Below are 82,906 nucleotides of genomic sequence, written 5' to 3'. Positions count from 1 at the left end.
GGGGCTCCGCCCCGACTCCCTCCTCCGCCTCGCGAGGCTCCCCCACCGCCCGAAAGGCGCGGGAGGTGCCCCCGGCACCGGACCCCGCTCCCTGATCCGGCCCGGTCCAGACGGAAGACCCTAGCCCCGGTACGCCCGTCGGCCGTGGCCGCCGCTCGTGCGGCGCCACCACATCAGCCCGCCGCCGATGAGCAGGATCCCGGCCGCGCCGGCGCCCGCCGAGGCGGCGATCACGGTGGTGTCCGTCCCGGACGTGGTGCCCGCGGGCCGGAGCGCGTCGCCGAGCTGGTTGCGGACGTCGTTGCCCGTGCTGACGCCCTTGGCGAGCGGGCCGCGTGAACCCTCGGTCGGCAGCGCGACGTAGGGGAAGGCCTTCTCGAAGTGCTTGTCGTTCTTGTCGACCGCGTCACCCAGGTCGTTCTTGGCGCCCAGCAGTTCGCCCTCGACGACCTGCAGCGAGGCGTCGATCACGTCGTCGGTGAGCCGGCGCCCGTTCGGGAAGCCCGCGTTGTCGCCGTCCAGCACACCGAGCCGCTTGGGGGAGGCGGTCGGCTTGATGGAGGTGTTGAGGCGCAGCTGCTCCGAAGGCGTCACGTTCGGCGGCTGGTTGAGCCCCTTCACGCCCTTGAGGAACACGTCCACCAGGTCGTTGCGCGGCTCGGCGGGCGCCTTGATCTTGTAGATCGCCTCGATGAGTTTCGGCAGCTCGGGGTTGGTGACGTTCTTCAGGAACTGACCGTCGTCCTTCGGCTCGGACGCGTTGAACCTGTCCTTGTCCTTGATGGGGTTGACGACCTCGTTGACCAGCGGGCTGCCCAGCCGGGAGACCTGGGCGTAGTAGCCCTGCGCGTTACGGCGCTGGGTTGTCGACCAGACGCCCACGATCGGCTGGTGCTCGGACTCGGTGATCAGGTCCGTCGGCACCTGGAGGGCGATCGAGTTGACGTTGTAGCCCTTGAGCGTGTCGTTGCCGACCTCGGAGAGGTTCCCGCCGTACAGCAGGTCGAAGACGCGCAGGTCGAGGAAGAACGGGTCGTCGGCCTGGCCGGCGAAGGTCTGTGAACCGTTGGAGAGCTTGTAGACCGCCTGCTTGCGCAGCTTGGCGTAGTCCGGCATCGAGGCCTTGCCGACGTTCGACGGCGCCACCGGCACGTCGTCCGCGAGCTTGGTCGTGCGGACGGCCTTCCCCTTCCTCAGCTTGACCAGTTCGAGGTCGTACGTCTGTGTCACGTTCAGGTCGGGGTCGTCCAGGCTCTCGACCGCCCCGGTGTTGTACAGGAACGTCTTCTTGTTCTTCACATGCGTCTTGAAGGTGTAGCGGAAGAGCAACTCGCCCTGTGCGTCACCGTTGTTGTCGATGTGGATGTCGTACTGGGCGTCCTCCGCGAACGGGAAGAAGTTCGGGCCGCCGGCCGGCTCCTCGAACGGGGTCCAGTTCGCGACGATCGTCGTGGTATCCGGTTTGTCCGGACTCACGAAGGCGTACACGTCGGTGTTGTCGTACTGCGGGGTGCCCGAGATGAGCGGGGCCTCCCGGTGGCTGGAGGCGGCCGCCTCCCCGGGTGCCAGCGTGGCGACGCCGGCGGCCGCGAGACCCCCGGCGGCCAGTGCCCCGCATATGAGGGTCGCGACGCCCCTGCGTCCGGATCCGCTCCTGGAGATAGCTGTCATGCCGTCCGTCCTCAGTGCCAACTTGCCTGACGGACAGTGATACGGAATGGGGACGCCGACTGGATTGGTCGAAACCCAAAAACTTTTTCTTTCCTGCTCACCCGCTTTTTCGCCCCGGGAATCCGTACTCCTGCCGGAGGTGTGTGCGTTGCGAGTGCCTGGTACGACGGGACGGCCGGGATGCGGCCGCGGGGAGGGGGACCGGATGGAGGCGGACGAACTGCTGGTGCTCGTCGCGGGAGGCGACCAGAACGCGTTCGAACGGCTCTACGCCATCGTGTCCGGGCCGGTGTTCGGACTCGTGCGGCGCGTCGTGCGGGACCCGGCGCAGTCGGAGGAGGTCTCCCAGGAGGTGCTGCTCGAACTCTGGCGCTCCGCCGCCAGGTTCGACCCCCGGCGCGGCAGTGCGCTGTCGTGGATCCTCACCCTCGCCCACCGCCGCGCCGTCGACCGGGTGCGCAGCGCCCGTGCGGCCGGCGAGCGCGAGCAGCGCGAGGCGCAGCGCGCCCACCACCCCGCCTTCGACCAGGTGACCGAGGAGGTGGAGGCCGGTCTGGAACGCGAGTGGGTACGTCGCTGCCTCGACCGGCTCACGGCCCTGCAACGCCAGTCCGTCACCCTCGCCTACTACGACGGCTACACCTACCGCGAAGTCGCCGAGCGGCTCTCGCTGCCGCTGGGCACGGTCAAGACCCGGATGCGCGACGGACTCACACGGCTGCGCCACTGCCTGGGAGGTGCCGCGTGAGCGTCCTCGGTTTCCTCCGCCGCGAGGACCTGCACTCGCTGGCGGCGCCCTACGCCCTCGACGCCCTCGAATCCGGCGAGCGGCGCCGCTTCGAGAAACACCTGAGCGGCTGCGACCGCTGCGCCGCCGAGGTGCGCGCCCTGTCCGAGGACGCCGTCCGTCTGGCCTGGTCGACGGCCGCGCCGCCCCCGGCCGCGATGCGGGACCGGGTCCTGGCCGCCGTGCGCACGACACCGCAGGAGCCCGCGCGTGAGTCGTCACGGGAGCGCGCGCCCCAACTGCCGCCGCACGTCTGGGGCGTGCGGCCGCCGCCCGGACGCTCCCGTGCGCCCCGGGCGCGCCGCCCGCTGTTCGCGCCGTTCGCCACCGCGACGGCCGCCGCCGCGCTCGTCGTCGCCTCGCTCTTCGCGGTCCAGGCCGGTCGCACCCAGGACCAGCTCGACGCCGAGCGGGCCCGGGCACGTGAGATCGCCCACGTTCTCGCCGCTCCGGACGCCCGCGCGAGCACCGGCAAGGACGCGCGGGGCGGCACGATCGGAGTGATCGCCTCCGCTTCTGCGGGCGAGGCGGTCGTCACGTTGAGCGGACGTGACGGGCTGTCCGGCGGGCGGGTGCACCAGCTCTGGGTCATGCGCCCCGACGCGCAACCGCGCTCTCTCGGCCTCTTCGAGGGTGACGGGCCCCTGGTCGCCACCGGGCTCGAGCCCTCATCGACGTCACTCGCCGTGACCGTCGAGCCCGACGGGGGATCACCGCAGCCCACCACTCAGCCGGTTGTCCAACTCACCCTGGAATCGGTCGGATTCGGAGAGTAATGGTGGAGGGATCGTCAACCCCCTTACGGGGAAGGTGATTCCTGTGACCGCGATACACGTGTGCCTCGCCGGGGCGATAGGGTTACCCTGCCCGGGCCGGGTGGACTCGTACGGGTGGGGAGTGACATGGAACAGATAACGATGCGCAGCAGGGCGAGGGTCCCTGCGATCACGTGCGGGAGCAACGCGACCAGTTCGCGTCTCGACCGCCATCTCTCGGTGCTGGCGGGCCCCGCCATACCGCAGCGGGAGACGGTCGAGGCGACCTCCCTCATGCGGGAACTGACGTCGCGCGCACCCGCCCACCGCAGTCCGAGGGGTGCCCGGATCAGCGGGGTCTCGCTGTTCGCACCGCTGCGCCGACTGCGCCGTTCGCTGTTCGGCAGCAACAACAAGCACTGAGGCCCGCGCTCAGGAGGCCACACCGTCCCGGCGCAGCGCTGCGATCTCCTCGTCCGTCATCCCCACGGCACGCAGCAAGGCTTCGGTGTGCTCCCCGAGCGCGGGCACGGCCCCCATCCGCGCCTCCGTCCCGCCCGGCAGTGTGATCGGGGGCAGCAGCGCCCGCAACGGCCCGACCGGCGAGTCCACCTCCCGCCACCGTCCCCGGGCCGCCAGCTGCGGATGCCCGGCCACCTCGTGCAGATCCCGCAGCCGCGCGCACGCGATGCCCGCGGCCTCCAGGCGCGCCAGCGCCTCGTCGGCGTCCAGCGCGCCCAGCGCCCTCGCCACCAGCGCGTCGGTGCGCTCCCGGTGCGCGACCCGCGCCGCGTTCGTCGCGTACGCCGGGTCACTCCCCAACTCCGGCCGTCCCAGCACCAGTTCCGCCAGTCGACGCCACTCCCGGTCGTTCTGCACCGACAGCAGCACCCGCCCGCCGTCGGCCGTCGGATAGGCGTCGTAGGGCGCGATCACGGCGTGCGCGAGGCCGGTGCGCGCGGGGGCCGTGCCGCCGTGCATCGCGTGGTGCAGCGGATGCCCCATCCACTCGGCCAGCGCCTCCAGCATCGACACCTCCACCGGCCCGCCCCGCCCGGTCGTCCCGCGCCGCACCAGCGCCGCCAGCACGCCCGAGAAGGCGTACATGGCCGCCGCGATGTCCGCCGCGGGGATGCCCGCCTTCACCGGCTGCCCGGGCGTCCCCGTCACCGACACCAGCCCCGCCTCGCACTGTACGAGCATGTCGTACGCCCGCTTGTCCGCGTACGGCCCCGACGCGCCGTACCCGGAGATGTCGACCGCGACCAGGCGCGGGTGCGCGGCGCACAGGGTGGCGGCGTCCAGGCCGAGCCGGGCCGCCGCCCCCTGCGCGAGGTTCTGCACGAACACGTCCGCGTCCGCGACCAGCCGGCGTACGACGTCCAGGCCGCGCGGGTCCTTCAGGTCCAGCGCGATGGACTCCTTGCCGCGGTTGCACCACACGAAGTGCGAGGCGAGGCCGCGGGCGGCGGTGTCGTAGCCGCGCGCGAAGTCGCCGCCGTCGATCCGCTCGACCTTGATCACCCGGGCACCGAGGTCGGCGAGCTGCCGGGTGGCGAACGGGGCCGCGACGGCCTGCTCGACGGCGACGACGGTCAGGCCCTCCAGGGGCAGGGGCAGGGGCAGGGGTGGGGGCGGGGGCTGCTGGTCCATCCCTTGATCTTCGCAGGGAATCCCGGCCTTCAGGCCGGGCGGGAATGCGATCCTTGGTCCGGAGGCGCGAAGCGCCGGAGTTCTCCGCGTTTTCGTTCTGACGGTCAGGCCGGCCGCTTCTGGTGGTCGATGTAGTCCTTGTAGTCCTTGACGATGCTCAGTGGTGCGCCTCCGCAGGATCCCGCGAAGTACGACGGGGACCAGAAGACGGATCCGGTGCTGATCCGGTTGATCCGGCCGGTCCGCGCAGCTCAAAGAGATCCGGGCGTTCGACCCGGAGGCCGTGTTCGGGTTCGCGGTGGAGCGGGTGCTGGACGTCTTCGCGCCCAGGCCGTGAACACGTCCTAGAGGAGCGCCAACTGGCCCTCCGGGCCCTCCTCGTCCAGGGTCAGGACCGAAGCGGGGCGACGGGCCCGGTGCGGTACCGGCAGCACGCCCGCCGCGCGCAGGTCCGACGCCGTGACGCCGTCCGTCACCTGCAACTCCGCACGCTGGGGGAGGAGTTCCGCCAGCAGGGTCAACACCGTGATGAGTTCCAGGAGTTCCGAGGTCCAGGCCTGGGGCCAGGTGCGCGGGCGGAGGGCGGAGAGGGTGCCGGCCTCGCCGGGTGCCGTGCGGACCGCGCACCACCGCTCCAGGACCCGGACGCCGCCCGCCTCGAAGTCCCAGGCCCGCGGGGGGACCGGGGAGACGCGTCCCTCGTCGAGGTGGAGGACCTCCTCGCCGGGGTCGTAGCGGACGGTCAGGGGCAGGGCGGGGAGCGGGGCGCGGACGTAGGGGCGGCGGCCGCCGGGCAGCTTGGGGCGCTCGCCGTCGCGGCGCAGGAGCCGCAGCAGGCGGTGGCCCAGGGCGACGCCGCGGGACCACGGCCCGGGGTCCCGGGGGAGCGGGACCGTGAGGTCGGGACGGACGGCGGCGAGGGTCCAGGCGAGGAAGTCCAGCGGGTCGCGGGAGTGGCCGAGGTGGTCCAGCAGGCCCGGCGCGAGGTTGGGTTCCCCGCCGCCGGGGCGGCGGTACAGCGGACGGATCCGGCCGGCGCGGAGCATCGGGAAGCGGGAGGTCGCCAGGAGGTGCGGGGCCTCGGCCGACTCCACCACGAAGACCTGGTGCGCGTCCGCCACCCGCCACAGCTCGGGGCGGGCCGCGTCGATCAGCCGGTGGTCGGGGATGAGCCACTGCTCGTCGAAGGGGGCGGCCAGGACCCGGACCGGCTCGGGGCAGGGACCGGTGGCGCGGATCAGCCTCCCGGTGCCGGCGGGCCCGCCGGGCAGTTGTGCGACCGCGGTGTGCGCGGTGCGCGAGCGGGTCGGCTGGAAGAGGGCCTCGCGGTCCGCTCCCTCCGCCGCCAGCAGGCGGTCCCAACGGGCCCGCAGGGCCGCCGGATCGGGGGCCGTCGGCCACTCCCGGCCGAGCCGCGGCGGTGCGACCGACCACGGCATGAGGTCCGCCAGCGGCGGAGCTTCGTCGCGCGTCACGCGTGGCATCGTACGACGTGCTCAGTGCGCGTCGAGGGTGACCGTGAAGGAGAAGCGGTCGCCGCGGTAGTGGATGACGGCCACGTCCAGCGGGCGGCCGCCGCCGTCGTAGGTGACGCCCGTGTAGTGCAGGATCGGGCTGAGCAGCGGTATCCGGAGCAGCCGGGCGGTCTCCGGGTCCGCGAGGCGGGCCTCGACCGTGTCGGTGATCCGGCTGATGTCCGCCCCCACCACGTCCCGCAGCACCTTCGTCATCGGCCAGCGCACCAGGTCCTGCGGGTCGATCACCGCGGCGAGTTCCGGACGGACGTAGTTGCGGGCGTGGTTGGTCGGCTCGTCCGTCTTCTCGTCGCCGCGCAGCCGGTGGTACGTCGCCACCTCCGCCAGGTCCGGGAAGTGCTCGGCGACGTCCGCCGGGACCGGCGCCGAGCCGTGCGAGAGCAGCTCCGTCACCATGCCCGACTGCTGGGCCACGATCGCGTCGACCGAGCCCAGCAGCCTGACCGGGGCGCCCCGCCGGGCCGTCGGCTCGATGAACGTGCCGCGGCGGCGGTGCCGGGTGATCAGCCCCTCGTCCTCCAGCTCCTTGAGAGCCTGCCGCATGGTCAGCACGCTCACCCCGTAGTGCCCGGCCAACTGCTCCTCGGTGGGCAGCCGCAGGGGGTCCGCGGCCGAGCGGCCGAGTATCGAGGCGCGCAGCGACTGCGACACCTGGTACCAGAGCGGCAGCTTGCGGTTCAGGACGATCGAGTCCGGCGCGAAGGAGGTCACGGGGCCATCCGTACCTGGCGGGAATCCTCAGTGCAAGGGGCGGAAGTGGCGTTCGAGGCCCGACCACACGTCGTCGTAGCCCTGTTGCAGGTGGTCCGCGCCGGCCGCCTGCGGGGTGAGGGCGAGCGGCCACCGCGTCTCGAACATGAACGCCAGCCCGTCGTCGACCTTGTGCGGCACCAGGTCGGCCGCGCTGGCCCGGTCGAACGTCTCCCGGTCCGGGCCGTGCGCCGACATCATGTTGTGCAGCGAGCCGCCGCCCGGTACGAAGCCCTCCGCTTTGGCGTCGTAGGCCCCCTCGACCAGCCCCATGTACTCGCTCATCACGTTCCGGTGGAAGTACGGCGGCCGGAAGGTGTCCTCGCCCACCAGCCAGCGCGGCGCGAAGACCACGAAGTCCACGCCGGCCAGGCCGGGGGTGTCGGACGGGGACGTCAGCACCGTGAAGATCGACGGGTCCGGGTGGTCGTACGAGATCGTGCCGATGACGTTGAAGCGGCGCAGGTCGTAGACGTACGGGACGTGGTTGCCGTGCCAGGCGACGACGTCGAGGGGCGAGTGGTCGTAGGTGGCCCTCCAGAGGTTGCCGCAGTACTTGTTGACCACCTCCACCGGACCCTCGACGTCCTCGTACGCGGCGACGGGCGCGCGGAAGTCGCGCGGGTTGGCCAGGCCGTTGGCACCGATGGGGCCGAGGTCGGGGAGGCGGAACGGGGCGCCGTAGTTCTCGCACACGTAACCGCGGGCCGTCCCGTCGAGCGGTTCCACCCGGAAGCGGACCCCGCGCGGGATCAGCGCGACGTGTCCCGGCTCGGCGTGCAGCAGACCGAACTCGGTGCGCAGCAGCAGGCCGCCGCGCTCCGGCACGATCAGCAGCTCGCCGTCGGCGTCGCTGAACACCCGGTCCATGGGGGCGTCGGCGTGGTAGAGGTGCACGGCCATGCCGGCGCGCTGGGCGGCGTCGCCGTTGCCGCCCAGGGTCCACAGGCCCCCGAGGAAGTCCGTTCCCGGCGCGGGATCGGGGAGGGGGTTCCAGCGCAGCCGGTTCGGGTCCGGGACCGTGTCCGTGAAGGGGGCGGTGCGCAGAGCGCCGTTGTCCGTGCGGGTGAACGCCGGGTGCGCCGCCGAGGGACGGATCCGGTACAGCCACGAGCGGCGGTTGTCGGCGCGCGGCTCGGTGAAGGCGGAGCCGCTGAGCTGCTCCGCGTACAGGCCCAGGGGCGCGCGCTGCGGGGAGTTGCGGCCCTCGGGCAGGGCGCCGGGCACGGCCTCGGAGGCGTGCTCGTTGCCGAATCCCGTGAGGTACGTCAGTCCCTCTGCCGTCTTGCGTGCGTCCCCGCTGTCCATGCGTGCTCCCTCGACCGACGATTCCTCTGCATCACCGTAGGATTGCGGTTTCCCGGACGCAAGAGGTGCGCGGGTCCTCCTCTCGGAGGACGATCACGGGTGGCGAGAACCAGACCCTGGGGGGATCCCCGTGTCGTACCCGTGTTCTACGCTCCCGGGCATGTCGTGGACGCGTGGAATCCTGCCCGCGCTCGCGGTCTGTGTCCTGTCGGTGACCGGATCCGCGGGCTGCGGCACCAGTGGCGCGCCCGCGCCGGCCGGGCGGGAGAGCACGCTCTCGCCCTCGCCCGTCGGCACGGTGCTCGACGACACCGACGACGACGGGCGGCACTACCGGGAGATCGGCGGGAAGGGCGCGCCGCAGGTCGGTCTCGAGGTGGAGCCCGACGCGGAGGGCGGCTGGGACGTGCGCCTGAAGCTGCGTGGCTTCCGCCTGTCGCCGTCCGGTGCGGAGGCGGCGGTCAGCGGCCGCGGCATCGCCCGGCTCTTCGTGGACGGCTCGCCCCTCGCCGACCTGCGCGACCCCTCCTACCGCATCCCCGAGGGCTACCTCGCGCACGGCACCCACCAGGTCACCGCACGGCTGTACGCCGACGACGGCACGGTGTGGGCGGTCGACGGGAAGCCGGTGGAGAGCACGGCGGACATCACGGCCTCGGAGCCGGAGCCGGAGCCGGAGCCGGAGCCCGAGACGGAGCCCGAGACGGAGCCCGAGACGGAGCCCGAGACGGCGCCGGAAAGGGGAACGACGGAGCCGGAGCCGGGCGCCGGCTCCGGACCGGGGGTCGCGGACGGCGCGGGCGCGTCGTCCCCCGCCGCGTCGAGTGCACCGGGCACCTTTCTCCGTACCCAGGGGCGAGGTTCACCTGACCACGGCGGAAAGGCATCATGAAGCCCGTGCCCCACGCGACATCGCTCCGTCGCGCGCCCGTGCAGCGGCGCAGCGCCGAACGGCTGACCAGAATCCTCGACGCCTGCGCCGACCTCCTGGACGAGGTCGGCTACGACGCGCTGAGCACCCGTGCCGTCGCCCAGCGGGCCGGCGTCCCCATCGGGTCGGTCTACCGCTTCTTCGGCAACAAGAAGCAGATGGCCGACGCGCTGGCCCAGCGCAACCTGGAGCGGTACGCCGAGCGCGTCACCGAGCGGCTGCGGGGCGCCCGGCAGGGGGACTGGCGGGCCGCGATGGACGCCGTCCTCGACGAGTACCTGGCCATGAAGCGCACCGCGCCCGGCTTCTCGCTCGTGGACTTCGGCAACCAGATCCCGGTCGGCTCGCGCGCCGAACCCAACCACCGCGTCGCCGACCGCCTCACCGACCTGCTCTCCGCCTACCTCGGCCGCACCCCCGACGAGGACCTGCGACGCGCCTTCCTCATCGCCGTGGAGACCGCCGACACCCTCGTCCACCTGGCCTTCCGGGTGGCGCCCGAGGGCGACCCGAAGGTCATCGAGGAGACGCGGGAACTGCTGCGGGCGTATCTGGGGCGCGTGCTGGACTGACGCGTCCGCCGGATCGCGCGGGCCGGGGCCTCCCCAGCATGCATACCGGTCGGTATGCTCGGCGGACGAGAGCGCCACAGCCGCCGCCTTCCCAGGAGGACCCGTGTCCCGCACCGCCCTGCGAATCTGCCCCCTGTGCGAGGCCACCTGCGGGCTGACCCTGACCGTCGAGGGAACTCGGGTCACCGGTGCCCGCGGCGACCGCGAGGACGTCTTCAGCAACGGGTTCGTCTGCCCCAAGGGCGCCTCCTTCGGCGCCGTCGACGGCGACCCCGACCGGCTGCGCACGCCCCTCGTCCGCCGGGACGGCGAACTGCGCGAGGCCACCTGGGCGGAGGCCTTCGACGCCGTCGCCGCCGGGATCCGCCCGGTCGTCGAGCGCCACGGCCCGCACGCGGTCGGCGTCGTCCTCGGCAACCCCAACGTGCACACCATGGCCGGCGCGCTCTACCCGCCGGTGCTGCTCGCCGGACTCGGTACCCGCAGCCTCTTCACCGCCTCCACGGTCGACCAGATGCCCAAGCACGTCTCCAGCGGACTCCTCTTCGGCGACGCCAATGCCATCCCGGTGCCCGACCTGGACCACACCGACCACCTGCTCCTGATCGGCGCCAACCCCCTGGAGTCCAACGGGAGTCTGTGCACCGCACCCGACTTCCCCGGCAAGCTCAAGGCGCTCAGGGCCCGCGGCGGCACCCTCACCGTCATCGACCCCCGCCGCACCCGCACCGCGCGGCTCGCCGACCGGCACATCGCGATCAGGCCCGGCGCCGACGCCCTGCTGCTCGCGGCGATGGCACACGTACTGTTCGAGGAAGGGCTCGTGCGGCTCGGCGAGTCGAGCGCCCATGTGCAGGGAGTCGACGAACTCCGCGACGCCGTGAGCGACTTCACCCCGGAGGCGGTGGCGGCCGCCTGCGACGTGGACGCCGCGCTCGTGCGCACCCTCGCCCGTGAACTCGCCGCCGCCCCCACCGCCGCCGTCTACGGCCGCATCGGCAGCTGCACCGTCCCGTACGGCACCCTCGCGAGCTGGCTCGTCGACGTCCTCAACATCCTCACGGGCAACCTCGACCGGCCCGGCGGCGCCCTCTTCCCGCAGGCCGCCACGGACCGCACCCCCCGGCCCGCCGGTCCCGGCCGGGGCTTCGCGCTCGGGCGCTGGCACTCCCGCGTGAGCCGGCACCCCGAGGCCAAGGGCGAACTGCCGCTCTCCGCGCTCGCCGAGGAGATCGACACCGCGACGGACGAGGGCACCCCGGTCCGGGCGCTGATCGCCGTGGCCGCCAACCCGGTGCTCTCCGCGCCCGACGGCGACCGGCTGGACAAGGCGCTCGACTCGCTCGACTTCATGGTCAGCGTGGACCCGTACCTCAACGAGACCTCGCGCCACGCCGACGTCGTCCTGCCGCCGCCCCCGCCGTCCCAGAGCCCTCACCACGACTTCGCCTTCAACACCCTCGCCGTCCGCAACCAGGTCCGCTACACCCGCCCCGCCGTCCCGCTGGAGCCGGGCCGGATGGCCGAGACCGAGATCCTCGCCCGGCTGACCCTGGCCGTCACCGGGATGCACGGCGCCGACCCCCGCGCCGTCGACGACCTGGTCGTCGGCCAGACCCTCGGCAAGGCGGTCGCGGACCCGCACTCACCCGTGCACGGCCGCGACCCCGAGGACCTCGCGGCACGGCTCGCCGGCGACAGCGGCCCCGAACGCCGCCTCGACATGATGCTGCGCCTCGGCCCCTACGGCGACGGCTTCGGCGCCCGCCCCGACGGGCTGTGCCTGGAACGGCTGCTCGCGCATCCGCACGGCATCGACCTCGGGCCGCTGCGGCCGCGCCTGCCGCAGCCGCTGAAGACCCGCAGCGGGAAGATCGAGCTGCTGCCCGGGCCGATCGCCGACGACCTCCCGCGGCTGCGGCGGGCGGCGGGCGAGCGGCCCACCGGGCTCGTCCTCGTCGGACGCCGGCACCTGAGGTCCAACAACAGCTGGATGCACAACGTCCCCGCCCTCACCGGCGGCAGCAACCGCTGCACCGTCCAGGTCCACCCCGAGGACGCCGAGCGGCTCGGGCTGCGCGACGGGGAGCCGGTGCGGGTCAAGGGCGCCGGGGGAGAGGTGACCGTGCCCGCCGAGGTGACCGACGGGGTGCGCCGGGGCGTCGTCAGCATCCCGCACGGCTGGGGCCACGACCGCCCGGGCACCCGCCTCGGCCACGCCTCCGCCGACCCCGGAGTCAACGTCAACCAGCTCCTCGACGGCAGCCTGCTCGACCCGCTGTCCGGCAACGCCGTCCTCAACGGCGTGCCCGTCGAACTCACCCCCATCGGCTGACCTGGAGTTTTGCGCTTATTGCTCGCACGTCAACGTCTTGTTAACACCGTTTGAACGGTCCTAACGTCAACGCACCGCCGACCCCCAGGTGGGATGTTCAAGGGCGAACGTTAGGTATCCATTCATGCTGACCATCCTCGGCTTCGCCATGATCGCGACCTTCCTGGTCCTGATCATGCTGAAGAAGATGTCGCCGATCGCGGCGCTCGTCTTGATCCCGGCACTGTTCTGCGTCTTCGTCGGGAAGGGCGCCGAACTCGGGGACTACGTCCTCGACGGCGTCTCCAGCCTCGCCCCCACCGCGGCGATGCTCATGTTCGCGATCGTCTACTTCGGTGTGATGATCGACGTCGGCCTGTTCGACCCGATCGTGCGGGCCATCCTGAAGTTCTGCAAGGCCGACCCGCTGCGCATCGTCATCGGCACGGCGCTCCTCGCCGCGATCGTCTCGCTCGACGGTGACGGCTCCACCACCTTCATGATCACCGTCTCGGCGATGTACCCGCTGTACAAGCGCCTGAAGATGAGCCTGGTCGTGATGACCGGTGTCGCCGCGATGGCCAACGGCGTGATGAACACGGTGCCCTGGGGCGGTCCGACAGCCCGCGCCGCCACCGCCCTGAAGCTCGACGCCGGCGACATCTTCGTCCCGATGATCCCGGCCCTGGCCGTCGGCCTCCTGGGCGTCTTCGCCCTCTCCTACGTCCTCGGCCGCCGCGAGCGCAAGCGGCTCGGCGTGCTGACGCTGGACGAGGTCCTGGTGGAGGAGACGGAGACCGAGACCGAGACGGTGCTCGTGGGAGCCGGCACCGGTGCCGGTACCGGCAGGAAGGCCGCCCCCGTGGGCGGTTCCGGCACCGGCACCGGAGCCGGTGCGGGTGCGAATGCGGGTGCCGCGGCCGACGCCGACGAGCCCGAGGAGGACGAGCGCCTCGCCGGACTCGACCCGGACCGCGCCACCCTGCGTCCCAAGCTGTACTGGTTCAACGCGCTCCTCACGGTCACGCTGCTCACCGCCATGATCATGGAGTGGCTGCCGATCCCGGTGCTGTTCCTGCTCGGCGCCGCGCTCGCGCTCACCGTCAACTTCCCCCACATGCCCGACCAGAAGGCCCGCCTCGGCGCGCACGCCGAGAACGTCCTCAACGTCGCCGGCATGGTCTTCGCCGCCGCCGTCTTCACCGGCGTCCTCACCGGCACCGGCATGGTCGACCACATGGCCACCTGGCTGGTGGACAACATCCCTGACGGCATGGGCCCGCACATGGCCTTCGTCACCGGTGTGCTGAGCATCCCGCTCACCTACTTCATGTCGAACGACGGCTTCTACTTCGGCGTCCTGCCCGTCCTCGCCGAGGCCGGCCAGGCCCACGGGGTCTCCTCGCTGGAGATCGCCCGCGCCTCCCTGGTGGGCCAGCCCCTGCACATGTCGAGCCCGCTCGTCCCGGCCGTCTACGTCCTCGTCGGCATGGCCAAGGTCGAGTTCGGCGACCACACGCGGTTCGTCGTGAAGTGGGCGGCCCTGACCAGCCTGGTGATCCTCGCGGCGGGAATGCTGTTCGGGATCATCTGACCCGCGATCCTGGCCCGTCCGGCCCGACCCGATCCCCTCAGGTCCCACCGGTTCGACTCGATCCCCTCAGGTCCCACCGGTTCGACTCGATCCCCTCAGGTCCCACCGGTTCGACTCGATCCCCTCAGGTCCCACCGGTTCGACCCGATCCCCTCAGGTCCCACCGGTTCGACCCGATTCCCCCAGGTCCCACCGGCCCGATCCGTTTCACGCTCGTTCCGACTCCGACTGCCAGGGAGGGAAAACCCATGAGGCCCGGTGGGAACCGCGGCTGGCTGCTCCGCCTCGTCATCGCCTTCGGCTTCGCGCAGGGGGCGGTGTCGATGGCCCGGCCCGCCGTCTCCTACCGGGCCCTCGCGCTGGGCGCGGACGAACGGGCGGTCGGCGTCATCGCCGGTGTGTACGCCCTCCTTCCGCTCTTCGCCGCCGTCCCGCTGGGGCGCCGTACCGACCACGGCCGGTGTGCGCCCCTGCTGCCCTTCGGCGTGGTCCTGATAGCCGGCGGCTGCGCGCTGAGCGGCGTCGCCGGTTCCCTGTGGGCGATGGCCCTGTGGAGCGGCGTCATGGGACTCGGCCACCTCTGCTTCGTCATCGGCGCCCAGTCGCTCGTCGCCCGCCAGTCGGCACCGCACGAACAGGACCGCAACTTCGGCCACTTCACGATCGGCGCCTCGCTCGGCCAGCTGGTCGGCCCGATCGCCGCGGGCGCCCTGATCGGCGGCTCCGACATGGCCGGCACCAGCGCGCTGGCCCTCCTCGCCGCCGGAGCCGGTGCCGCGGTCGCGTTCACCTCGCTGTGGCGCATCGAGCACCCGGGCACCTCCGCCACGTCGCACACGCCGAAGGGCGGCTGCGTCCCCGTCGTACCCGTGGTCCGCATCCTGCGCACCCGGGGCGTGCCCGCGGGCATCCTCGTCAGCCTCTCGGTGCTCTCCGCGACCGACATCCTCACCGCCTATCTGCCGGTGGTCGGTGAGCACCGGGGCATCGCACCGTCGGTGATCGGCCTGCTGCTCGGCCTGCGGGCCGCCGCCACCATCGCCTGCCGCCTGGTCCTCACGCCCCTGTTGCGGCTGCTCGGGCGGACCGTACTGCTCACCGTGACCTGCCTGCTGGCGGCCCTGCTGTGCGCCGGGGTCGCGCTGCCGGTGCCGGTGTGGGCGCTGGCCGTGATGCTCGCGGCGCTCGGTTTCTGCCTCGGGGTCGGCCAGCCCCTGTCCATGACGACCGTCGTCCAGGCCGCGCCCGACGGCGCCCGCTCCACCGCCCTCGCGCTCCGGTTGACCGGCAACCGCCTCGGTCAGGTCGCCGCGCCGGCCGCCGCGGGGCTGATCGCCGGGGTGGCGGGCGTGGCGGCGCCGTTCGTGATGCTGGGCGGGCTGTTGCTGCTCTCGTCGGGGGTGGCGCTGCGCTCGCCGACGGAGGTCGGGGAGCGGGCGGCGGGCGGTAAAGAGGCTCCCGGGGCCGGGAGCGGAGCCGGGGGTCGGGGGGGAGTCCGGCGTACCGGCTCCGCGTTGGGCCGTAAGAGCGATATCTGAGGCGCGGCACGCGGTGCTTTCGTGATCGACGGGCCGAAATGTGACATCCAGTCAGATGCAAGCCAATTCGTATGAAAATCATCTGACTCGGAGGTTCTCTGATGCCGACCTCGTCCCGTCCACGCAGGGTCGCCACGCTGACGGCCCTCGCCGCCGGTGGAGCCGTCCTCCTCGGAGCACCGGCCGCCGTCGCGGCCCCCGGGGACAACGGAGACGTCAAGGTGCACGCGGTGGGCACCGCCGTCAGCGCCCAGGCCAACCAGCCCAAGGTCTGCAGGTTCTACCTCGACGCCTTCAACTTCGACGTCGCCCAGGGCATCAACTGGACCATCGCCCCGCAGTCCGCGCAGGCCGGCACCAGCGCCACCCTCTCCGGCGTCGTCACCCTCGCCAACGGCGCAGGGGTCACCGAGAACCTGTTGCTGCCCACCGGGCAGTACAAGCTGACCTGGACCATCGTCGGCGGCAACGGTGCCGCCAAGCAGAAGGTCTTCAAGGTCGACTGCCCGGACCGGCCGAACCACCCCGGCGGCCCCAACGGCGGCCCGCCCGCGGGCGGCGGCGGGCTGGCCCGCGACGCCGCGTTCACACCGGTCGCCGGCGCCGCGACGGTCGGTCTGGCCGCGGTCGGCGGAGCGGCATGGTTCCGGCTGCGCCGCCGTTCGCATGGCGCCGCGTAGGCGGATCCGCAGGCCCTGGTACCGGACGCGCGCCTACCGCCTGACGAGGACGGCCGCCCTGGCTGTCACGCTGGTGACGGGCGCCGTCTGGTGGGCCCACGCCGAGGAGCCCGCCGGTACGGCGGTCTCGGCGGTCGGCCCCGCCGGATCCGCCGTCGGGGCGGGGGACGCGCGGGGCCCCGACCAGCAGGCGCGTCCGCGGTCCGGGCCCTCGCGGGAGGCCGGCGAGGGCACGCCGCGCACACCTCCGGAGCCGGCCCGGCACGGGACGGGGCTGTCGGGACCGGCGCGGCCCCCGGAGGGCGCGCCGGCCCCGACGCCCCACGGGGCGGGGGCGCCGTCGGCACGGGCCCCGCAGTCCCCGCGGCGGGCGGCGCCGTCGCGGCCGCGGCCGACCCGGCCGGTCTCGTCGCCGTCGGGTCCCCGGCGGCCGCCGTCGGCGACGGGGACGGCGTCAGGGCCGGGCGGGGCGGACGCCTCCCGGCCCGCGCCGGGGACCACCCGCGCGGGGGCCGCGCACCCCGGCACCACGCACCCCGGCACCGCCCACCCCCGTTCCGCCGCGCCGCGCCCCGGTGCCGCGGGCACCTCCCGGGCGGCGACGCCCCGCCCCCGGCCCGCCCCCAAGGGTCCTCACGTCTTTCCGCGCTCCCGCGCGACCCGGCTGGCGATCCCGTACCTCGGCCTCGACGCGCCGGTCATGGACCTCCGCCTGGACAGCAGACGCAGGCTGCCCGCGCCCCCGGAGGACGACCCCGAGCTGGTGGGCTGGTACGCGGACGGTCCCTCCCCGGGCGGACCGGGCACCGCCGTCGCCGTCGGACACCTCGACACCGACAGCGGGCCGGCCGTCTTCGCGGGCCTGTCCGAACTCTCGCGCGGCCGCCGCGTCGAGGTCCGCCGGGCCGACGGGCGCACCGCCGTCTACCGGGTCGACCGGATCGAGAACTACGAGAAGGCCCACTTCCCCGACCGGGAGGTGTACGGCGACCGGGGCCGCCCCGAACTGCGGCTCATCACCTGCGGCGGCACCTTCGACCGCAGGTCCGGCTACTCCGGCAACCTCGTGGTCTTCGCCCACCTGACCGGGATCCGGGACCGGGCGGGCCCGGCGGGCTGAGCCGGGCGGCCGAGCCCGCCGGCCCGGGCAGCCCGTTCCGGCGAGCGGGCCGCCCGGCACTTCGCGGCCACGGGTACCGGCCGGTTCTCTTCCCCGGGCGCGCACAGTCCGTCGACTTCCGTGTCCCACAGCCTCGTCCGGTCCTTCGGAGGCCGTCGGGCGCACGCGCCCGGGATCCGCCCGCCGCCCGCCCCGTCCCCGATCCGGACGGGGCGGGCGGCGGCGGGTCCGTGGGCCCCGGGAACTCCTCCTCCGACACGCGCCGTCTCCCTGCACGACGTCGGCAAGGTCCACAGCGCCGGCGGTTCCCGCGGGGTGGACCGGCTGACGCCGGACATCGCGCCCGGCGAGTTCCTCGGGCTGCTCGGGCCCTTCGACCGCCGGGCCTCGACGAGTGACGCCCGCGGCGGCCGTCCTCCCCGTGTGGGACGCCGCACGGCGGACACCCCTGGTGCCGGAAAACTATCGGCGCTAGTTTAGGGCGCGGACGACGACGACCGCCCGGAGGGAACGCGATGAAGGCACACGACGGCATCTACCTCGACGGCGCCTGGCGCCCCGCCGCCGGGCAGGACGTGATCGAGGTCGTCAACCCGGCGGACGAGCAGGTCATAGGCCGGGTCCCGGCCGCCGGGCCCGAGGACGTCGACGCGGCAGTCCGGGCGGCCCGTACCGCGCTCCCCGCCTGGGCGGCGACGGCGCCCGCCGAGCGGGCCGCGCGCCTGAGCGCCCTCCGGGACGTGCTGGCGGCCCGCAAGGACGAGATCGCCGAGACGGTCACCGCCGAACTCGGCTCCCCGCTGCCCTTCTCCCAGGCGGTCCACGCGGCCGTCCCGATCGCGGTCGCCGGCTCCTACGCCGAACTGGCCGCCACCCACTCCTTCGAGGAGAAGGTCGGCAACTCGACCGTGTACCAGGAGCCGGTCGGCGTGGTCGGCGCCATCACGCCCTGGAACTACCCGCTCCACCAGATCGTCGCCAAGGCCGCCCCGGCCCTCGCCGCCGGCTGCACGGTCGTCCTGAAGCCCGCCGAGGACACCCCGCTCGTCGCGCAGCTCTTCGCCGAGGCGGTCCACGAGGCCGGTGTCCCGGCCGGTGTCCTCAACCTCGTCACCGGCCTCGGCCCGGTCGCCGGGCAGGCCCTCGCCGAACACCCCGGCGTCGACCTCGTCTCCTTCACCGGTTCCACCGCAGTGGGCAGGCGGATCGCCGCGACGGCCGGCGCCGCGATCAAGAAGGTGGCCCTCGAGCTCGGCGGCAAGTCCGCCAACGTCATCCTCCCCAGCGCCGACCTGGCCCGCGCGGTCAACGTCGGCGTCGCCAACGTGATGTCCAACTCCGGCCAGACGTGCAGCGCCTGGACCCGGATGCTGGTCCACCGCGACCGGTACGACGAGGCCGTCGAGCTGGCCGCCACCGCCGCCGCGAAGTACGCCGACCGCATCGGCCCCCTCGTCAACGCCGAGCAGCAGGCACGGGTGCGCGGGTACATCGACAAGGGCGTCGCCGAGGGCGCGCGCCTGGTCGCGGGCGGCACCGGAACCCCGCACGAGCGGGGCTGGTTCGTCAGCCCCACCGTGTTCGCCGACGTCACCCCCGAGATGACGATCGCCCAGGAGGAGATCTTCGGCCCCGTCCTGTCGATCCTGCGCTACGAGGACGAGGAGGACGCCCTGCGCATCGCCAACGGCACGGTCTACGGCCTGGCCGGCGCCGTCTGGGCCGGCGAGGAGGCGGAGGCGGTCGCCTTCGCCCGCCGGATGGACACCGGGCAGGTCGACATCAACGGCGGCCGCTTCAACCCGCTCGCCCCCTTCGGCGGCTACAAGCAGTCGGGCGTCGGCCGGGAACTCGGCGCGCACGGCCTCACCGAGTACCTCCAGACCAAGTCCCTCCAGTTCTGAGGAGTTCCCCGTGGTTCGTGCCGCCGTCCTTCCCGCCGTGGGCGCCCCGCTGGAGATCACCGAGATCGAGCTGCCCGAGCCCGGACCGGGGCGGGTCCGCGTCCGGCTCGCCGCCGCCGGCGTCTGCCACTCCGACCTGTCCCTGTCCGACGGCACCATGCGGGTGCCGGTCCCGGCCGTCCTCGGCCACGAGGGCGCGGGCACGGTCGTCTCCGTCGGCGAGGGCGTCACCGGCCTCGCCCCCGGCGACGGCGTGGTCCTCAACTGGGCCCCGTCCTGCGGAAGCTGCCACGCCTGCTCGCTCGGCGAGGTCTGGCTGTGCGCCCACGCGCTCGGCGGCTCCGCCGACGTGTACGCCAGGACCGCCGGCGGCACCGACCTCCACCCCGGTCTGAACGTCGCCGCGTTCGCAGAGGAGACCGTCGTCCCCGTCTCCTGCGTCCTGCCCCTGCCCGACGGCATCCCGCTCACCGACGCGGCCCTCCTCGGCTGCGCGGTCCTCACCGGCTACGGCGCCGTCCACCACTGCGCCCAGGTCCGCCCCGGCGAGACGGTGGCCGTGTTCGGCGTCGGCGGGGTCGGCCTCGCGGCCCTCCAGGCGGCCCGGATCGCGGGCGCCTCGACGATCGTCGCCGTCGACGTCTCCCCGCAGAAGGAGGAACTGGCCCGCGCGGCGGGCGCCACCGAGTACCTCGTGGCCCGTGACACCACCGCCCGGGAGATCCGCGCCCTCACCGGGAAGCAGGGCGTCGACGTCGCCGTGGAGTGCGTCGGCCGCGCGGTCACCATCCGCACGGCCTGGGAGTCCACCCGCCGCGGCGGCCGCACCGCGGTCGTCGGCATCGGCGGCAAGGACCAGCAGGTCACCTTCAACGCCCTGGAACTCTTCCACTGGGGACGCACCCTCACCGGCTGCGTCTACGGCAACTCCGACCCGGCCCGCGACCTCCCGGTCCTGGCCGGACACGTCCGCGCCGGCCGCCTGGACCTGGGCTCCCTCATCACCGAGCGCATCGGCCTGGAGGGCATCCCGGCGGCCTTCGAGAACATGCTCGCGGGCAAGGGCGGCAGGGCCCTGGTCGTCTTCTGACACCGCCGCGACCGTGCGACGTGCCGTGGGGTTCTTGTGGCCCCTGCCGGGGTCCTGAGCCCCTGGCCCGGGGCTTCCCCCTCGTTCGCACGGTCGAGGGGGAGGAAGAGGCGCATGCCGTCGACGCCGGCGGTGTGGGGAACCCGGCGGAGCTCTGGAGAACTCACGGGACGTCGCGCTGAGGCGCTTGAGTCTCCAGCCACCGGAGGGTCCAGGATCTCCCCCATGGATGACGAACACCCCGACGTGCTCACCATCGGCCGGCTCGCGCACCGCACCGGACTTCCGGTGCGTACCCTGCGCTTCTGGTCGGACGAGGGGGCGGTGCCGCCCGTGGCCCGCTCCGCGGGCGGCTACCGGTTGTACGACGCCGAGTCCGTGGCCCGCGTCGAGCTGGTCCGCGCCCTGCGGGAGCTGGGCCTCGGACTCGACGACGTGTGCCGCGTCCTGAGCGGCCGCACCACGGTCGCCGAGGTCGCCGACGCGCACGTGGCCGCGCTCGACGCGCAGATCCGCTCGCTCAAGGTGAGCCGGGCCGTCCTGTCCGCCGTGGCGAAACGGGGTTCGACCGTTGAGGAGACCACACTGATGAACCGGTTGGCGCGGCTTTCCGCCGCAGAGCGCAAGCAGATCGTCGACGAGTTCAAGGAGGAGGTGTTCGGCGGTCTCGACGACCCGCGCCTGCGTGACCGCGTAGACGCCTACGGCATCGAGTTGCCCGACGATCCCACACCCGAGCAGGCCGACGCCTGGATCGAACTGGCCGAACTGGTGCGGGACCGCGGGTTTTGCGCCCGCTTGCGCACGTGGATGGAGCTCAACACGCCCGTACCGGGGCAGGGCCGTCCCCCCGGGGCGTCCATCTGGTGGGCCAGGCAGGTCGTGCAGACCGTCGCGGAGGCAAGGAAACGCGGGGTCGCTCCCGAGGGGCCGGCAGCGGCCGAGATGCTGTCCGAGCTGTTCGGCGACGCCGACCGGGACGCCGTGCTGCACAGCCTGGAGGCCGGGATCGAGGCGGAAGCGGAGCGCTACCGCAGGCTCGTCGCCCGTGTGCGCGGGCAGGATTCGTCGCCCGACGCGACCGAGGAACTGGAATGGCTGGCGCGGGCCCTGCGCGCCGGGTACCGGGCCTGACCCGGTACCCGGCCTCGGCACCGGGCGGTCCGCCGGCCTCAGCCCACCGCCTTCTCGACCAGCGCGCTGATGCGCTGTTCGTCGGCCGCGGTCAGCTCCTTCAGGGCGTAGGCGGTCGGCCACATGGCGCCGTCGTCGAGTGCCGCCTGGTCGCTGAATCCGAGCGTGGCATACCTCGACTTGAACTTCTGCGCGCTCTGGAAGTGGCAGAGGACCTTGCCGTCCCTGGCGTAGGCGGGCATCCCGTACCAGAGCTTGGGCGCGAGGTCCGGAGCGGCGGCCCTGACGATGTGGTGGATCCGCTCGGCGAGGACCCGGTCCGCTTCCGGCATCTCGGCGATCTTCGCGAGCACGTCCTGCTCCGCCGCCGCCTCCTTCTCCGCGCGGGACGAACCGCGTCGCGCCGCCGCCCTCTTCTGCTCCTGCGCGTGCTCCTTCATCGCGGCCCGCTCCTCGGGGGTGAATCCCTCGTACTGCTCGGCGGCCGTGCCCGGGTTCTCGGCGGACGACTTCGTGGACTGCATGGCGGGTTTCCTCTCGTACGGGATGGAGCGGGTCGGAGCGGGAGTGCGGGCCCGGGAGTCAGGACAGCGCGGACGGCCCGGGGGACGTGGCGGCCCTCCGGATCGTCCCGTCCGGGGCCCGGACGGAGCCGCCGTAGTCCCACAGCGACTTCGCGGCGGGCTTCAGCACGGTGGCGCCGGCGTCCACGGCGGCGTCGACGAAGCTGTCGACGGCGGCCGGCCGGGACACCGTGAGCGCCGGGGTGGAGCCGCGCGATCCGGTGGAGTGTGCCCAGGACGCCCGCAGGCGTGGGCGCGTGTCCACCGCGAAGGCGGTGGGGCAGCGGCGGCCGGCCTCGGGGCCGGTCACCGCGAGGGTGACGGACGCGATGGACGTGCGGGATGCGGCGGGAGTGGTGATCGCCATGGCCATCACGCTAGGGGCCACCCGGCGACCGCGGCTTCTCGATTCCTGACCGGTCTTGTCACCTGCTTCGCCACACACGCCGGCATCCCCTCCACCGTGACGGCGGAGCCCGCCTCAAGGGCTGCACCCACGGCGTCGGCACGGTCGGCCGCCACATCCGCCGCCTGGCGCCGGAAGGCCCCGGGCGGCATGCCGACCAGCTCGGTGAAGCGGGTGGTGAACGTGCCCAGCGACGCGCAGCCGACCGCGAAGCAGACCTCGGTGACGCTGAGGTCGCCCCGCCGCAGCAGTGCCGCCGCACGCTCGATGCGACGCGTCATCAGGTAGGCGTACGGCGACTCACCGTAGGCGGCCCGGAACTGCCGGCTGAGGTGCCCGGCGGACATGTTCACGGTGAGGGCGAGCGCCTCCACATTCAGCGGCTGCGCGTACTCCCTGTCGATCTGGTCGCGGACGCGGCGCAGCCGCGCGAGATCAGCCAGACGCTGCGCCTGCACGCGTGCACGCCGCCACTCGGGTCGGCACACGAGCACATCCCCTCCTCTCGTCTTCCGTCGACGTCTGCGAGCGTGCGGGGTGGTGACGACCGGTTCCGCCGGAGTCGACCGGCCGGTCGGGCGACTGCCGGACAGCGGCGGGACGGAGCCCGGCCCCGTGGCCGGCTCAGCGAAGTTCCTGGATGCGGACCAGGTTGCCCGCAGGGTCGCGGAAGGCGCAGTCGCGGATGCCGTACGGCTGCTCGATCGGCTCCTGTACGACCTCGGTGTCACCGGCCTGCACCTTCTCGAACGTGGCGTCGAGGTCCGGGGTGGCCAGAAGGATCCAGCCGTAGGTGCCCTTGGCCATCATCTCGGTGATGGTGCGGCGCTCGTCCTCGGTGACTCCCGGGTCGGCCGCCGGTGGCACCAGAAGGATCGACGTGTCTGGCCGGCCGGCCGGCCCGACCGTGATCCAGCGCATCCTGCCCTGCCCGACGTCGTTGCGGACCTCGAAGCCGAGGACGTCTCGGTAGAAGGCGAGCGACGCGTCCGGGTCGTCGTGCGGCAGGGAGCTCATGTGAATGGTGATGTCGTCCACGGCGAGAAGGCTAGAACCGGTCCGTGTCCCGCGCTTCTCGATTCCTGATCGATCCGGGCACGCGCGGACGTTCACGGGCATGTCCCGCGGAGCGCACCTGGTTCCCGTGACGGTGCGACCGACGCCCCGTCAGCCGTCCGCCACGGGCGACGACGGCTCAGCGCGGGTCTTTCGTTCCGGTGCGCCGACCCCCGACCGGGACACCGCCACCCCCGCCAGGCACAGCGCCCCGCCCGCCAGGGTGAGGACCCCGGGCACCTCGCCCAGGAACAGCCACGACATCAGCACCACCAGCGAGGGCACGGCGTACGTCGTCGCGCCCATCCGTCCGGCTGTGGTCCGGGCCAGCGCGTAGGCCCAGGTGGTGAAGGCGAGCGCGGTCGGGAACACGCCCAGGTAGACCATGTTGAGCGTGGCCGACAGTGGCGCGTCGGCGGCGTCGCCGACCAGCTGCCCGGCGAAGGGCAGGCAGGTCACCGCACCCACCAGGCACCCGAACGTCGTCACCTGCAAGGCGCCGGCCCGCCCCAGCGCCGGCTTCTGCGCCACGACCCCGCCCGCGTACGCGACGGCGGCCAGCAGGCACAGCGCCACCCCGAACAGCGAGGAACCGCCCCCGCCCGACATCGACAGCCCGACCGTCACCGCGCCCGCGAACGACACCGCCATCCCGGCCAGCAGCCGCGGCGGCAGCCGGTCGCCGAGGAACCGCGCGCCGAGCAGGGCGATGAGCAGCGGACCGATGTTCACGACCAGCGCCGCCGTCCCCGCGTCGACCTCCTGCTCGCCCCAGTTCAGCGCCACCATGTAGAAGCCGAACCAGAGCACCCCCGACACCGCGATCCCGCGCCAGGCGGACCGCGGCGGCAGCCCCTCCCGCCGTACGAGACAGATCGCGCCCAGGGTCAGGGCACCGGCCAGCAGGCGGCCGAGGGCCAGCGCGCCGGGGGAGTACGCGGCGCCCGCGCTGCGGATCGACACGAAGGCGGAGGCCCACAGCACGACGGTGACCGAGGCCGCACCGGCGGCGAGCAGTCGGGTACGGCGTTCCGGGTGGCCGGCGGTGTTCATCATGCTCCTGAAAACAGTGGGTCGGGTGGTGGAGGGGCTCGCGGAAATCGGACGCCGGCCGCATCTCGCCGGGGCCCCGGTCACCGCAGTGCCGCCCCGTCGATGCCGAGCAGCTCGCCCAGCGCCCGCCGACCGGCGGCGGTCACGCGCACCGCCCGCCCGGAGCCGACGCGCTCGCACCAGCCCGTGTCGAGGGCGTGCCTGCACAGGGCCGCGCCCGCGACCCCGGCGAGGTGCGGCCGGCGTTCGGTCCAGTCGAGGCAGGCGCGGGCCAGCGGACGGCGGCCCCCGCCCTCCAGGGTGATGCCGGTGCCCGCGAACCACCCGAGCCCGGCGTCCGTCAGCGCGAAGCCGGTGTCCTGGACGAGGAGCCCGCGCGCGGTCAGGGCGTCGGTGACGGCGATGCCGAGCCGCCCGGCGAGATGGTCGTAGCAGGTCCGGCCGCGTGCCATGGCCGCCCCGGCGCTCGACTCGCGCAGGGTCCGGGGCCCTGCGGCGCCGGCGGGGGCGACCTGGGCGGTCAGGTCCTCCACGAGCTGGGCGACGCGCGCGCCGGCGAGCCGCACGTACCGGTGGCGGCCCTGCCGTTCCTCGGTGAGCATCCCGCCGGCGACGAGCTTGCCGAGGTGCTCGCTCAGGGTGGAGGCGGCGACGCCCGCGTGCCGGGCCAGCTCGCCCGCGGTCCACGCCCGGCCGTCGAGCAGCGCCAGCAGGCACGTGGCGCGCGTCTCGTCGGCGATCAGGCCGGCCAGCCCGGCCAGCAGCGGCGCGCGGGGATCCCTGGTGGTCATGGCTCCCAGCATGGGACACGGACGGTTCGGCGGGCGCCGAAGTGTCGGCGTCCGGGATCACGCCGTGCGGCGCAGCCGCTCGTACTGCTGCTCCAGCCCGTCCAGCAGGGCCGCGAGGCCCGTCTCGAAGGCCCGCTCGTCGACCTTCTCCTGCTGCTCGGCCAGCAGATGGGCCTGTCCGAGGTGCGGGTAGTCGGCAGGGTCGTAGGCGCTGGCGTCGTCCACGAAGCCGCCGGCGAAGGAGCCGAGCGCGGAACCCATGATGAAGTACCGCATCAGCGCGCCGATCGAGGTGGCCTGCGCGGGCGGCCAGCCCGCCTCGACCATCGCGCCGTAGACCGCGTCCGCGAGCCGCAGTCCGGCCGGCCGGCGGCCGGGGCCGCGGGCGAGGACCGGGACGATGTTCGGATGGTCGCGCAGGGCGGTCCGGTAGGAGACCGCCCAGTCGTGCAGCGCGGTCCGCCACTGCCGGCCGTCCTCGAACATCGACAGGTCGACCTGGGCGCTCACCGAGTCGGCGACCGCTTCGAGGATCTCGTCCTTCGTCCGGAAGTGGTTGTAGAGCGAGGGTCCGCTCACCCCGAGTTCGGCGGCGAGCCGGCGGGTCGAGAGTGCCGCGAGGCCCTCCGCGTCCACGAGCGCGCGGGCCGTCTCGACGATGCGGTCGGTGCTCAGCAAGGGCTTGCGCGGTCGGGCCATGGCGCACATAGTAGGGCTGCGACCAAGAAACTAGCAGTGCTAATTTAATGGTCGGGCGGGTCGGGGTCCGGGGACGGGTCCCCGGACCGCCCGTTCCACCGTCCGTCGGTTCTCTGTGGGGTGACGCGTCATGCATCTGGGGCTCAGCGAGGAGCAGGAGGCCGTACGGCGGCTCGCCCGGGACTTCGTGGACCGCGAGGTCACCCCGCACGCCGTGACCTGGGACCGTGCCGAGGAGGTCGACCGGTCCCTGGTGAAGAAGCTCGGCGAGGTCGGCTTCCTGGGTCTGACGATCGACGAGGAGTACGGCGGCTCCGGCGGCGACCACCTCGCGTACTGCCTGGTCACGGAGGAGCTGGGGCGCGGCGACTCCTCCGTGCGCGGCATCGTCTCCGTCTCCCTCGGCCTGGTCGCCAAGACGATCGCGGCCTGGGGGGACGAGGAGCAGAAACGGCGCTGGCTGCCGGGACTGACCTCCGGCGCGTACGTCGGCTGCTTCGGCCTCACCGAGCCCGGCACCGGCTCCGACGCCGGGAACCTCACCACCCGCGCGGTCCGCGACGGCGGGGACTACGTCATCAGCGGCACCAAGATGTTCATCACCAACGGCACCTGGGCCGACGTCGTGCTGCTCTTCGCCCGCTCCACGGACGCCCCCGGCCACAAGGGCGTCTCCGCCTTCCTGGTCCCCACGGGCACCCCGGGGCTGACCCGCCGCCCCCTCCACGGCAAGCTCGGCCTGCGCGGCCAGGCCACCGCCGAACTGGTGCTGGAGGACGTGCGGGTGCCCGCGTCCGCGCTGCTCGGCGCGGAGGGCAAGGGCTTCTCCGTCGCGATGTCGGCCCTGGCCAAGGGCCGGATGTCGGTCGCGGCGGGCTGTGTCGGCATAGCCCAGGCCGCGCTGGACGCCGCCGTGCGCTACGCGGGGGAGCGCGAGCAGTTCGGGAAGACCATCGCCCACCACCAGCTCGTCCAGGAACTGATCAGCGACATCGCGGTCGACGTGGACGCCGCCCGCCTGCTGACCTGGCGGGTCGCGGACCTCGTCGACCGCGGGCTGCCCTTCGCCGTGGAGTCCTCCAAGGCCAAGCTCTTCGCCTCGGAGGCGGCCGTCCGCGCCGCCAACAACGCCCTCCAGGTCTACGGCGGCTACGGCTACATCGACGAGTACCCGGCGGGCAAACTGCTGCGCGACGCCCGCGTGATGACCCTCTACGAGGGCACGAGCCAGATCCAGAGACTGGTCATCGGGCGGGCGCTGACGGGGGTTTCGGCGTTCTGAGTACCTCGTCTGAGTATTCCGACCGATGTGGTGCGGGCGACGTCCGCCGATGCTCGTCCCATGAGTGACACACCCGTCAAGCAGCAGAGCACGGCCGCCTTCTACGGCCAGGCCGTGGCGTCGTTCGCGGTCGCCATGGCGGCCACCGCCGTCGGCATCCTCCGGCTGGACGCCGACGCCTGGGTCCGCGGCTTCCTCGGCATCGCCGTCCTCTACCTGGTCACGTCCGCCTTCACGCTCGCCAAGGTGATCCGGGACCGCCAGGAGGCCGGGCAGATCGTCAGCCGGGTCGACCAGGCCCGTCTGGAGAAGCTGCTCGCCGAGCACGACCCCTTCGAGAAGATCTGAGCCCGCCCTCTCGCACCGGCGGCCGCCGGCGGCCACGCTAAGCGGCCGCTCACCTTCGGCGGTATGGTGGAGCTCCGGTACCGAGAGGGGCGAACGAGCGATGAGTACGGCGGAGGAGACGGCCGGCGGCGAGGTCGAGCCGTGGGAAGAGGTCACCCCTGACGCGGCCCGGCGACTGCTCGTCGCCGCCGTGGAGGCCTTCGCCGAGCGCGGCTACCACGCGACGACGACCCGCGACATCGCGGGCCGCGCGGGGATGAGCCCGGCGGCGCTCTACATCCACTACAAGACCAAGGAGGAGCTGCTCCACCGCATCAGCCGGATCGGCCACGACCGTGCGCTGGACATCCTGCGCACGGCCGCGCGCGGCGGGGGCAGCGCGACGGACCGGCTCGCGGAGGCCGTCAGCTCCTTCGTCCGCTGGCACGCGGGCCGACGCACCACCGCACGGGTCGTCCAGTACGAACTGGACGCCCTCGGCCCCGAAGCCCGCGCCGAGATCCTCGCGCTGCGCCGGCAGGTCGACGGCGAGGTGCGCGGGATCATCGAGGAGGGCGCGGCGAGCGGCGAGTTCGACGTCATCGACGTGCACGGGACCACCCTCGCGGTGCTGTCCCTGTGCATCGACGTGGCCCGCTGGTTCAACGTGGACGGCCCGCGCACCCCCGACGAGGTCGGCGCGCTCTACGCCGACCTCGTGCTGCGGATGGTGGGGGCGGCGAAGTAGCCGCGGGGGCGGGAGTGCCGCGCGGCGGCCCGCCGCTCGGGGACACGCGGCCCGCCGCTCACGCGACGGCGGGTCAGAGGTAGTAGCGGGAGACCGACTCGGCCACGCACACCGGCTTGTCGCCGCCCTCGCGCTCCACCGTGAAGGCGACGGTGACCTGGACGCCGCCGGTGACGTCGTCGACGGCGGAGATGGTCGCGGTGGCGCGCAGTCGCGAGCCGACCGGGACGGGCGCGGGGAACCGGACCTTGTTCGTCCCGTAGTTGACACCCATCTTCACGCCCTCGACCGCGATCAGCTGGGGACCGAACAGCGGCAGCAGGGACAGGGTCAGGTAGCCGTGCGCGATGGTGGTCCCGAACGGGCCCGAGGCCGCGCGCTCGGGGTCGACATGGATCCACTGGTGGTCGCCGGTGGCCTCCGCGAACAGGTCGATCCGCTTCTGGTCGACCTCCAGCCAGTCGGTGTACCCCAGCTGCTCGCCCACCGCAGCCCTCAGCTCGTCGGGGGACGTGAAGATCCTCGGCTCTGCCATGTCTGCGGCCTCTCTCGCGCTCACGGAATGTCTAAGCAACTGCTTAGCATGGTGGCCGCGGGGGGTCATGTCAACGGACCGGGCGTCCGGCGGGATGGGTAGGCTCCGAGGGGTGCCGAAGATTCCAGAGACGATCCACGAACTCACGGTCGGCCAGGTCGCCGCCCGCAGCGGCGCCGCCGTCTCCGCCCTGCACTTCTACGAGTCCAAGGGCCTGATCAGCAGCCGGCGCACCCCGGGCAACCAGCGCCGCTACACCCGTGACACGCTCCGCCGGGTCGCCTTCGTCCGCGCCGCGCAACGCGTCGGCATCCCGCTCGCCACGATCCGGGACGCGCTCGCCCAACTCCCCGAGGAGCGGACCCCCACCCGCGAGGACTGGGCCCGTCTCTCGCAGACCTGGCGGGCCGAACTCGACGAACGCATCAGGCAGCTCAACCGCCTGCGCGACCACCTCACCGACTGCATCGGCTGCGGCTGCCTCTCGCTCGACTCCTGCGTCCTGTCCAACCCCGACGACGCCTTCGGCGACCGCAGCGCGGGCTCCCGTCTCCTCCCCGAACGCAAGGCCCCCGCCCCCGGCGGCCCCCGGACCGCCCCGCCCCCGGGCGAGGACCGCCGCGCCTGACGGCCCGCCGACCGCCGGTGTGCTGTCGTGTGCGTCGCCCGCACCGAGTCGTCCGGCCCGCGGCCTGCCGGCTGTCGGTGTGCTGTCGTGTGCGTCGCCCGCACCGAGTCGTCCGGCCCGCGGCCCGCCGGCTGTCGGTGTGCTGTCGTGTGCGTCGCCCGCACCGAGTCGTCCGGCCCGCGGCCCGCCGACCGCCGGCCGGCCGTCGCGTGCGGGCCCGTGGTCACCGGCCGCTCACTCGTACTCCGTTCCTCCCTTCCGCGTCAGATACGCCGCGCTCACCGCCTTGGCGACGGCCCGCCCTCCGGTCACCGGGCTGTACCGCTCCACGGCCGGACGTATCACCACTCCCTCCCGCAAGTGCAGTTCCCGCCCCGACACCGTCTCCCGCCCGCCGGCCAGCTCCAGCACCCGCGCACTGTCGTAGGGCCCCTCGAACAGCCGCGGGACCAAGGGAAGTTCGCCCTTCAGGAGGGCCGCCGCGTCCAGCCACCGCACCGTGCCGTCGATCTCCGCGGACACGTCGAACACCGCGTACCCGAGCGTGTCCCGCCGCCCGTCGGCGCCGTACGTCAGGTCCTGCACACCCGCGCCGTACACCTCGCCGAAGACGCCGACCCGGCGCGCGCCCAGCCGCACGGCGAGCCGGGCCGCCGCCTCGGCGACACCATGGCCGCGGACGGCCCGCCAGTACAGGTTCCGCGGATCCTCCCGCAGCGCCAGAGACTTCGCGCCGAAGCCCTTCGAGGAGACGTACACCCGCTCCTCGTCGGCGACGTACGTCAGCAGACACGCCGACCCGTGCAGCTTCTCGGTGAGGACCACCCGCTCGCCGGCAGCGAAGAGGTCCGGGTACCGCTGGATGTTCTCGATGTCGACCCAGGGCAGCAGGTCCGGTGCCGGCTCCACCTCCCCGTCCATGGTGGGAGGGATCGGCGGCACCCACTTGACGATGCCGAGCCGTTCCGCGAAGTCGGTGCCCTCCCCGGCCGCCCGCGCGAGGTCGACGTCCGCCAGCGCGCTCGGCCGGCACACGATCCCCTGGGACAGCTCGCCCCGCAGCCGTACCGCCTTGACCCGGTCCGCCCTGCTCCCCGCCAGCCGTCCGGTCAGGCCCAGCTCCTCGATCAGGTCGGCCGGCAGCACCGACTGCTCGGGGATGTACACGGCCGCGTCCCCCGTCCGGTAGGCGCCCTTGGCGACGACGGCCCGGTACAGGCCCACCTGGGCCAGTTCGAGGGCGTCGGCGTTCGGGTGTTCGTGGACGGTCAGGACTTCGGCGGTGACGCGCAGCGTCGACATGCGGGGCTCCTTCAGAACCTCAGGGCTGTCTCATCGCCCCCGACTCTCCCCCACGGCAAAGAGGTGGAGCGACCCGATTAGGCGCTGGTACCGTCACCCTCCTCGGCCGGCGTCGACGCCGCGCCCCCTGCCGCGCCCCTCGCGCTTTCCGAGGACGAACGCCGGGCGCACCCGTACCGGTCCAGCCCCTCGGCCACCAACTGGGCGTTGGACAGGGCCCGTCGTCCGTCCGGCAGGGTCAAGGTGTCCTCGAGGCCGATCCGGGTGGCGAGTCCCAGCCGTCCCGCCAGCCGCAGTACGGGCCACGCCCCGCCGTCCTGGCCGTGCAGCAGCACGGGGCGGCCGTGCGCGCAGCCGAGGCCGGACAGCAGCCGGCGCGCCTCGGCCTCGGCGGTGTCCGGCTCGGGGTCCGTCACCTCCGCGAGCACCCGCAGCACCCTGGGCCCGAGCGGCGAGCCGGCGAACCGCACCGCCCCGTCGGTCCCGGACCAGATCCCGGCCTCCACCCCGATGCCCAGCGCGATCAGCGCTGCCGCCAGCTCCTCCGCCCCCGGCTCGTGCCAGTTGACCGAGGCGTGGTCGGGCCGCACCGTCCACTCGCGCACACGGGCGAGTCTCGCCGCCGGGTCGGGTTCCGCCCAGGCGCCCGTCGTCACCCCGACCGGCACGGGCACCCGCCGCCGTATCGCGTCGAGCGTCGCCGCCACCACCCGAGGGGACAGGCTGTCCCGCCCGCACGGCGTCTTCGGGTGCACGTGGATCTCCGTGGCCCCGGCCGCGACCGCTTCCGCGGCGGACCCGGCCAGCGCCTCGGGGGACAGCGGCACCACCGCGCCGTCGGCGGCACCCCGCGCTCCGTTCAGACAGACCTGCACCATGCCTCGAGGATGTCACCCGCCCCTGACATCCGCCCTGTTCCACCGCAGCGGAAAAGCAGGCGAAAGAAGCAGGCGGGAAAACAGGGGGTGCGGCATCCCGGCGCACCCCCGCCGTTCACTCGGGATCTCCCGTCCCGGAGCAAGATCAGGCCGACATGAGCAGCCGCCGTCCGCGCCTGGCGTACGCCAGGGCCTCGGGCGTGAGCACGGGGCGCGGGACGAGTATCCCGCAGTCCGCGCAGACCGGACCGGACGACGGTTCGTGGTCCAGGTCGTACCTCCACACGAGCCGCTCGCCGCCGCACACCGGGCAGTCGGAGCCCGGCTCGCGCTCCAGCGCGGCGATCAGCCGGCGCAGCACCTCCGCCAGTGGTTCACGGGGGTGGACCCGCGGGTCGTCGCACCAGGCCACACCGAAGCCGCCCCAGGTCATCCGGTGCCAGTCGTCCACACTGCCCGGCCGGCGCAGTCCGTCGTGCTTCTCCTTCCTGCGGCGGTCGGCGAACTCGACCTCGTAGGCCAACCACACCGCACGTGCCTCCTCCAGCTCGTCCAGTGCGGCCACGAGCCGCGCCGGATCGGGGGAGCGGTCCTCGGGACCGAACCCGGCACGCGAGCACAGATGGTCCCAGGTCGCCCTGTGCCCGTAGGGGGCGAACCGCTCAAGGCACTTGCGGAGCGAATAGCGCCGCAGTGCCAGATCGCACCGCGGGTCGCGCACCTGTCTCGCCAGACTCCGGAAACCGGCCATCGCCTTGCACCTCCGTCACATTCGCACCTGTACTTCGGTCACTTCGGCGTCGTCGCACGGACGTCGTCGAATAGACGTATCGACACGCGATTCGGCTCCCTTCCCGTCCATCCTCTTTCCGATTCCCTCCACGAGCCGGATGAGGCGACTCCAAAAAGTGACGCATGTTCAGCTTCAACTCCGGGGATACCGGCGGTAACTTCTCCGCCACCCCCGTCGCTAGGAGTTGCCGATGCCACGGCGAACCTCCCGCACCGCACTCGACAGACTGAGAACTCCCGGCAGAATCCCCGGGTTCCTGAAGACCGCATCCGTATGCGCCCTGATCGCCGGACTTTTGTCGCCTCTTTCCCGGACGGCGGCGGCGGCCGAGGTCACGGCGGCGAACGACCACTGCGGCAACCAGTGTTCCGACATCCTGCCGCCCGGCCAGAACGGCAACGCCACGCTGGCCCAGATCCTGCTCAACCAGGCCTTCGGCGTCCAGCCCGCGCACGCCGGGGACCAGCTCGGCCCCTACGCCGACCTCGCCAAGGGTTACTCGACGCTCACCAACTCCACGATCAACACGTTCTTCAACGACGCGTCCTTCGGGGTCCCCGCCGATCAAGTCGCCTCCACCGTCAAGCCCGCGGGCCGCGGCGACGTGACGATCGTCCGCGACAAGAAGACGGGCGTACCGCACATCACCGGTACCACCAGATACGGCACCGAGTTCGGCGCCGGTTACGCGGCCGCCGAGGACCGGCTGTGGCTCATGGACGTCTTCCGGCACGTCGGCCGGGGCCAGCTCACCTCCTTCGCGGGCGGCGATCCCTCCAACCAGGGTCTGGAACAGCAGTTCTGGCGGCACGCCCCCTACTCCGAGGCCGACCTCCAGGCCCAGATCGACAACGCGGTCGCCACCAACGGCGCCCGCGGCCGGCAGGCCCTGGACGACGCCAACGCCTACCTCGCCGGCATCAACGCCTACATCGACGCCTCCGACAGCGGCCGTTACTTCCCCGGTGAATACGTCCTGACGGGCCACAAGGACTCAATCACCAACGCGGGCACCATCGACCACTTCAAGATCACCGATCTGGTGGCGCTCGCCTCGGTCATCGGCGCCCTCTTCGGGGCCGGGGGCGGCGGCGAGGTCGACAACGCGATATCACTGCTCGCCGCCCAGGAGAGGTACGGCGTCGAACAGGGCACCGCGGTCTGGGAGTCCTTCCGCGAGCGCAACGACCCCGAGGCCGTCATGACCCTGCACGACGGCAAGAGCTTCCCCTACGCCGTCCGGCCCGAGGACCCGCAGGGCGAGGCCCTGCCCGACCCCGGCTCGGTGGTCGAGGAACCGCTGGTCCACGACCGGACGGGCAGCGCGGCCGGCGCCGCGGCCACCGGGGCCTCCGGCACGGCGGCCGCGGCCGCCACCGGTTCCGCCAGGCGCGGCATGTCCAACGCCCTCGTGGTCAGCGGCGATCACACGGCGAGCGGCCACCCGGTCGCCGTCTTCGGCCCGCAGACCGGCTACTTCGCCCCGCAGCTCCTGCTGCTCCAGGAGATCCAGGGCCCCGGCATCAGCGCCCGCGGCGCCTCCTTCGCGGGCCTGAGCATGTACGTCGAGCTGGGCCGCGGCCAGGACTACGCCTGGAGCGCCACCACCTCCGGCCAGGACATCATCGACACCTACGCCGTCGAGCTGTGCCAGGACGACCACCACTACCTGTACCGCGGCACCTGCACGGCGATGGAGAAGATCGAGCAGAAGAACGCCTGGAAGCCGACCACCGCCGACGGCACCGCGGCCGGTTCGTACACGATGCGCGTCTGGCGCACCGCGTACGGGCCCGTCGAGTACCGCGCGACCGTCGGCGGCAAGAAGGTCGCCTACACCACGCTGCGCTCGTCGTTCCTGCACGAGGTCGACTCCATCATCGGCTTCCAGATGCTGAACGACCCGTCCCACGTCACCGGACCGCAGTCCTTCCAGAGCGCGGTGCAGCACATCAACTTCACCTTCAACTGGTTCTACGCCGACTCCGAGCACACCGCCTACTACAACAGCGGCGACAACCCGGTCCGGGCGAGCGGCGTCGACGCCGAGTTCCCGGTCTGGGCGCAGCCGGCGTACGAGTGGCGCGACTGGGAGCCGACGACCAACACCGCGGCGTACACGCCCGCGTCGGCGCACCCCAACTCCGTCGACCAGGACTACTACATCTCCTGGAACAACAAGCAGGCCGAGGACTACGCGACCGCGTCCTGGGGCAACGGTTCGGTGCACCGCGGCAACCTGCTGGAGGACCGGGTGAAGAAGCTGGTCCAGGCCGGTGGCGTCACGCGGGCGTCGCTGACGAAGGCGATGGCGGACGCGGCACTGGCCGATCTGCGCGCCCAGGACGTGCTGCCCGACCTGCTGAAGGTGATCGACACCTCCCCGGTCACCGACACCACGGCCTCGGCCGCGGTCGCCAGGCTCCGTACCTGGCTGGCGGCGGGCGGCCGGCGCACGGAGACCACGGCCGGCTCGAAGACGTACGCCGACGCGGACGCCGTCCGCATCCTCGACGCCTGGTGGCCGCTGCTGGTGAAGGCGGAGTTCGAACCCGGTCTCGGCACCGCGCTCTACACCGCCATGACGCACAACCTGCCCATCGACGAGACCCCCTCGGCCGCACACGGCCCGACCGGCGCGCACGCCGGCAGCGCCTTCCAGTACGGCTGGTGGAGCTATGTCGACAAGGACATCCGGGCGGTGCTCGGTGAGCCGGTGCGGGGCGCGCTGGGCCGCACGTACTGCGGCGGCGGCGACCTCGGCGCCTGCCGCGACATCCTCCTGTCCACCCTGAAGCAGGCGGCCGGCCGCACCGCGGCCCAGGTGTACCCCGGCGACACGCTGTGCGCGGCGGGCAACCAGTGGTGCGCCGACTCGATCGTCCAGCGCACCCTCGGCGGCATCAAGCACGGCGGCATCAGCTGGCAGAACCGGCCCACCTACCAGCAGGTCGTGGAGTTCACCTCCCACCGGTGACCCCCCGGACCGGTCCGGGGCGCACGGCGTCGCCGTGCGCCCCGCTCACCGGTACGGCGGGCACCTCCGGCGCACCCGGCGGAAGGCGGGGACGCCGTCGCAGCCGTGGGCGGGGTCCGTCCGGACGGATGCGGGCCGGCTCCCGGGGCGGGGCCGGACGCGGGGGAAGGGCCGCCCGGCGTCCCGCGGCGGAGCCGGGCGCCGACACGGCCCCACGTCCTACGCCCGTGCCGCGCCGACCCTTTCCCGGAACATACCGACCGGTTAGTCTGACGGCCGGAAGTCAGACCGGAGCCGGGTCGAAGGAGATCGATGGTGGAAGCCGTTCGAGGTGCTGGAGTCGTCGTCACCGGGGCTGGAGGCGGCATCGGGGCCGCGCTCGCCCGCCGTTTCGCCGCCGAGGGGGCGCGGGTCGTCGTCAACGACCTCGACGCGGACCGGGCGAAGGCCGTCGCCGAGGAGATCGGCGGCACCGCCGTGCCGGGCGACGCCTCCGCGATCATCACGGACGCCCGCGAGGCACTCGGCGGCACCGTCGACATCTACTGCGCCAACGCCGGTGTCGGCTCGGGCGGCTCCGAGGCGGCCGACGAGTCGGTGTGGGCGCTGGCCTGGGACGTCAACGTGATGGCCCACGTCCGCGCGGCGCACACCCTGATCCCCGACTGGCTGGAGCGCGGCTCGGGCCGGTTCGTCTCCACCGTCTCCGCCGCCGGCCTGCTCACCATGATCGGTGCCGCGCCCTACAGCGTGACCAAGCACGGCGCGTACGCCTTCGCCGAGTGGCTGTCGCTGACCTACCGCCACCGCGGCATCAAGGTCCACGCCATCTGTCCCCAGGGCGTGCGCACCGACATGCTCGACGCCACCGGCAGCGCGGGCGACCTCGTGCTCAAGCCCACCGCGATCGAGCCGCGGGACGTGGCGGACGCCCTCTTCGCGGGGATGGCCGAGGACCGCTTCCTGATCCTGCCGCACCCCGAGGTCGCCGGGTACTACCAGGCGCGGGCCGGTGACCCCGACCGCTGGCTGGCCACCATGAACCACATCCAGCAGAAGTGGGAGGCCGCCGGGTGACCGCCTCCCGCTACGCGGCCAAACCCTGGCTGGACCTCCTCGACGAGGTCCAGCGCGGCCCCGTCGACCCGGCCGACTCCCTGGTGCACGCCCTGCGCCGGTCCGCCGCGAAGGCCCCGGACCGCGCCTTCCTCGCCTACTTCGACGGCCGCCTCACCTACCGCGAGGCGGACGAGCTGAGCGACTCCGTCGCCGGGCACCTGGCGGCCCGCGGCCTGGAGCGGGGCGACCGGGTCGCCGTCCTGCTCCAGAACTCCCCGCACTTCGTGCTCGCCGTGCTGGGCGCGTGGAAGGCGGGCGCGACCGTCGTCCCCGTCAACCCCATGTACAAGTCGGGCGAGGTCGCCCACGTCCTGCGGGACGGCGAGGTGGCCGCGCTGATCTGCGCCGACCGCGCCTGGGAGTCGTATCTGCGCGGGACCGCCGCCGACTCGCCGGTGCGGATCGTGCTGACGGCGTGCGAGCTGGACTTCCAGACCCGCGGCGACCCGCGCGTCCTCGGCTTCGAACGGCTGCCGCAGGCCCGGGACGCCGACGACCTCACCGCCGTCGCCCGCGCCGGGCACCCGGCGCCCGCCGACCGCGACCCGGCCGCCGCCGACACCGCCCTGATCAGCTACACCTCGGGCACCAGCGGCGCACCGAAGGGCGCCACCAACACGCACGCCAACATCATGTACAACGCCGAACGGCAGCGCACCGGCCTGCACCTGCCCGAGGCGCCCGTCTACCACGCGCTCGCGCCGCTGTTCCACATCACCGGCATGGTCTGCCAGTTCGGCGCCTGCCTCGACAGCGCCGGCACGCTCGTCCTGACGTACCGGTTCGAGGCGGGCGTCGTCCTGGAGGCGTTCGTCGAGCACCGCCCGCACTACACGGTCGGCCCGTCCACCGCCTTCATGGCGCTGGCCGCCCACCCTGCCGCCACGCGCGAGCACTTCTCCTCCTTCGTGAACATCTCCTCCGGCGGTGCCCCGCTGCCGCCGGCCCTGGTGGAGAAGTTCCGGGCGGGCTTCGGGCCGTACATCCGCAACGGCTACGGACTCACCGAGTGCACCGCCCCCTGCGCCTCCGTCCCGCCCCACCGGGAGGCGCCCGTCGACCCGGCCTCCGGGACCCTCGCGGTCGGCGTGCCGGGCCCCGACACGGTCGTCCGGATCGTCGACGACCGGGGCGAGGAGGTGCCCTTCGGCGAGCAGGGCGAGATCGTCGTACGCGGCCCCCAGGTGGTCCCCGGCTACTGGCGCCGCCCCGACGCCACCGCCGAGACCTTCCCCGACGGCGAGCTGCGCACCGGCGACATCGGCTTCATGGACGAACAGGGCTGGCTGTACGTCGTGGACCGCAAGAAGGACATGATCAACGCGTCCGGCTTCAAGGTCTGGCCGCGCGAGGTCGAGGACGTGCTGTACACCCACCCGGCGGTGCGCGAGGCGGCCGTCGTCGGGGTGCCCGACGGGTACCGCGGGGAGACCGTGAAGGCGTACATCAGCCTGCGTCCCGGCGCCGGCGCGGACCCGGACGAACTCGCCGCGCACTGCAGGGAGAGACTGGCCGCCTACAAGTACCCGCGGCAGGTGGAGATCCTGCCCGACCTGCCGAAGACGGCTAGTGGGAAGATCCTCCGGCGGGAACTGCGTTCCCGCACGCAGGGCAGTCGGTAAGGCGAACGGAAGGCAGGTGGCGGCAGTGCCCAGGACGACGGACGGTGCAGAGGCTCCTGTTCCGCAGCGGCTCCTCGCCGCCGCCACCCGGCTCTTCGCGGAGCAGGGCTACGACCGCACCTCGGTCCAGGAGATCGTCGAGGCGGCGGGCGTCACCAAGGGAGCGCTGTACCACTACTTCGGCTCCAAGGACGACCTGCTGCACGAGGTGTACGCGCGCGTGCTGCGCGTCCAGCAGGAACGCCTGGACGCCTTCGCGAACGCCGACGAGCCGATCGAGAAGCGGCTGCGGGGCGCCGCGGCCGACGTGGTCGTCACGACGATCGAGAACCTCGACGACGCGTCGATCTTCTTCCGCTCGATGCACCACCTCAGCCCCGAGAAGAACAAGCAGGTCCGTGCCGAGCGCCGCCGCTACCACGAGCGGTTCCGCGCCCTCATCGAGGAGGGCCAGCGCAGCGGTGTCTTCTCGAGGGCAACCCCGGCCGACCTGATCGTCGACTACCACTTCGGGTCCGTGCACCACCTGTCGACCTGGTACCGGCCGGACGGTCCCATGAGCCCCCAGGAGGTCGCCGACCACCTGGCCGACCTGCTGCTGCGGGCGCTGCGCCCCTGACGGCCACCCGGGAGAACGCGCGCGGGAAGGCACTCGGGACGACCGGGACGACGACGGGGGACCAGCCCCCGGCGCCCGACCGCACGGCATGGGAACCAGCACACCGGGAAGGCCCTGGCGACGGGGCCTTCCCGGTGCCACCCGCCGCTACAGGTACTTCTTCAGCTCCCGCCGCGCCAGCGACCGCTGGTGCACCTCGTCCGGGCCGTCGGCGATCATCAGGGTCCGCGCCCCGGCGTACAGCTCGGCCAGCGGGAAGTCCTGGCTGACGCCGCCCGCGCCGTGCAACTGGATCGCCCGGTCGATGATGTCCACGACCGCCCGCGGCGTCGCGATCTTGATCGACTGGATCTCCGTGTGCGCCCCCCGGTTGCCCACCGTGTCCATCAGCCAGGCCGTCTTGAGGACCAGCAGCCGCAACTGCTCGACCGTCACGCGCGCGTCGGCGATCCAGTTGTGCACCACACCCTGCTGCCCCAGCGCCTTGCCGAACGCCTCACGCGAGACGGCCCGGCGGCACATCAGCTCGATCGCCCGCTCGGCCATGCCGATCAGCCGCATGCAGTGGTGGATCCGGCCCGGACCGAGCCGGGCCTGGGCGATGGCGAAACCGCCGCCCTCCTCGCCGATCAGGTGGGTGACCGGCACGCGCGCGTGGTCGAAGACCACCTCGGCGTGGCCGCCGTGGTAGTGGTCCTCGTAACCGAAGACCTTCATCGCCCGTTCGACGGTCACCCCCGGTGTGTCACGGGGCACCAGCACCATGGACTGCTGACGGCGGATGTCGGGCCCGTCGGGGTCCGTCTTGCCCATCACGATGAAGACCGAGCAGTCCGGGTTCATCGCCCCGGAGATGTACCACTTGCGGCCGGTGATGACGTACTCGTCGCCGTCCCGCTCGATGAGCGTGGTGATGTTCGTGGCGTCGGAGGAGGCCACCTCCGGCTCGGTCATCGCGAACGCCGAGCGGATCTCACCCGCCAGCAGCGGCTCCAGCCACTGCTTGCGCTGCCGCTCGTCGCCGAACTGCGAGAGCACCTCCATGTTGCCGGTGTCCGGCGCGGCGCAGTTCAGCGCGGTCGGCGCCAGCTGCGGGGAGCGGCCGGTGATCTCGGCCAGCGGCGCGTACTGGAGGTTCGTGAGGCCGGCGCCGTACTCGGCGTCGGGCAGGAAGAGGTTCCACAGCCCCTGGCGGCGGGCCTCGGCCTTCAGCTCCTCCACCACGGCCGGGGTGTCCCACGGAGAGGCGAGCCGGGCCCGCTGCTCCTCGGCGACCGCCTCGGCCGGGTACACGTACTCGTCCATGAAGGCGAGCAGTTTGGCGCGCAGTTCCTCGGTGCGCGAGTCGAACGCGAAGTCCATGGCGTCAGCCTTCCTGGAGGGTGTTCAGACCGTGGTGGATGAAGACGGGGACCAGCTCGCCGATGCGGTCGAAGCCGCGGCCCACCGTCTGGCCCAGCGTGTAGCGGTAGTGGATGCCCTCCAGGATCACGGCGAGTTTGAACCAGGCGAACGCCGTGTACCAGGAGACGGCCGACACGTCGCGCCCCGAGCGCGCGGCGTACCGTTCGACCAGCTCGGCCGGGGCCGGGTGCCCGGGGGCCGAGGCGGTGGTGGAGACGGGGGACTGCGGGACCTCCAGCGGCACGCTGTACATCACCAGCAGGCCCAGGTCGGTCAGCGGGTCGCCGAGCGTCGACATCTCCCAGTCGAGGATCGCCCGGATGGTGTCGTCCTCGCCGATCAGGACGTTGTCGAGGCGGTAGTCGCCGTGCACGACCGCGGGGGCGGGGGAGGAGGGCAGCGACCGGCCGAGCACGGCGTGCAGCTCGTCGATGCCGGCCAGGTCGCGGCTGCGGGAGGCGTCCAGCTGCTTGCCCCAGCGCCGCAGCTGCCGGTCGAGGAAGCCCTCGGGGCGGCCGAAGTCGGCGAGGCCCACCTCGGCCGGGTCCACCGCGTGCAGTTCCACCAGGGTGTCCACGAGCGACAGCACCGCGCCGCGGGTGCGCTCCGGGCCGAGCGGGAGGAGCTGGTCGGCCGTGCGGTACGGGGTGCCCTCGACGAACTCCATGACGTAGAAGGGCGCTCCCAGCACCTCCTCGTCCTCGCACAGCAGCACCGGACGCGGCACCGGCACGCTGGTCGGGTGCAGGGCCGCGATCACCCGGTGCTCGCGCCGCATGTCGTGCGCGGTGGCCAGGACGTGGCCGAGCGGGGGCCGTCGGACGACCCACCGGGAACCGCCGTCGGTGACCGCGTAGGTCAGGTTCGACCGTCCGCCCTCGATCAGCCGGCCGGTGAGGGGGCCGTCGACCAGGCCGGGGTGCTCACGGTCGAGCAGGGCGCGCAGCCGGCCGAGGTCGAGTCCGGGCGGGTGGTCGGGGGTCATACGTCGCTCCTACGGACGGGCGGACGGGAACTCGCCCCATGATGCCGACCGGTCGGTATGTACGTCCAGAGGGGACACCCGAAGTGATCGGGGCCACGAGGGCACGACGGCTCCCCGGCCAGAAGCCGGGGAGCCGTCGCGAAACGCTCGGAGCAGGTCTTCCGGACGGGCGCGGGGCCGCCTCAGTGGTCGTCCCAGTGGCCCTCGTGCGCGGCGTGCCGGTGCCCGTCGTGCGCGTAGTCGACGTGGTCGCCGTGCGGCACCGGGGTGTGCCCGCAGCCGGGGCCGTGCCGGTGCTCGTGCACCGCGTGGGGCAGGTGCCCGCCCGGCTCGCACTCGTCCCAGTGGCCGCCGTGCTCGCGGTGCAGATGCCCGTCGTGCGCGTAGTCGACGTGGTCGCCGTGCGGCACCGGGGTGTGCCCGCAGCCGGGGCCGTGCGCGTGCGAGTGGGCCGTGTGTTCCTGGTGGAGGGTGGTCATGGCGCTCACCTTCGGGGATACGGGGACGACGCCGGACGGGCTGCCACGCGAACGGCGCACGTCCGGGCGTCCGGCTTGCGTGGCGTGCGAGTACCCCGGAGGGTCGGTGGCATGAAGGGCATCAGCTACAGCCGGTACGGCGGTCCCGAGGTTCTCGAGTACGGTGAGGTCCGCGACCCCAAGGTCGGCCCCGACACCGTGCTGGTCAAGGTACGGGCGGCCGCCGTCAACCCCGTCGACTGGAAATGCCGGGCGGGCCACCTCGACGGTGTCCTCGACGCCGTCTTCCCCGTGATCCCCGGATGGGACGTCTCCGGCGTCGTCGTCCGGCCGGGCGCGGCGGTCACCGAGTTCTCGGTCGGCGACGAGGTGATCGGCTACGTCCGCGAGGACTTCCTCTCCCGCGGCACCTTCGCCGAGTACGTCGCCGCCCCGGTGCGCACCCTCGCCCGCAAGCCGCGCAACCTCACCTGGGAGGAAGCCGCGGGCCTGCCGCTGGTCGGCCTCACCGCCTACCAGGTCCTGTACAAGGCCCTGGGGGTCAGGCGCGGCGAGACCGTCCTGATCCATGCGGCCGCCGGAGGCGTCGGCTCCATCGCCGTGCAGCTCGCCCACCATCTGGGCGCCCGCGCGATCGGCACGGCGAGCGAGGCGAACCACGACTTCGTACGGTCCCTGGGCGGCGAGCCCGTGACCTACGGCGACGGCCTGGCGGAACGGGTGCGGGGGCTCGCTCCGGAGGGCGTGGACGCGGCCTTCGACACGGTCGGCGGGGACACCCTGCAGACCTCCGCGAACCTGCTGGCCCCCGAGGGCCGCCTGGTGTCGATCGCCGACGGCGACGTCGTCGACTACGGCGGCCGCTACTTCTTCGTGCGTCCCGACGCCGAGGACCTCAGCCGCCTGGCGGAACTGGCCGAACAAGGCGTGGTGTCGGTCCACGTGTCGGAGACGTTCCCCCTGGAACGGGCGGCGGACGCCTACCGCCGGAACGAGGAGGGCCGCACCCGCGGGAAGATCGTGGTGACGGTGGACTGGCCGGACGAGACGCAGGACTGAGCCTCCCCCGGGCGCGCACCCCTCCTTCGCGACCACGTCCGGCGCCGCGCCTCGCACCGCCGACGTCGTCGTACCCGCTGCCGGGGCCGCCGCTCGCACCGCCGACGTCGTCGTACCCGCTGCCGGGGCCGCCGCTCGCACCGCCGACGTCGTCGTACCTGCTGCCGGGGCCGCCGCGCACACCGTCGGGGCCGCCGCTCACACCACCAGCGCCGCCGCGCACACCGCCAGCGCCACCGTGCACAGGACCGCCGCGGTGGCGCGACGGGGGTGCAGGGCCGGGGGTGTCGTCGTCGACGCGAGCACGCGGATGCGGTGGTGGGCCAGGACGAGGAGAACCAGCCAGAGCAGGCAGCACGCCACGCACGCGGTGACCGCGGGCGCCGACGCGCCGTCCTGCAGCGCCGTCTTCGCCCCGAGCACGGCGGCCACGGTGCCCGACAGCGTCGTACGCCGCCAGGCGAGCCGGGTCCGCTCCGGCTGGAGCCCCGGATCGCGGTCGCCGTTCACCCCTCCCACCCGAGCAGTACGGCGACGACCATCGCGACGGCCACCACGGCGACGACGACGCCGAGCAGCGCGGGGAAGCGCGACACCGGCAGGTCCTCGCCCCGCCGCATGGCCCGCTCGCAGAGCACCCAGTGGTTCACCGCCCGCAGGGCGCACAGCACCCCGGCCGCCAGCAGCGCCAGGGCCAGCCCCACCCGCCAGCCCCAGCGCAGGTCCGGCAGGAACTGGTCCACCGCGAACCCGCCGCCGACCAGCGCCAGCGCGGTCCGCAGCCAGGCCAGGAAGGTGCGCTCGTTGGCCAGCGAGAACCGGTAGTCGGGCGTCACCCCCTCCCGCCGGACCTCTTCGGGCGCGAACCACAGCCGGACGTTCCGCACGAACTCGCTCACGCGTCGGACCCTACCCGGCGCCCGCCCGTGTGCCCCCCGCTCGGTCCGCGGCCCCCACCCGGCGCCCGTCCGTGTGCCCGCCGCGCCTCAGTCCGCCGCCCGCAGCGCCCTGAGCCGTTCGTACGCCGCGAGACCGTCCGGCACCCACTTCCAGTCGCGCAGGTGGCTCTCGACCTCCTCCTCGGTGAGGAAGGCGTGCCAGGCGACCTCCTCCACCTGGGGGCTCACCGGCAGCTCGCAGCGCACCTCGTACACGGCCGACCACCAGCTCCCGCGGGCGCCGCCGTCGTAGAGGAACTTGAAGAGGAACTCCGGACGCGGCAGGCCGCTCACGCCGAGTTCCTCCTCGGCCTCGCGCAGGGCCGCGTCGTCGTAGCTCTCGCCCGCGCCGACCACTCCGCCGACGAACATGTCGTGGAGCGAGGGGAAGACCAGCTTGGTGGCGGTGCGGCGGTGGACGAAGAGGCGGTCCTCGGCATCCCTGGCCCGGACGAAGACGCAGCGGTGGCGCAGGCCCCGGGCGTACACCTGCCCGCGCGGCAGGCGGTCCACCACCCGGTCGTGTTCGTCGACGACGTCGAGGATCTCGTCAGCAGCGCTCATGCGCCCATCCAAGCAGGGCCGGGCGGCCGGGGCGGCAGGACGGCCTGGGCGGCGGAGCGGCCGGAGGTCGGAGCCGCCGGAGGTCGGAGCCGCCGGAGGTCGGAGCCGCCGGGGGTCAGAGCGGCTGGAGGTCGGACACCCGTTCGCGCCGGGCCCCGCCCTGCGGCATCGCCGGATGCAGCCCGAGCAGCACGATGCCGCCGACGACCGCCGCGAGCCCCGCCGCCTGCCAGGCCAGCGCGCCCGCGTCGGCGCGCAGCCGGTCCCCGAGGAAGCCCACCCCGCAGACGATCCCGGCCAGCGGCTGGGCGGCGGTCAGCGCGGGCAGCGACATCCGCAGCGGCGCCATTTCGAACGCGCTCTGCACCAGCACCAGACCGGTCACCCCGAGCGCCAGCACGGCGTACGGCTGCCAGCCGGTGAACAGCCCGGCGAGGCCGCCCTCGGAGAAGCGCTCCCCGCTGATCCGGGTCAGGGCGTCCTGGACGCCGTAGAGCAGCCCGGCCGCGAGGGCCAGCAGCACCGGGGCCGCGGACAGCCGGGAGCGTTTGGCGCAGGCGGCGAACAGCAGGGCCAGTCCGACCATCACGCCGATGATCAGCCACTGCCGCAGCGGGCCGGAGAGCGCCGCGCCGCCACGCGGTTCGCCCGCCACGATGAACGCGCTCACCCCGCCCGCGAGCAGCAGCAGGCCCGCCCAGCCCTGCCGGCCCAGCGGCTGCCTGGTCTGGTGGCGGGAGAGGGCCAGGGCGAACAGCAGGTTCGTCGCCAGGAGCGGCTCGACCAGGGACAGCTCGCCCTGGCCCAGGGCGGCGGCGCCGAGCGCCATGCCGGCCACCATCAGCCCGATGCCGCCGAGCCAGCGCGGTACGCGCATCAGGTCGAGCAGCAGCCGGGGCGAGAGGAAGTCGCCGAGGGGCGCCTTCTGGGCCACGTTCTGCTGGAGGACGAATCCGAAGCCCAGACAGCAGGCGGCGCTCACGGCGAGAACCAGAACCAGAACCGACACGCTGCGTACCTCGATCGTCGGGTGGGGCCACGGGGAGGGTGGTGACCGACTGTGGCCTCCCGGCGCGCTCGGCGCCCCGGACTGCCCGGAATGTGCACTTCGGCGAGCGCCCGCTCACGGGCGCCGCGCACGGTCGCGGCACCGGGGGCGGCGCGGAGCGACCGTACGGCCATGCTGCGGGACCGGAGCGGGCAGCGCCATGGCGTACGCCACATTCGTCCCCGCGACCCCCGCTGCGACCAGCCACGGTGCCGGTCAAGTTTCCTCCCCCGGGGAGGAGTTGACCTCCGTCATGTGACCCCGGCGCTTGACGCCGGTCGTCGGCTGGGGCTTTGCTGTGGGTGATCGGTCGATTGCGGGCCGATGACGGGCCCGCCGCCCGAGACGCGCGCGGCCGCCTGCCCGGCCCGTCACCGAGGAGGATGAGGAAGTCCCGCGGTGTCCCGACCCCCGTTGCCCCCGGCCCGGAGCCAGGAGCGTCCGGCCCCGACCGCCGACGCGGCGCTCGACGACGCCGTGTTCGGTCACGCCGAGCCCGGCCACGCGGCGCTCGACGACGCCGAGCTGGCCTCCGTCCGCGCCGCGCCGCCCCTGGACCGCCGGCAGGCGGCCCGCTCGCTGCTCGCCCGCACCGGCGACGACTGGGACCGGCGCGGACACCGGATCACCGTCCTCGCCCTCGCACCGGACGCCGCCGCCCTGGCCCACGCCTGGCTGCTCGCCGAGCCCGGCTCCGCCGACGCCGCGGTCCTGTTCGCCCTGGCCCAGGTCGGGCGCGCCCGGCGCGGCGGGGAGACCCCGGCCGCCGCCCGCGCGGCCTGCCGGGCCGCCGCCGCGGCGGCGCCCGCCGACCCCACCCCCTGGCTCGGCCTGCTGATGCTGGAGCGCGAGGGCACCGCCGACGCCGTCCGGTTCTTCGAGGAGGTCCGCTCCCGCCACCGCGACCACCACCACGCCCATCACCGGATGGTCGCCCTGCTCGCCGAACGCCGCGCCGACGCCGGCCCGGACCCGCTGCACGAGGTGTACGAGTTCGCCGCCTGGGCGGCCGAGCAGGCACCCGCCGACTCCCCGCTGGCCATCCTCCCGATCGTCGCGCTCGCCGAGCGCTACCGGGCCCTGGCCGTCCGCGGCCACGCCCCCGCCGATCCGACGACCGCCCCGCACTGGCGCGACCACCGGGCCGCCGACGTGATGAAGGCGGCCTTCGACTGGTGGCTGGAGTGGGAGCACGACGATCACCCCCGCCGCCTGGTCGACCTGAACTTCCTCGCCCACGCCAGGTTCTGCGAGGGTCTGCCCGCCGAGGCCGCCGCCCTCTTCCGTCGCATCGGCGACCACGTCACCCCGGCCCCCTGGGCCTACCCCGACCGCGACCCGTACGCCGCCTTCCACGCGGCCCGCACGGCGGCGCTGGGCCGGAAGCGGCCGGTGAGGTGACACGAGGCGCGGGAAGGGGACGCCGCCCGCGGCGCCGGCCCGCGGGAAGCGAGGACGGAACCCGGCGGGAAACGGTCCGAACGCCTCGTGCACCGTGCGACCGCCCTGCTCATGGGCGTGTGCGTGCTGACGGCGGCCTTCCTCCACGTCCCCCGGCTCGCGCAGCTCGTCGGCCGCCGCGAACCGGTCGTCCGCGTCCACGAGCGGGCCGGCCTCGCCCTGCCCGTCCCCGCCCTGGCCGGACTCCTCTCCCGCGCGCTCCGCGCCGACCTCGGCCGCCTCGACCGCTTCGGCCCGCACGACCGCCGCCGGCCGCGCGCGGCCCTGCGCCGCGACCGGCGCCGGGGGTCCAGGCCGGCGGGCAGGTTCAACGCCGGCCAGAAGGTCCGCGCCGCGTGGATCGCCGGGCCACGGCGGTGATGCCCGGCACCGGGCTGCTCATGTGGTTCACCCACCCGACCCCGATCGCCTGGCGGACCAGCGCGACCTTCGTGCACGACCGGCCGGCCCCGGCCGTCGGCGTCGTCCTGGCCGGTCACGTCGGCATGGCCCGCGGTGATCCGGAGGCCCGCCGAGGCATGCGCACCGGATGGGTGAGCCCGGAGCGGGCGGAACGGGAGCACCCGCTGTGGCACCGCCGACCGCCGGCGAACCGTACGGCCGCTGACGCCCGACAGCGGGTGGACCCGTCCCGTGAACCTGGGTGGCCGCGGGCCCGTACGGCCCCCGTGTGACGTACGACCCCTGTATGACCAGGGAGAGCGGCTATATGACCAGGGAGAGCAGCAGGACCAGGCCGCCGGCGACCACCGAGATGATGGTCTCCATGACCGACCAGGTCTTGATGTTCTGGCCGACGCTCAGGCCGAAGTACTCCTTCACCAGCCAGAAGCCGGCGTCGTTGACATGGCTGAAGAACAGCGAGCCGGCGCCGATCGCCAGGACCAGCAGGGCGGTGTGGGTGGTCGACATGTCGGCGGCGAGCGGCGCGACCAGGCCGGCCGCCGAGATCGTCGCCACGGTCGCCGAGCCGGTCGCCAGCCGGATCGCCACCGCGATCAGCCAGGCCAGCAGCAGTGCCGGGATCGACCAGTCCTCGGACATCTCCAGGATCATCCGGCCCACGCCGGAGTCGATCAGCGTCTGCTTGAAGCCGCCGCCCGCGCCGACGATCAGCAGGATGCCGGCGATGGGGGCGAGGGACTTCTCGACCGTGGAGGAGAGCCGGTCCTTGGTGAAGCCGGCCGCCCGGCCGAGGGTGAACATGCCGACGACGACGGCGGTGAGCAGGGCGATCAGCGGGGAGCCGACCACGTCGAACACGCGCTGCACGCTGTTCTCGGGGTCGTCCACGACGATGTCGACGAGTGCCTTGGCCAGCATCATCAGGACGGGCAGCAGGATCGTCACCAGGGTCACCCCGAAGCCCGGGCGCTTCTCGAGGTCCTCCGAGGGCCGCTGCGGGATCATCCGGTCCGGGGCCGGGACGTCCACCCAGCGGGCGGCGAACCGGGAGAACACCGGACCGGCGATGATCACGGTCGGGACGGCGACCAGCACGCCCAGCGCGAGCGTCACGCCCAGGTCGGCGTCCACGGCGTCGATCGCGACCAGCGGACCGGGGTGCGGCGGGACCAGGCCGTGCATCACGGACAGGCCGGCCAGCGCCGGGATGCCGATGCGCATCAGCGAGTAGTTGCCGCGCTTGGCGACCATCAGCACGACGGGGATCAGCAGGACGACGCCGACCTCGAAGAACAGGGGCAGACCGATCACCGAGGCGATCAGCACCATCGCCCACGGCATCGACCGGCCGCCCGCCCTGGCGAGGATCGTGTCGACGATTCTGTCGGCGCCGCCGGAGTCGGCGAGCAGCCTGCCGAGGATCGCGCCGAGCGCGATGAGCACGCCCACACCGGCGACCGTGGCGCCGAGACCGGTGGTGAAACTGGCGATCGCCTTGTCGAGCGGCGCCCCGGCGAACGCGCCGAGCGCGAGCGAGCCGATGGTCAGCGCCAGGAAGGCGTGCAGTTTGAACTTGGTGATGAGCAGGACGATGACGGCGATGCCCGCCAGCACGGCGATGCCCAGCTGGGCATGACCGGCCGAGGTGATCGGCTCGACACCGTCCGCCGCCAGCATCTCGACGCTGAGTCTGGTCACGGGGGTCCCTTACGCATTACGGGGATGGGGGAGAGGGGGTACTGGTACTACGGGTGCTGCCGGGTTGCCGCCCGGCAGGGCGGGGCGGCTACCGCCGGGTGCCGGGAAGCCCGTCGAGCGCCCGCGCGGCGCGTTCGGTGATCTCCTCGGGCGTCCCGGTCACATCGACCGCGACCCCCGTCTCGTCCGCTGCGAGCGGCTGGAGCGTGGCGAACTGGGAGTCCAGCAGCGCGGTCGGCATGAAATGCCCCTGCCGGTGCGCCATCCGCTCCTCGATCAGCGCCCGGTCACCCGAGAGGTGCACGAACACGATCCCGGGGGCGGCGGCCCTGAGCCGGTCGCGGTACGACCGCTTCAGCGCCGAGCAGCTGACGACCCCGCCCAGCCCGGCCCGCCCGTGCGCCCAGTCACCGATGGCGTCGAGCCACGGCCACCGGTCGTCGTCGTCGAGCGGGGTTCCGGCCGACATCTTGGCGATGTTGGCCTGCGGGTGGAAGTCGTCGCCCTCGGCGTAGGGAACGCCCAGCCGGGCGGCGAGCAGCGGACCGATGGTGGTCTTGCCCGTGCCGGCGACGCCCATCACCACGACGACGTGGGGGGTAAGCATCTCTGCCTCGCTGTCTTCCTCGACACCTGATGTCGACGACACTGAAACCCATTAGGTACGACGAATTCAAGAGTCTGTGACGAATAAGTCTGACTTTTTGAGTCCGTGACGTGGCGCGTACGCTGAGTGCATGACCATTCCGGGCCGGGGTCTGCACGGCCATGTACTCGACACCCTCGGTCCCGCCATCACCGCGGGTGAGTACCCCCCGGGCAGCGTCCTGCGCACCGACGAACTGGCCCAGCGCTTCGACGTCTCACGCTCCGTGATGCGCGAGGCGGTCCGCGTCCTGGAATCGATGCACCTGGTCGAGTCCCGCCGCCGGGTGGGCGTGACCGTACGCCCCAAGGCCGAGTGGAACGTCTACGACCCGCAGGTCATTCGCTGGCGGCTGGCCGGCGCCGACCGCCCCCACCAGCTGCGCTCGCTCACCGTCCTGCGTTCGGCGGTCGAACCGGTCGCGGCGGGCCTGGCGGCACGCAACGCCACGGCGGAGCAGTGCGCCGAACTGACCGAGTGCGCGCTCGGCATGGTGGCCACCTCACGCGGCCACCAGCTGGAGGGCTACCTCCTCCACGACGTGGCCTTCCACCGCGTGATCCTCACGGCCTCCGGCAACGAGATGTTCGCCCGCCTCGGGGACGTCGTCGCGGAGGTCCTCTCGGGCCGAACCCACCACGAGGTCATGTTCGAGGACCCCGACCCGGCCGCCGTCACCCTGCACGTACGGGTCGCGGAGGCGGTCCGCGAGCGCGACGCGGACCGGGCGGAGAAGCTGACGCGCGAGATCACGGTCGGCGCGCTCCAGGAACTCGACATCCTGGCGCCGTAGCCCTCGCGCTCCGGGGCGGTCCCTACGGCTCCGGGAACTCCCCGTCCACGTACGCCCAGGCCCCCGCCACCCGCTCGAAGCGGCTCCGCTCCCGCAGCGCGCCGCCCCGGTGGGAGGCCCGGAACTCCACGACTCCCGTGGCGTGGAACGCGGTCCCGTCGACCGTGCCGAGGATCTCCAGCCCCGTCCACCGCATCCCCGGATCGAGGTCCAGCCGCCCCGGCCGGGTCCGCGGATGCCAGGTCCGCAGCAGGTACCCCGCGTCGCCCCGCACGAAGGCGCTGTACCGCGACCGCATCAACGCCTCGGCGGTCGGCGCGGCGACGGCCCCGGCGTGGTACCGGCCGCAGCACTCCGCATAGGTCCCTGGCAGCCCACAAGGGCAGTCACGCGTGCTCATGACCGCCATTGTGCTAGGTCCCGTCGCCACGCTCCCGCCGGCCCCGCGACGATGTGCCCCGCGACGATGTGCCCCGTGACGACAGGGCCTGGGGTCTTTCGTCTGGATCGGGCCGGATCAGGGAGCGGGGCCCGGTGCCGGGGGTACCTCCCACGCCTTTCGGGCAGCGAGGGGCGGCACCAGGGCCCGCGAGCCCGGCATGATCCAAACGAGAGGCCCTAGACGGCCGCCCGCGTGTCGGCCCGCGGCAGCGGCGGCAGCGCCGTCGCGTACAGCCACGCGTCGAACAGGTCGTCCAGCGGCTCGTCCGCGAACCGCGCCGCGTGCGCCGTGAAGGCCGAGGTCGTCACCGCGCCGCCGCGGTGCAGGCCGAGCCAGGCGCGCAGCATCCGGAAGAACGCCTCGTCGCCCAGCGCGCAGCGCAGCGCGTGCACGGTCAGCCCGCCCCGCTCGTAGAGCCGGTCGTCGAACATCGACTTGCGGCCGGGGTCGGCCAGCTTCAGGTCCTGCGGCAGGGCGGCCAGCGACCGGTGCGCGGCGACGGCCAGTTGCTGCGCCGTACGCCCGCCCGAGCGCTCCGACCACAGCCACTCCGCGTACTTGGCGAAGCCCTCGTTCAGCCAGATGTGCCGCCAGTCGGCGATGGACACACTGTTGCCGAACCACTGGTGCGCCAGCTCGTGCGCCACGAGCCGCTCCGAACCCCGCGCCCCGTCCACGTGGTTGGCGCCGAACAGCGACAACCCCTGTGCCTCGACGGGCACGTCGAGTTCCTCCTCGGTCACCACGACCGCGTACTCGTCGAACGGGTAGGGCCCGAAAAGCTGTTGGAAGAGATGCATCATGCCCGGCTGGCGCGCGAAGTCCCGCGAGAACTCCGGCAGCAGGTCCGCCGGTATGTGCCCGTGCTGCGGCACCCCGCCGAGCCCCGGATCACCGAGCAGCACCGTCTGGTACTTGCCGATCGACAGCCCGACCAGATAGCTCGACGTCGGCGCGGACTGCTCGTACACCCAGGTCGTCGTGGACGCCTTCGTCGTCCGGGTCAGCAGCCGGCCACCCGCCACCACCGCGTACGCCGACGGCGTCGTCACCGAGATCTGGTACGACGCCTTGTCGGCGGGCCGGTCGTTGCACGGGTACCACGACGGCGCCCCGACCGGCTGGCTCGCCACCAGCGCCCCGTCGCCCAGCTCCTCCCAGCCGATCCCGCCCCAGGGGCTGTTGACCGGCTTGGGGTTGCCCGCCCAGTGCACCTCGACGGTGAACGCGGCCCCGGCCCGCAGCGCCTTGGCGGGCCGGACGCGCAGCCTGCCGCCGCGGTGCGTGTAGTGCGCCTGCCTGCCGTCCACCCGGACCCGGCCGATCTTGAAATCGGCCAGGTTGAGCTGGAACTCGGCGAGCGGCGAACGCCCCGCTATCGCGTTGATCCGGGCGGTGCCCGAGAGCCGGTTCGGCCCGGGCCGGTAGTCCAGCGTGAGCTCGTAGCGGTGCACCCGGTACCGGGAATCACCGTTGGCCGGGAAGTACGGGTCCGCCCCGCCTGCCTGCTGAACTGCCACTGCCGCGTCCGCTCCCTGCGCCGTGCTGCCACTCCCCGTCGGTGTGCCGTCGTCCGGCTCCGAGTGGCCGGCGTTCAGGGACGCCACGCTTCGATCGGGTTGCCGAGCCAGCGGGTGTCGTCCGGGACGGACTCCGCGGCCATCACGAGCGACGCGGGACCCAGGGTCGTACGGGCCCCGACCGTGCTGCCGGGCAGCACGATCCCGCCAGGGCCCAGCGTGGCACCCTCACGGAGGACCACAGTATCCGTCCGCAAGATCCGGTCGTGGAAGAGGTGAGTCTGGAGCACACAGCCCCGGTTGACCGTGGCCGCGTCCTCCAGCGTCACCAGGTCCGCCTCCGGCAGCCAGTGGCTCTCCACCCACACGCCCCGGCCGATGTGCGCGCCGAGCCCGCGCAGCCACGCCGACAGCACCGGCGTACCCGGCACCGAACCCGCCAGCCACGGCACCGCCACCACCTCGACGAAGGTGTCCGCCAGCTCGTTGCGCCACACGAAACCGCTCCACAGCGGGTGCTCCCCGCGGCGGTGCCGCCCCACCAGCAGCCACTTCGCGACGATCGACAGCAGGGCCGCCGCCCCGCCCGCCCCGAGCAGCACCGGCCCGGACAGCAGGGGGGCCCACGCCCCCAGCGCGCACAGCACGGCCACGGTCAGCACCGCGAGACCGGCCGAGCAGAACACCGGCACGATCCGGCACAGCTCCACCAGCGCACGCGCCCACAGCAGCCGCGCCGGCGGCTCGTAGGTGCGGCTCCCGTCTCCACCGGCCGCCGCCCGCGGCAGCCTCACCGGCGGCAGCCCCAGGTAGGAGCTGCCCTTCTTCGCCTTCTTCGGCGTCGCCGACAGCACCCCGACGAGCCCGCCGTCCGGCACGCTCCGCCCCGGCGCGGTCATCCCCGAGTTCCCGAGGAACGCCCGCCGCCCGATCTCCGCGCGCCCGATCCGCATCCAGCCGCCCCCCAGCTCGTACGGCGCGGTCAGCGTGTCGTCGGCCAGGAACGCGCCCTCGCCGACCGTGGTCAGGCTGGGCAGCGCCAGGACGGTCGACACCTCGGCGCCCTTGCCGATCCGCATCCCGAGCAGCCGCAACCACACCGGCGTCGCAAGCCCCGCGTACAGCGGGAAGAGCGTCTCGCGCGAGCGGTCCATCAGCTGGGTGACCGTCCAGGCCTGCCAGCCGATCCGGCTGTGCGTCGGATGCGTGCCCTCCCGCAGCCCCAGACTCAGCAGCCGCACGGCGACCAGGAGCAGCAGCGCGTACGTCAGCCCGTAGGCGAGCGTGGCCGGGACCAGCGCCAGGGCGGCACCCCGCAGCGGGGCGTCCGGCGGGACGAGGGCGTACGCCACGAGCAGCGCGGCCCCGGCCGCCGACACCGGCAGCAGCGTCAGTCCCGCCCCCGAGGCCCCGTACAGCGCCCGCCAGACCCGGCTCCGGGCCGGCCGCTCCTTGGGCCAGTTGCGCTTGGCCTTGCCGAGCTTGACCGCGGGCGCGCCCGCCCAGCGCTGCCCGGTCGGGATCTGGCCGACGACGGCCGAACCCGGCGCCACCTCGGCCCGCTTGCCGACCCGCGCCCCCGGGAAGAGGACGCTGCGCGTGCCGACGACGGCGTGCGCACCGACCCTGACCGGGCCGATCTCCAGCCGGTCGCCGTCCAGCCACCAGCCGGAGAGGTCCACCTCGGACTCGACGGCCGCGCCCCGGCCGAGCCTGAGCATGCCGGTGACCGGCGGCAGCGCGTGCAGGTCCACCTCCGGCCCGATCCTCGCCCCGAGGGCGCGGGCGTACCGCTGCAGCCAGGAGCCGGTCAGCGAGCTCGCCCCGGTGAACTCGACGAGCCGCTCGGCGGCCCACAGCCGCAGATGGACCCCGCCGCCCCGTGGGTGACGGCCCGGCGCCACCCCCCGCAGCAGCAGCCGTGCCCCGCCCGCGCCGAGCGCGAGCCGGCCGGGCGGGCTGAAGAACAGCAGCGCGCCCGCGACCACCAGCCACCAGGGCGCGGTCGGCAGCCAGCCGTGGGCGGGCAGGACGTTGCCCGCGGCGGCCAGGACCAGCGTCCAGCGCAGCCCCAGCAGCGTGAACAGCGGCAGGAGCAGCAGCACCTGCACCACCTGCGCGCGTCGCGGCACCGGGGCGACGGTGCGCCGGGAAGCGTCGTCCTGCGCGGACTCCTCCAGGTGCCGGGCCAGCTTGCGCAGCGTCGGCCGCTGGTAGACGTCGAGCACGGCGGCGCTCGGGTACCGGGTCCGCAGCCGCGTCGTCAGCTGCGCGGCGGCCAGACTGCCGCCGCCGATCGCGAAGAAGTCGTCACGGGCGCCGCCGACCGGGACGCCGAGGACCGCCGTCCACTGCTCGGCGAGCCAGGCCTCGGTGCCGTAGAGCCGTTCGGCCGGACCGCCCGTCTCCAGGCCCTCCAGCGGCCACGGCAGCGCGGCCCGGTCGACCTTGCCCGACGTCCGGGTCGGCAGCTCGGCCACCGGCGCGAGCAGCGGCACCAGCGCGGCCGGCAGCTCGGCGCGGAGCCTGTCCACGGCCGCGGCCCGGTCCCAGCCCTCCTGCAGGACGACGTACCCGACGAGGAGCTGGTTGCCGCCGCGCGCGGTGCGCACGGCGGCGGCCGCGCCCGCCACCCCGGGCAGCGCCTGGAGCGCCGCGTCGACCTCGCCCAGCTCGATCCGCCGCCCGCCGAGCTTGACCTGCTCGTCGGCCCGCCCGAGGAAGACCAGCCCCTGCGGCTCCGCCCTCACGAGGTCACCGCTGCGGTACGCCCGCTCCCAGCCCAGCGGTTCCAGCGGCGCGTACTTCTCCGCGTCCTTCTCGGCGTCGAGGTACCGGGCGAGCCCGACGCCGCCGATCACCAGCTGCCCGCTGCCGCCCATCGGCACCGGCTCACCGGCCTCGTCCACGACGGCCAGCTCCCAGCCGCGCAGCGGCAGCCCGATCCGGATCGGCTCCGCTCCGCCCAGCAGCGCCGCACAGGCCACGACGGTCGCCTCGGTCGGCCCGTAGGTGTTCCAGACCTCGCGTCCCTCGGTCACCAGCCGCTGCACCAGCTCGGGCGGACAGGCCTCACCGCCGAAGATCAGCAGACGGACGTCGTTGAGGGTCTCGGGCTCCCAGAGCGCGGCGAGCGTGGGCACCGTCGAGACGACGGTGATCTCCTGCTCCACCAGCCAGGGACCGAGGTCGGCACCGCTCCTGACCTGCGCGCGCGGCACCGGCACCAGGCAGGCGCCGTACCGCCACGCCAGCCACATCTCCTCGCAGGAGGCGTCGAAGGCGACGGACAGCCCCGCCATCACCCGGTCGCCCGGCCCGATCGGCTCGTCGGTGAGGAACAGCGCGGCCTCGGCGTCCACGAACGCGGCGGCACTGCGGTGGCTGACGGCGACGCCCTTGGGCTTCCCGGTGGAGCCGGAGGTGAAGATGATCCACGCGTCGTGCCCGGCACCGGGCCGCGCGGCCGGCGCCCCCGAGCGGCCGTGCACGGTCAGCTCGTGCCCGGCACCGACGACGGCCCCGACCCCGGCCTCCCCGAACACCAGCTCGGCCCGCTCGTCGGGGTCCTCGGCGTCCACGGGGACGTAGGCCGCCCCGGCGGCGAGCACGGCGAGGATCGCGACGTACAGGTCGTTCGTCCCCGACGGCACCCGGACGCCCACCCGGTCGCCCAGACCGACCCCGGCACCGGCCAGCCGGCGGCGCAGCCGCTCGACCTCGACGGCCAGCTCGCGGTAGGTCAGCGCGGCGGTGCCGTCGTCCAGGGCCGGTTCGTCGGGGTACGAGCGCACGGACGCGTCGAGGATGTCGACGAGGGTGCGCGGGGAGGGGGCGGGACCGCCCGAGAAACGTGCCGTGTCGCCGAGTTGTTCGCGGATCTCTTCGTCGAGCAGGCCGAGAGCGCTGCTCTCGTCGGTGGCTGCCATCGGGTCCTCGCGTCTCGTTCCCGGAGCCCTCCGGGGCGCTGGCGGGCCCGCAGGTCTGCCTGGGGTTGTCCGGCTCCAGCCCGTAACAAGCCGGAAATTTTAGTACGACGCTAGGCTCGCCCCCTTCCGCCAGCCAGCCGGGACGGCCGGACGGGGCTCGCCGGGGGACTGCGGAAATGCCGTGACCTGGCGATCTTCGAGCCGGGGAGAGATGCCCCACACCGACGAGCGAGGGGCATTCGCGAGATTCTTCGACCAGCCGCAACAGGGCTGATTGATGGCGGGGCCTAACAGGCGTGCGTCGATGCGGACGGTATGTGGAGCCCGTTGCCGCAAAGCCTTTCATCGCCTGCCCATGGAGTTGGCGCATCGGTCGTCCGCGCCGGCACCGCTCTTGCCCCGGGCCTTGCCGAGGGTCAAGTCTCGGACGGCCTCGAGGCGGGATCGGGCGCATCCTGGCAACTTCCCCAATCCAGTCGGCGGTACTGGCATCCCGTCCGGCACCAGCATCTAACCTGAGGCAGAGTCAGGTGACTGCGGCTGAGGCGCCGCTCCGGCAGCCGACGAGGAGTGGCAAGTGACAGTGGATGTCCGTGGGCCGGCATGGGCACTCGAGGGATTGGGTGTGCGGTCGGGGCGGTACCCCTTGGCGGTGGAAGGCCCGGTCATGCGGGCAGTGGACCGCTTGGTTCCCGGAGTTTCCACGGTGACCCGGTACATCCGTTACCACTCGATGTATGCGGCGATCGCGGCGTATGCCGAACAGAACGCCTTGGATGTCACCGCGTGCCGCCGGTTGGTTCGCCGAGGCGAGGTGCTGCTGGCGGCGCTCCAGCAGCACCAGGCGGAGACCCACGCGGCATGGTCCGCTCATGGGGTCGATCGGGTACGGCGTTTCTGCGCGGAGGAACTGGAACTCGCGCGAGCTGCCGACGAGGAGCAGCTGAACCACTCCTACTCACCCCGCCGCTGGGGTTTTTGGGATCAGTACGGTGGGCCCGCCATGATGCTCGGCACGGTGGATGTCCGGGAGGGAGCGCTCAGGCCCGGGCGGCACTCATGTCCTGCCGCGGTCAAGGAGCTCTTCGCCCCGCTGCTGTCTCTCGCTTCGAGGGAAGTCGTGACCTTCGCAGCCTTGGAAACGGCGGAGCAGGCGGCCCTCGGTGTCCCCTGTCCCGCTGAGCGAGGTTGGCTGACGCAGGTGTTGACCGCTACTGGTGCCGGAGGAGCCCACGTACCGAAGGACTGGGAGGAGTCCGACCGCACCCGGCGCGCGACCCTCCGTGCCCTCGCCCGGGCGATCGATCTCCACGGCCATGACGGCGACGGGTACCAGGAGACGCTGCGCTCAGCCGTCGTCTTCGGTGAGGACATGACTACCGATCCCGTCCTGGCGGCCATTCCGGAGACAGCGGGCTGGCGAGGGCTGCTGCTGCGGCATTACTCCGTGGGCGCCTGGCGCAGGCTGTGGGCCGCTCTCGTGGCCGACATTGGGTCCAAGGAGGGCGAGGCCGACCGGACGGCACAGGAACTGCGCGACTGGCTGGCGCAGCAGGCTCCGGAGGGGAGTGTGCGAGGACTCCTGGAGGATCTGCCGCCGCTCAAGAGTCCGGACGGGCTGCTGCTGCCGGCCGAACGAGAACTTCTCCAGAAGGGCGGTGACGCCCCCATGACCAACGTCCGGTTGCTGCTCGTGGGCGCCCTGCGGTCCAGGGAGGGGCACCTGCCCGACGACGTACGCGCCGTCTTCCTGGGCCGACAGCGTCGTTCGGCGGAGTTCCTCGACCCGACGTGGGTCGACGGCCTCATCCGCGACTACTCCGACCGGCCGGTCCACGACCTGGCGGCCCGGCTGGTGGACGACATGCTGGCCCAGTCCCGCCGGGTGGCGCTCGGCAAGCTGCGCACCGATTCGGCGACGGGTGGGCTGAAGATCTTCTCCCGTCTGCACGTGCGCAACGAGCGCTACTTCAAGACCGGCGACGAGGGAGATTCCGACATCGGTACGCGCATTCCTCAACTAGGCTCTTTCGGGCGGCAACTCGGACTCTTCGACGTCCGGGACGGCTGCCACGTCGTCACGGCCTCCGGCCGGAGGATCCTGGAGACGGAGCGATGAGCGCGGCGCAGCACACCCGCTTCGCTTCCCCGGTCACGCTGCTGCGTGAATGGGCCGAACGCGGCGACAAGCAACCGCTGCACGAAGTGCTCCTCCTCGGATTCACCGTCGACCTCCCGTTCCTGGAACGGGTCGCGATCCCGGTCGCACGTGGCCTGGGCGCACGCACCGCGGTGATCGGTGATGCGGCCCAGGGACTGTACGACCCGGTCGATGTACGCATGGCAGGCCGCAGTTACTTGCACGGCCTCGCCGGCTGCCGGGGCGCCTTCCACCCCAAAGTGGTCCTGCTGATCGGTGAACACGCCTGTCGGCTGGCCGTGGGATCGGGAAACCCGACGCTGTCCGGCTGGGGAGCCAACGACGAGCTGTGGACCGTGGTGGAGACCGAGGACGACGCCTCGCACGCCCTGCTCGCCGATCTCGCGGAGTGGCTTGAGGAACTGCCCGCCGTCGTGGACATGGCCCCCTGGACGGCGAGCCACCTCGGAGAAGTGGCGACCCTCCTGACCGAAAGACACGTCAACGCCCCCGCCGGGCCGGAAACCGGCCCGCGGCTTCTGCACAACCTCCACCGGAGCCTGGTGGAACAGCTGCCACCGGGGCCCGTGGACGAGATTCAGGCGTACGCCCCGTTCATCGATCCGCAGGCCCACGCCCTGCGAGCACTCGTCGACCGCCTGATGCCGGGCCAGGTCACTCTCGGTCTCCAGCCCCGCTGGTCGAGCTACGACGCCGAGACGGTCAAGGGGGCGCTCGACGGCTGCTCCACCGGGATCCGACTCCTCGAAGAGACGCGGATGCGGCACGGCAAGTTCGTCGAGTGGCGCATCGGCGAGCGCAGGCACGCACTCACCGGAAGCCCCAACCTCACCCGCGCCGCTCTGTGCACGAGCACCAGGGAAGGGGGCAACTGCGAACTCGCCGTGCTCTCCGCCGACACCTCACCCCTGCTTCCCGAAGAGGGACCCACCACCGCGCTCTCGGTGCTGAAGGGCCGCACTCTCCGGCCTTTCACCACCGGCACCGGTCGTGCGCTCGTCCTGCTGGGCGCCAAGACGGACAGCGAAGGCCTTCACGTCTCCCTGGCCCGCAGCGAGCCGACCCCCGTCGCGATCAGCACGTCCCCGGACGGATCGCCGGGCTCCTGGACCGGCATCGGCTCCATCCCCGCCGGCGAGTCGGCCTTCTCCTTCCCGATGCCCGAAGTGCCCGGCGCGGCCGTACGCGCGACCTGCCGCCGACCGGACGGCAGCAGCGCCGAATCACCGGTGGTCTTCGTCTACAGCCCCGTACACAGCGCACGCCGTCATACCCACGACAGTGGGCCCCGACTGAGCCACGACTACACCACACAGGCGTTGTTCACCGACGAACGTGCGGCGCGGCGCTTCGAGACGGACCTGCTGCGCCTGCGCGAGCTCACCGCCGGCATGTCCGCTCCCCGGGTGAGCCCCGCGACGGAAAGCGCGACGAGTACGGCGGTCACGAGCGGCGTCGACCGCTGGGACGCCTACCTCGCCGACTGCCGTCGGATGATCGGACTTCCACTGGCCGGTCTGGCGTTCGGTACCGCGCAGATCGATCTCCCCGAGCCGTCGGCCTCCCGGTGGACCGTGTCGACGGTCACCTTCGCCGTGTCCGCGGAGGAGGACGAGGAGTACCCCGAAGGGGCAGAGGACGAGGATCCGGCCGCCGACGGGTCGGCTCGCGTCCCCTGTGTTCCCCCTGATCAACGAGCTCGCTGCCGCGGCTGGGTGCGGCGCTGTGCCGACAGTCTCGTCGTCTCCGACACCTCCGACGGCTCCGAGAAGCTGCTGGTGCGGCCACTTCCGGTACGGCTGCTGGTGGCAGGTCTGTACGTCCAGCTCCTGGCCGCAGGGGTTTGGGACGACGACGACCACAGCTGGCGCGAGGGCCTGAGCGTCCTCCTCAAGGCCCTCGCCCTCCAGAGCGCACCGAACGACGGGACGGCGGAACAGCAGGACCCACCCGAGACCGGACGTCGAGTGGACGCGGTGGCGGCCGTACTGATGACCTTGCTCAGCCAGGACGCCACCTTCACCGGCGGCGGTGAGCACGACGTGTCGGCCGCCCGCGCGTGGCAGAACCACAGGAGCATGATCGCGCGTGCCGACCCCGCCGGGGCCGAGGACCTGATGCTGCCACCGGAGCAGGCGCTCGCCCGCGTCGCGTCCTGGAGCGAAGTGGAGCGGATCATCGCCCTGGCGCGGGACGACGACCCCTATGCGGAGGTGATCGAGGAGTTCAGGGACGAGGGCTGGTCGGTCACGTACGAGGACGGGATCTGGGAGGTCATGGGTTCCTTCGGTAATCCGGTACCGGTCGCGGCCAGAGTTGCCGCCCGGCTCGGGCGACAGCGTGCGGACTGCGTACTCGTCCGGGCCTGGAACGGGCACCGATGGACATTCGTCGCGTGGGACGATCCTCATCTCGTCCTGCTCAATCATCCTGTCAGCGTCTGGCGCTCCTATCGGGTCCGTCCGCCGGCCACCCCGGAGTCGCGCTTCAGCAGTGGTGATCTTTCGACCGTCCCCGGGCGCGTCGGCCCCCTGGTACCGCTACAGGGCGGCCCGCCCGAGCCCCTGCGGAAGGTCCTCGCCGACGTCGGCAAGGCCTACCCGGATCTGATTCGGCTGCTGTTCGCGGACGTCACCTGAGACATATGCTGCATCGACATATGCGGAGGTCTGTCGGGGGGCCATGAGGCAGCGTCGGCTTCCGTGTCATTGGCGAACCGGAGGGGAACGGTGGTGTCGCACACCGTGTCGGGGGGCACCGAGGGGAACGGTGCGGCGGCCGAGAATCCATCCGCTGTGCTCGAGCAGGCCGTTGTCGCCTACGTTCAGGAACGTTTCGCGGTTGCCGTCGGTCTTCTGCGCCGGTGGGACCGTGTCATGGAAATCGGTCAGGCAACGATCGACGCCCGCCATGCCGCCCTGCGCGGGGCACTCGCGGCTCGCGCAGGAAACTGGCCCGACTGCTGTGGGTGGTACGTGTGGTCGTTGACTTTTCCTCCTGACGGTCGCGCGCGCCAGCAGACTCTTTTCTGTTTCCACGAGGATTGCCTCGAGTCCGGACGCGACCTGTGCGGTCAGTGCGGCCGTTGGTTCTGTCCCGCACACGGCGCCAAAAGCGAGAAGGAAGTCGCCCGCTGCGGCCCGTGCCTCGATGTGGCACTGCAGAACCTAGCGCAGGGCGCGATCCTGGCCGACCGTGTCGAGACGGCTGTGGAAGTACTCACCCCCTGGGCTCGCACGGCGAACTGGGCCACGGCGAAAGCACTGCTGGCCTGCCTTGCTCCGGAAGACGCCGCGGACTTCGGTGACCAGTCCGACGTACTTGACTCCTTCGCACCCGACCGGCGCGAAGCGCTCCTGCTGTACCGCGCGTCCGCGACCCTCGACAACATGGACCTGGAGCGGGCCTGTGTCCTGGAACCCGATGCCTCGGACTGGCCGTTGTCCTTGACGTACGGGTGGTTGCGCCCCTGGGAGGCACGGGGGTTGAGCCGGGCGGGCCGTCACACCGAGGCGTGGCGGGTCCGGTACGAGGAGTGGCTGGCGAAGCCGCTCGACACCGCTGTGGTGCACGCCCTGGCGCTCACGGCTCTGCGGGTCTTCGCCGGTGACGCCGAGACGGACGACCGGGTGCGTGAAGAGGCCGCGCGGCAGGCCATCGCCTGCTGGGCGATGGTTCTGCACTCCGTCTCGTACTGGTGGGAGCTCGGGCGACACTCCGGGCGCTCGTTGACGGCCGACGAACGGAAGGCCGCTTCGGACGCTCTCACCGAGCGCATCCGCCAAGCACTGAGGGACGACGACAGAACCGCGGGACGGCCGACGGCGGACAGCCTGGAACTGGCCTGGGAGGTCGAACTGGCCGTTGCCCAGAACCTGCCCGAGATCAGGATGGACGTCCTGACGCCCCTGGACTCCGAGTACGACTTCTCCTTCGGTCCGGGCTTCCTCGACCTTCTGTCGTCGGTCGGCGGGCGGTGGAAAGACCTGGTCGCGGACGTCCACAGTGCGGTGTCGGAGGCAAGCGGCGAGGGTGACGAGGTCGGCGGTCGGCTCAAGGGCCTGTTGTCTCCTGAGGGGCGCTACCTGACACTCCTGGAGTCCGGCAGGTTCGACGAGGTCATCGCAGACCTCGAAGCCGAAAACACTGCGCGACACGGTGTCGGGGAGAACGTCGAGCTCCTTCAAGGCCCTCGACGTCTCCTCGGCGCCGCACTGTTCGCCCGGGCGCGTGCGCATGTGGAGGGCAGACGTTGGGCGGCTGCGATCCGGGACTTCGAGGGCGCGGCAGCCGTCGGTGTCTCCCTCACCGGCCACGAGGAAGAGATCGGCCGGGCGGGCGTGCACGCGGGATTCGCCCTGTCCCGGAACTGCACCAAGGTCGACTGGCAGGCGTACGTCGGCCTCCTCGAGCGTGTCCTCGTCATGGCCCCGCAGCACGAGCAGCTGAGACGGGACCTGGCGGCCGGGTGTGTGCGCCTGGGGGAGCAGGTCTCACAGCGGAACGAGCACGACGAGGCCCGCGTCCGCTTCGCTCGCGCCTACGAGCTGGACCCCTCGAACGGATCGGCCGTCTCAGCACTGAACGCGGCTGAGACACGGAGCGCCGAACGCCTTCTCAAGGGATACGTCTTCTCCCGGCTGCCGCAGGCCATCGAGATGCTGCGCGGTGTCCTGGACCGTGACGAGACTTTCCAGCCCGCTCGCCGCGCCCTGGCCGAAGCCCTGTACGAGCATGCTCTGGACACGGCGGTGAACGACGACCGGGCCGACGCCCTGAGCCTGATGCAGGAGGTCCATTCTCTTTCGGATGGGGACTCCCGCCGTTGGAGTCCCCACCGAGGCCCGAAGTACGACATCGCGACGGGACTTTACGAACGCGCGGTGCTCTACGACGATCTCGACGAGGACGATCTGCGGGAGACGCTCGACCTACTGGCTGTCGCCCGCAGTTATGAAGTCCTCCCGGAGATCTCCGACCTACAGGTCTCGGTACTGGCCGACCTGGTGGAACTGCTCAGCGCGGACGAGAACTACGACGAGGCCATCGCTCTCGTCCGCCGGTGCCCGAAGGACGTCGAGGACCGGAGCAGGCTCGACACGGCGGTCGCCGAGGCGTACGCCCGACGCGCACGCCGGCATCTCGACAAGGGCGACAACGCGGCTGCGCGCTCGGACACCCGGTCGGCACGCAAGTACGCCTCGGCACGCCAGCTTTCCCTGTTCCAGATGGTCGAGGCGGACCCGTTGTGGTGAGAGAAGGACGAGAAGTGTCCAAGACCGTGTTCGGTGATTCCCCGTACGAGGTGCTGGGACTGGAAGTCGGTGCCTCCGATGCCGACATCCGCGCCGCCTACCGACGGGCGATGAAGTCGACCTCGCGCGATCGTGACCTGCGCGACCGTGTTTCTCGGGCGTACAACGCCCTCAGGCGTCCCGCCGGACGTCATGAGGCGGACCTCCTGACGCCGCTGCCCGTCCGACTGCCGCCCGATGAGGGCGGTGCCGCCCTGCCGGCCGAGGCACGTCGGCGTATGGCGGAGGTCTCTCCCCTGCTTCCCGATCCCGCGAGCCTGGGCGTACGGCCCGACTGAAGACCCGAGGTCTTCTCCCGGCAGCCCCCTTCACCTCCTCTGGAGCAAGCGTTGACCGTACCGTCCTCCGCCCGGCCCGACGCCGACACGGAACGCCTGATCGCGCAGTTGCGTACCCGCTGTGAAGCCCTGGAGCGGCGGCGTGCCCGGGACGCGGACGAACTGACCCGGCAGAGAGCCGAGTCGGAGGCATCTCTCCACCGCCTGCTCACCGGCCTGCTCGATGTCGACGACGCGCTGGCGGAGTCCGTCCGGTGGTCGGCCCGCCAGGACTCGAACCGCGCGGCCGCGACCACGGAGAGGTTGATCGAACAGGTCTCCGCAGCACACAGACTGTTGCGTCTCCGGTTGCTGGAAGCCGATGTCCGGCCGATGGACCTCACCCACCGGCATGCCGTGCCCGACGTCGCCAGAGTCGTGGGCACACGCCCCACGTCCAGGTGTCCCGCCGACACGGTGCTGGAGGAGCGGGTGGCGGGCTTCTACCTGGGGCAGCAGGTGCTGCGGACCGCCGAGGTCGTGGTCGCCGTCCCGGGACCCGATCCGGAAGCGCCCGAGGAGGCCGCGGGGGAGCCGAAGCGGTCCGGTCCGGCCGCTCCCCGCAGGCAGCCCCGCCGGTTGCCGCGGCACAGGCGCCGCAGCCGGCGCCGCTCCTGATCCCTCCCGCGTGTCCTCGCCCCGCACCGTCCACTCGCAGAACAGGAACCCGAAGTGCGCAGAACCCTCGGAATCGACCTCGGCACCACCAACTCGGTCGTGGCCTGGCTCAAGGACGGCGAACCGGAAGTGCTGTCCGACACCCCGGAGGGCAGCGGAACTCCCTCGGCCGTGGGTCTCACCGCGGACGACGGGCTCCTCGTCGGGCAGGAGGCGCTGAACTGGGTGGAGAGGGACGCCACGCGCGTGATCACCACCGTCAAGCGCCTCATGGGACGTCAGTTCAAGGACGAGAAGGTGCAGCAGGCCCTCGGCCGCATGGGAGACGGCGGTCCCGAGATCACCGAGGGGCCGGACGGCGGCGTTCTGATCCGGCTGGGAGAGTACCGCTACACCCCCGTCCAGATCTCCGCGATCATCCTCCGGCGGCTCAAGCGGAACGCCGAGGCCCGCCTCGGTACGGAGTTCGGCCGCGCGGTGATCACGGCCCCGGCCTACTTCGGCGAACGGCAGATCGCCGCCACCCGCGAAGCGGGCAGACTGGCCGGCTTCCACGTCGTCCGGGTGCTGTCGGAGCCCACGTCCGCGGCGCTCGCCCACGGCCTCGGACGCGCGACGGAGGAGGACATCGCAACCGTCCTCGTCTACGACCTGGGAGGCGGCACCTTCGACGTCTCCATCCTCACCCTGATGCCGGGCGTGATGGACGTGCTCGGTGTGGGCGGGGACAACCTGCTCGGCGGTACGGACTTCGACAACAGTCTGGCCGGCCGCCTCCGGGGACTCCTCGATGCACGTCACCCCGGACACGAACCGTGGCCGGGCGATGCCGCGAAGATCCGCAAGGCTGCGGAGCGCGCCAAGATCGACCTGTCGGCGGAGTCCTCGACCGAGGTGATCGTCCCGACGCTCGGCGCTTCCGGCGTGGTCCTCTCGGAGACCGTGGACCGCAAGGAGTTCGAGGCTCTCGTCTCCGACAGGATCGAGGAGACCGTCCGGCTGGTCCTGAGCACCGTGGCCGGGGCCTCGCTGCGCCCGGAGGACATGGACCAGGTTCTCCTGGTGGGCGGCTCGAGTGCCATCCCGCTGGTGCGGGAGCGACTGGCGGAGGTCTTCGGCCGCGAGAAGCTGCGCACGGACGTGGATCCCATGACGTGTGTGGCGCTGGGTGCCGCCGTCCAGTCGGCGCTCGTCGAGGAGCTGGAGTGCCCTGGATGCCGCGCGGCGTGCCCGTTGGACGCCGATGTGTGCCCCGAGTGCGCCGCCCCGCTGGTGGGCGCCCCGACGGTGGAGTGTCCGGCGTGCCACGTACCCGCTCCCGAGGACACGGAGGCCTGCCCCGTCTGCGCATCCGACCTCATCGGGCTCGCGGCGGAACGGCCGGCGCAGTCCCCGGTCGTCTGCAGGGAATGCGCGGAGGAGAACGACCCCGAGGCGCTGGAGTGCGACCTGTGCGGAGCCGCGCTGCGCGACGGCGGCGGTCTGAAGTGTCAGAAGTGCGCACTGGTGAATCACCCGGGTCTTGCTTGGTGCTCCCACTGCAATGCGGAACTGCCCGTCGCGGCACCGTCCGACGTGACGCCCCGCCACATCGGCGTCCGTACCAGTGACGGCACCTTGGAGATCCTGATCGAGGCGGGCACCCGCTATCCCACGGAGCAACCCGTCCGGCACGATTTCCAGGTCACCGCCGATCCGGGGGACATGCTGGAGATCGCCCTGCACGAGGGCGACCTTCAGCCCGCCGAGCGCAACGACCTCTGCGGCGTCGCCCTGTACGAGATGATCGAGGGAACCGCGGGCACGAAGGTGCTCACCATCGCCGTGCACCTCGACCAGGACCGTTCGATCCGCGTGGAGACCCGGCTCGACGGAGCCTCGTTCAGCGCGGCCGCCTTCCGGCGCAACCCGATGCCTCCGGAGTTCCGCCGACGGGCACGGGAGGCACACGGCCGGTTCCAGACGTTCCTGGCCGACTGGCGCCACGAGCTCACGCAGGCGGAGAACGCGGTCCTGGCCGAGACGGCGACCGCGCTGGAGCAGGTCGTCCGGGGAGAGGCCCCCGGGCGTTCCCTGGACACCCTTCTGGAAGAGGCGGACGTCCTGCTGGAACGTCAGCAGAACATCCGTTGGGCCTCGGCCCTCTCGTACCGTTACCCGGAGCACGTGGCCGACCTGATGCCCCAGGAGGATCTGGAGGCGATGCGACGTCACCGCACCGCCCTGAGGGTGGCGCGCGAGGCCGCCGACTTCGAGCGTGGACACAAGATCGCCGATGAGGTGATGAGTATCCGGCGCCGACTCGGTACGGACCTGTTCCGGGTGATGAACGCCCTGAGTTTCGCTTCGCACAACGGAGTGAACGCTGCCCTTCAGCAGCGCATCCAGCAGGCCGGCGACGGACTGACCGAAGCCGTGCACCGAGGTGATCTCGCGCGCGCGGACGCGGCCAAGTCCCGGATCACCGACCTCTACCAGGAGGTGCGCCGGGCGCTGGACGAGTTCAGCACTCCGGAGCGCAAGACCGTGCATCCGCGGAGAATGGCGCGCTGAGCCGGTGTCTACGGGGCGCACTCCGCCCAGACGGTCTTGCCGGGCGCGGAGGGCCGCGGGTCGGTGCCCCAGCGGGTGGCCAGCCGGGCCACCAGGAGCAGTCCCCGGCCCGACTCCGCGTCGTCGGGCGCCTCATGGACGGACGAGGGCGGCACCTGCTCGGTGCGGGTGTCCGTCACCTCGATGCGGAGTGCCTCCGGCGCCGCGGTCAGCCGGAGGTGGAAGTCCCGGCCGGGGACGTGACCGTGCCGCACCGCGTTGGAGGTGAGTTCGGCCGCGATCAGGGTCAGGGTCTCGTTGACGGGGGAGTCGTACGAGTGCCCCCACTGGTCGAGCCGGTGCGAGACGAGACGCCGGGCGAGACGGGCACCGCGCGGGGTGGAGGTGAACTGCATGGCGAACTCGTGCGGGGCGGCCGGGACTTCCGGCGCCTGTGCGGTGGTGGTGTCCGAGGGTTTCATGGCGGTGAGCCTGCCGAAGGCAATGCGGGGCTGACCAGCGGAAACGCCTGTACTGGCTGGGGCTGTACAAGTGGCTGCCAAGTGCGTACACGGAGGGGCGAGTTCTCGTACGAGGGAACTTGTGGGCGTTCGGGGGCCCGGCCCTTCATCACTGCGCGTAGCGTGACGCCTCGCGCTGCGTGCACGGCCTCAGCCTGTACGGCCGCGCACCAGAACCATGGGCGATGAGGTGCCGGAGGCGGCGGGCATGGTGGAACAGGACGACGGGGCGAACTTCCTGCGGTGCTTCGGGCGGCAGATGAAGCTCCTGCGGGAGCGGGCCGGACTGACGCGGAGGGAGCTGGGGTCCCGGCTCGGTTACGGCGAGGACCAGATCACGTCGGTCGAGCTCGGCCGACGCATCCCCAAACCGGAGCTGATCGACAAGGCGGACGAGGTACTGGACGCCGGGGGCGTCCTGCGGGCGATGAAGGAAGAGGTCGCGCGGGCGCGGTATCCGGCGTTCTTCCGGGATGCGGCGCGGTTGGAGGCCGAGGCGGTCGAACTGCAGACGTACGACACCCACGTGGTGAAGGGACTGCTGCAAACTGAGGAATACATGCGGGCGCTACTGAACATGCGTCGCCCGTTGCTGAACAGGGACACGATCGAACAACGGGTTGTGGCACGTCTGTCCCGCCAGGAGATTTTCAGCAAGTGGCCTGCTCCCCTGTTCAGTTTCGTCATGGAGGAGTCCGTACTGCTGCGGAGACTCGGCGGAAGGTCAGTGCAGCGGGGACAACTTGAGCAGATCCTCCTCATCGGGCAGCAACGCAACGTTGAGGTGCAGGTGATGCCGCTCGACCGGGAGGACAACGCCGGTGTGGACGGGGGGTTCACCCTCTTCACCCGCAAGGGAGGAGAGCAGATCGGCTATACGGAGGCGCAAGGACGTAGCACACTGGTGACTGATCGCGAAGAGGTCCGCGCACTTGCCGCGCGCTATGGGATTATCCGTGCGCAGGCCCTCACCCCATGTGAGTCGCTGGCCTACGTCGAGAAGTTGCTTGGGGAGCTATGAACGCCAGAGGGAACCCGACCGTGCTCCAGGATCTCAAGTGGTCGAAGAGCAGCTACAGCGGTGCGGAGGGTGGCGACTGCGTAGAAGTGGCGGCCTCGCAGGGGGCAGTCCACGTCCGTGACTCGAAGAGCGTCACTGGCTCCGTGCTCACCGTGACCCCCACCGCGTGGACGACCTTCACCGGCTTCGCCGCGCGCCCCAGTGGCGAGGTCTGACCCGGTCCACCTGAAGGCATCCTGCAGTCCCCCGTGACCACTGTGTCCGCAGAGAAGGATCAGTCTCCGGATGTGCAGGAACGGTGAACAGAGCCGCTGATAATCTCGTCCTTGTCCGCTCAGGACGGGACACGGTGGGGGGAATGGTGCTGCAGCCGCTCAGGGCGGGCGATCCCAAGCGGATCGGCGGCTTCCGGCTGGATGGCCGACTGGGCCAGGGCGCGATGGGCGTGGTGTACCTGGGGTACCGCTCGACCCGCCCCGTGGCCGTCAAGGTCGTCCGGCCGCAGCTCGCGGAGGACGAGTACTTCCGCAGGCGCTTCGCCCTGGAGCTGGAGGCGATCCGGCGCGTGGGCGGCTTCCACACCGCCGCCCTGGTCGCCGCCGACCCGCACGCGGACACGCCGTGGATCGCCACCCAGTACATACACGCCCCGTCGCTGCTGGAGCTGCTGGACCAGCACGGAGCGGTCAGCGAGGTCGGCGCGTGGTGGCTGGCCGCCGGCCTGGCGGACGCCCTGATGCACATCCACTCCGTACGGCTGCTGCACCGAGACCTCAAGCCCGCCAACGTCCTGGTCGCGGCGGACGGGGTCCGGGTCATCGACTTCGGCATCAGTCACGTCAACGGCGGCACCGGCCTGACCACGGCGAGCGCGGCGCTCGGCACCCTCGCCTACATGGCACCCGAGCAGGCCAAGGACTCCCGCAGGGCCAGCGAGGCGGCCGACGTCTACAGCCTCGGCGCGACGCTGGTGCACGCCGCGACCGGCCACGTCCCCTTCTACGCGGAGATGCCCGTGCAGCGGACGCTGGACCTGGAGCCGGACCTGACCGGCCTCCCGACCGCTTTAGTCGACCTGGTCACCCGCACCCTGTCCTACGACGTGGAGGACCGGCCGACGGCACAGAGCGTGCTGGAGGAGGCCATGGGCCGCCTGCTCGACTCCGGTGTGCCGATGGACGCGCAGGCCTACCCGCCGTTGCCGGAGGTCTTCCTCGCGGACGTCCTCCAGCACCAGGCGGAGCCGGTACGGGCACCGGCTCCGGAGCCGCTGCCGGACATCGAAGCGGACGACGTCCCCGAGACGGAGACGGAGACGGAGCCCGATGCCGTGCCGCACTCGCGGCCGGTGGTGACCACACCGGTCGCCGAACCGGAACCGGAGGTCATGCCGGACCGCTGGGCGGCCCGGTGGCGCAGCCGTATCGAGGACCGTCGCGGCGACTACGGCGGCTGAGCCCTCGCTCGGAAGCCCTCCCCGTGCCGACGGGACCCACCACACCCGAAACAACGCAGCAGCAAGCAGTACAGCAGTCGAAGGAGACCCGCCGATGGCCACCGTTGCCGACAACGCCCCGGGCAGCGCTCCGGGCGACACATCCGGCGGTACCCGGTTCGCCCCCGGCATGCAGGTCCGGGCCCGTAACGAGGACTGGCTGGTCGTGGAGGTCGCCGAGACCGAGCACGACGGCACCCGCCTGGACGTGCGCGGCATCTCCGCCCTGGTCCGCGACCAGCGGGCGGTACTCTTCGCCCACGACGACCTCGACCGGGTGACCCCGCTGCGCCCCGAGGACACCGAGCTCGAACCCGACCCCTCGCAGGAGTGCCGCCAGTCGCGTCTGTTCATCGATGCGCTGATCCGCAAGACCCCGCTGCCCCTGTCCGAGCAGCGCCTCGCCACCGTCGGCACCCACCTGGTCGACGACCTCGCCTACCAGCGCGAGCCCGCCAAGGCGGCCCTGCGCGCCCTGCGCCCCCGGCTGCTGATCGCGGACGCGGTGGGCCTCGGCAAGACCCTTGAGGTCGGTCTGCTGCTGTCCGAGCTGATCAGGCGCGGGCGGGGTGAGCGCATCCTCGTGGTCACGCCGAAGCACATCCTGGAGCAGTTCCAGCACGAGCTGTGGACGCGCTTCGCGATCCCGGTCGTACGGCTCGACTCGGCCGGCATCGAGCGGATCAAGAACGACATCCCGGCCGGCCGCAACCCCTTCTCCTACTACAAGCGGGCGATCATCTCGATCGACACCCTGCGGTCCGACCGCTGGCGCAGCCACCTCATGCAGGTCACCTGGGACGCCGTCGTCATCGACGAGTCGCACAAGCTGATCAACACCGGCACGAAGAACAACCGCCTCGCCCAGCTCCTCGCACCGAAGACCGACGCCCTGATCCTGGCCAGCGCTACCCCGCACAACGGCCAGCGGGAGTCCTTCGGCGAACTGCTGAGCCTGCTCGACCCGACGGCCATCCCCAACACCAGCGACTACGACGAGACCCAGCTCGATCACCTCTACATCCGGCGGCACAAGATGTCCCCCGACGTCTCCGCCGAGATCGGCCACAAGTGGGCCACCCGCGAGGAACCGATCGCCCTCGACTGCACGGCGACCCCGGCCGAGCAGCGGGTCTTCGACGAGCTGTACGACGTGTGGATCAACCCGAAGGACGGCCGCACGGCCCCCGTCACCGGCAAGGGCGCGCGGCTCTTCCCGTACACCCTGCTGAAGTCCTTCCTCTCCTCCCACTCGGCGCTCGTCGAAACGGTCACCAACCGGATCCACCGCATCGACGAGAGTAAGGAGGCACAGGAGCGCCAGGCCGAGCGCGACGCTCTGGTCAGCCTCGGCACGCTCGCCGAGGCCATCGACATCGAGGAGTCCGCCAAGTTCCGGGAGCTGGTGAGGGTCCTCAAGGAGGAGATCAAGGTCGGCCCCAAGTCCGACAAGCGGATCGTGATCTTCTCCGAGCGCCGCGCCACGCTCCAGATACTGCAGGACACCCTGCCCTCGGCCCTCGGATTCACCCCGGGCAAGGGCAAGATCGGCGGCGCCGTCCGCCAGCTCCACGGCGGCCTCTCCGACGACGAGCAGCAGCGCACCGTCAAGGACTTCGGCCTCGCCGACAGCGACGTACGGGTGCTGCTCACTGGCGACGTCGCCGCCGAGGGCGTCAACCTGCACCGCCAGTGCCACCAGATGATCCACTATGACCTCCCGTGGTCGCTGATCACCATCGAGCAGCGCAATGGCCGCATCGACCGCTACGGCCAGCAGCACCCCCCGGAGATCCGCGCCCTGCTGCTCCTCACCGACGACGAGGACCCCGACCGCCCCTCGGCCGACCGAGCTGTCTCGCAGCGCTTGCTGGAGCGCGAGGACGAGGTCCACCGCGCGTTCGGTGAGGCCGCCTCCATCCTCGGACTGCGAGACGAGGACGCCGAGGAGAAGGCCATCGTGGAGCGGCTCCTGGCGGGGGACGAACCCTTCGACACGGTCGTCCCGCCGGCCCCGCTGGACCCCTTCGAGGCCTTCCTGAGCGACCACACCCCCGAGAGCGACTCCACCGGATACCAGGTGCCGCAGCTCTTCGCGTCGACCCGCGCCTTCGTCGAGGAGGCCCTGGACGAGGTCTACGACAACCCGGAGCAGCGCATCGGCAAGCACTGGAGCGACGACCACCCCAAGATGATGGTCTTCACCCCAGACCGGGAGCTCCAGCGCCGCCTGCTGGTCCTGCCCAAGTCGTACCTCGACGAGCGGGGCGTCCTGGAGCAGCTCCGGGTCACCTTCGACAAGGAGTTCGGCCAGGACCGCCTGGACCGCGCCCGCGAACGCAGCGGAAACCGCCGCAAGGGCGCGCTCACCAAGCAGGAGCGCGCCGAGACGTCCGGCTGGCCCGACGTCAGCTACCTCACGGACCAGCACCCGGTGGTGGAGTGGCTGACGGACAAGGTCCTCGTCAAGCTCACTCGCAACAAGGCGCCCCTCATCACCGCGGACGTCAGCGAGCCGGTGTTCCTCACCCAGGGCATGTACTCCAACGCCAAGGGCCACCCGACGGTGCTGGCCTGGACCTGCGTGACGGGCCTGGAGAGCGGCACACCGAAGTTCGACGACGACCTGGTGGGCGTGCTCCGGCGGGCCGGGGTCGAGCCGGGGATGCTCAACCGTCCCTTCACCGGGGACAAGGACGCCTTGCAGGCGCTGGTCCCGGCGGCGGTACGGGCGACCCGCGAACACCTGGCGGAGCTGCGTGCCGAGCAGGAGACCCCGCTGATCGAACAGCTCGTGGAGTACGAGAAGCGACTGGAAGCCTGGAAGAGGGAGAGCTTCTCGGCCCTCGAACAGCTCAGCTTCACCGGCATCCGGCGGCAGCACGCGGAGAGCCGCGTGCAGAAGACCGCGGTGGAGGTCGAGCAGCTCATCGAGCAGCTGGCCACCCAGGGCGAATCCATGGTGCGGGTCATCGGGGTCCTCGCACCGGCCGCCACCTCCGGCGGCGCAGCAGTTCAGCAGCAGAAGGGCGCGTGACACCGTGGCATTCGAAGCGATCACTAACCGCGGTGAATACATCTCCGCCCACTACCTGGCCGAGCTGTTCGCCCGCGACCTCACCGACCTGCGCAAGCGCTGGACCGCGGCGGACCGGGCCGGCGCGCCGTCGTCCCGGTCGGGCGTGAAGAACCTGCGCCGCGAGTACTTCAAGGCCAAGGTCCGCATCACCGAGAACGACGCCGTCGACGGCCCCGAGGTACGGGACCTCAACGACCGCCTGCTGGCTGCGCTGGCATACATCGCACCGAAGGGCGAGGACTCCGAGGGGTCTTCGGAACCTGAGGGTTCCGCCCACACGCGGCTGCACCGGGGCGACTTCGACGTCATGCAGGGCGACAAGGAGCGGTCGGTACCGGTGGCGCTGGCCGTCACAGGCCCCGGCGGCGTGGAACTCGTGGCCCTGGACGTCACCTGGGAGGTGGACGGCGAACTCGTCGTCGCGGATGTCGAAGATGGTGGCGCCCACCTGCTCGACCCGATCCAGCTCGACGGCAAGGACCGCGTCACGGGTGCGCACGAGGCCGTCACCTTCCTCTTCGGCTGCGACGACGGCTACGCCCCGCGCTACGTCCTGCTGCTCGCGGGTGGTGTGGTCCTGCTCGCCGACCGCACGGCCTGGCACGAGGGCCGGTTCCTTGCGGTGAGCGTGGACGAGGCCCTGGACCGCAACCTCAGCGCGGACGGCGAGGAACTGGAAGCGGTGGCCGCGCTCTTCGGCGCCGAGTCGCTGCTCACCGAGGGCGGCGTCGCCGGCTACCTGGACAACCTGGTCGACAAGGGCCGCAAGCACGCGGTCGGCGTGTCGAAGGAACTGCGCGAGGGCCTGCGCCAGTCCGTCGAGCTCATCGCCCAGGAGATCCTGGACCGCATCAAGTGCGGCGGTGCGGACCCGGCGGAACTGGGCGATCCCTCCGACCTCGCGAGCCGACTCACCCGCGAGTCGCTGCGCTACCTCTACCGGATCCTGTTCCTGCTCTACGCGGAGGCTCGCCCCGAACTCGGCATCCTGCCCAGCAAGGACGAGGCCTACCAGGACGGTTACGGCCTCGCGCGGCTCGGCGAACTGGTCTCCTACGACCTCCCGGAGGAAGCCCAGGACGGCACCCACTTCGCCGAGTCCCTGGACTTGCTGTTCCGCCTGGTCGACCAGGGCCACCGTCCGTTGGGCACGGAGAAGAAGCCCTCCGACGACAACGTCACCGTCCTCGACGCCGACGGCCTGCGCTTCGAGGCGCTGCGCAGCGACCTGTTCAAGGCCGACGCGACCCCGCTGATCGGCACGGTGTCGATCGACGGACAGCGGATCGACACACGGCTGCGGAACAAGGTGCTGTGGCGCGTCCTCAACCTGTTGATGCTCACCCAGGGCCGCCGCAGCGGACGCGGCAAGGCCGGCGGCGGCACCGGCAAGGGCTTCATCTCGTACGCACAGCTCGGCATCAACCAGCTGGGCGCGGTGTACGAAGGGCTGATGTCCTACACCGGCTTCTTCGCCTGGGACGACCTGTACGAGGTCGCCAAGCCGGACTCGGATGGGCTGAGCGGCACGTGGGTCGTACCGCTGAAGGACGCGGACAACTACGACGAGGACGTCTTCGTCAAGCGGACGGACGAGCTGACGGGCGCCAAGAAGCGGGTCCTGCACAAGAAGGGCACGTTCGTATACCGCCTGTCCGGACGGGAGCGGCAGCGTTCGGCGTCGTACTACACGCCGGAAGTCCTGACCCGGAGCACGGTCAAGCACGCGCTGGCGGAGCTCCTGGACCAGGACGGGAAGACGACACCCGCGCGGGCCATCCTCGATTTGACGGTGTGCGAGCCAGCCCTCGGCTCGGGTGCGTTCCTCAACGAGGCCATCAACCAGCTCGCGGCGGAGTACCTGCGGCGGCGGATGGCCGAGCTCGGCGGCGAGCAGCTGCCGCCGGACCGGTACGAGGCGGAACTCCAGAAGGTCAAGGCGTACCTCGCCCTGCACAACTGCTACGGCGTCGACCTCAATTCCACGGCCGTGGAGCTGGCAGAGGTCTCGCTCTGGCTCAACTCGATGCACGAGGGCCTGAAGGCCCCTTGGTTCGGCCTGCACCTGCGGCGCGGCAACTCGCTGATCGGTGCTCGGCGGGCGGTGTACGCGTCGGAGGCCCTGAAGAAGAAGGCCTGGCTGACGACGGTCCCGACGGACCGCCCGCTGCGGGCAGGAGCTGAGGAGGGCCAGTTCCGGGCGGGTGAGGAAATCCACCACTTCCTGTTGCCGGCCAAGGGCTGGGGCGCGGTCGCCGACGCCAAGCAGGCGAAGGAGCTGGTCAAAGACGAGCGCGACGCCTTGGCGAAGTGGCGTACGGCGGTCACGGCGACGCCGTCGGTGGCCCAGGGGAAGCGGCTGCTGGCACTGGCGACGCGAGTCGAACGCCTGTGGGAGCTGACGAAGCGCCGCCTGATCGTGAGTGAGCGAGAAGTGCGGCGTCAGATCGACGTCTGGGATGTCGCTCCCGACAAGCCGCTGCCCAAGGCTTCGGGAGACGTGACCCGCGAGCAGATCGAGAGTGCTCTCAACGAGCCGGGTTCGCCGCGAGGTCGACTGAAGCTGGTCATGGATGCCTGGTGTGCCATGTGGTTCTGGCCGGTCGGCCAGCCAGACACACCGACGCCGCCCACTTTGGAGGAGTGGCTGTCCTTCTGCGAGGCGGTATTGGGTGTCCCAGCTGCCAAGGCGAAGGCAAGGCCGTCCGGAAAGATTGGTGGTGGCGCGGCGGGTCTGGAGGACGAGTTCGGCTTGTTCGCCGACACCGGCGAGTTCGAGAAGCTGGCGATCGACGATGAGTTCGACCGTGTGATGAGCCAGTGCGTGGACTTGCCGCTGGTTACAGCTCGATTCCTATGGCTAAGCGAGGTGGACGCGATCTCTCGGCGTGAGGGATTTTTCCACTGGGAGCTCGAGTTCGCACATATTTTCAGGATGGGTGGCTTTGACCTCCAGGTAGGAAACCCGCCATGGCACAGGCCGACTTGGGATGATGCCCTCGCACTTGCAGAATACGACCCTTGGTTTGGGCTCACCGACAAGGCTCAGGAGACGGTGAGGAACGAACGCCGTAGTGCGGCACTGGAAGACGTGGCAGCATTCCGCGGATATTTGTCCGACTTGAGCTCATCGGCTGGAATGGGAAGCTACCTGGGTTCCGATATTGATCACCCATCTCTGTCAGGCATGCAGACCAATCTCTACATGAACTTCATGGAAAGAGTTTGGCGATCCCTCGGCCCGAATGGGCGCGCCGCCCTGCTGCATCCCGAGAGTCACATGAGTGACAAGTCTGGGGGAAAGCTGAGGGAAGCGGCGTATAAGCGTCTGCGTCTGCATGCTGGATTCCTATTTGCTAACAAGTGGTTTGACGGTGTTGATAGTCCGAGCCAAACTTTCTGCATCTCATGCTATGGGCCAGAGCAGGGTAAGGCGAAGTTTCAGCTTGTCACCAACCTGCTGAGCGTAGACACACTTGAACTATCTTTGAAGCATGACGGCACTGGAGAGGTCCCTGGTGTGAAATTTGGCTCCGGTGCCCCGGATATGCGACCGCACCGACAAAGAGTTATTTGTGTTGACGAGCCTCTCTTGCAGGTGTTTGTGCAAATCTTGGATGCACCAGGAACGCCCGCTCTCGAAGCCAAGCTAATTAGGCCTATTTCGGCCGAAGAGCTTAATGCGCTCGCAATCTTGTCAAATTATCCAGAAAGGTTGTCCGCTCGGCTCTACTATCACTCTGATGGATGGCATGAGAAAGGGGCCAAGGCCTCCGGGGATATCGAGTGGAAAACTCGCGAGAATGAGCATTCAAGGCGGGTGATTCTTCAAAGCCCTCACATTACCGTGGGAAATCCGTTCGCTAAGCAGCCGAATGAGAATTGTAAGAGCAAGAATGATTGGTCGACATTTGATCTGGAGCTCCTCTCCTCGGTTGTGATCCCTAGGACTAATTATCAATTCGTCAAGCAGGAATCCGGTGTGGAGGGAGGGCTAAAGCGCTGGGGTGGTCGACCTCAGGAGGATTATTGGCGAGTCGCGTGGCGCGGTTTTGTTGATACCGGAACTGAGCGCACGCTTGAGGCTGCGCTTATTGCGACCGGATTTACACACATTCACTCCATCAATACCATCGCGCTGCCTTCGGAACGAGAGACTGCGATCCTCTCGGGGGTATTTGCCAGTCTTCCGATTGATTACTTGACTAAGGCCTCATGTAAGTCGAATCTGAACGATAACTTGATTAGTAATTATCCGCTGCCATTGGGGCATCTTTTGGTGTCAGCACTTCTCCTACGCACCCTGCGTCTGAACTGCCTGACCCGCGACTATGCCCCTCTTTGGGAAGAACTCTTCACACGCGCCTGGCTTAGCGACCGCTGGACTGCCCCCGACTCCCCCCGCCCGGCGCTCCAGGCTGTTGAACAGGACTGGTCGATGGCAACGCCGCTCCGCACGGAGTACGACCGTCGCATGGCCCTTGTCGAGATCGACGCACTCGTAGCTGTCATGCTCGGCCTCACCGCCGAGCAGCTCTGCGCGATGTACCGCTCCCAGTTCGCCGTGCTCCGTAAGTACGAGTGGGAGATGTTCTTCGCCCCCGACGGTCACAAGATCGGCGCGGCGACGCACAACGTGGGCATCCGCCAGACCCCGGAGGAGACCGCCTTCGTCAAGGCCTGGGCCAAAGCCGCCCGCGCTGGCGACCCCACCCCCGCCATCCCCGAGGGCTGGGTAAAGCCGAACCGTGAGGCCGAGATGACCCGCGCCCACGCGGACTTCACCGCCCGCCTCCACGCCGGCGAATACGGCGACTACGCCGCCTACCTCGCCGAGCACCCCCTCACCGCACCCGCCACGCCCACCCCCGCCCCGGAAGGCAAGTAGTCACCGCCATGCTTCCCTCTCTGGCCGCCGAGGATCTGCGTCGTGCCCTCGCCGCGTACCTGACGACGAGCTTCGCGCTCGCCGACGACGACGTCCGCGAGGAGCTCGAGGCGTTCCTGGAGCGGCCGGAGAGCAGGCTCTTCCGCGGCCCGTACCTCCGTGTCCGCACCCCCTTCCGGGAGGCACCCCGGGGCTGGGAGCAGGCCCTCGACTGGTACCCCGACGGCTTCCGCCCCTACACCCACCAGGCCACCGCCTGGCAACGCCTCTCCAGCAAGTCGGGCCACGCCCCCGAGCCGACGATCGTCACCACCGGCACCGGATCCGGCAAGACGGAGTCGTTCCTCATCCCGATCCTGGACCACTGCGCCCGCGCCCGAGCCGCCGGAGTGAAGGGCGTCAAGGCGCTCCTGCTCTACCCGATGAACGCCCTGGCCGACGACCAGGCCCGCCGCATCGACGAACTGCTCGCCGAGAACCCCGCCCTCTCCTCCGTCACCGCCGGCGTCTACATCGGCGGAACCGCCGGCAACCGCCCCCCGGAGGACGAGGACGAGGACGCCCCCGGCGCCTACGCCCGCGAGGCCGGCGCGAGCACGATCACCCCCGCTCAGCTGTCGCCCGACAGCCGTCTGATCACCGACCGCGAGGCGATCCGGGCCAACCCGCCGGACCTGCTCCTCACCAACTACAAGATGCTGGACCTCCTCCTCCAGCGCGTCCCGGACGTCCCGCTCTGGAAGGACGGCGGGCTGACCTACGTCGTCCTGGACGAGTTCCACACCTACGACGGCGCCCAGGGCACCGACGTCGCCATGCTGCTGCGTCGTCTCGGTGCCGCCACCGGCAAGGCGGAACTGGGCCGCCCGCTCGGCACGATCACCCCCGTCGCCACCTCCGCCACCCTCGGCGGCGGCGCCCCCGCCGACGAGGTCGCCCCGGACGCCGACGGCCCGCAGAAGTCGGATCGCGAACTCCTCCTCGAATTCGCCGAGAAGGTCTTCGGAACGCCTTTCCCCGACACCGCCCTCATCGGCGAGGACCGCCAGTCACCCGCCGACTTCGTCGCCGAGCCGGACTTCCTGCTCCCCGTCCCCTCACCGGCCGCCCTCGCCGCGATCCCCGACCCCCTCGACGACCCCACCGCCATTCATCAACTGGCGGAACTCGTCGTCGGCATGGACTTCGCCGACCCCATCGAACTCGGCAGGAAGCTCCGCCAGCACAACCTCATCAGGGCCCTCCTCGACGTCGCCGGCGACCTCCCCGTCACCGTCCCCGACATCGCCCGGGAGTTCGCCAAGCGCGGCGGCGGCGCGGCCTGGGACGAGGCGGCCCGTACGGACGTCGACCTGGTCGCGACCGGCCTCGCCCGGCTCCTCGCCCTCGTGTCGACCGCCCGCGCCGAGGACCCCGACACCGGCCGCATCGGCCCGTTCCTGCGCGTCGAGGCACAGCTCTGGGTGCGCGAGGTACGCCGTGTCATCCGCGCCGCGACGGCGACCCCGCACTTCCGCTGGTTCGACGACGACGGTCCCACAGGAGACACCCAGCCCAACCCGGCCAACCTCGCCATCTACCCCGCCGCCGAGGTGGACGGCACCGCCGACGCCGAAGCGGAGAAGGACACCGGCCCCGGCGCCCCGGCCCCGTTCGTCCGGCCCGTGGGCCCCGCCTACCGGGCTCACCTGCCCGCCGTGTACTGCCGTCACTGCGGACGCTCGGGCTGGGCGGCGCTCTCCACGGACCTGGAGTGGCAGCAGCTCAAGACCAAGCCGCTGGAGATCTACCGCGCCTCCGCCCAGAACAACCGTGCCGTGCGCTGGATGATCCGCGCCAGGCCCGGCGAGCACACCCCCGTCTTCCTGCACGCCGAGGAAGGCGAGCTGCGGACCATGGCCGGCAGCGAGACCGTGCCCGTGCTCACCGTCCCCGGGCCGATCCCCGCCGGTGCGGGCGACCGGTGCCCGTCCTGCGACCTCTCCGACGGCATGCGCTTTCTCGGCGCGGGCACCGCCACCCTCGCCTCCGTCACCACCACCCAGCTCTTCTCCGACCGGGGCCTGACCGACGACGAGCGCAAGCTGCTCGTGTTCACCGACTCCGTGCAGGACGCCACGCACCGGGCCGCGTTCATCGCCAACCGCAGCTTCGGCTTCACCTTCCGCGGGCTGCTCGCCGAGCAGCTCAAGCCGGGAGTCCCCGTCGCCGTGCACGACCTCGCCACCGACGCGGCCGAAGCCGTCGTGACGGCCGCCGAGAAGGGCGAGCGGAGCAAGCTCGCCTCGATCGTCCCGCCCGACCTGCGGGACAACCCGGAGATCCGCACCCTCCTCACCGGCGAGGGCTTCAGTGACGCGGGCGCGTACATGCTGCAGGACCGCATGGTCTTCCAGACCCTGATGGAGTTCGGCCTGCGTTCCCGCCTCGGCCGCACCCTCGAACTGACCCGCACTACCGCCGTCGAGGTGGAGCTGCCCGACGCCGCCACCGTCGCCGCGCTGCTGCGGGAGGCCCACCAGCGCCTCCCCGGACAGATCACGCTCCCCGCCGACGACACCGCGTACCAGGTCTACCTGCGCGGGCTCCTCGAGCGGATGCGGCTGCGCGGCGCGCTGTTCCACCCCTGGCTGAAGGAGTACATCGCGCAGGCCGGCGCCCGCCGCTGGCCGATCTGGGGCGGACGGCCCACCGGGATGCCCGCCTTCCCGCGCGGCCTCGCCGCACCGACCTTCCCGATCCTCGGAAAACTCGGGACGTCCGACTTCGACTCGCTCAACCGCGACAACACCTGGTTCGCCGACTGGGGCCACCGGACTCTCGGCTGCACGCGACACGAGGCCCGCGCCGTCGCCGAGCAGGCGATGAAGCTGCTGGCCCAGCGCGAAGTGCTGGCCACCTACCCCGGCGACGGCGGCTCGACCGTCTTCGCGCTCCGGCCGCGCACCATCATGGTGCACAGCCTCGCCACCGACCCGTCGTCGCCCGACGACGCCTACGGCGCCGCCGTCAACGACTACGGAGTCCGCTGCGACAGCTGCACCTGGCGCCACACCGTGCCGCCCGGCCGGCGCGACGACTGGCTCGGCACCCCCTGCCTGCGCTTCCAGTGCACCGGCACCTTCACCACCGACGACCGTGACTACCGCGACGACTACTACCGCCGCCTCTACACCGTCGACCGCCCCGGCGACGTCCTCACCGCCGAGCACACAGGTGCTCTCAGCCGGGCCCGCCGCGAGGAGGTCGAGCAGGCCTTCAAGCTGCGCCGCGCGCCCTTCGACCCGAACGTGCTGACCTGTACGCCGACCCTCGAACTTGGCATCGACATCGGCGACCTGTCCGCCGTACTGCTGGCTTCCCTGCCGCCCGCACCCGCCAACTACGCGCAGCGCATCGGCCGCGCAGGGCGTAGTACCGGCAACTCGCTCACCGTCACCTTCGTGCCACGCGGCGCCCGCAACCAGTACTACCTGCACGCACCCGAGCAGATGCTCGCCGGACGGATCATCCCGCCGGACTGCTACCTCGACGCCTCCGAGATCCTGCACCGCCAGTACCTGGCGTACCTGCTGGACCGGGCCGCCGACCGCAGCCTGTGGCAGGGGACGGCGATGCCCGAGGAGCCCATGCCGCACCGCATCGGCGCGCTCTTCACCCGAGGGCTGGCCGCGGACGGCTGGTTCCGCCGCTTCCTGGACGTCGCCCAGGCCCGCCACGCCGAACTCGCCTCCGCCTTCATCGCGCTCTTTCCCGCCATGTCGCCGGAGGCCGAGCAGGGGCTGCGGCAGTTCGCCGGGCTGAAGCTGGAGGAGTCGGTGGGCAAGGCCGCCACCGCCTGGCGCAAGCGCTTGGAGGCACTGCGCTCCCGCTCCCGGCAGATCGGCCGCGCCTTCGACGCCCTGTCCACCGCCTCCGGCGACCGCGAACGCGACGAACAGCGCCGCCAGCTCTACGCGGAGCGCAGGTCCGTCAACAAGCGCCGGGACGCCCTGGTCGGCGAGAACTCGGTCAACGCCATGGTCCGGCTCGGCCTGCTGCCCAACTACACGCTCCACGACGACGCCACGCTCCTGGACGCCACCCTGTGGTGGAAGGACGCCGACGGCGAGTTCCAGGAGAAACTGACCGAGTACGGGCGCGGCTCGCGCACCGGCCTGCTAGAACTCGCACCCGGCAACACCTTCCACAGCGACGGCTACAAGTACATCGTCAACGGCGTCGACCTGGGCGCCGGCGAGGGCGACACCGCCTACGCCCAGTGGCGGCTCTGCCCCGAGTGCGGCTACGTCGCCACCGCCGAGAGCGGCCCCGACCTGACCGCCTGCCCGCGCTGTCAGGCCGCGCAGATCGGCGACCCGGGGGCGCTCCACACCGTCCTCGTGCCCGAGCGCGTCACCGCCCGCGAACGCCGCGAGGACGCGCGGCTCACCGACGAGCGCGACGAACGCGAACGACGCCGGTTCTCCGACCTCACACTGGTCGACATCGACCCGGACCAGCCCCAAGGGCTGCGGGCCTGGAAACGGAAGGGGGACCTGCCGTTCGGTGTGGAGTTCGCGCGGGAGGCGACCATCCGTACCTTGAACCTCGGCCCGGCCGCCGTCGCGGGACCCGAGCACCAGATCGCGGGGGAGCAGGTCCAGGTCCCCGGCTTCGAGACCTGCCTGGAGTGCGGGGCCGTACGCGGTGTGCACCCCCAGGCATGGGACCGCAACGCCCAGCGGATCGGCACCCGGCACGCGTACTGGTGCGGTCACAAGGACGACGGGATCGACGCCGAACCGGTACAGCGGCTCGTCCTCGTCCACGAGCTGACGACCCAGGCGCTGCGCATCCTGCTGCCCTTCTCCA

Annotated in this window: 64 protein-coding genes and 3 pseudogenes (1 of these 67 only partly in view); 37 read left to right on the top strand and 30 right to left on the bottom strand. The window is 72.0% G+C overall.

Annotated features, from left to right (window positions below; translation table 11 throughout):
• Nucleotides 1-120 precede the first annotated feature (120 nt).
• On the bottom strand, nucleotides 121-1,671 hold the full coding sequence (locus ACGFQC_RS27180) for a DUF4331 domain-containing protein (RefSeq protein WP_363089310.1): 1,551 nt from the start codon (nucleotides 1,669-1,671) through the stop codon (nucleotides 121-123).
• Nucleotides 1,672-1,876: 205 nt separating this feature from the next.
• On the opposite strand from ACGFQC_RS27180, the gene ACGFQC_RS27175 reads away from it, so the two are divergent.
• The 3 genes from ACGFQC_RS27175 to ACGFQC_RS27165 all read left to right on the top strand — a co-directional run bounded on the left by ACGFQC_RS27175 (nucleotide 1,877) and on the right by ACGFQC_RS27165 (nucleotide 3,636).
• Nucleotides 1,877-2,419, top strand: coding sequence for a sigma-70 family RNA polymerase sigma factor (locus tag ACGFQC_RS27175; protein ID WP_363089309.1), 543 nt, complete (start codon nucleotides 1,877-1,879; stop codon nucleotides 2,417-2,419).
• Entirely contained in the window at nucleotides 2,416-3,234 is an 819-nt protein-coding gene (locus tag ACGFQC_RS27170; RefSeq protein WP_363089308.1) for an anti-sigma factor domain-containing protein, read from the top strand. Before ACGFQC_RS27175 ends, ACGFQC_RS27170 begins: the two co-directional genes overlap by 4 nt.
• Nucleotides 3,235-3,360: 126 nt before the next feature.
• Nucleotides 3,361-3,636, top strand: a complete 276-nt coding sequence (locus tag ACGFQC_RS27165) for a hypothetical protein (RefSeq protein ID WP_363089307.1) — start codon at nucleotides 3,361-3,363, stop codon at nucleotides 3,634-3,636.
• Nucleotides 3,637-3,645: 9 nt separating this feature from the next.
• Here ACGFQC_RS27165 and ACGFQC_RS27160 read toward each other — a convergent pair whose 3' ends face one another.
• From ACGFQC_RS27160 to hmgA, 5 genes and pseudogenes are all read right to left on the bottom strand, one after another.
• Nucleotides 3,646-4,866, bottom strand: coding sequence for a CaiB/BaiF CoA-transferase family protein (locus tag ACGFQC_RS27160; protein WP_363089306.1), 1,221 nt, complete (start codon nucleotides 4,864-4,866; stop codon nucleotides 3,646-3,648).
• 104 nt (nucleotides 4,867-4,970) lie between these two features.
• Nucleotides 4,971-5,078, bottom strand: a pseudogene (locus ACGFQC_RS27155) (IS200/IS605 family transposase); the annotation flags it as partial.
• Nucleotides 5,079-5,210: 132 nt separating this feature from the next.
• Nucleotides 5,211-6,350 (bottom strand): type ISP restriction/modification enzyme, encoded by a 1,140-nt coding sequence (locus ACGFQC_RS27150; RefSeq protein WP_363089305.1) that lies wholly within the window; start codon nucleotides 6,348-6,350, stop codon nucleotides 5,211-5,213.
• Between the two features lie 12 nt (nucleotides 6,351-6,362).
• A complete protein-coding gene (locus ACGFQC_RS27145) occupies nucleotides 6,363-7,112 on the bottom strand; it encodes a GntR family transcriptional regulator (protein WP_363089304.1) in 750 nt (249 codons plus the stop codon).
• Nucleotides 7,113-7,139: 27 nt separating this feature from the next.
• Nucleotides 7,140-8,459 carry a homogentisate 1,2-dioxygenase gene (hmgA, locus tag ACGFQC_RS27140; protein ID WP_363089303.1) on the bottom strand — a complete coding sequence of 440 codons (1,320 nt, stop codon included), beginning with the start codon at nucleotides 8,457-8,459 and terminating at the stop codon, nucleotides 7,140-7,142.
• 160 nt (nucleotides 8,460-8,619) lie between these two features.
• On the opposite strand from hmgA, the gene ACGFQC_RS27135 reads away from it, so the two are divergent.
• From ACGFQC_RS27135 to ACGFQC_RS27090, 10 genes are all read left to right on the top strand, one after another.
• Entirely contained in the window at nucleotides 8,620-9,351 is a 732-nt protein-coding gene (locus ACGFQC_RS27135; protein ID WP_363089302.1) for a nuclear transport factor 2 family protein, read from the top strand.
• Entirely contained in the window at nucleotides 9,348-9,962 is a 615-nt protein-coding gene (locus ACGFQC_RS27130; RefSeq protein WP_363089301.1) for a TetR/AcrR family transcriptional regulator, read from the top strand. Before ACGFQC_RS27135 ends, ACGFQC_RS27130 begins: the two co-directional genes overlap by 4 nt.
• A 103-nt stretch (nucleotides 9,963-10,065) precedes the next feature.
• Nucleotides 10,066-12,297: a molybdopterin oxidoreductase family protein gene (locus ACGFQC_RS27125; protein WP_363089300.1), complete on the top strand. Its 2,232-nt coding sequence runs from the start codon at nucleotides 10,066-10,068 to the stop codon at nucleotides 12,295-12,297.
• Nucleotides 12,298-12,421: 124 nt separating this feature from the next.
• A complete protein-coding gene (locus tag ACGFQC_RS27120; RefSeq protein WP_363089299.1) occupies nucleotides 12,422-13,870 on the top strand; it encodes a citrate:proton symporter in 1,449 nt (482 codons plus the stop codon).
• Between the two features lie 248 nt (nucleotides 13,871-14,118).
• Nucleotides 14,119-15,408, top strand: coding sequence for an MFS transporter (locus ACGFQC_RS27115; protein WP_363089298.1), 1,290 nt, complete (start codon nucleotides 14,119-14,121; stop codon nucleotides 15,406-15,408).
• A 101-nt stretch (nucleotides 15,409-15,509) separates the two neighbouring features.
• The gene (locus tag ACGFQC_RS27110; RefSeq protein ID WP_363089297.1) at nucleotides 15,510-16,088 is read left to right on the top strand and encodes a hypothetical protein; all 579 of its coding nucleotides are present in this window, start codon (nucleotides 15,510-15,512) and stop codon (nucleotides 16,086-16,088) included.
• Entirely contained in the window at nucleotides 16,075-17,208 is a 1,134-nt protein-coding gene (locus ACGFQC_RS27105; RefSeq protein WP_363089296.1) for a class F sortase, read from the top strand. The genes ACGFQC_RS27110 and ACGFQC_RS27105 overlap by 14 nt, the downstream gene beginning before the upstream one ends.
• A 515-nt stretch (nucleotides 17,209-17,723) precedes the next feature.
• Nucleotides 17,724-19,112 (top strand): aldehyde dehydrogenase family protein, encoded by a 1,389-nt coding sequence (locus ACGFQC_RS27100; RefSeq protein ID WP_363089295.1) that lies wholly within the window; start codon nucleotides 17,724-17,726, stop codon nucleotides 19,110-19,112.
• Between the two features lie 10 nt (nucleotides 19,113-19,122).
• Complete coding sequence (locus ACGFQC_RS27095) at nucleotides 19,123-20,202, top strand: Zn-dependent alcohol dehydrogenase (RefSeq protein WP_363089294.1); 1,080 nt, start codon at nucleotides 19,123-19,125, stop codon at nucleotides 20,200-20,202.
• Between the two features lie 225 nt (nucleotides 20,203-20,427).
• Nucleotides 20,428-21,336: a MerR family transcriptional regulator gene (locus tag ACGFQC_RS27090; protein ID WP_363089293.1), complete on the top strand. Its 909-nt coding sequence runs from the start codon at nucleotides 20,428-20,430 to the stop codon at nucleotides 21,334-21,336.
• A 38-nt stretch (nucleotides 21,337-21,374) separates the two neighbouring features.
• Here ACGFQC_RS27090 and ACGFQC_RS27085 read toward each other — a convergent pair whose 3' ends face one another.
• The 7 genes and pseudogenes from ACGFQC_RS27085 to ACGFQC_RS27055 all read right to left on the bottom strand — a co-directional run bounded on the left by ACGFQC_RS27085 (nucleotide 21,375) and on the right by ACGFQC_RS27055 (nucleotide 25,904).
• A complete protein-coding gene (locus ACGFQC_RS27085) occupies nucleotides 21,375-21,860 on the bottom strand; it encodes a DUF1801 domain-containing protein (RefSeq protein ID WP_363089292.1) in 486 nt (161 codons plus the stop codon).
• An 82-nt stretch (nucleotides 21,861-21,942) separates the two neighbouring features.
• Nucleotides 21,943-22,272, bottom strand: a pseudogene (locus ACGFQC_RS27080) (glyoxalase); the annotation flags it as partial.
• A complete protein-coding gene (locus ACGFQC_RS27075) occupies nucleotides 22,272-22,793 on the bottom strand; it encodes a helix-turn-helix transcriptional regulator (protein ID WP_363089291.1) in 522 nt (173 codons plus the stop codon). The gene ACGFQC_RS27075 and the pseudogene ACGFQC_RS27080, both read right to left, overlap by 1 nt.
• A gap of 136 nt (nucleotides 22,794-22,929) precedes the next feature.
• Nucleotides 22,930-23,322, bottom strand: a complete 393-nt coding sequence (locus ACGFQC_RS27070; protein ID WP_363089319.1) for a VOC family protein — start codon at nucleotides 23,320-23,322, stop codon at nucleotides 22,930-22,932.
• Between the two features lie 150 nt (nucleotides 23,323-23,472).
• Complete coding sequence (locus ACGFQC_RS27065; protein WP_363089318.1) at nucleotides 23,473-24,414, bottom strand: DMT family transporter; 942 nt, start codon at nucleotides 24,412-24,414, stop codon at nucleotides 23,473-23,475.
• Between the two features lie 80 nt (nucleotides 24,415-24,494).
• Nucleotides 24,495-25,205 carry a winged helix-turn-helix domain-containing protein gene (locus tag ACGFQC_RS27060; protein ID WP_363089290.1) on the bottom strand — a complete coding sequence of 237 codons (711 nt, stop codon included), beginning with the start codon at nucleotides 25,203-25,205 and terminating at the stop codon, nucleotides 24,495-24,497.
• Between the two features lie 57 nt (nucleotides 25,206-25,262).
• Entirely contained in the window at nucleotides 25,263-25,904 is a 642-nt protein-coding gene (locus ACGFQC_RS27055; RefSeq protein WP_363089289.1) for a TetR/AcrR family transcriptional regulator, read from the bottom strand.
• A gap of 130 nt (nucleotides 25,905-26,034) precedes the next feature.
• On the opposite strand from ACGFQC_RS27055, the gene ACGFQC_RS27050 reads away from it, so the two are divergent.
• From ACGFQC_RS27050 to ACGFQC_RS27040, 3 genes are all read left to right on the top strand, one after another.
• Nucleotides 26,035-27,186, top strand: a complete 1,152-nt coding sequence (locus ACGFQC_RS27050; RefSeq protein WP_363089288.1) for an acyl-CoA dehydrogenase family protein — start codon at nucleotides 26,035-26,037, stop codon at nucleotides 27,184-27,186.
• Nucleotides 27,187-27,246: 60 nt separating this feature from the next.
• Nucleotides 27,247-27,534, top strand: a complete 288-nt coding sequence (locus ACGFQC_RS27045) for a YiaA/YiaB family inner membrane protein (protein ID WP_363089287.1) — start codon at nucleotides 27,247-27,249, stop codon at nucleotides 27,532-27,534.
• A gap of 100 nt (nucleotides 27,535-27,634) precedes the next feature.
• The gene (locus ACGFQC_RS27040) at nucleotides 27,635-28,261 is read left to right on the top strand and encodes a TetR/AcrR family transcriptional regulator (protein WP_363089286.1); all 627 of its coding nucleotides are present in this window, start codon (nucleotides 27,635-27,637) and stop codon (nucleotides 28,259-28,261) included.
• A 73-nt stretch (nucleotides 28,262-28,334) separates the two neighbouring features.
• Here ACGFQC_RS27040 and ACGFQC_RS27035 read toward each other — a convergent pair whose 3' ends face one another.
• The gene (locus tag ACGFQC_RS27035) at nucleotides 28,335-28,796 is read right to left on the bottom strand and encodes a MaoC family dehydratase (protein WP_363089285.1); all 462 of its coding nucleotides are present in this window, start codon (nucleotides 28,794-28,796) and stop codon (nucleotides 28,335-28,337) included.
• A gap of 112 nt (nucleotides 28,797-28,908) precedes the next feature.
• Here ACGFQC_RS27035 and soxR point away from each other — a divergent pair, with 112 nt between their 5' ends.
• Nucleotides 28,909-29,424 (top strand): redox-sensitive transcriptional activator SoxR, encoded by a 516-nt coding sequence (soxR, locus tag ACGFQC_RS27030; protein WP_363089284.1) that lies wholly within the window; start codon nucleotides 28,909-28,911, stop codon nucleotides 29,422-29,424.
• A gap of 234 nt (nucleotides 29,425-29,658) precedes the next feature.
• Here the strand turns inward: soxR and ACGFQC_RS27025 are convergent, their stop codons facing one another.
• From ACGFQC_RS27025 to ACGFQC_RS27015, 3 genes are all read right to left on the bottom strand, one after another.
• Nucleotides 29,659-30,726 carry an RNA ligase (ATP) gene (locus ACGFQC_RS27025; protein WP_363089283.1) on the bottom strand — a complete coding sequence of 356 codons (1,068 nt, stop codon included), beginning with the start codon at nucleotides 30,724-30,726 and terminating at the stop codon, nucleotides 29,659-29,661.
• 77 nt (nucleotides 30,727-30,803) lie between these two features.
• On the bottom strand, nucleotides 30,804-31,604 hold the full coding sequence (locus ACGFQC_RS27020) for a 3-keto-5-aminohexanoate cleavage protein (RefSeq protein WP_363089282.1): 801 nt from the start codon (nucleotides 31,602-31,604) through the stop codon (nucleotides 30,804-30,806).
• A gap of 145 nt (nucleotides 31,605-31,749) precedes the next feature.
• Nucleotides 31,750-32,355 (bottom strand): hypothetical protein, encoded by a 606-nt coding sequence (locus ACGFQC_RS27015; protein WP_363089281.1) that lies wholly within the window; start codon nucleotides 32,353-32,355, stop codon nucleotides 31,750-31,752.
• Between the two features lie 232 nt (nucleotides 32,356-32,587).
• On the opposite strand from ACGFQC_RS27015, the gene ACGFQC_RS27010 reads away from it, so the two are divergent.
• From ACGFQC_RS27010 to ACGFQC_RS26995, 4 genes are all read left to right on the top strand, one after another.
• Complete coding sequence (locus ACGFQC_RS27010; protein ID WP_363089280.1) at nucleotides 32,588-35,374, top strand: penicillin acylase family protein; 2,787 nt, start codon at nucleotides 32,588-32,590, stop codon at nucleotides 35,372-35,374.
• 312 nt (nucleotides 35,375-35,686) lie between these two features.
• On the top strand, nucleotides 35,687-36,451 hold the full coding sequence (locus tag ACGFQC_RS27005; RefSeq protein ID WP_363089279.1) for an SDR family oxidoreductase: 765 nt from the start codon (nucleotides 35,687-35,689) through the stop codon (nucleotides 36,449-36,451).
• Complete coding sequence (locus ACGFQC_RS27000; protein WP_363089278.1) at nucleotides 36,448-38,115, top strand: AMP-binding protein; 1,668 nt, start codon at nucleotides 36,448-36,450, stop codon at nucleotides 38,113-38,115. Before ACGFQC_RS27005 ends, ACGFQC_RS27000 begins: the two co-directional genes overlap by 4 nt.
• Nucleotides 38,116-38,140: 25 nt before the next feature.
• On the top strand, nucleotides 38,141-38,734 hold the full coding sequence (locus ACGFQC_RS26995; RefSeq protein WP_363089277.1) for a TetR/AcrR family transcriptional regulator: 594 nt from the start codon (nucleotides 38,141-38,143) through the stop codon (nucleotides 38,732-38,734).
• A 147-nt stretch (nucleotides 38,735-38,881) separates the two neighbouring features.
• Here ACGFQC_RS26995 and ACGFQC_RS26990 read toward each other — a convergent pair whose 3' ends face one another.
• From ACGFQC_RS26990 to ACGFQC_RS26980, 3 genes are all read right to left on the bottom strand, one after another.
• Nucleotides 38,882-40,096, bottom strand: coding sequence for an acyl-CoA dehydrogenase family protein (locus tag ACGFQC_RS26990; protein WP_363089276.1), 1,215 nt, complete (start codon nucleotides 40,094-40,096; stop codon nucleotides 38,882-38,884).
• Between the two features lie 4 nt (nucleotides 40,097-40,100).
• Nucleotides 40,101-41,123, bottom strand: coding sequence for a phosphotransferase family protein (locus ACGFQC_RS26985; RefSeq protein WP_363089275.1), 1,023 nt, complete (start codon nucleotides 41,121-41,123; stop codon nucleotides 40,101-40,103).
• A gap of 182 nt (nucleotides 41,124-41,305) precedes the next feature.
• Nucleotides 41,306-41,602, bottom strand: a complete 297-nt coding sequence (locus ACGFQC_RS26980) for a hypothetical protein (protein ID WP_363089274.1) — start codon at nucleotides 41,600-41,602, stop codon at nucleotides 41,306-41,308.
• Between the two features lie 111 nt (nucleotides 41,603-41,713).
• On the opposite strand from ACGFQC_RS26980, the gene ACGFQC_RS26975 reads away from it, so the two are divergent.
• Nucleotides 41,714-42,661, top strand: coding sequence for an NADP-dependent oxidoreductase (locus ACGFQC_RS26975; protein ID WP_363089273.1), 948 nt, complete (start codon nucleotides 41,714-41,716; stop codon nucleotides 42,659-42,661).
• Between the two features lie 198 nt (nucleotides 42,662-42,859).
• Here the strand turns inward: ACGFQC_RS26975 and ACGFQC_RS26970 are convergent, their stop codons facing one another.
• From ACGFQC_RS26970 to ACGFQC_RS26955, 4 genes are all read right to left on the bottom strand, one after another.
• Entirely contained in the window at nucleotides 42,860-43,180 is a 321-nt protein-coding gene (locus ACGFQC_RS26970; RefSeq protein ID WP_393288787.1) for a DUF202 domain-containing protein, read from the bottom strand.
• On the bottom strand, nucleotides 43,168-43,560 hold the full coding sequence (locus ACGFQC_RS26965; RefSeq protein ID WP_363089271.1) for a DUF202 domain-containing protein: 393 nt from the start codon (nucleotides 43,558-43,560) through the stop codon (nucleotides 43,168-43,170). Before ACGFQC_RS26965 ends, ACGFQC_RS26970 begins: the two co-directional genes overlap by 13 nt.
• An 87-nt stretch (nucleotides 43,561-43,647) precedes the next feature.
• On the bottom strand, nucleotides 43,648-44,163 hold the full coding sequence (locus ACGFQC_RS26960) for an NUDIX domain-containing protein (RefSeq protein ID WP_363089270.1): 516 nt from the start codon (nucleotides 44,161-44,163) through the stop codon (nucleotides 43,648-43,650).
• 115 nt (nucleotides 44,164-44,278) lie between these two features.
• On the bottom strand, nucleotides 44,279-45,172 hold the full coding sequence (locus tag ACGFQC_RS26955) for a DMT family transporter (protein WP_363089269.1): 894 nt from the start codon (nucleotides 45,170-45,172) through the stop codon (nucleotides 44,279-44,281).
• 438 nt (nucleotides 45,173-45,610) lie between these two features.
• Here ACGFQC_RS26955 and ACGFQC_RS26950 point away from each other — a divergent pair, with 438 nt between their 5' ends.
• Both ACGFQC_RS26950 and ACGFQC_RS26945 read left to right on the top strand, forming a co-directional pair.
• Entirely contained in the window at nucleotides 45,611-46,612 is a 1,002-nt protein-coding gene (locus ACGFQC_RS26950) for a hypothetical protein (protein ID WP_393288784.1), read from the top strand.
• Between the two features lie 111 nt (nucleotides 46,613-46,723).
• A pseudogene (locus ACGFQC_RS26945) lies at nucleotides 46,724-47,346 on the top strand (cytochrome b/b6 domain-containing protein).
• Nucleotides 47,347-47,377: 31 nt separating this feature from the next.
• Here the strand turns inward: ACGFQC_RS26945 and ACGFQC_RS26940 are convergent.
• Together ACGFQC_RS26940 and ACGFQC_RS26935 are read right to left on the bottom strand one after the other, a co-directional pair.
• On the bottom strand, nucleotides 47,378-48,775 hold the full coding sequence (locus ACGFQC_RS26940; protein WP_363089268.1) for a gluconate:H+ symporter: 1,398 nt from the start codon (nucleotides 48,773-48,775) through the stop codon (nucleotides 47,378-47,380).
• An 88-nt stretch (nucleotides 48,776-48,863) separates the two neighbouring features.
• Nucleotides 48,864-49,382: a gluconokinase gene (locus ACGFQC_RS26935; protein ID WP_363089267.1), complete on the bottom strand. Its 519-nt coding sequence runs from the start codon at nucleotides 49,380-49,382 to the stop codon at nucleotides 48,864-48,866.
• Between the two features lie 130 nt (nucleotides 49,383-49,512).
• On the opposite strand from ACGFQC_RS26935, the gene ACGFQC_RS26930 reads away from it, so the two are divergent.
• Complete coding sequence (locus ACGFQC_RS26930; RefSeq protein WP_363089266.1) at nucleotides 49,513-50,214, top strand: FadR/GntR family transcriptional regulator; 702 nt, start codon at nucleotides 49,513-49,515, stop codon at nucleotides 50,212-50,214.
• Between the two features lie 22 nt (nucleotides 50,215-50,236).
• On the opposite strand, the gene ACGFQC_RS26925 is transcribed toward ACGFQC_RS26930, so the two are convergent.
• The 3 genes from ACGFQC_RS26925 to ACGFQC_RS26915 form a co-directional block, all read right to left on the bottom strand.
• A complete protein-coding gene (locus ACGFQC_RS26925) occupies nucleotides 50,237-50,614 on the bottom strand; it encodes a YchJ family metal-binding protein (protein WP_363089265.1) in 378 nt (125 codons plus the stop codon).
• 218 nt (nucleotides 50,615-50,832) lie between these two features.
• Nucleotides 50,833-52,176 carry a M1 family metallopeptidase gene (locus tag ACGFQC_RS26920; protein WP_363089264.1) on the bottom strand — a complete coding sequence of 448 codons (1,344 nt, stop codon included), beginning with the start codon at nucleotides 52,174-52,176 and terminating at the stop codon, nucleotides 50,833-50,835.
• A 74-nt stretch (nucleotides 52,177-52,250) separates the two neighbouring features.
• Nucleotides 52,251-56,105 carry a Pls/PosA family non-ribosomal peptide synthetase gene (locus tag ACGFQC_RS26915; protein WP_363089263.1) on the bottom strand — a complete coding sequence of 1,285 codons (3,855 nt, stop codon included), beginning with the start codon at nucleotides 56,103-56,105 and terminating at the stop codon, nucleotides 52,251-52,253.
• A 706-nt stretch (nucleotides 56,106-56,811) separates the two neighbouring features.
• Here ACGFQC_RS26915 and ACGFQC_RS26910 point away from each other — a divergent pair.
• The 6 genes from ACGFQC_RS26910 to ACGFQC_RS26885 all read left to right on the top strand — a co-directional run bounded on the left by ACGFQC_RS26910 (nucleotide 56,812) and on the right by ACGFQC_RS26885 (nucleotide 67,069).
• Nucleotides 56,812-58,224, top strand: coding sequence for a hypothetical protein (locus tag ACGFQC_RS26910; RefSeq protein WP_363089262.1), 1,413 nt, complete (start codon nucleotides 56,812-56,814; stop codon nucleotides 58,222-58,224).
• A complete protein-coding gene (locus tag ACGFQC_RS26905; RefSeq protein ID WP_363089261.1) occupies nucleotides 58,221-60,905 on the top strand; it encodes a hypothetical protein in 2,685 nt (894 codons plus the stop codon). Before ACGFQC_RS26910 ends, ACGFQC_RS26905 begins: the two co-directional genes overlap by 4 nt.
• A 513-nt stretch (nucleotides 60,906-61,418) precedes the next feature.
• On the top strand, nucleotides 61,419-63,521 hold the full coding sequence (locus ACGFQC_RS26900) for a hypothetical protein (protein ID WP_363089260.1): 2,103 nt from the start codon (nucleotides 61,419-61,421) through the stop codon (nucleotides 63,519-63,521).
• Nucleotides 63,522-63,535: 14 nt separating this feature from the next.
• A complete protein-coding gene (locus ACGFQC_RS26895) occupies nucleotides 63,536-63,859 on the top strand; it encodes a hypothetical protein (RefSeq protein ID WP_363089259.1) in 324 nt (107 codons plus the stop codon).
• A gap of 51 nt (nucleotides 63,860-63,910) precedes the next feature.
• Nucleotides 63,911-64,516, top strand: coding sequence for a nucleotide exchange factor GrpE (gene grpE, locus ACGFQC_RS26890; RefSeq protein ID WP_363089258.1), 606 nt, complete (start codon nucleotides 63,911-63,913; stop codon nucleotides 64,514-64,516).
• 54 nt (nucleotides 64,517-64,570) lie between these two features.
• Complete coding sequence (locus ACGFQC_RS26885; protein ID WP_363089257.1) at nucleotides 64,571-67,069, top strand: Hsp70 family protein; 2,499 nt, start codon at nucleotides 64,571-64,573, stop codon at nucleotides 67,067-67,069.
• Between the two features lie 8 nt (nucleotides 67,070-67,077).
• Here the strand turns inward: ACGFQC_RS26885 and ACGFQC_RS26880 are convergent, their stop codons facing one another.
• Nucleotides 67,078-67,530 (bottom strand): ATP-binding protein, encoded by a 453-nt coding sequence (locus ACGFQC_RS26880; RefSeq protein WP_363089256.1) that lies wholly within the window; start codon nucleotides 67,528-67,530, stop codon nucleotides 67,078-67,080.
• 247 nt (nucleotides 67,531-67,777) lie between these two features.
• On the opposite strand from ACGFQC_RS26880, the gene ACGFQC_RS26875 reads away from it, so the two are divergent.
• The 6 genes from ACGFQC_RS26875 to ACGFQC_RS26850 all read left to right on the top strand — a co-directional run.
• Nucleotides 67,778-68,590 carry a helix-turn-helix transcriptional regulator gene (locus ACGFQC_RS26875; protein WP_345963826.1) on the top strand — a complete coding sequence of 271 codons (813 nt, stop codon included), beginning with the start codon at nucleotides 67,778-67,780 and terminating at the stop codon, nucleotides 68,588-68,590.
• The gene (locus tag ACGFQC_RS26870; RefSeq protein WP_363089255.1) at nucleotides 68,587-68,805 is read left to right on the top strand and encodes a DUF397 domain-containing protein; all 219 of its coding nucleotides are present in this window, start codon (nucleotides 68,587-68,589) and stop codon (nucleotides 68,803-68,805) included. The genes ACGFQC_RS26875 and ACGFQC_RS26870 overlap by 4 nt, the downstream gene beginning before the upstream one ends.
• A gap of 143 nt (nucleotides 68,806-68,948) precedes the next feature.
• Entirely contained in the window at nucleotides 68,949-70,046 is a 1,098-nt protein-coding gene (locus ACGFQC_RS26865; RefSeq protein ID WP_363089254.1) for a serine/threonine-protein kinase, read from the top strand.
• 94 nt (nucleotides 70,047-70,140) lie between these two features.
• Complete coding sequence (locus tag ACGFQC_RS26860) at nucleotides 70,141-73,122, top strand: DEAD/DEAH box helicase (RefSeq protein ID WP_363089253.1); 2,982 nt, start codon at nucleotides 70,141-70,143, stop codon at nucleotides 73,120-73,122.
• Between the two features lie 4 nt (nucleotides 73,123-73,126).
• Nucleotides 73,127-78,052 carry a type II restriction endonuclease subunit M gene (locus ACGFQC_RS26855; RefSeq protein WP_363089252.1) on the top strand — a complete coding sequence of 1,642 codons (4,926 nt, stop codon included), beginning with the start codon at nucleotides 73,127-73,129 and terminating at the stop codon, nucleotides 78,050-78,052.
• Between the two features lie 8 nt (nucleotides 78,053-78,060).
• A protein-coding gene (locus tag ACGFQC_RS26850) for a DEAD/DEAH box helicase (RefSeq protein ID WP_363089251.1) crosses the window boundary here: on the top strand, nucleotides 78,061-82,906 show its 5' portion. 1,799 nt of this gene lie beyond the right edge of the window; 4,846 of the gene's 6,645 nt are visible here — the first part of the coding sequence; its start codon is at nucleotides 78,061-78,063; its stop codon lies off the right edge, out of view.

It is taken from the genome of Streptomyces sp. NPDC048734 (genome assembly GCF_043198675.1).
Lineage (GTDB): Bacteria > Actinomycetota > Actinomycetes > Streptomycetales > Streptomycetaceae > Streptomyces.
This window is presented reverse-complemented; position numbering and strand designations above follow the sequence as displayed.

Coding starts and splice junctions, on each gene's coding strand:
- ACGFQC_RS27010 (WP_363089280.1), top strand. CDS start 32,588: ATGCCACGGCGAACCTCCCGCACCGCACTCGACAGACTGAGAACTCCC.
- ACGFQC_RS27180 (WP_363089310.1), bottom strand. CDS start 1,671: ATGACAGCTATCTCCAGGAGCGGATCCGGACGCAGGGGCGTCGCGACC.
- ACGFQC_RS27040 (WP_363089286.1), top strand. CDS start 27,635: ATGAGTACGGCGGAGGAGACGGCCGGCGGCGAGGTCGAGCCGTGGGAA.
- ACGFQC_RS27150 (WP_363089305.1), bottom strand. CDS start 6,350: ATGCCACGCGTGACGCGCGACGAAGCTCCGCCGCTGGCGGACCTCATG.
- ACGFQC_RS27100 (WP_363089295.1), top strand. CDS start 17,724: ATGAAGGCACACGACGGCATCTACCTCGACGGCGCCTGGCGCCCCGCC.
- ACGFQC_RS26930 (WP_363089266.1), top strand. CDS start 49,513: ATGACCATTCCGGGCCGGGGTCTGCACGGCCATGTACTCGACACCCTC.
- ACGFQC_RS26865 (WP_363089254.1), top strand. CDS start 68,949: ATGGTGCTGCAGCCGCTCAGGGCGGGCGATCCCAAGCGGATCGGCGGC.
- ACGFQC_RS27175 (WP_363089309.1), top strand. CDS start 1,877: ATGGAGGCGGACGAACTGCTGGTGCTCGTCGCGGGAGGCGACCAGAAC.
- ACGFQC_RS27045 (WP_363089287.1), top strand. CDS start 27,247: ATGAGTGACACACCCGTCAAGCAGCAGAGCACGGCCGCCTTCTACGGC.
- ACGFQC_RS26915 (WP_363089263.1), bottom strand. CDS start 56,105: ATGGCAGCCACCGACGAGAGCAGCGCTCTCGGCCTGCTCGACGAAGAG.
- ACGFQC_RS27050 (WP_363089288.1), top strand. CDS start 26,035: ATGCATCTGGGGCTCAGCGAGGAGCAGGAGGCCGTACGGCGGCTCGCC.
- ACGFQC_RS27060 (WP_363089290.1), bottom strand. CDS start 25,205: ATGACCACCAGGGATCCCCGCGCGCCGCTGCTGGCCGGGCTGGCCGGC.
- ACGFQC_RS26875 (WP_345963826.1), top strand. CDS start 67,778: ATGGTGGAACAGGACGACGGGGCGAACTTCCTGCGGTGCTTCGGGCGG.
- ACGFQC_RS26935 (WP_363089267.1), bottom strand. CDS start 49,382: ATGCTTACCCCCCACGTCGTCGTGGTGATGGGCGTCGCCGGCACGGGC.
- ACGFQC_RS27020 (WP_363089282.1), bottom strand. CDS start 31,604: ATGGTGCAGGTCTGTCTGAACGGAGCGCGGGGTGCCGCCGACGGCGCG.
- ACGFQC_RS27065 (WP_363089318.1), bottom strand. CDS start 24,414: ATGAACACCGCCGGCCACCCGGAACGCCGTACCCGACTGCTCGCCGCC.
- ACGFQC_RS27035 (WP_363089285.1), bottom strand. CDS start 28,796: ATGGCAGAGCCGAGGATCTTCACGTCCCCCGACGAGCTGAGGGCTGCG.
- ACGFQC_RS27025 (WP_363089283.1), bottom strand. CDS start 30,726: ATGTCGACGCTGCGCGTCACCGCCGAAGTCCTGACCGTCCACGAACAC.
- ACGFQC_RS27085 (WP_363089292.1), bottom strand. CDS start 21,860: ATGCAGTCCACGAAGTCGTCCGCCGAGAACCCGGGCACGGCCGCCGAG.
- ACGFQC_RS27160 (WP_363089306.1), bottom strand. CDS start 4,866: ATGGACCAGCAGCCCCCGCCCCCACCCCTGCCCCTGCCCCTGCCCCTG.
- ACGFQC_RS27105 (WP_363089296.1), top strand. CDS start 16,075: ATGGCGCCGCGTAGGCGGATCCGCAGGCCCTGGTACCGGACGCGCGCC.
- hmgA (WP_363089303.1), bottom strand. CDS start 8,459: ATGGACAGCGGGGACGCACGCAAGACGGCAGAGGGACTGACGTACCTC.
- ACGFQC_RS27165 (WP_363089307.1), top strand. CDS start 3,361: ATGGAACAGATAACGATGCGCAGCAGGGCGAGGGTCCCTGCGATCACG.
- ACGFQC_RS26980 (WP_363089274.1), bottom strand. CDS start 41,602: ATGACCACCCTCCACCAGGAACACACGGCCCACTCGCACGCGCACGGC.
- ACGFQC_RS26990 (WP_363089276.1), bottom strand. CDS start 40,096: ATGGACTTCGCGTTCGACTCGCGCACCGAGGAACTGCGCGCCAAACTG.
- ACGFQC_RS27090 (WP_363089293.1), top strand. CDS start 20,428: ATGGATGACGAACACCCCGACGTGCTCACCATCGGCCGGCTCGCGCAC.
- ACGFQC_RS26975 (WP_363089273.1), top strand. CDS start 41,714: ATGAAGGGCATCAGCTACAGCCGGTACGGCGGTCCCGAGGTTCTCGAG.
- ACGFQC_RS27005 (WP_363089279.1), top strand. CDS start 35,687: ATGGTGGAAGCCGTTCGAGGTGCTGGAGTCGTCGTCACCGGGGCTGGA.
- ACGFQC_RS26870 (WP_363089255.1), top strand. CDS start 68,587: ATGAACGCCAGAGGGAACCCGACCGTGCTCCAGGATCTCAAGTGGTCG.
- ACGFQC_RS26925 (WP_363089265.1), bottom strand. CDS start 50,614: ATGAGCACGCGTGACTGCCCTTGTGGGCTGCCAGGGACCTATGCGGAG.
- ACGFQC_RS27120 (WP_363089299.1), top strand. CDS start 12,422: ATGCTGACCATCCTCGGCTTCGCCATGATCGCGACCTTCCTGGTCCTG.
- ACGFQC_RS26880 (WP_363089256.1), bottom strand. CDS start 67,530: ATGAAACCCTCGGACACCACCACCGCACAGGCGCCGGAAGTCCCGGCC.
- ACGFQC_RS26905 (WP_363089261.1), top strand. CDS start 58,221: ATGAGCGCGGCGCAGCACACCCGCTTCGCTTCCCCGGTCACGCTGCTG.
- ACGFQC_RS27015 (WP_363089281.1), bottom strand. CDS start 32,355: ATGGCCGGTTTCCGGAGTCTGGCGAGACAGGTGCGCGACCCGCGGTGC.
- ACGFQC_RS27130 (WP_363089301.1), top strand. CDS start 9,348: ATGAAGCCCGTGCCCCACGCGACATCGCTCCGTCGCGCGCCCGTGCAG.
- ACGFQC_RS27110 (WP_363089297.1), top strand. CDS start 15,510: ATGCCGACCTCGTCCCGTCCACGCAGGGTCGCCACGCTGACGGCCCTC.
- ACGFQC_RS26985 (WP_363089275.1), bottom strand. CDS start 41,123: ATGACCCCCGACCACCCGCCCGGACTCGACCTCGGCCGGCTGCGCGCC.
- ACGFQC_RS26960 (WP_363089270.1), bottom strand. CDS start 44,163: ATGAGCGCTGCTGACGAGATCCTCGACGTCGTCGACGAACACGACCGG.
- ACGFQC_RS27115 (WP_363089298.1), top strand. CDS start 14,119: ATGAGGCCCGGTGGGAACCGCGGCTGGCTGCTCCGCCTCGTCATCGCC.
- ACGFQC_RS27070 (WP_363089319.1), bottom strand. CDS start 23,322: ATGAGCTCCCTGCCGCACGACGACCCGGACGCGTCGCTCGCCTTCTAC.
- ACGFQC_RS26860 (WP_363089253.1), top strand. CDS start 70,141: ATGGCCACCGTTGCCGACAACGCCCCGGGCAGCGCTCCGGGCGACACA.
- ACGFQC_RS27055 (WP_363089289.1), bottom strand. CDS start 25,904: ATGGCCCGACCGCGCAAGCCCTTGCTGAGCACCGACCGCATCGTCGAG.
- ACGFQC_RS27135 (WP_363089302.1), top strand. CDS start 8,620: ATGTCGTGGACGCGTGGAATCCTGCCCGCGCTCGCGGTCTGTGTCCTG.